This window comes from Micromonospora sp. PRAS1 (assembly GCF_059553435.1).
On sequence record NZ_JCANNB010000013.1, the window covers coordinates 1 to 112,946 of the forward strand.

Here is a 112,946-nt window from a genome sequence, read left to right on the forward strand (position 1 = left end):
TGCGGGTGCGGGTGCGGGTGCGGGTGCGGGTGCGGGGGGTTGGGGGTTAGGAGGTGGTGGCGAGGGTTAGGGGGAGGATGGCGGGGGCGCCGGCCTGGCGGAGGGCGCGGGCCGCCATGGTCATGGTCCAGCCGGAGTCGACCAGGTCGTCGACGAGGAGTACCGGGCCGTCCAGTCCGGCCAGGGTGGCGGCCAGTTCCTCGGGGACGACCAGGTTGCCGTGCAGGCTGCGGACCCGTTGGGCGCTGTTGCCGCGCGGCGCATCGCCGCCGGTCGGCCCGGCCAGGGTGACCTGGCCGAGCAGCGGTAGCCGCCCGACGGTGGCGATCCGCTCGGCCAGCGAGCCGATCAGCACCGGGTGGGTGTGCGAGTCGACGGTGACCACGCCCGCCGGGCGGCTGGGCCACGGGTCGTCGCCGTGCGCCCACGCCTTGAGCACCTCGATGACGGCGGCGGCCACGTCGTCGGGGACCGGGCCGTCCGGCGTACCGGGGCCGACCAGGTTGCGCAGCCGGCCACCCCAACCGAGGTCGGAGAGCCGGCCGACCGCGCGGCCGGGCAGCGCCTGCTCGGCCGGGGCGATCCGCCCCTTCAGCGGTACGTCCACCGCGGCCAGCCCGGTCGGCCAGAGCTTCTTCGGCGCGATCTGGACGCCGGGGCGGCCGAGGAAGGTCTGCGCGGCGGTCAGCGCGGCCGGTGACACCTCCGGCGTGAACAGCGCCTCGGCGCAGCGATCGCACCGGCCGCAGTCGGTCGCCTCCGCGTCGTCCAGGCACCCGCGCAGGTAACGCATCCGGCAACCGGTCGTCGCCGCGTACCCGAGCATGGCCTGCTGCTCGGCGGTGCGGGCGGCGGCGACGCGGCGCAACCTGGCCTCGTCGTAGACCCAGGGCTCGCCGGTGGCGAGCCAGCCGCCGCGCACCCGGCGGACCGCGCCGTCCACGTCGAGCACCTTGAGCATCAGCTCCAACCGGGCCCTACGCAGGTCGACCAGGGGTTCCAGGGCCTGGGTGGAGAGCGGCCGGTCGGTGTGCAGGGCGGCGAGCACCGCGCGTACCTGCTCCTCGGGCGGGAAGGCGAGCGAGGCGAAGTACCGCCAGATGGCGGCGTCCTCGACGCCGGGCAGCAGCAGTACCTCGGCGTGCTCGACGGCCCGACCGGCCCGGCCGACCTGCTGGTAGTACGCGATCGGCGAGGGTGGCGCGCCGAGGTGCACCACGAACCCGAGATCCGGCTTGTCGAAGCCCATCCCGAGCGCGCTGGTGGCGACCAGGGCCTTGATCTTGTTGTCGAGCAGGTCCTGCTCGGCGGCGCGCCGGTCGGCGTCCTCGGCCTGACCGGTGTACGCGGCCACCGACCAGCCGCGCGAGCGGAGGAACTCGGCGGTCTCGGTGGCCGACGCGACGGTGAGCGTGTAGACGATGCCGGAGCCGGGCAGCCGGTCCAGGTGGTCGGCGAGCCAACCGAGCCGGTGCGCCGGGCTGGGCAGTTCGAGTACGCCCAACCGCAGCGACTCCCGGTCCAGGCTGCCGCGCAGCACCAGCACGTCGGGCCGCACCACGGCCGGGTCGGTCGCGTCGGTGCCGAGCTGCTCGGCCACGTCCCGGGTGACCCGGGCGTTGGCGGTGGCGGTGGTGGCCAGCACCGGAGTCTGCTCGGGCAGGTTGCCGAGGAAGGTACGCAGCCGGCGGTAGTCCGGCCGGAAGTCGTGCCCCCAGTCCGACACGCAGTGCGCCTCGTCCACCACAAGCAGCCCGGTGGTTGCGGCCAGTTTCGGCAGTACGCCGTCGCGGAACTCCGGATTGTTGAGCCGTTCCGGGCTGATCAGCAGCACGTCGACCGCACCGGCGTGGATCTCGTCGGTGATCTCGGCCCACTCGTCGAGGTTTGCCGAGTTGATGGTCCGGGCGCGGATCCCGGCCCGGGCGGCCGCCCCGACCTGGTTACGCATCAACGCCAGCAGCGGCGACACGATCACCGTCGGTCCGCTCGGTTCCACGTCGGCTCCGCCGTGACCATCGGCGCCTGGCGCGATTTCGCGTTCGCGCAGCAGTGCGGTGGCGACGAAGTAGACGGCCGACTTGCCCCACCCGGTGCGTTGTACGCAGAGCACCCGCCGCCGGTCGACCACCAGCGCCTCGATCGCCCGCCACTGGTCCTCGCGCAGCCGGGCGTGGTCGCCGGCCAGCCGGCGCAGCACCGCCTCGGCCCGCTGCCGGACGCTCTCCCGGTCGACCGAACCGGTCGAGGATCGGCCCGCCGTCGGTTCCTCGCTCATCCGGCCTTTCTACCAGCGTCACCCGTCGGAAGGCGGGTGGGCGGCGGAGCCAGCGTGACGGACGGCCCCGGCGGACCGGGCGGCGGCAGGAAGACAAGGATGTCGCGGAGCAGCTCCACCCGATCGAGCGGCAGGTGGCAGCGAACGCTCAGCTCCTCCAGGGAGACATACGGGCCACCCGCCGCCCGGGCGGCGACGATCTGTCGCCCCTGCTCGGTGGTGAGCCCGGGCAGCGCCTCGATCACCGCTGCGGAGACCGCGTTGACGTCGACCAGCCCGCCGTCGTCGAAGCCGCGCGGCAGATCCGGGCGGCCGATACGCAGGTCGTGACGGGCCACCGGATACAGATGCAGCAGTTGGCGGGCCTGGTAACGACGCGCCCGCCGGTCGATCTCGACCGGGTCGGCCAGCCCGGACGGCGTCCCCAGCAAAACGCCGATTCGACGGTTGAGCACCAGGACGTGACCGAAGCCACCCGGCCAGATGAGGGCGAGGAGGACCATGGCGATGCCATCCATCCAACTCGTCGCTCCGCTGGGGTTCTCCCTCGTTATCGTGCCGAAGGCCACCCCACCGGCGACGAGGTAGCCGACCGCGGACAGCCCCAGCCAGCGGCTCTGCCGACGGACCGCGTAGAAGGTTATGGAAAACCAGGTCAGCGCGCCGAGGGAGAAGGCCACAAGCAGCGCGTTGACGGCCGTACCCAGATGACTCAACCAGGTCGGCGGCGACGGAGCGATCAGCAGACCGGTGGTGCGATGTCCCAGTGAGGCCGCCGCATACGGCGGTGGGGTGGCCGGGTGGGGGGCCGATCGGCCGGTGGTGTCGGCCCCGGCCGGCGGCCGGTCCGGGACGGCGACGACAGTACCGGCGGGTGCGCTGGCGGCCTGCCCTGTCGCAACGGGGCCGGCCCCGACGGTGGACGCGGCGGGCACCGTCGGCACTGCGGACGGTGCGGGCGGTGCGGGCGGGTGAGTGGGGACGTCGACGGGTGCGCCGAGCATCGGATCGGCGTTGAGGATGCGTCGGTGCAGGTCCCGCAACGCCTCGCCGGGCTCCAGGCCGTACTCCTGGCGAAGCATGGTGTCGAGATCCCGGTACGCCGCCAGTGCCTCCGCCTGCCGGCCGCCGCGGTACAGGGCCAACATCAAGAGGTGGCGCAGCCGCTCCCGAACCGGAAACTCCGCCACGAGTTCGACCAACCGGCCGACCAGTTCACCGTCCCGACCCGCCCGCAGCTCCAGCTCCGCCCAGGTCTCCAGCGCGGTGGCACGGGTCTCCACCAACCGCTGGCGGGCCGACTCGAAGACCGAGCCGGTGAAGCCGGTGAACGGGTCACCATGCCACAGCCCCAACGTCTCCCTCAGCAGAGCGGCCGCCTCAGCCGGTCGCCCCTCGGTCAGTTCACGGCGGGCTCGTTGGACGCCACGTTCGAACCGAAGGGCGTCGACCGCCTCCGGCGTGACCCGCAGTACGTAACCTGCGTCGGTCAGGGTCAGCACCCGCCCCGGGCTGCGGGGCGAGCGGTGGGGTTCGAGCACACGCCGCAGTCCCGCGACATACTTCTGCACCACGTTCGGCCCGTTGACCGGCTGCTCGTCCGGCCAGACCGCGTCAACGATCTGCGAAATGGGCACTGGCCGTCCGGGGGCAAGCAGGAGTACGCCCAGCACGGCACGCTGTTTACCGGGTCCCAGGTCGATCTCACGGTCGCCGTACCACGCCCGCTGGGGCCCAAGCACATAGAAGCGCAGCGACTCTGACATACGATTCCCGTTCCTGACTGCCCAGGCGAGCGCGGTTCGGCAGCGCGACAGCAGCCGGACGGCAGCATATCGGCAACGATCCAGCGGTGGCCGCGTCGAGCATCTTCACCAGCACCAATCCATCCTCGAGAGAGAGACATGATGATTCAGCAAACCGGCACCGCCGCTGCGAACCGGCGGTTCGCGGTTACCGCGGTCGCTCTGCTGACCTCCGCCCTGCTGGTTGGGTGTGACGGCCGTCAGTCCAGCCCACAGGCTGCGCCTCCACCGCCGCCTGACCCGAAGCAGGAACTGCTGGCAGCGGTGCCGAACGAAGAGGATCCCCCCTTCCGCTGGTCCGGCCGGGATCTGTCGGGTGAGTTCACCGGGGTGGTCGACCCGGCGAACAAGGGCATGACCCTCAACACCGTCTTCAAGGAGGAGGACCTCACCTTGGAGTTGTCCTTCCGGTTGGTCGAGTCACGAATCTGGACCAAGGTGAAATTCAAGGGCTCGCATGACGTCCAGAAGCTCCTGAAGCTGCCCACCAAGTGGATGGAGTTGGATCCGGCGAAGGTCGAGAGTGAGAGTTCCCTGCCCAAATATGAGGGCACCGATCCAGGCAACACGAAACCGATCATCCGGATCGCGACGGACATCCAGGCCGGCGAGGACGGCACGTACACCGGCATGGTCGACCTGACCGCTAACCCGTCGGTGGCCGATCAACTGGAGGGTGTGGACGCCCTCGGCGATGCCGCCGCGCAGGTTCCGCTCACCGCAGTGGTGGGTCCGGACGGCAACCTCGCCTCACTCTCCCTGGCGCTACCGGCGGCCGGCAAGCAGAAGGCTTCCAAGTACACGGTGAAGTACTTCGACTTCGGCAGCGCCCCGGCGATCGTCGCATTCACCGACGACCAGGCGGTCAGAGCGCCGGCCTCAGTATACGACCTGTTCAACAGCTGACGACCTAAGCGCGCGAGGGGCGGCCACACGGGGGGCCTGCCCCTCGCACGAATGCGCTCTCAACGGCGTCGGTCGCGGCGGCGGACACATCGGGCCACGAGCGCGCCAGCTCTGGCATAGGATTCCCGTTCGTTCCCGACGAAGAAGAGACGAGATGACTCAGCGAACCGGCACCACCGCCGTCACCCGGCGGATCGCGGCCAGCGCGGTCGCCCTGCTGACCGCGGCCCTGGTGGCCGGCTGCGACGGCAAGGACGCCAGCCCGCAGGCCGCCCCGCCGCCACCTCCCGACCCCAAGCAGGAACTGCTGGCGGCGGTGCCGAACGCCGAGGATCCGGCCTTCCGCTTCGCCACAAGCGACGCCTCGGGCGACGTCTCCGGCGTGGTCGACCCGGTCAACCGGGGCATGGAGATGCAGGTCGTCGGCAAGGAGAAGGACTTCACCCTGGAGATGTCCTTCCGGATCGTGGAGACCCGCACCTGGATGAAGGTGAACTTCAAGGGCGAGCAGGACCTCCAGAAGCTGATGAAGCTGCCGACCACCTGGATGGAGTTGGACCCCGCCAAGATGGCGGGTTCGGATCCGGTTCCCGCGTACGAGGGCACCGATCCGGGCAACGCCGAGGTGATCATCCGCGCCGCCACCGATGTCCAGGGTGGCGAGGACGGGACGTACACCGGTGTGGTCGACTTCGCCAGCCAGCCGGAACTGGTGGAGGCGATGGAGGGGGTGGCGCCGCTCGGCGAGGCGACCGAGCCGATTCCGCTCACCGCCGTCGTCGGCCCGGACGGCAACCTCAGCTCGCTGACCCTGGCGATCCCGGCCCTCGGTAAGCAGAAGGCGTCGAAGTACGTGGTGGAGTACGCCGACTTCGGCACCGCCCCGCAGATCGTCGCCTTCGTCGGCGACGAGGCGAAGCCGGCACCGAAGTCGGCGTACGACATGCTCAACGGCTGACCGGAGACGGCTGACCGGAGACGGCGGGCGGGCGGCACGCTGTTGTGCCGCCCGCCCGCCGCGCCATCAGCCGACCCGCCGCGCCATCAGCCGTCCCGCCGCCCGGTCAGCCGTCCCGGCGCGGGCGCGGGCGCAGGGAGTTGCGGAGCAGGGCCAGGCGGGGAGCCAGGCTGGCCACTCCGCCGGGGAAGAAGTAGACCGCCAGGATGAAGACGGTGCCCAGCACGAAGAGCGGCTCGGAGAGCGGCCGGCTGAGGAAGGCTGGCAGCGCCTCCACCGCGCCGGAGCTGCCGAACGACACCAGCCGGTGGTCCAGGTACATGTAGAGGATGCCGCCCAGCACCGGACCCCAGCGGGTGCCCGGCCCGCCGAGCACCACCATCACCAGCAGCGACAGGGTCAACTCACTGCTGGTGATGTGCGGCGAGGCACCGCCGACGATCAGGCAGTAGACCACCCCGCCGGCCGCCGCCAAGCCGCCGGCCAGGGTGAAGGCGACCAGCTTGAAGCGGTACGGGTCCAGCCCGAGCACACCGATGCGGCGCTCGTCGTCGCGCAGCCCGGCCAGCACCCGCCCGGTCGGCGAGCCGCTGACCCGGTGCACCACAAGCACCACCACGACCAGGTAGGCCAGGGCCAGCCAGTACAGGTTGACCGTGTTGGCGACCCCGACCAGCCCGGCGGGCAGCCCGGAGACGTCAAGCGGCAGCCCTTCCTCGCCACCGGTGAGCCCGCCGAAGTCGCGGGCCACCAGGATCGCCCCGACCTGGGCGAAGGCGAGCGTCACCATGGCGAAGGCGATCCCGACGGTACGCAGCGCCACCGCACCGATCAGCCCGGCGAGGATCGTCCCGCCGACGATCGCCAGCGGCGCGGCCTGCCAGAGCGGCAGCCCGGCCCGGGTGATCAGGATGTCGGTGCCGTACACCCCGGCGGCGAAGTAGAGGGCGTGCCCGAAGGAGAGCATCCCGGTCCGCCCGAACAGCAGGTCGTAGCCAGCCGCCAGGCCACCGAAGACCAGGCAGACGGCGAGCAGTTGCAGGGTGCCCGGCGAGTTCAGCGCGCCCTCGAAGATGCCCGGCAGGTGCAGCGTCGAGTACGGCAGGATCAGCGCCACGGCCAGCACGACAAGCGGCAGGAAGGGGCGTAGCTGGCCGAATCGACCCGACGAGGGGGTCAGTTCGGAAGGTACCGCCGCCGGGGGCGCGGGAACCTCGGGGCTCTTGACCTCGGTCATGCGATGGCCGCCTTTCCGGCAATGCCCTGCGGGCGCAGCAGCAGCACCACGGCGAGCAGCGCGACCACGCAGATGTCGCCCAGCCCGGAGGTGCCGTAGTAGTTCACGAACTGTTGCAGCAGCCCGACCGCGACCGCCGCGTACGCCGACCCGACCACCGAGCCCATGCCGCCGATGACCACCACGATGAACGCGAAGATCAGCAGCGAGCCGCCCTGCTGCGGCGAGACGGTGCCGAAGTAGACGCTGCCCAGCGCGCCGGCCAGCGCGGCAGCCGCCCCACCGATGGCGAAGACCAGGGTGAACGCCTTGCGTACGTCGATGCCAAGCGCGGTGACCATCTCCCGGTTCTCCACCCCGGCCCGGATGATCAGGCCGTAGCGGGTCCACTGAAGGAAGGCCAGGATCGCGGCGAGCACCAGCACCGCCGCGATGATCAGCAGCAGGCCGCCGTTGGGCACCTGCGCGCCGAGGATCGAGGTCACCTGGCGGGTCCACTCCGGACGCGGGAACGGTCGGGCGTCCGCGCCCCAGGTGGCCTGCAAGAGCGCCACGCCGGCCAGCGAAAGTCCCACGGTGACCAGGACCTGCTCGATGGTGCGGGAGTAGAGCGGGCGGATCAGCACCAGCTCGACAAGCACCGCCATCAGCGTGCCGGCGGCCACCCCGAAGGCGACCGCGAGCACGAAACCGAGGCCGTCGGCCCCGGCACCGGGCAGGTTCCCGGCCGCCCACCAGGTGGCGTACGCGCCGACGCCGAGGAAGAGCCCGTGCGCGAAGTTGAGCACGTCGGCGAGGCCGAAGACCAGCGACAGCCCGGAGGCCACCAGGAAGTACAGTGCCGCCAGGCCGAGCCCGGTAAGCGTGAGCAGAATGATCGCGTCCATCAGTGCCGCACCTCCGCCGAGCCGACCCCGAGCAGCGACTTCGTCAGCCCGGTCGCCGAGAGCAGTTCCTGGGCGTCGCCGGTCCAGGCCACCTTGCCGGCGGCGAGCACCACCGCGTCCCGGGCCAGCCGCCGGACCACGGCCAGGTTCTGCTCGACCAGCAGCACCGGCACGGATTCGGCGACCCGTTCCAGCACCTCGGCCACCTCGGTCACCACCTTCGGCGCCAACCCCTTGGTCGGCTCGTCGACCAGCAGGAGCCGGTTGTCGTTGAGCAGCACCCGGCCGATGGCGAGCATCTGCTGCTGCCCGCCGGAGAGCGAGCCGGCCCGCTGCCGGGAGCGCCGGTCCAGTTCGGGGAAGAGCGCGAAAACCCGGTCGTACGCCGGAGTGTTGCCGCGCCGTTCGGCGAGCCGCAGGTTCTCCGCGACGGTGAGGCCGGCGAAGACGCAGCGGTCCTCCGGCACGTAGCCGAGCCCGCTGCGGACCAGCCGGTGGGTCGGCCGGTCCAGCAGCGACTGGTCGCCCATCCGGACCGTGCCGCCGACCTCGCCGTTGCGCGGCGTCAGGCCGACCACCGCGCGCAGGGTGGTGGTCTTGCCGACGCCGTTGCGGCCGAGCAGCACGGTCACCCCGGTCGGCGCCACCGTGAAGGACACTCCCTGGAGGATGTGCAGCCCGGCGATCCGCACCGACAGTTCCTCGACGGTGAGTACGGGTTCGGTCACAGCTCCTCCCCCAGGTACGCCTCTTGCACTGTCGGGTTGGCCATCACCGTCTCCGGGGTGTCACAGGCCAGCAGGGCACCGTGGTGCATCACGGCGATCCGGTCGGCCAGTTCCAGGATCACGTCCATGTGGTGCTCGACCATCAGCACCGACCGGCCGCTGTCGCCGGTCAACGACCGGATCACCTGGATCAGTTCCGGCACGTCCTCGGCGCTGACCCCGGCCATCGGCTCGTCCAGCAGCATCACCCTCGGCTCGCCGGCCAGCAGCAGCGCGATCTCCAGCTTGCGTTTCTCGCCGTGGGCGAGGGTGCCGGCCAACGCCGTACCCCGGTGGGCCAGGCCGACCTGGTCGAGCGCCGCGTCGGCGGCGGCGGCCACCTCCCGGTCGGCCGCCGCCCGCCGCCACAGCTTCATCGATCCCCCGCGGTGCGCCTGCACGGCGAGCCGGACGTTCTCCCGCACGCTGAGCGAGCCGAAGACCGAGGACGCCTGGAAGGTACGCCCCAACCCGAGCCGGGCCCGCCGGTACGGCGGCAGGGCGGAGATGTCCTGCCCGTCCAGGGTCACCTTTCCCTCGGTGGCCCGGCGCAGGCCGGTGATCAGGTTGAACAGTGAGGTCTTGCCGGCGCCGTTGGGCCCGATCACGCCGAGGAACTCCCCGGGCGCCAGGTCGAGGTGGACGGAGTCGACAATGGCGACCTCACCGATCCGCCAGGTCAGACCGCGGGTGGCGAGCATGCCTGCCTCAGCCCTTCATCGCCTGGACCGGCGGCGCGCTCTCCTCGCCGGTGAGCGCCTTCTGCGCGGCGGCGGTGAAGTTCTCCCCGCTGCCGGTCAGGCTCGCCTGGTACATCGGCTGGAGCAGGGCGTGGTCCTCGGCGCGGATGGTCATGGTGCCCTTCACGCCCTCGAAGCTCCACCCCTCCAGCGCGGCGACCATCTTGTCCACGTCGTCGCCGCCCTCCTGCACGGCCCGGACCACCATCTGCGCGGCGGCGAAGCCGTCCGGGTGGAACAGGTCGAGGGTGCCGCCGGGGACCTTGGACTTGGCGGCCTTGGCCGCCTCGGTGTCGCTGGCCCCGTCGAAGTAGTGCGACAGGAAGGAGATCTTGCTGCCGGCCGCGCCGAAGGTGGGCCAGGAGGCGCGGATGTCCAGGCCGGTGACGACCGTGGTGGAGGTCAGGACCCCCTGCTGGTCGAGGGTCTGCCACATCGCCGGGGCGGTGGTGCCGGCCCAGGCGACGAAGAGCAGGTCCGGCTTGGCGGCCTTGATCTGGCTGGCGAACGGGGTGAACTCGGTGGCACTGGCCGGTGCCCGGACCGCGCTGACGGTCGCCCCGGCACCGCCGATGACCTCCTTCACCGCCGCCTCGTTGGCGTCGCCGAAGGCACCGTCCTGGGCGAAGACCACCACCTTCTTGCCGGTCGGGTCGCCGATGAACGACCGGGCGGTCACCACGTCCTGGTACGACTGCCGGCCGGAGCGGAACGTGTACTTGTTCGCGCCGGTCACCGCGTCGGTGGCGGCCGGCCCGGAGATGAAGAGAACCTTGTTCTGGGCCGCGATCGGGGCCACCTGGAGCGCCACCCCGGACGCCGTCGAGCCGGCGATGATCTTGCTGCCCTTGCCGATCAGGTCCTTGGCCGCGGAGACCGCCTTCGCCGGGTCACCGGCATCATCGACCTCGGTGATCTCGATCGCCCGGTCGCCCACCTTGTTGGTGCCGTTCGTGGCGAAGTCCAGGCCGGCCCGGAACCCCTCGATGTACTGCTTTCCGTAACTGGCCAGCGCTCCCGACTGGGAGTAGACCAGCCCAACCTTCACCGGCGCGGCGCTGTCGCCACCGCCGCTGGCGGTGTCCTGAGGACTGCCACACGCCGTGGCGGCGAGCACCGCGGCCATCATCGTGGCGGTGGACAGGAACACCCGTCGTGTCGTCCGAACCGTCATAGCGACTCCACGTGAGGACTCAGAGGGAGAGGAAACCTTATGTGTCGGCTCACGCTAGAAGTGACGTCACCCACGGGCTATGTGGCGGAAACACACAAGTAACCAGGATGGAGTGGCCAGCCTTTACAAGCACCGGCCTGCGCTGACCACCCCACCGACCGCCGGCGGCGACCACCGCCATCCCCACCCCCACCCATGTGTCGACCCCGGACACGACCCGCCGTCCCCTACCCACCCCGGCAGGGTCCGTCGTGGTCGGCCAAGCGCGGGCACCGGCCGCCCGCGTTGCGCCGGTCGCAGAACACCCAGTGGTGTACGAACTGAGCATCCTCCTCGGAGACCGTGGTACCGGCCGCCTCGATGTTGGGAAAGAAGCTCAGTGCACGGGTGACCGTCCCCCGGCCAGCCGAGACAGGTTGAGCATGTTGCGCACGGACGCCTCCTTCTCCTGGCGGCACCACGTCAGCACGTGAGCGCACCGTTGGAGGCGGCCCGGCCGCCGGACAGGGGACGCCGGCCGGGCCGCCGGCCCCGCGACCGCAGCCCTCCTTGGCGGTACGACCCCGGAGCCAACTTCGGGTCCGCCTCCGAGGCTTGCCGAACCAACCGGAGCCGGACATCCACAAGCTACCCCAAATGTTTGTGTAGGTCGACCCCTGGCGAGCATGACACGACAGCCTGTTGCAGTTACTGGTGTAGGCCGGCATGATCGGAGACGCCGAACCAACCGGAGTCCTCCAATGCCAACAGCAGAAGCGCCATATCGCCGCATCGCCAACGACATCGCGGCGAAGATCAAGAGCGGCGAACTCAAGCCCGGTGACAAGCTTCCGTCGACGCGAGAGATCGCCGAGTCGTACAGCGTGCACATGAACACGGCGTCCCGCGCCCTGTCGCTGCTACACGACCGCGAGCTGATCACCGGTCAGCCTGGGCGGGGCACCTTCGTCGCCGAGCGCACCGACGAGTAACGCCCCCTCCCCTCCGTCCACCCTCCACAACAAGAAAGCCCCACACCTCGTGGTCGGATGGTCGACGCCAGGGGTGCCCGGCCAGAAGCACATCCTGAACTGGCGTGATTTCACCCTGAAATTTTGATTTCACCCTGAAATCAGCGTCCCGACAACCATCGCTCCCGCGGGCCAGCCAGGTGTCTCAGGCGATCATCCGACATCGAGCCGCTCCAACCCAGTCGGGCGGACAGCCTCGGCGGGGTCGACGGAGATGCGCGCTGCGGTCAGCGGCGGGCAGTTGGCAGGAGTTCGCAGGCAACTCGGCATGACTCAGGGCCAGATTGCCGAGGCCGCTGGACTTTCACCGGCCAGAATCAGCCAGCTTGAAAACGGCGCGTCGGGCGACTACTCGGGAATTAGTTGCTGGGTCAGCCGGTCCAGGCCGCCCTTGGCCGCCGCCAGCGCCCGCTGATCCCAGAGCAACTCCTGGTGTACGTCGTCCTGCACGTCGGCCATCGAGTGGGCGAGGACGCAGACGTGCAGAGGATCGCCCGCCTCCCTGCCGATCTCATCCCAGATCTGTGCGAACAAATCACGGGCAGCTTCCCGCTGGCCCTGCTGATGATGCAACTGCACCCCTTGATTGATGCGAGAGCAGCGGGCAGGACGCCGCGACACACCGCGCGGGACGAGAGAACTACATTCATTCACACTCTCCGCTACTGTCACTTCACCTTTGGTAATGCGGTGAGGGAGGGTGCGGTGGCCGCGAACGAGGAGTTCTTCGCCACGCGGAAGGCCGCCGCCGTGCTGAAACACGGCATCCTCAAGCGCTACCCGGTGGTCTTCGCCTCGAAAACCGGCCAGGGCAACCCCGTCGTCTTCCTCGACGGCTACGCCGGTCGCGGCGAATACGACGACGGCAGAGAGGCGGGCTCGCCGCTTCTGCTGTCCCGTTGCGCCGACACGGTACGGGACTTCCGGAACGTGACGCTCTTCTTCGTGGAGCAGAACCCGGACCACTTCGCCAACCTGGAACAGGTACTCGCGGCAAAGGGCGGTACGACCAAGCGCGTCCTGCGGCAGGGAGATGTCGCGGAGCATCTGCCCGAGGTGCTTACCGTCGCCCATGGCGCTTCTCTCTTCGCGTTCCTGGACCCGTTCGGGCTCGCCCTCGACTTCGACCTGGTGCGCTCGAAGCTGCTCGGCCGGGCAGCCGGTCGACCCACCGAAGTGCTCCTGCACTTCAGCGTGTCAGCGGTGGCTCGCATGGGTCGCGCGGTCCAGGCGGCTCGTGGTCGCAGCGGCCAACTCACGCCGGACCAGCAGAAGACGGCCAACCATCTGACCAGGTTTCTCGGTGGCGACTGGTGGCAGGAGCACTTCGCCACCGTGGGCCGGGAAAACGATCACCAACGCGCGACCGATATCGCGCTGCGGGTCGGCGCGGAGTACGACAAGCGGCTCACCGCAGGCAGCGCGTTCAGAGCGGTCGCCATGCCCGTCCGCCCCCGCCCCGAGCTGGCTCCGAAATATGTCCTGACCCTTTTCACCACGCATTCCGACGGTGCCTGGCACTTTGTCAACGCGCTCGGGCAGGCCGGTCTCGACCTGGAGGAGGAGCACTACAACAGCCGGATGGGCCCAGACACGCTCTTCGGCGGCATGACGCCCTTCGACCGTGAGCGCCACATCAGAGCGACCATGCCCCGCATCTCCGCGATCATCGAAGGCAATATCCTCCGCCTGCTCAAGGAGAGCCGGCAGATCCGGCTCGCCGATCATGTGTCCGAGGTGTACGCGAACGTCCTGGGACAGGCGTGGGAACGGCATGCCCGGCACGCCGTCAAGTCGTTGCACAAGCGCGGCCTGATCGACCACAAGGGCATCGGCGACTTCTGGAAATCGTCGATCTGCCGACTCTGAGCGCCTGCGCCCAATCAGTCGTTATGCGAGCACCGGCAGGCGTGGCTCGGGCAGTTCGTCCCAGGTACGGCCGTCAAGGCTCCGGCCACCTGCCTTCGGCGTCCGCCCACCCCACTGCTTGAAGAAGAACGCCGTACCGGAACGGCCGCAATGATCGCGCAGGTCCGCCACCCAGGCCGGTTCCATCGGGCGGCAGCCCGGCCCCGACTCGCCGCCCGCGATCAACCAGTCGATCCCGTCGAGATCAATACTCGGCAGTGGGCCGAGCAGCGGCTCGGCCGAGATGAAGCGCACCACCGCCGGCACCGCACGCAGATGATCGACGCGGACACACTGGCTGTCGTCCTCGACGCTCACGCCCATCCAGACGTTCGGCGGCCAGTCGATGTGTGGCGCTAGCTTCGCCAGACGAGCGGCGCGTTTGGTGAGGATCTGGTAGGTGTGCCAGGGCGTTTCGCGCATGACCTCGAACACCCGCTGCACGTAGCTGAGCGGCACCCGGGCGTGGAACAGGTCGGACATCGAGTTGACGAAGATCGTGCGAGGCTCACGCCAGCGACGGGGCACGTCGAGTGCCTCCGGGTGCAGGGCCACACCGAACCCCGGGCCAGACGTACGCGGATCGCCGTCGGTCTGGTATTTCGCCGAGCCCATCGCCTTCAAGCGCTTCGCCAGCGTCATTGCGTAGCAGTTGTCGCAGCCGGTCGAGATGCGATCGCAACCTGTGGTGGGATTCCAGGTCGCCTCGGTCCACTCGATGGCGCTCTTGTCCGCCACGCGCTTCTCCTCCCGCTCGAAGCGCCAATACTGTCGAACAACCGTACGTGTGTGAAGGATCGCCACGCGTGTCGGGATATATCTGTCAGCGCATCGAGCGGCCCGCCACCCCCGGCGGGGCAGCGGGCCGGCAAGGAGTGGGTCAGCGGCGGAGTAGGCCGGCGCGGGCGGCCACGGCGGTATCCGGGTGGTCGGTGAAGACGCCGTCGAGGCCGAGGGAGTAGAACAGCTCGTACTCGGCCTGGATGTCGCCGCGGGCGTTCGGGTCGGTGCCCAGCCGGAAGTCGGCGGTCGCGACCAGGTCCGGTTCGATGTAGTCGGCACCCATCCGGATCGCCAGCCGGTACGCCTCGATGGTGTGCTCCGGCCGGTAGCCGCTCGCGCCCCGGTGGCCGATCACCACAGGCTGGTCGCCGACCCGGACCGGGTCCGCACCACCGGTCGGCTTAGCCGAGGCGACCACGCCGGGCGTGACCAGGCCGGTGGCGACCAGGGCCACCGATACGCCGAGGGCGGAAAGAATACGTCGTCGCAACGCGGTCTCCTTCGTCGAGGGGAACCGCCTCAGCAGATCCGGCCGGGCTGACCGGCAGTTGGTCCGCGCCTGGCCAGACGTTGAATCCTCGGTATTCGACTCCAGAGAAAGGGGTGAAATCGGAAGATTGTCTCGTGCGCCGGTTCTTTCGTCACCCCGTCCGGCTGGTGCCGCTCAGCTTCCTGGTGGCGATCCTGCTCGGCACCGGTCTGCTGATGCTGCCCCCGATGGCGATCAAGCCCCAGCACCCGTCCTTCATCACCGCGCTCTTCACCAGCACCTCGGCGATCTCGGTCACCGGGCTGGCCGTCGTCGACACCCCGAGCTACTGGTCCACCCTCGGCCTGGTGGTCATCACCGTGCTCACCCAGCTCGGTGGCCTCGGCATCCTGACCGGCGCGGCGCTGGTGATCCTGACCGTCTCCCGGCGGCTCGGCCTGCACAACCGGCTGCTGGTGCAGGCCGAGACCCTGGAGTACGGCATCGGAAACGTCGGCCGGCTGCTGCTGCACATCGGCGCCACGGTGCTGGCCTGCGAGCTGCTGATGACGATCATCGTCACCGGGCGGCTCTGGCTGGCCTACGACTACTCGCTGGGGCAGGCGCTCTGGTCGGGCGGCTTCCACGCCGTACAGGCCTTCAACAACTCCGGCTTCTCGCTCTACCCCGACGGCCTGCTGGCCTTCTCCCGGGATCCCTGGGTCACCCTGCCGCTGGCGTTCGGCAGCATCGTCGGCGGGCTCGGCTTCCCGGCGTTGTTCGAGGCGATCCGCCACTGGCGACGGCCCAGACGCTGGGCGATCGCCACCAAGCTGACCATCTGGGGCAGTGTCGTACTGGTGGTCGGCGGCACCGCCGCCTTCCTGGCCATCGAGTGGGCCAACCGGGGCACGATCGGGCAGTACACCGCGGCGGACAAGGTGCTCGCCGCGTTCGGCCAGATCGCGCTCGCCCGGACCGGCGGGATGGAGGTGGTGCCGGCCGGCGCGATCCGGGAGGAGAGCTACCCGCTGCTGATCTGGTTGATGTTCGTCGGCGGCGGCAGCGCCAGCACCGCTGGCGGGATCAAGGTCGCCACCTTCTTCCTGCTGGCCTTCGTCATCTGGGCCGAGATCCGCGGCGAGCCGGACGTGACGGTCGGGCAGCGCCGGATCGCCACCGCCAGCCAGCGACAGGCGCTCACCGTCGCCCTGCTGAGCGTCGCGATCGTGGCGGCGGCCGCCAGTCTGCTCATCGCGATGACCAACCACCTGCCGTTCCAGGCGGCCCTCTTCGAGATCACCTCGGCCTTCAGCACCACCGGACTCACTGTCGGCGTGACGGCGGGGCTCTCCGACGCCGGTCACCTGCTGCTTATCGCGCTGATGTACATCGGCCGGATCGGACCACTCACCCTCGGCTCGGCGATCGCCCTGAACACCCGGCGCCGCCTCTACCGCTACGCAGAGGAGCAACCCATTGTCGGATAGGAAAGCCGACTCCGGCGGCATCGCCGTGATCGGGCTCGGCCGGTTCGGCTGTCACCTCGCCGGGTCGCTAAGCGCGCTCGGCCACGAGGTGCTGGCGATCGACCGCAACCCGCAGCAGGTGCAGCGCTGGTCGGCGGTACTGCCCCAGGTGGCGCAGGCCGACTCCACCGACGGGGAGGCGCTGCGCCAGCTCGGCGTGGCGGAGATGCAACGGGTGGTGGTGGCGATCGGCGCCTCGGTGGAGGCCAGCGTGCTCACCGTGCTGGCGCTTGTCGAGCTGAACGTGCCGCAGATCTGGGCACGGGCCACCTCCACCCAGCACGCGAAGATCCTCGAAGCGGTCGGCGCGCAACACGTGATCTTCCCTGAGGCTGAGACGGGCGAGCGGCTGGCCCACCTGATCGTCAGCCGGATGCTCGACTTCGTGGAGATCGAGGGGGCCTTCGCCATCGCGAAGATGCAGGTGCCCGAGCCGTTGGTCGCCCGCTCGATGAGCCAGGCCTGGTTGGTGGAGCGGCACGGCGTACGGGTGGTCGGAATCAAGCGGGCGGGCGAGAACCGGTACCGCTACGTCTCCGAGGGGCTGGAACTCCGCCGGGACGACATCATCATCGTGGAGGGAACCATCGAGCAGGTCCAGCGCTTCTCCACGCTGTCCTGAACGAAGGCGATCAGCCGCCCTTGGCGTGCTTCGGCGGCCCACCGCCCGGCTTGCCCTTCTTGCCGGCTCTGGCCTTCTCCGACTTGCCCTTCCCGGAGGTGCCCTTCGCCAGTTGGGCGTGTTCCGGCTTGCCCTTCTTCGGCTTGCCCTTGCCCGGCTTGCCCTTCTTGGGCTGCTCCTTCTTCGCTTCCGACTTCGCCTTGGCCCCACCGGCGCCGCCCGAGCCGGCCTTGCCGGTCTCGGCACGCACCGGCTTCGGGGCCGGCTTGGTGGTCGGCGCGGCACCTGCCACGCCCGAGACCTGCACGCCGCACAGCTCGTCGCCCAGCCGGAACTCCACCGGCAGCGGGTTCGACCCGGTGTACGTGCCGGACAGGGTCAGCTTCTCGGTGGCGCCCGGGGCCAGCGCGGGGCGCTGCGGGGCGGGCTGCACGACCACCGCCCGTCCCTGCTGGCGCACCGGCGCCGGGGTCGCCCGGGTCACCTGCTGCTCACCCGGGAAGGCGAAGCGCATCGTCCAGTCGCGCAGCTCGCGGTCGCCGGTGTTGGTCAGGCTTACCTCGGCGGTGAAGTCCTTGCCGGAGTCCTTGTGCAGCGCGTACGAGACCTGGCAGGGCAGTGGCTGCCCGCCGCCGATGCGGGCCTCGGTCGGCTGGTCGATGCCCCCACTGGCCGGGCTGTGCGAGGTGACCCCCCAGACCGCCGCCGTCACCGCCATCAGCGCGGCGGCGGCAACCGCCGCCTCGACCCGACGCCGACGGTCCAGCGTCCGGCGGGTCCGCAGACCGGCGAGCGGCAGCGCGTCGGTCGCCGCCGACCAGGGCAGGATCGTGGTGTTGACGCTGGCCAGCCGCAGCGGGTCGGTCCGCCCGTCGCCGACGGGCACGGTCGGTGCCTTGCCGACGGCCTCCGCGAGGGTCCGGGCCAGCTCGGTGGTTGCCGGACGGTCCGCCGGCCGCTTCGCCAGGCAGCGGCGGACCAGGTCGACGATCTCGGTGGGCAGCTCCGGCACCGTCGGCATCGGTTCGGGCTCGTGGTACATGTGTGCCCGCAGCATCTGGGTGGTGGTGTCGGCCTGCCAGGGCAGCCGCCCGGTGAGCATCCGGTAGAGCAGCAGGCCCACCGCGTACACGTCGGTGGCTGGGCTGACCTGGCCGTTGTCCAACCGTTCCGGGGCGAGGTAGGCGGGCGTGCCGAGCAGCGTGCCGTCCGGTCCCTTCTCGCTCTCGCCGACAAGCGCCGAGATGCCGAAGTCGACCACCTTCACCCCGGTCGGAGTGAGCATCACGTTGCCGGGTGTCACATCGCGATGCACCACACCACGGGCGTGCGCGGCGGCCAGCGCGGAGGCCACCTCCGCGGCGACCGTCACCGCCTCCCGCCACGGCAGCTGGCGGTCTCGGGCGAGCCGCGCGGTCAGCGGAACACCGTCGATCAGCTCCATCACCACGTACGGCACGGTCAGCCCGACCTGGTCGGACTCCCCGTAGTCGTACACGTTTGTGATGTTGGGGTGGCAGAGCCGCGCGGAGGCCTGGGCCTCGCTGCGGATGCGATGCCGGAAGGCCCGGTCGGTGGCCAGCCGGGAGGCGAGGACCTTGACCGCGACCTGGCGGCCGAGCACCTCGTCGTAGCCGCGCCAGACCACCGACATGCCACCCGCGCCGAGTTGCTCGACCAGGCGGTACCGCTCACCGAGCAGCTGCGCGCCCCTGCGTACCTCTGCACCCATGGTCGGCGTTGTTGCCCGACGTGAGGGTGGCTACACCTTTCTGGTCGGATTCGGTCAACGATGTCACCCGATCAGGCGGTGGCAAGCAGTTGGTCCACCGGCGCGTAGTCGTCGGTAAGCACCAGCGCGTCCCCGACGAACTCGTCCAACTCGGTGCCGGAGAGCAGGCTGGCCGGCTCGTTCTCGGCGTCCAGACGGACCCGCAGCGCCGCCAGCGGCAGCGGCGCGTCGGAGGCGACGATCAGGAAGTTGGCGCCCTGCTCGCCGGCCAGCGCCGCGGGCGGGGCGATCAGCGCCACGTGCCGGAACTCGGCGGCGACGGTGGCCACCTCGCTGGTGATGAAGCGCAGCGGTGGGTAGTCGATGACGTTCTGCACGTACACGCCGCCGGGCCGGGTGACCCGCCGGATCTCCGCGGCCATCTCCCGGGTGGCCAGGTGCCAGGGCACCACCAGGTGCCCGAAGGCGTCACCGACCACGAAGTCGCGGCTGTCGGTCGCCTCGGCGGCCACCAGCATCCGGGCGTCGCCCACCACCGCCCGCAGGTCCGGCCCCTGCTCCACGCCCAGCTCCCGCTCGCCCAGCTCGACCAGCCCGCCGTCGATCTCGAAGACCAGGTTGTCGGTGCCGGCCCGGGTGGCGGTCAGGTAACGGGGCACGGTGAACCCGCCGCCGCCCAGGTGCAGCGCGTCGAGCCGCTGCCCCGGCGGGGCGATCACGTCGGCCGCCGCCCCGATCCACCTGGTGTACGCGTACTCCAGGTGGGTCGGGTCGGCCAGATCGACGTACGAGTGCTGGGCCGAGTTGAGCAGCAGCGTCCGGCCGCTGGACCGGCCCGGATCCGCCTCGACCCGGGCGCAGTGGTACGCCGTCTCCACGTCGCACGGATCCGGCGCCACCACGGTCAGCCCGACCCCGACCAGGCCGAGCGCCGCCAGGGCGGCCTTGACCCGGGCCGGACCGGGCAGCGTGGCGCGGTCCTGCCGGCGCAGATAGACCCAGAGCGCGATGCCGGTGATGCCGAGCGAGGCGGCCAGCCCGAACAGGATGACGGTGCTGGGCAGGGCGGCGACCAGCACGAAGCCGGTGACCAGGGTGGCCGTGACGGCGCCGAGCGTGCCGATGCTGGAGAGCCGGCCCACCACCTGACCGGTGCGGCGCAGGTCGGCCAGCTGAAGCTTGATCACCAGCGGGCTGACCGCGGAGAGCAGCATCGCGGGCGCGAAGACGGCGACCGCGACCAGCAGCAGGATGGCGCTGGCCGCGCCGCCCCGCAGCACCTCACCGGCGTAGCGCACGGCAGGCAGGGTGATCGCGGTGGCGATGCCGGAGAGCACCAACGCCGGCGCCAGCAGGGTACGCGGATTGCGCCGGTCGGCCAGCCAGCCGCCCGCCCACGCCCCGTACGCGATCGCGGCCAGCGCGATGCCGATGACCGAGCTGGTCACCTGGAGGGTGACCCCCACATACGGCCCGACCAGCCGCAGCGCGGCGGTCTCCAGGACCAGGACGGCGCCGCTGGAGTAGAAGACCAGGAAGGCGGCGAGCCCGTTGGGCAGGGCCCGCGCTTCCTCAGGTCGAGCCGGTGCCGCTGGAGCCGACACCTCAGGCGTTGAAGAGTTCATCGTGGCGATCGTACGCAGCGACCCGGGGGTCGCGGGTCAATGCATCGAAGTGTGAACATGGTTCGTGTGATCGGCGGCCGGGCTGCCGCTGCCGCTGTACGCCCGCCAGCCCGTGCCGGGGTGCCAGATCTGCCGGTACCAGATCACGTACAGCACACCGAGCCGATCGGCGTTGCGCACGTGCCAGGCGGCCAGACTGTCCCCGTACGCCTTGTCGCCGCCGGTGGCCGTGCGGTCCTCGAAGCCGTTGGTGGCGGCCGAGAAGTCGCAGGCGCGCCCCTTGGGGTGCTCGCCCGACCCGCCGCTGCGGTAGCAGGAGACGTGCCGCTTGTAGCCGGCGGACTGGGTCTGCTTGAGCATGTGCAGCGTGCGCGGGGTGATGCAGCCGGAGGTGGTCGGATCGTTCACCGAGCACGACTCGCCCGGCCACGAACCGTCGGAGTTGCGCGCTGCCGGCGTCGCCGAGCTGGAGTTGCCGCCGCTGAACCCGCTGCTGCTGCCCGAGCTGACCGCCGCCAGGGCCGCCTCGGCCTCCTTCTTCTTCTTCGCCATCACCGCGACCTGCTTCTGCTGCTCGCGGACCTCGGCGTTGATCGCGAGCTTGGCCTGCCGGGCCTGCTCGCGCGCCTCGGTCATCTCACGCACCCGGCGGCCGTCCCGCTGGGCCATCATGTCGAGGCTGGCGGCCCGCTGCACGAACGCCTCCGGGGTGCCGCTGTCCAGCAGCGCGGCGGCGGCGCTCAGCCGGCCGACCCGGTAGGACTGGGCCGCCACCTCGCCGACCAGGGCGGTCAGCTCGACCAGCCGGCCCTCCACCTCGGCCAGCTCGGCACCGAGCTGCTGCTGCCGCTTCTTCGAGCCGTCCAGCTTCCGCTTGGCCTCGATGTGGGCCTTGGCGGTGGCCTCCAGGGCATCCCGCAGCTTCTTGCTGCCACCCTCGTTGGGCTCGGCGTACGCCGGCACGACACCGACGCCGAGCAGCAGCGCCACGGCGGCGAGCAGGGCGATCAGCGGCCGGTGCACCCGCCGCCGGATGGGCATGGACCTGCGCACGAAAGCATCCTTCCGTCGGCCGCCGGCCCCCGGTGATCACACTGCGCGGCGGCAACCTCCACCGGCGCCGGTCGGCGGCCTGCTGGCGGAAACCGCGGGCCACGATACCGGAAGCACCCCGGCAAACCAGTCCCCCGACCCCCACACCCCATCGATTGTCAACACAACGTGACAACGGCCTCACTCATCGACGAGAAGAGCCTGGTGAACCTCGGTCCAGACCTGGTCGTTGACGGCGACCAGAAGGCCGTGATCGGTGCCGGCCGGGTGGTAGTCCGTACCGTCGAACCGGCGGGCCACCCCACCCGCCGCCCGCACCAGCAGCGTGCCCGGGCCGTGGTCCCAGGGCAGGGTGCGCCAGAAGAGGACGAACTGCTGCCGACCGATGAGCAGGTCGAGGTACTCGCGACCGGCGCAGTGCTGGCCGGGCAGCAGCTCACCGACCCGAGCCCCGCCCGACTCGGCGCGGCGGCGTGCGGCCGGCGGCAGGAACCTGGTCATCGCGGCACCGCGCAGCGCGCCCACCGGCGGCACCGTCGAAGGCAGCCGCAGCGGACGACCGTCCAGGTACGCACCCTCGCCGGACCGGGCGGTGGCAAGCGTTTCGGCAAGCGGGTCGAACACCCAGGCGGCCACCGGTTCGCCGTCGGTGTACAGGGAGATCATCAGCGCGAACGGGCGGCGGCCCGCCGCGAAGTTCGCGGTGCCGTCGATCGGATCGACCAACCACACGTCGCCCGAGCCGGCCAGGTGACGCAGCAGGTCCGGATCGTCCGCCACCGCCTCCTCACCGACCACCACCGAGCCCGGCCGCAGCTGGCGCAATCCGGCGGTGATCACGTCCTCGGCCTTGCGGTCGGCGACGGTGACCAGCTCACCGGGGGCCTTCTCGGTCACGTCGGCCGCATCGAGGTGGCGAAAGGACGGCAGTACGACCCGGTCCGCGGTTTCCCGCAGCAGCCCGGCGACCTCGTCGAGCAGGGTGTCAGCCACGTGGCGGCAGCTTCACCACGCTGACGAAGAACTCGTCGATCTGGCGGACCACCGAGATGAACTGCTCGAAGTCCACCGGCTTGGTGACGTACGCGTTCGCGTGCAACTGGTAGCTGCGCAGGATGTCCTCGTCGGCCTGGGACGTGGTGAGCACCACCACCGGGATCCGGCAGAGCTCCTCGTCCTTCTTGATCTCTTCGAGCACCTCCCGACCGTCCCGGCGCGGCAGGTTCAGGTCGAGCAGGATCAGATCCGGCAGCACCACGTCCGCGTACTGGCCCTCGCGGCGCAGGTAGGCGAGTGCCTCGGTGCCGTCGGAGACCACGTTCAGCCGGTTACGCAGCTTGTGCTCCTCGAAGGCCTCCTGGGTCATCAGCACGTCGCCCGGGTCGTCCTCGACCAACAGGACCTCGATCGGACTGTTGCCGTCCGCCGGCGCGGTCATCCCACCGCCTCCTTCACGCCACCTGTGCCACCGCTGTCCGGCGTGCCACCGCCAGCGGATGCCTCGCCGCCTTCTCGACCGGCGACGGTCACCGCACCGACCGTACCCCCGCTGGTCGAGCGGTTCTCGTCGGCTACGGAGCCGGTGCCGGTCGGCGAATCGTCCGCAGGACCGTCGGCGTCCTTCCGCGTACCGTCGGTCTCGCTGGCCTGGTCGTCCGTTCCGCTGGCGGCGGTCGCGGCCTCGACATCGGCGGGCAGCGCCGGCAGGGTGAACCGGATCGCGGTGCCCTCGGGCACGTCGGTGTCCACCCAGACCCGCCCGCCGTGGTACTCCACGATCTTCTTCACGATGGCCAGCCCGATCCCCGTTCCGGGGTAGGCGTCCTTCGCGTGCAACCGCTGGAAGATCACGAAGATCTTGTCGGCGAACTCCGGCTCGATCCCGATGCCGTTGTCCTGGCAGGTGATCTCCCACTCCGTGCCGACCAACCGGGCGGAGACGTGCACCTTCGGCGGCACGTCGGGCCGGCGGAACTTGACCGAGTTGCTGACCAGGTTCACCAGCAGGTTGGTCAGCAGCGGCTCCTCGCCCCGGATCGTCGGCAGGTCGCCCCAGGTCAGCTCCGCGTCGGCGTACTGCCGGGCCGGCTCGGTCTGCTCGGCGACCTCCGCCATCAGCTGGTTCAGGTCGACGTCGGTGAAGCCGGCGGTGATCCGGCCGATCCGGGAGAAGGCGAGCAGATCGTTGATCAACCGCTGCATCCGCTGCGCCCCGTCCACCGCGAAGGCGATGTACTGGTCGGCCCGCTCGTCGAGCCGGCCGGCGTAGCGGCGTTGCAGCAGCTGGCAGAAGCTGGCCACCTTACGCAGCGGCTCCTGAAGATCGTGCGAGGCGACGTAGGCGAACTGCTCCAGGTCACGGTTGGACCGGGTCAGCTCCTCGGCCTGCTTCTGCAACTGGGAGTTGACCCACTCGATCCGCTCCCGCGCCTCGCGTACCTCGGCCAGGTCCGCCGCGATCTTCTGGCGCATCGCGTCCACGTCCTCGCCGAGGCGCTGGAACTCCGGCGGACCGGCACCGGAGATCCGGTGACCGTAGTCGCCGGTGGCGACCTCGCGGACCTGCCCGGCCAGGGTGGTCAGCGGGCGCAGCACCATCCGGTCCAGCGAGAGCAGCAACGCGATGCCGGCCAGCGCGACCACCAGACCGGCGACGACGAGCAGGACGACCAGGAGGTTCCCGGTCCGCTCGACGTTGCGGGCGGTGGCCTCCCGGGCGGTCAGGATCTCGTCCTGCAGCGCGGAGACCGAGGAACGCAGCTCGTCGAAGCGCCGCCGACTCTCGTCGGTCAGCAGCGCCTGCCCGGCGGTCGCGCCACTGGTGCCGGTGGCGTCGATCACCGGCTGGGCGATGGTGCGCCGCCACTCGTCGGCCTGCTGCTCCACCGTCCGCAGCTCCGCCTCGATGCCGGGATAGCTGCCGGACAGCTCCCGGATCTGCGCCGCGGTCGCCCGCTCCCGCGCCAGGCCCCGCTCGTAGGGGGCGAGGTCCTCGCGATCGCCGGTCACCGCGTAGCCGCGCATGCCGGTCTCCTGGTCGAGCAGCGCGCTGAGCATCTCCTCGCCCTGCACCCGCAGCGGACCGACCTTCATCAACAGCACGTCGGTGTACTCGCGGTTCTTCGTGGCGACGATCGCCTCGGACACCGCGACGCTGAACAGCAGCGCGCCGACGATGCCGAGCAGCGCCAGCACCCGACCGCGCAGCGTCCACGCCCTGAGGTTCATCGGCCACCGCCCCGGGTGACCAGCAGCATCGCCACGTCGTCGGCGAACGGGCCACCGTTGAGTTCCTCGGCCCGCCCGACCAGCCAGGCCGGCAGCTCGGGCAGCGGGACGCTCCGGCTGACCGGTTCGTCGAGCAGGCGGGTCAGGCCGGGCACGTCGAGCCGCTCGTCGCCGGCACCGATCCGGCCCTCGATCACGCCATCGGTGTACATCAGCAGGGACCAGTCATCGGTCTCGAACTCCAGATCGAAAGCGACGGGCCGGCGGGGACGTACGCCGAGCAGCAGGCCACCCGGTGCGGGCACCGGGGCCACCCGGCCATTGGCGAGCAGGACCGGCGGCGGGTGGCCGGCCAGCCGTACGGTCGCCCGGTTGGCGCTCAGGTCCAGCCGGGTGGTCGCGACCGTGGCGAAGATCTCCCGGAGCCGGCGCTCGCTCATCAGCACCTGCTCCAGCGCGGGCAGCACCTCGTCGTCCGGCACCCCGGCCAGGACCAGCGCCCGCCAGGCGACCCGCAGTTCGACGCCGAGTGCCGCCTCGTCCACGCCGTGGCCGCAGACGTCGCCGACGATCAGGTCGACCCGGTCGGGACGGGTCTGCACCACGTCGTAGAAGTCCCCACCGATGAGCGCGGCGTGCCGGCCCGGCCGGTAGAAGGTGTGCACCGCGATCTGCTCGGTGGACATCAGCGGCTGGGGCAGCAGACCGCGCTCCAGGCGAGCCGACTCGGCCTGGCGCAGCTCCACCTCACGCAGCCGGCGGGCGTTCTCGTCGGCCCGCTTGCGCTCCACCGCGTAGCGCAGCGCCCGCGTCAGCAACACGCCATCAACCTGGCCCTTGACCAGGTAGTCCTGGGCCCCCTCGGCGACCGCGACGATGCCCAGGTGCTCGTCGGAGCGGCCGGTGAGCACACAGACCGCAGCGCTGCCGGACATCTCCAGCACCTGCCGCAGACCGTCCAGCCCCTGCGCGTCGGGCAGCCCGAGGTCGAGCAGGACGCAGTCCACGCCGGCGATCCGCTGGCGGGCCTCGCTCAGGCTCGTGGCGACCAGTAGCTCGATCCCCGAGTTCGTCTCGGCCAGCAGTTCGCCGACGAGAAAGGCGTCGCCCTCGTCGTCCTCGACCAGCAGCACCCGCAGCCGCTCGCCCGGCGGCAGGTTCGGGTTACCACCCAGGCCACCCTGGGGGTACGGCCACGACACGACGGAGGGACCGGTCATACCGGTCCCCCGGTGTGGCCGGGTCACCGCCGCGACGGGCGGGAGATCGCTGCTGATGTCGGGCTCCTTCCGACTGTCCCGCTGATCCTGTATTAGACAACGTTCGCACACAACACGACGGGGTGCCCTGGCACGGCATGAGGGATGATGACCTACCCCTGGTCCCACCCCCCGAGGAGCCACCCGTGGGCGCATCCCCCAGCCCCACCACGAAGCGTGCCCTCGCGCCCGCCGACCGGGCCCTGGCCCGGCCGCGCCGACGCCCCCTCGCCGCACTGGTCGCACTTGTGGCACTCGTCGCCGTCGGCGCGGGCGTGCTGCTCGACCTGCGCCCGCCGGCACCCAGGCCGGCCGACGCGCCGGACGGGGAGTTCAGCGCTCTGCGAGCGTACGCGCACGTTCAGCAGATCGCCGGACAGGCCCACGCCGCCGGCAGCCCGGCGAACGACGCGGTCCGGGCCCACCTGGAAGCTGCGCTACGCGGGCTCGGTCTGGAGCCCGAGGTGCAGGACACCGTCGCCGAGGAGGCCGGCCAGCTCAGCGGCGCGGCCGGCGGCGCCACCCTGGCCCGGGTCCGCAACCTGGTGACCCGGGTGCCCGGCACCGACCCCACCGGCACCGTGATCCTGGTCGCGCACTACGACTCGGTGCAGAGCGGGCCGGGCGGCAACGACGACGGCGCGGGGGTGGGCACCATCCTGGAGGTGGCCCGGGCGCTGACCGACGGTCCCCGCCTCCGCAACGACGTCGTACTGCTCCTCACCGACGCCGAGGAGGCCTGCCTCTGCGGCGCGTCGGCCTTCGCCACGGACCATCCGCTGGCCGCCGGCACCGGCGTGGTGCTCAACCTGGAGGCGCGGGGTCGTACCGGGCCGGTGATCATGTTCGAGACGTCGCCGGAGAACGCGACCCTTGTCGACGTCTTCGGCCGGGCCGCGCCGCACCCGGTGGGCACCTCGTTCGCGGTGGAGGTCTACCGCGCGCTGCCCAACGACACCGATTTCACCGCCTTCCTGGACGCCGGGTTCGTCGGGCTCAACTCGGCGTACCTCGACGGTGGGGCGATCTACCACACCCCGCTGGACACCCCGGAGTCGATGGACCGGGCCAGCCTCCAGCACCACGGGGAGAACGCGCTGGGCCTGGTACGCGAGTTCGGCCGGATCGAGCTGGACAACCTGCGCGCCGGGCACGACGCCACCTACTTCCCGGTCCCCGGTGGCCTGGCCCGCTACCCCGGCCCGCTGGTGCTGCCGTTGGCGCTGCTGGCGCTGGCCGGTGTGGTCCTGCTCGGCTGGTTGACGTGGCGTCGAGGTCGGGCGAGCGCCGGCCGGCTGGTCACCGGCTTCGCGTTGACCCTGGTGCCGATCGTGCTGGCGCCGCTCGGCGCGCAGTTGCTCTGGTGGGTGATCACCGCCGTCCGGCCGGGCTACGCGGAACTGCTCGACCCGTACCGGCCCGCCTGGTACCGGCTGGCCGTGCTGGCGATCGCCGCCGCAGTGCTGTTCACCTGGTATGCGCTTACCCGCCGGCGGGTCGGTCCGGCGGCGCTGGCCATCGGGGGGCTGGGCTGGCTCGCGCTGCTCGGCGTACTGCTGGCGGTCCTGATGCCCGGCGGGGCGTACCTGGCGACCCTGCCTGCGCTGGCCGGTGCGCTGGCCGGGCTGGCGGCGCTGGCCGGCCGCCTCGACGGCCCGGTGCCGGTGATCGCGGTGACCGCCGCCGCCGCGGTGGCGGTGGTCGTGTTGCTGCCGACCGTGGTGCTGCTCTTCCCGGCGCTGGGCATGGCGATGGGCGGCGTCGCGGCGCTCTTCGCGGTGCTGCTCGGCCTGGCCGCGCTGCCGGTGGTCGACCTGCTGCACCCGCAGGCCGGCGGCCAGCGGGGCATGCTCGCGCTGCGGGCCCGCCGGCTCGGCGCGCTGCCGGCCGGCGCCGCCGCGCTGGCGGCGGTGGTCTGCGCCGGGGTCGGCCTCGCCGTCGACCGGTTCGACGCCGCGCATCCCGTGCCCACCCACCTGATGTACGCGCTGGACGCCGGCACCGGCCAGGCCCGCTGGCTCAGCCGCGAGTCCGCGCCACAGCCCTGGACCGACGGGTACGTGGACGGGCCGGTCTCCGTCGCCGACGAGTTCCCCGGCATCGGCCCCACCAACCTGCTCGGCGGCCCGGCGCCCGCCGCCGACCTGCCCGCGCCCCGGCTGGACGTGCTGGCCGACACCAGCACGTCCGGCGAGCGCACCCTGCGGCTCCGGCTCACCCCGCAACGGCAGGCACGCCTGGTCACCCTGCACGTCGACACGTCCACCGCGACGGTACGCGGCGCTCAGGTGGCCGGTCGGTCGGTGCCGATCGAGGAGCGCTCCGGCCAGTGGGGCTTCGGCGTGGTCTTCCACGCCCCGCCACCCGAGGGAGTCGAGATCACCCTGACCGTCGAGCCGAGGGCGGAGCGGATCGCGCTACGCGCGATGGACGCCAGCGACGGCCTGGCCGACCTGCCCGGCTTCCGCCCCCGCCCACCCGACGTCGGCATCGCCGGCTCGCACACCTCCGAAATGCTCGCCGTCGCCCGCACCTACCTGCACTGACGCGTACCGGCGACAGTTCCCGGTCAGGGCACCTCCTGGGGTTGGTTGGCGCCGTCGCGTCGCCAGCGGTTGCCGGCGTGGTCCGTGAAGGTCAACTCGGCGATCACCTGATCGACCGTGTCCAGGCGGTGCTCCGCACCGAAGTCCATGAACAGTTCGACACTTTTCCCGCCGGAGATCCTTGGCACGAATCTGGCCGGGCCGGGAACCGAGGCATCCGGTTCTCCGGAGGCATCAGCTATCAATCGGGGCACTACGGTCACATCCAGCACCGGTGCGTCGCTTTCGTTGGAAATGAGCACCCGCAGAATGGAACTTCCACGCTTCTCGATGACCGCCGAGACCAGCCGGGCATGGCTCGCTCGGGCCCTTAGCTCGTCGGCCCGACGCGCCCGGATCTCGCGACGCAGACCCACGTAGACGAAGAGCACGCTCGCCACCGAACCGACGGCACCGAGCCAATCCGGGAAGGTGCCCCAATCGATGACGTCGGGAAAATCGAACCACTCCATGACGGCATGGTCGGCGACGGGGGCAAGTTCGATCATTCCACGTTAGGGCAATTCTTCTAAATGGGAATCCCGCACGCTGGCGAACGGCTGGGACGGATTGGGCAATTCCAGATCGGGTCGATATCCTGAGCAGCGAGGTGGGTCCCGTCGCCGGGACCGCACCGCAGTCGATATCCCGTCAGCCGCCGCCCCTCTCCTGGCGAATTCGACATCGAAGGGGGACCCATTGCCTGCGGCAATGCCGCCTGCGGAACCGTCCGCCACAGAGCGCACCCCTTTGTACGACCGACCAAGCCGGGTATCTGTCGACCCGCCGTTCGGCCGGATCGACAGCCCCCTGCACGGCCGGCAGGATCTGATTGACGCGATAATGGCCCCTGCTCCCAACGCCGTGCACGTTTTGTGTGGCATGGGCGGGTCAGGCAAGAGCCATCTGGCGCTGGAGATCGCCGACCGAATGAAGCGGGCGGGCCGCACTGTCTGGTGGGTCCAGGCCACCCGCCTCAACTCAGGCATGCGTGAGGTCGTCAGCCGGCTGGGCGCCTCCGAAAGCCAGGTCGGTCAGGCATGGGCCGGTCTGATCAGCGCCACCGACCTGGTCTGGCGCTTTCTCAACGAGACCGAGCAACCCTGGCTGCTCGTCTTCGACGGAGTCGACGAGCCGGTGAGCCTCGCGCCTAGCGGCGGCGCGCTCGCCGACGGCACCGGTTGGCTGCGCCGACCCGAGACCGACCACGGCACCGTCCTGGTCACCACCCGCGACGGTAATCGCAGCACCTGGGGCAACTGGTCGACACTGCATCCGGTCCGGCCACTGGAGGTGCGATCGGCGGCGCAGGTGCTGGTGGACCGGGCCGGCCCGGAGGCCGGCAGCTTCGCCGACGCCATGGAGCTGGCCGCGGACCTGGGCGGTCTGCCACTCGCGCTACGCGCCGCCGGCACCCTGCTGCGCGCGGTCAACACCGGCCCGGTCTTCCACGGTTCCACCGCCGTCACCACGTTCGCCGGCTACCGAGCGGCCCTGCGGCGGCACGTCGCCACGCCGCTCGGCCGCACCGGCGGCGACCTTGACGAGTCGCTCGGGCTGGAACTCGTCCGCGAGGTCAACGACCTGTCGCTGGACCTCCTGGCCCGTCGCGGGCTGTCCCAGTGCCGGCCATTGCTGGGGGTGCTGGCCAGCCTCGACGCCTCACCTCTGCCCTACCATGCCGTGCTGAAGCCAGCCGTGCTCACCGCATCGCCGCTCTTCCGTGGGCTCAGCGTCCAACAGCGCGGCAAGCTGCTGGAGGGCCTCGGCGACCTGGCCCTGGTCGACTTCGACGTCCGTCCGGGCGTGCCGGACCCCGCCTTCGCCCGGGTGCTCTCCCTGCATCCGCTGGTGCACGCAACCTCCCGCGACCACCTGAACACCCCCGCCGACGCCGGCGAGTACCACCGCCTGATCATGCAATTGCTGCTGGCTGCCACCAACGGCCAGGACCCCGACGACAACACCGCCTGGCCCAACTGGGACGTCCTGATACCCCATGTGGTCGCCGCGGTTCGCGAATATCTGCGCCCACGGGAACAGAAGCACGACCGCGAGGTGGTCCGCGCCGCACTGGAGCTGACCCGGCTCAGCGCCCGCTACCTGATCGCGGTAGGACTCCCCGGGTCGGCCTTCGACATCCTGGATCCGATCGTGCGCAACTGTGCGGCGTACGACCAGGAGGAAGCCCGTCCCGAGATCCTGGCGCTGCGCCACGAACTGGGCCGGACGTGGCTCGACCGAGACCAGCCCGAGATGGCCGAGCGGGTGCTGCGGGTGGTCATCGCCGACCGCACCCGGGTACTCGGTCCGGACGATCCCAACACCCTGGCCAGCCGGCACAAGTTGTCCCGAGCGATCATGGCGCAGCGCCGCTGGCCCGAGGCCGAGGCCGAGCTGCGGCAGATCGTGACGGCGGAGGATCAGGTACGCGGCCCCGAGCACTCCGACACCATGGTGGTCCGGCACAGCCTGGCCAGTACGGTCTTCTCCCAGGGCCGGGCCGCGGAGGCAGAGCCGATGCTGCGCACGATTCTGGAGATCCGTTACCGGAACTGGCCGCGCAACCATCCCGAGACCTGGATCGCCCGGCACACCCTCGCGCGCTGCCAACAGGAGCAGGGCCGGTACGAGGAGGCAGCACGGGAGCTACGCGACACCCTGGCGACGGTGGAGACCCAGCATGCCGACCGCAGCGAGGTGCTGGACATCCGAGTGGACCTGGCCGCCCTGACCCTGCTGCAGGGTGAGGTCGACCAGGCGTTGCAGGCCTACGAGGGACTACTCGCCGATCTGCGCCGACTGTTCGGGGACACCCATGTCAAGACCGTTCAGGTGCGGCAGGTGCTGGAGAATCTGCGGGCCGCCGACGCTCACTGACCGCTCGGCGGGACCAGATCACTCGGATCGGTGTTGCCGCCGCAGATCACCACGACCACCCGTTCCCCCGATTGCGGCACGTACGCTCCGGACAGCAGCGCGGCGAGCGCGGTGGCACCGCCGAACTCGGCGGCGACCCGCAGCTCCGACCAGAGCAGCTGCCGAGCGCGGACCAGATCGTCATCGCCGACCAGGACGGACTGCACGCCGGTCCGGGTGGCCGCCGCGAAGGCCAGCTCACCGATGCGGCGCGCGCCCAACGAGTCGGTGGCGATCCCGCCGACCTCGATATCCACCGGCCGCCCGGCGGCCAGGGCAGCATGCATGGTGGGCACCCCGTCCGGCTCGACCGCGACGACCCGCACCCCACCGTCGAACCAGGTGGCGATGCCGCCGATCAGACCCCCACCGCCAACCGCCACCAGGACCGTGTCGATCCGGTCGAGTTGTCGCTCCAACTCCCGGCCGAGGGTGCCCTGACCCGCCACCACCTCCGGCTGGTCGTACGCGTGCACGACGAGCGCGCCGGTCTCCGCAGCCCGGCGGGAACTGGCCTCCAGCGCCTCGGCGTAGTGTCCGCCCACCTGCCGTACCTGGGCGCCCAACCCCACCAGCCGCTGCACCTTGACGGGCGAGGCGGTGACCGGCACGAATATCTCGGCGGGCACGCCGAGTTCCCGCGCCGCGTACGCGACCGCGAGCCCATGGTTACCGCCGGAGGCCGCCAGGACACCGGCTGCGGGGAGGGCGCCCTGAAGCAATCGGTTGAACGCTCCGCGCGGTTTGAAGGACGCCGTGTGCTGGTGCAACTCCAGCTTCAGGGTCACCTCGCCGGTCAGTCCCAGATCTCGACCACGGACGGAGAGCACCGGGGTCTGCCGCACCCGGTCCGCGACAAGTTTCCCGGCCGCCTCGACGTCGTTCCTGTCCACCATCTCTGCCGACTCCCTCAGGACCAGAGGATCATGCTGTCGTCGCTACCAAGGCCGACGAAGCAGCCGATCGACACCCGCCGGCCACCGGCCGCCGGCCGGACGGTGTGATAGTTGCGCGGGTCGAACAAGAGCGCCTCGCTCACTGCAGGACGCACCACGACCTTGGCGGCTCCGGCGGTCACCGATTCGTCGTAGCCGTAGCCGCCTGGGATGGCCGCGATCTCGTCGCCGGGCCGCCATCGTCGTCGCCAGACCACCGTCTCGCCGCCGCCCGGCGGCACGTCGAGATAGACGTTGAAGGCGAACTGTGCGGCCAGGGGCGTCTCGATCAACTGGTCACGGTACTCCCGGACCACGTCATCGACGTGCACCTGAAGCCCCTGGTTGATCTCCCGCACGATCCCGACGTGGAGTTCCTCGAACGCTCGACGGGCCGGTCGGACCTGCGGAAAGGCCCGCCGGAACGCGGCCAGGCAGACCTCCCGGGGGTTGACCGCCACGTCAAGGCGGGACCATGCCTTCTCCGCCGCCCGGGCCGCCTCCCAGTACGCCGGGTCGAGCATGCCGTCACGCCGATGGTCGTTGACGGCAGGCCCGAACTTGGCAACGCGGGGAAACACCCGTGCCTCGTCGTAGTGATCCATCGGCACCGCCGCCAGGCTCCGAGTAGGGCCAGGCAGTCCTCGGGTGACAACAGCCCAGGTACGCGAACCGCCGCCAACCCGCCCGTGGCGAGATCGGCGATTTCTGCTCGACCGATAAGACCCGCAACGCGAATGCCGAATGACGGGTCGCATTGATCCGTCTCACCCACGGCGGCCCCTCGATCAGAAACGTAGCTCACATCCGGAGCGGTGGATGGATGCCGACACCGAGCAATGTACCGAGGCTTGTCGGCGAACGCCATCGTGGCACCGCCAAGTCGCCGCAAGTGCACGATCTTGAACAGTTTGCGGGCCAAGAGTGGCAATGGGCGATACCATCGCCAGACGTGACAGGTCCACGATCGCCTGGCGATCACGAAAGGGGTCGCAACCGCGACGAGCGGGATGAGGCGTCAGGGCGTACCGACAAGGAGTGCGACATGACCGGCGGCACCACGAACGTCGAGGCTTCCGTCGACCGGCTCGAACTGGCACGGCGGATAGCCCAGGAAATGCTCGCGACCGATCGTCACGCGCTCGACGTCGCACTCCGGCGCCCCCAGTGCTGGTCCCGGCGCACGGCCGGACACGGCACCGGCGGCACGTCCCACGAACAGTGACGACTTCTCACTTCCAGCGGAAGTGAACGAAGAGTCGGCCGAAATTCTTGGAATCCTTCTCGACCCGGTGGTACAGCTGTTTGACGTCCTTCTGGTCCAGGAAGCGCAGGACGCGCTTCTTGAGCTGGCCGGAGCCCTTGCCGGGGATGATCTCGACGAGGGTGGCCTTCTTCGCCACCGCCTCGTCCATGATCCCGCGCAGCGCCCGGTCGATGTCGTGGCCCTTGTTGAAGATGTCGTGCAGGTCCAGCTTCAGCTTCATGCCACGTCCACCGTCCGGTCGGCTGCCATGCGGCAATGGTAGGCACCTGGGTCGCCGCCCTCCGAGGACGACGCAGGGGGCAGCCCTGCGGGCTGCCCCCTGCGGCTCCGTGTGGTGCGGCTCAGCGGCCGCCGCCGACGCGGGTCTCGACCCGGCGCAGGGCGGTCGTGTAGTCGTTGTTGGTGGCGTGCATCGCCGCCGCGATGCGCAGGTGCCGCAGGGCGTCACCATGCCGGTTCAGCCGCTCCAGCGTCCGGCCCAGCACGTGGTGGGCGTAGTGGTCGCTGGGGTTGCGGTCGACCAGCTCCCGCAACTGCTCCTCGGCCCGGCTGAGCTGAGCCGACTGAAAGTACGCGCGAGCCAGCAGCTGCCGTACGGCGGCGTTGTCGGGCTCGGCCTCGATGATCGGTTCGAGCAGTCGGGCCGCGCTGCTCGGGTCACCGGACTCGAAGAACAGAGTCGCCCGCCGGTACTCGGCCAGAAGATCCATTCCGCCCACCCCCTCCGTATCGCACCACTGAACCGACGCTGGCACAACACCGGCGGTACCGCGACTGTTCCCGGCTGCTTCTCCGGCCCTGACGCCCCCGCCTACACGGCGGCGAGGTCCCAGGCGCGGACGCCACCGACGATGCCGGCGCTGTTGGGCACCACCACGACGTCGTCGCCCATCCGGGCGAGCTGCTCGGGACGGACCAGTCGGGAGTTCCCGCCACCCAGGTAGAGCCGGTCCCAGCGGAAGACCGGCCGCAGCCCGTCGACCACCTGCCGGATCCGCCGGGACCAGAACGCGTCGCCCAGCCGGCGGCGCTCCGGCTCGCCGACGTACGTGTCGTAGGTGGTACCCCAGCGGACCGGGGCGTGCGACAGCTCCAGGTGCGGGGCGAGCACGCCGCCGTCGAAGAGCGCGCTGCCCAGCCCGGTGCCCAGGGTCAACACCAGCTCGCAGCCGGTGCCCGCGACCACCCCGGCACCGTGCACCTCGGCATCGTTGAGCACCAGCGTGGGCAGCCCGAACGCCATGGCGAGGGCACTGCGGGCGTCGTAGCCCGACCACTGGGCGAGCAGCCCCGGGTCCACCCGGCTACGGGGGCCGGAGCGGGTCACGTAGTGCGGGGTGGCGACCACCACGCCGTGCCGGATCATGCCCGGCATCCCCACCGTCACCCGGTCCGCCGTCGGCAACCGACCACCGAGCTCCACCAGGGTCTTCACGAACAGCTCCGGCGGCAGCGGGTACGGCGTGGGCACCCGCAGCGGTTGGGCCCGCATGGTGCCCGCCCCGTCGAGGACCGACGCCTTGATTCCGCCGCCCCCGCAGTCGATCGCCAGAGTGGTCTGCACGACGGTGAGTCTGCCTCGTGATCCCTCCGCAGGCACGGCGGGCCACCGCAACCACTCCGACAGGTGCGACTCCACCTGCCGGCGGCGCAGGTCCCGGTGGACGGCGCAGGTCCCGGTGGACGGCGCAGGTCCCGGTGGACGGCGCAGGCCCCGGTGGACGGCGCAGGCCCCGGTGGACGGCGCAGGCCCCGGTGGACGGCGCAGGCCCCGGCGGGCGGCTCCGCGCGGCGGTTAACCGGCGGCCCGCGAGCGCGGCGACGGGTAGGCTCGCCTGCTTGTGAGCGCCACGTTGATCGCCAAGAACCTCGCCGCGGGGCACGGTGACCGGAGCCTGTTCACCGGGCTGGACCTGGTGGTCGCGCCCGGCGACGTGGTCGGCCTGGTCGGGCCGAACGGGGCGGGCAAGTCGACGCTGCTGCGTACCCTCGCCGGGTTGCTCCCGGTCGAGACCGGCAGTGTCACGGTGAGCCCGCCCACCGCGAGCGTCGGGCACCTGCCGCAGGAGCCGGAGCGGCGCCCCGGCGAGACGATCCGGGCCTTCCTGCACCGGCGGACCGGGGTGGCCGAGGCGCAGGCCGCCCTGGACGCTGCGACCGAGGCCCTGACCGCCGGGATGACCGGCGCGGAGGACGCCTACTCCGGTGCCCTGGAGAGCTGGCTCGATCTGGGCGGAGCCGATCTCGACGAGCGGGCCGCGGAGGTGGCCGCCGAGTTGGGCCTCGCCGTCGACCTCGACCAGGAGATGACCGCGCTCTCCGGTGGTCAGGCCGCCCGCGCCGGACTGGCCTCCCTGCTGCTCAGCCGGTACGACATCTTCCTGCTCGACGAGCCCACCAACGACCTGGACCTGGCCGGTCTGGACCGGCTCGAACGCTTCGTCACCGGACTGCGCGCCGGCACCGTACTGGTCAGCCACGACCGGGAGTTCCTGGCCCGCACGGTGACCGGGGTGCTGGAACTGGACCTGCACCAGCAGCAGGTCAACCACTTCGGTGGGGGCTACGGCGCGTACCTGGAGGAACGGGAGGTGGCCCGCCGCCAGGCACGCGCCGAGTTCGAGGAGTACGCCGAGACGAAGTCCGGTCTGGAAGCTCGCGCCCGGACCCAGCGCGCCTGGATGGAGAAGGGGGTCCGCAACGCCCGCCGCAAGGCGACCGACAACGACAAGATCGGCCGCAAGTTCCGCGCCGAGGCGACCGAGAAGCAGGCCGCGAAGGCCCGCCAGACCGAACGGCTGATCGAGCGGCTGGAGGTCGTCGAGGAGCCACGCAAGGAGTGGGAGCTGCGAATGGAGATCGGTGCCGCGCCCCGCGCCGGCGCCGTCGTGGCCACCCTCCGCGACGCCGTGGTACGCCGAGGCGACTTCACCCTCGGGCCGGTCAACTTCCAGCTCGACTGGGCGGATCGGGTGGCGGTGACCGGGGCGAACGGGTCCGGCAAGTCGACCCTGCTGGCCGCCCTGCTCGGCCGGCTGCCGCTGGACGCGGGTCAGGCCACGCTCGGCGCCGCGGTGGTGGTCGGCGAGGTGGACCAGGCCCGGGGGCACTTTCTCGGTGACGTGCCGCTGCTCGACGCCTTCCGGGCCGCCGTACCGGAGCTGTCGCCCGCGGACGCGCGGACGCTGCTGGCCAAGTTCAACCTGCGGGCTCAGCACGTGCTGCGGCCGGCGGCGACGCTCTCGCCCGGCGAGCGGACCCGGGCCGCGCTGGCGCTGTTGCAGGGGCGCGGGGTGAACCTGCTGGTGCTGGACGAGCCGACCAACCACCTCGACCTGCCGGCCATCGAGCAGTTGGAGTCAGCGCTGGCCAGCTACCCGGGCACGCTGCTGCTGGTGACCCACGACCGGCGGATGCTCGACGCGGTACACGTAAACCGCCGGCTGCGGGTGGCGGCCGGGCGGATCACCGAGTGTTAATAAGGGGCCCTTCCTCTACCCCAGGCGTTAATAAGGTGCCCTTCCTTGCCCGCATAGCGGGCGCTGATTCGGGTAACGGCGGGCCGGAGGTGGCCGGTATGGTCGGGTTTGCAGCTACTCCGTCCTCCGCCGAGCGACTGCGGGCGGTGGACGGGTTCCTCGCTGAGGCGTGGACGGACCAGGTTCGTCACGACGACCGGCTGCGCCCGCTGGCGGTCGAGGTCAGGTTCGACCGGGGCGTCGCCCACCTGACCGGCGAGGTCGACGAGCCGGGGCAGTTGCGGCTGGTCCGCGAGCACCTGGGGCGGTTGGCGGGCGTCTTCGGGGTCTGGTGCCGGGTGCGGGTCGGCGGGCGGGACCCGGTGGTGGTCGACCTGGGTTGCGGCGCCACCAAGCAGTGGCCGGGCAACCTCGGGCTGGACATCTTCCCGGCGCCGGGCGTGGACGCGGTGGCCGACCTCTCCGGTTCCCTGCCGCTCGCCGACGACTCGGTGGACGTGCTGTTCGCGGTGCACATCCTGGAGCACCTGATCGACTTCCTGCCACTGCTCGACGAGTGCCACCGGGTGCTTCGGCCCGGCGGCGTACTGCACGTGATGAGCCCCTGGTGGGGGCATGTCAACGCGGTGGCCGACCCGACCCATGTCCGGCTGCTTGACGTGCAGACCATCAAGGGCGTCTGTGTGATGCGTCCGCCTGGCACGCCGCGCTGGTATCCGCTGCACGCCGGCAGCGACGGCGCGTCGATCTTCGCCGACCTCACTCCCCTCGGCCCGGACGACGCCGCCCCCTCCCCCACCCACCTAGCCCGCTTCTTCGCCTGACCCGGTGTAAGGAAGGGCCCCTTGTTAACGCCTAGCGTTGTACAGGGGCCCCTTCTTAACTCCTGGACCTGATGCGTCCAGGGGTTTTCGTCTGTTTCAGCACTGGTCATCAATATTTCGTGCTTGTTACACCCAGCGGCTGCGGCATTGATCGAGACTGATGGCACTCCGGTGACTCGCCGGTAACTTTCCCACCGCTCACCCCCGCGGAGGTACCACCGTGCCCAGACGCCTCGTCACCCTGCTCGCCTCGGGCGTACTCGCGCTGCTCACCGCCCTCGCCGCAGCCACCCCCGCCACGGCGGCCGTCACCACCCAGCAGAAGCTCTCCGTGCTGTCCAGTTGGACCCAGACCAGCGCCAGCAGCTTCAACGCCTGGAACTCGGCCCGACAGAACCGGGCACCGTGGGCGGAATACAACTTCGACTGGTCTACCGACTACTGCTCGTCAAGCCCGGACAACCCGCTCGGGTTCAGCTTCTCGCTCTCCTGCTTCCGGCACGACTTCGGCTACCGCAACTACAAGGCGGTCGGGCAGTTCAGCGCCAACAAGTCCCGTCTGGACAGTGCCTTCTACGAGGACCTGAAGCGGGTCTGCGCCACCTACAACGCCGTCGTCCGGCCGGCGTGCCTCAGTCTGGCCTGGACCTACTACCAGGCGGTTTCCATCTTCGGCTCGGTCGCCGCCGTTTCACAGTCCGACATCGACCGGGCCGCCAGGATGAAGGCCGACGCCGAACTCCGCGCCCGCACCTGACCGCTACCCGGCCCGTACGCCCGCACGTCCCGGCCGGGATCCTGGCCGGGACGTGGTCAGGTGTGACCGGTGTGGCGGTCGGCGATGGCGGTCGGCTGGCGCGGGATGGTGCCGCCGGCCCGGCTCGCGAACCGGGCCGAGTCGGCGGCCAGGTCGGGATGCTCGACGCCGAGCGCCAGCGCGACCGCTTCGTCCAGCCCCAACTCGGCACCCTCGCCGTACGCCTCGTCGAAGGCGGCATCGCCCAGCGCCCGGCGCAGGGCCGTCTGCTGCTCGGCCCAGTAGCCGTCGTAGATGCCGGAGGCCGAGCGCAGACCCGCCCGGGTCGCCTGTGCCGCACCGAAGAGCCGGGCCGCGGTCAGCGCCTCACCGCCGGCGGCGCAGCGCACCGCGATCGCGTTCAACGTGTCGCAGGCCCGCCCGTGGAAGCCGTGGTTCATCCGCGAACGCAACGCCGCCAGCAGATGCTCGTGCGCCGCAACCAGGTCACCCCGGGCCAGCGCGACCATGCCGAGCAGCATGTCCACCGACCGGCGGCCCCGGTCGACCGGCCGGGCCGCCTCGACCGGTCGGGCCGCACCGAGCAACTCCGCCGCCTCGTCCAACGCGCCGCGCCGCCACAGCAGCTCGGCCAGCCGGAGCACGGCGAAGAGCGCCTCGGCGTCGACGCCCTGGTCGTGCGCCCAGTCGATGACCTCCCGACAGACCCGCTCCGCCTCGGCGAACTGTCCCATGTCGACAAGCGGCGCCGCGCGCCCGGCGAGCACCCGGGCCAGCAGGCCCGCGTCGCCAGCCTGGCGGGCCGCCGCCTCCGCCCGCTGCGAGTACCGCAGTTCCTCGGCGAACTCGCCGTCCGCCCCGGCGTGCAGGGAATGCATGTGGTACGCCGCCGCCAGTTCTCCCTCCGGAATGGCCTCGCCGGTCTCGGCGACCCGACTGTAGAGCCGGAACAGCCAGAGCCGGCCCTCCCGGGCCAGCCCGCGCTCCCGCCACCACTGGTCCAGCCCGCCGGCCAGCCGCAGGCCGGTGCGCGCGCTGCCGCCCGTGGCGCACCAGCGCAGGGCGGCGCGCAGCTCACCGGCGAGTGGGTCGAGCGCGTACAGCGAGAGGGTCACCGGTTGCCCGTTCGGGCCGAGGTGCGCCCGTTCCAGGGCATGCTTCGACCAGGCCACGTGCCGGTTGCGGGCCGCACGCTCCTCGCCGGCCTCCGCCAGCCGGCGGGCCGCGTACGCACGGATCGGGTCGAGCATCCGGTAGGTGCAGCCGGCCACGTGCGGCTCCGCCACCACCAGGGACTTGTCCACAAGTACGGAGAGCGGGTCCAGCGGATCGTCGCCGAGCAACCACTCCACCGTCGGCAGTTCGACCGGACCGGCGAAGACCGCCAACCAGCGCAGCAGCCGCGCGGCGCGCGGTCCGAGTGTCCGGTACGACCAGGTGACGGTGGCCTGCATGGTCAGGTGCCGCTCGACCGCCGACCGTGCGCCGGCCCGGCTCGTCGGAACCGGTGCGGTGGCCGGAAGGCTCGCCGGCACCGGGTCGCCGTCCGGCTCGTCGCCGTCCGGCCCCGGACCGACCGGTGGCTCCGGAGTCTCCCGTCCGGCATCGAGGGTGCCGAGTACGTCGTCGAGGCGTTCGGCGAGTTGCCCGACCGAGAGCACCCGCAGGCGGGCAGCGGCCAGCTCGATGGCGAGTGGCAGGCCGTCCAGCCGTCGTACCACCCGGCGCAGGTCCGCAGACTCGGCCGGATCGGGTTTCCGGCCGCCCCGGGCCGCAGTGGTGCGGTCCAGCAGCAGCGCGATCGCGTCGCTCTCCGTGCCGTCGGGTGACGGGTCGACCGACAACGGCGGGATCCGCCACACCACCTCACCGGGCAGGGCCAGGGGCTCCCGGGTGGTCGCCAGCACCCGGATGCCACCGCCACCGGCGAGCAGCCGGGAGACCACGTCCGCGCAGGCCGCCGGCTGGGCGTCGCAGGTGTCGAGCACGATCAGCATCCGGCGGGCGGCCGCGTACTCCACGAGCGTGTCGACCATCGGGCGGCCCGGCTCGGGACGTAGCCCGAGTACGGCGGCGATCGCGAAGGCCACCAGCCCGGGGTCGGTGACCGCGGCTATGTCCACGAACCACACGCCGTCCGGGTACTGCTCGACCAGGTCGGTGGCGAGTTCGACGGCGAGTCGGGTCTTGCCACCCCCGCCGGCACCGAGCACGGTGACCAGCCGATGCCCGGCCACGAGCTGACGCAGCTCGACGCGTTCGGCTTGCCGACCGACGAACGAGGTGACCTGGATCGGCAGGTTGTGCGCCACCGCGTCGGCGGTACGCGGCCGGGGGAACTGCCGCTCCAGTCCGGGCGCGACGAGTTGGAAGAGCCGTTCCCGGTCGTCGAAGCCACGCAACCGGTGCAGGCCGAGGTCGAGCAGGGACGCGCCGGCCGGCAACGGCTCGGCGCGCCGCGCCGTGGCGGCGGAGCAGAGCACCTGCCCGCCGTGCGCGGCGGCGGCCACCCGGGCCGCCCGGTGCACCTCCGGGCTGGCGTACTCGCCGTCGCGCGGCTCCGCCCAGCCGGTGTGCAGGCCCATCCGGACCCGAGGCGCCGCCTCCGGGGTGGGCCACTCGTGGTCGCCGAGCGCGCGCTGAGCGGAGAGGCAGGCGGTCAACGCGGCACCGGCGTCACCGAAGGCCAGGAAGAACGAGTCGCCCTCGGTCAGCAACTCGGCTCCCTCGGTCGCCGCGATCGTCCGACGCAGTAGGCGGCGGTGCTCCGCGAGAACCGGCCGATAGCCCGGACCGAGCAGTTGCGCCAACCGGGTGGAGCCTTCGATATCGGTGAAGACGAACGTCACCCAGCCGGTCGGGAGGTGGATCCGTGCCGACATGCGTGGAACCTCCCCCCTGGCCTCAACTTGATACTTCCCGAAACCAGATCGTCACGCATCGTGAAAACGGCCGGTCGAGGCTCCGCCCCAAGGTGCCATCGGGACCGGCGTCCGGGCAAGGCACCGGCGTCACCCGGCCGGCCGCACCACGGTCACCTCAACAGCCGCACCCACCGCCGCAGCAACCACCACCTGTGGGCGCCGGCGCGCCACCACTGGCACCGCCGCCCCGCCCGGTCACCGCGACCGTGGACAGCAGTTTCACCGTGTCGGCGTGCCCCTGTGGACAGGACGCCGGTTCTCCGGCTCGGGCCATCGGGCGGTTGACCTCGAAAGTGTCGCCACAGGCGCGGCAACGGAACTCGTACCGGGGCATGGCATCAGGGTACGACCGGACCTGACTCTGGTGGACAGATGGGTGATACTCGACGGGTGGCAGACGGCGAAGAAGGTAGGACCCCTCGGCCCCTACGGCCGGCGACGCCGCGCGCCGAGGCCACCACCGACCGCCCGGCGACCAGGCTGCCGCGGCCCCGCCGCCCCTGGCTGAGGTCCGCCAGGACCGACGACCGGCCCGGCGCGAAGACCGACGACCGGCTCACCGCGAAAACCGACGACCAACCCACCGCCAAGACCGACGACCAGCCTGCGGCGAAGACCGACGCACCGCCCGCCGCCAAGACCGACGTGTCAGCCACCGGGGATGTGGCCGACGCGAAGCCCACCGGTGAGGCCGGCAAGAAGCCCACCGCCGAGGTTGGTGCGCAGTCCGCCGCCGGGGCCGCGGCCCCGGCTTCCACCGCTGCCGAGGGCGAGCGGGGCGAGTCCACGCCGGACACCGCTGCACCGGGCTCCCGGCGGCGCCGGGTGCGCTTCGCCCACGCCGTACGCCTGCCCGGACCGCGCGCCGCAGCCCGGGCGACCCGCGCCTGGTCCCGGCGGCCCGCCGGCCGGCTGACCCTGCCGGGGGTGTTCCTGCTCGCGCTTGTGGCGCTGACCGCGACCGCCGGTGCGCTGCTCGTGCCGGCCACCCTTGGCGCGTCCCGGTCGGTCTCGGCCGACGCCACCGCGAGCGGTTCCGTGGCCCCCGGCGACCTGCCGCCCTCCGTCGAGGTGCCACCGCCAGGTGCCGTACCGCCCGCGCCCGGAGACCTGCCGGCGCCGACCGGGACGCTGCCGCCGGGCGCGACACCGCCCCTGGGCGCGGTTCCTCCGGCCGCGTCGGGTGGTCGTCCCTCCGATGCCCTGGCCGGCTGGGCTCAGCAGGTCGGTGCCAAGGTCGGCATCGACCCGATCGCCGTGCAGGCGTACGGCTACGCCGAGCTGGTGCTCGCCCAGACCGAACGGAGCTGCGGCCTGAGCTGGACCACGCTGGCCGCGATCGGCTTCGTGGAGTCGCGCCACGGGCAGGCCAACAACGCCCGCCTGGGCCCCGACGGCCGGGCGACTCCGGAAATCATCGGCCTGCCGCTGGACGGGCAGGGCGGCCGGATGCGGATCGCCGACACGGATCGGGGTGAGCTGGATGGGGACACCACCTACGACCGGGCGATCGGGCCGATGCAGTTCATACCCACCACCTGGCAGGAGATCGGCGCCGATGCGGACAACGACGGTCGCAAGGATCCGCACAACATCCACGACGCCGCCCTCGCCGCCGGCATGTACCTCTGCAAGGGTGGCCGCAACCTCACCATTCCGGGTGACTGGTGGAACGCCATCCTGTCGTACAACGATGTCCGCAGGTACGCCCAGGATGTCTTCAACACCGCCAACCGGTACGGACAGGCCAGTCGCACGTGAAGTGATCGTCCGCATACATTGGAGAACTGGACACTTCCCCCAGGCTGTCGTTAACGGCAAGCTAGACGGGTGATGGTGCGCGAGTGGGACCCCAGGACCGCGTCGTCCGTCGAGATCGCGTCGCTGCTGGACACGCTGAACGCGGTTCTGGCGGCCGATCTCCCGCAGGACCCGTCGTGGCGGGAGAGTCGCTTGCGGGAATACCTCGCCGAGGTGATGCCGGGCGAACGGCGGATCTCGTGGGTGGCCCAGGCCGAGCCCGACAGCGACGGGACGCCGGGTGCCATCCTGGGTCATGTGCACGTGTTGCTGCTGGGCAACATCGGCGTGCTGGAGGTGCTCGTACACCCCTCCATCCGGCGGCGCGGGCTCGGCCGGACGCTCGTCCTGCGCGCCGCCCGCCGGGTCTACCAGGAGGGCTTCGAGTCGATCGGCGTTGAGGTCGTGGGCGACACCCCGGCCGTCGGCTTCTACGAGTCGCTCGGCTTCTGCCGGGAGTACGTCGAGACCCGCAGCGTGCTCGACCTGGCGACCGTCGACTGGACCGAGTTGGCCGAGATGTCCACCGGCGTCGGCGCGGGCTACCACATCCAGTTCCACCCCGGCGGTCCGCCCGACGAGCTGATCGAGGCGTACGCGCGGGCCAAGGCCGAGCTCCGGGACATCGAGGACGGCGAGCTGCGACCCAGCTCGTACGATCCGCAGCGGCTGCGCGACAGCCTGGACTGCCTGCACCGGCGGGGCATGAAGCCGTACATCGTGCTCGCCCTGCACGAGCAGTCCGGCGAGGTGGCCGGCCTGACCGAGGTGGTGGTGCCGGCCCAGCATCCGACCCGTGCCGACCAGTACGACACCATCGTGGTGCAGGACCACCGTGGCTACGGGATCGACCGCGCGCTCAAGGCCCGGATGCTGCTGGAGCTACGCTCGGCCGAGCCGCAGCTGACCGAGGTCCAGACGTGGAACGCCCAGGCCAACGAGGCGATGCTCAAGGTGAACGCCGAGTTGGGTTACCGCCCCGACCGGGACTGGTGCGAGTACAGCGTCGACGTGGCGGAGCTGGTCCACCGCCTCGACCACTCCCGCTGAGCCGTCCCGGGCGGCGTTCGGTAGTCCCAGGTCCACGGATCGGGGGGCGCTGACGGCGAGGGGTGATCGCCAGGGTTGCCCGGGGGCTCAGTAGCGCTGGCGGAGCAGTTGGGCGGCCTCGACGGCCCAGTAGGTGAGGATGATCTGGGCACCGGCACGACGAATCGACGTCAGCGTCTCCAGCATCACCCTCTCACGGTCGATCCAGCCGTTAGCGGCGGCCGCCTCGACCATCGCGTACTCGCCGGAGACCTGGTAGGCGGCGACCGGGACCTGCACGGCGGCCCGGACCGCCGAGACCACGTCGAGGTACGGCAGTGCCGGCTTGACCATCACCAGGTCCGCGCCTTCGGCCACATCCAACTCGACCTCGCGCAGGGACTCGCGCAGGTTCGCCGGATCCTGCTGGTAGGAGCGGCGGTCACCCTCCAGCGCCGATTCCACCGCGTCCCGGAAGGGACCGAAGAAGGCCGAGGCGTACTTGACGGCGTACGCCAGCACCGCGACGTCGGTGTGGCCGGCCGCGTCGAGCGCGCGGCGTACCACGCCGACTTGGCCGTCCATCATTCCGGACGGCCCGACGACCGCCACCCCCGCGGCGGCCTGGGCGACCGCCATCTCGGCGTACGAGGCGAGGGTGGCGTCGTTGTCCACCGAACCGTCGGGGGCGAGCAGACCGCAGTGCCCGTGCGAGGTGAACTCGTCCAGGCAGAGGTCACTCATCACCACCGTGGCGTCGCCCACCTCGGCGACCACGTCCCGGATCGCGACGTTGAGGATGCCGTCGGGGTCGATGCCGCCCGAGCCGCGCTCGTCCCGCGTCGTCGGCACCCCGAAGAGCATGATCCCGCCGACGCCGGCCTGTACCGCCTCCACCGCGGCCTTGCGCAGCGAGTCGCGGGAGTGCTGAAGCACCCCGGGCAGCGAGCCGATGGCCCGTGGCTCGGTCAGCCCCTCCTTGACGAACATCGGCACGACCAGCTCGGCCGGGTCGAGACGGGTCTCGGACACCAGCCGCCGAAGCGCCGCGGTGCGGCGCAGCCGGCGAGGCCGGATTTCCGGGTACGACATGCGGGTCTCCCTGACGGCTACCGGAACCTCAACGCGGTCGGGCCCTGCACCTTCGAACCGCGACGCTGCTTCGCCGGCATGGCGGCGAGCTTCTCCCGCAGCTCGACGGCGTAGCCGGCGAGCGCCTCCACCAGGTCGGGCACGGAGGCGTTCGGCGGCTGGACGTCGACCCGCAGGCCGAACTCCGTGGCGGTCTCCGCCGTCTTGGGCCCGATGACGGCAACCACGGTACGCGCGTGCGGTTTCCCGGCGATGCCGACCAGGTTCCGGACCGTCGAGGACGAGGTGAAGAGCACCGCGTCGAACCCGCCCGACTTGATCGCGTCCCGGATCTCGGCGGGCGGCGGAGCTGCCCGGACCGTCCGGTACGCGGTCACGTCGTCGACCTCCCAGCCACGCTCGGTGAGCCCGGCGGCAAGGGTCTCGGTGGCGATGTCGGCGCGCGGCAGCAGCACCCGGCCGACCGGGTCGAGCACCTCGTCGTGCGGCGAGAACTCGGCCAGCAGGCCCTCGGAGGACTGCTCGCCGCTGGGGATCAGCTCCGGCTGGATGCCGAAGGCACGGACCGCCTCGGCGGTCGCCTCGCCGATACAGGCGATCTTCACGCCGCCGAAGTGCCGGGCGTCCAGCCCGTGCTCGGCGAACTTCTCCCAGACCGCCCGGACCGCGTTGACCGAGGTGAAGATGACCCAGGCGTACCTGCCGTCGACCAGGCCCTTCACCGCCCGCTCCATCTGGGCCGGCGTACGCGGCGGCTCCACGGCGATGGTCGGCACCTCGCACGGGATCGCGCCGTACGCGCGCAGCCGAGCGCTCATCGCGCCGGCCTGCTCCTTGGTCCGGGGAACGAGCACCTTCCAGCCGTACAGCGGACGGTTCTCCCACCAGCTGAGCTTGTCCCGCTGGCCCACGCCCTCACCGACGGTAAGCACGACCCGGCCGGTGAAACCGAGTGCCGCCGCGACGAAGGAGTCCACGGTCGACGTGGTGGTGTACTGCGTCTCCCCGGTGCCGTCGCCGGTCACTCCGACGGCGGTGCCGCCGTCCACCCCGGCGGCGAGCAGCCCGTCGCGGATCGCGGCGAGATCACCGGCGTCCACCGCGAGCGCCAGCGAGCCGCGCTGCACGGCTGCGGCCAGCGCCTCGAAGTCCAGGGTGCTGACGTCCTCGACGTCGGCGGCGGTACGCACGCCCGGCAGGGGTACGCCCGCGTAGGTGGCCACGCCCTCGGCCTGGCCGACGCCGGGCACCACCTCGAAGTGCGCGGCGGTACGCGCCACCGCCTGCACCTCCTTGACCACCGAGTCGTGGCCGAACGGGTCGCCGGCCACCAGGTGCACCGCGTTCTGCCCGGAGCGGGCGGCTGAGATCAACACCTTCGCCACGTCGCCCGGCACGCCTTCGGCCGGGGTGAACTGGGTGTCGGTCTTCGCCTGGGCCCGGACGACGTCGAGCAACGACTCGGGGACTCCCCGGTCGTACACCACCTGGTCGGCGTCGACCAGGGCGTCGTGCGCCCGGCGGGTCAGCAGGCCCGGGTCGCCGGGACCGGCCCCGACGAACGCGATGCGGCCTACGGGCTTACGGGTGCGGGTCATTCTGTGCTCCCAAATTGCTGGGTCCCCGGGCCGTCGTGTCCTTGCGGGCCGAGGATCGAGTCGGCGCCGAGTTCGAGGAGTTCGGCGGCGAGTGCCTTGCCGATCTCCGCCGCGTCGGCGGGCGTTCCGGTGCGGGACAGCCGGATCTCACGGGTGCCGTCCGGGCTGATCACCGCCCCGCGCAGGTAGATCTCCTGGACAACATCGCCTTCGGCGCCGGAGCCGGTTGGCTCGCCTTCGGCGACGACGGCGTAGGCGGCGACCGGAGCGGAGCATCCGGCCTCCAGGGTGGCGAGCATCGCCCGCTCCGCGGTGACCGCGGCGCGCGACGGTGCGTGGTCGAGCGTGGCGAGCAGCTCGACCAGTTCCGGATCGTCGATCCGGCACTCCACGGCCAGCGCACCCTGGGCGGGCGCCGGCAGCATCAGCATCGGGTCGAGCGTCTCGGTGATCACGTCGGTCCGGTCGATGCGGGCCAGGCCCGCCCGGGCCAGGACGACGGCGTCCAGGTCGGCCTCCGGGCCGAGCACCCGGGTCAGCCGGGTGTCGATGTTGCCCCGGATCGGGGTGACCGAGAGTTGTCGGCCCAGCGCGTGCAGCTGGGCGATCCGGCGCAGCGCGCCGGTGCCGACCTTCGCTCCGCCGCCGAGTTCGGCAAGCGTCTGACCGTCCCGGGCGACGAGCGCGTCCCGCGGATCCTGCCGGGGCGGCACTGCGGCGATGTGCAGCCCGGCCGGCGGCGCGGTGGGCAGGTCCTTGTACGAGTGGACGGCGAAGTCGATCGTCCCGGCGACGAGCGCGTCGCGCAGGGCGGAGACGAACACGCCGACACCGAGCCGGTGCACCGGAGCGGTGGAGCGGTCACCGGCGGTGACCACCTCGACCAGCTCGACCGGGCGGCCGGTGCGGGCCGTCAGGGCGTCGGCGACGTGCCCGGACTGGGCCATCGCCAGCTTGCTGCCCCGGGTACCGAGGCGCAGTGCGGCGCTCATGACGGCACTCCGTTCCGCTGCTCGCTCATCGTTCACCTTCCGCAGCTGGAGTGATGTCGGGGACGGTGTCCACCGGCGAGGTCTGTGGGACCTGGAGGTCGAACAGCTCGCGCAGCAGCGCCGCGTACTGGTCGCCACCGGGCTCGGCGGCGAGCTGGCGGACCCGCACGGTCGGCTGGTGCAGCAGCCGCTGGACCACCCGGTGCACGGTACGGGCGATCTCGGCGCGCTGGTCGTCGGTGAGGTCGGGGCGGCGCTGCGCGAGTCGGCGCAACTCGGCGCCCACCACGTCCTCGGCCCGCCCGCGCAGGGCGGCCACGGTCGGTGCCACGTCGGCCCCGCGCAGCCAGGTCAGGAAGGACTCGACCTCGCCGGCCACGATCCGTTCGACGGCGGCGGCGTCCGCGACGGCCGGTCCGCCGGCGAGCAGCGCCGCCATCCGGTCGATGTCGATCACCTCTACCCCGGCCAGCTCGGCCACGCCGGGGCCGACGTCGCGCGGCACGGCCAGGTCGAGCAGGACCAGTGGCCCGCGTGCCGGGTCCCGATCGGCCACCGCCTCGGCGACCACCGCGTGGGTGAGGACCGGCTCGGCGGAGGCCGTGGCGGCCACTACGATGTCCACTGTGGAGAGAGTGTCGACCAGTTCGGTCATCGGTCGCGCGGTCGCGCCGTACGACTCGGCCAGCCGGACGGCCCGCTCGGCGCTCCGGTTGGTCACGGTCAGCGGCCCGGCGCCGAGCCGGGACAGCGTCGCCACGCCCAGCGAGCCCATCGCTCCCGCCCCCACGACCAGCGCGGGACGGCCGACGAGGTCGTCGCCGAGATGACCGGCGGCCAGCCCCAGCGCGGCGGTGACCACGCTCTGGCCGGCCCGGTCGATGCCGGTCTCCGAGTGCGCCCGCTTGCCGACCCGCAGCGCCTGCTGCATCAACTCGTGCAGCAGCCGCCCGGCGGTGTCCGCCTCGCCGGCCCGGTGGTAGGCGTCCCGGAGCTGGCCCAGGATCTGCGCCTCGCCGATCACCATCGAGTCCAGACCGGCGGCGACCCGGAAGACGTGGTTCACCGCGGCGGAGTCGAAGTGCACGTAGAGGTGGTTGGCCAACCCGGCCGGCTGGCAGTCGGCCTGATCGGCGAGGACGGCGCAGATGTCACCGAGACCGCCGTGGAAGCCGGACACGGCCGCGTAGACCTCCACCCGGTTGCAGGTGGAGACCAGCACGGCCTCGCTCACGTACGGCTGCGCGACCAGCCGGTCCAGCATGCCGGTGAGACCGGCCGGGGGCACCGCGAGCCGTTCCAGGGTGGCGACCGGCGCGGTGCGGTAGGACGCGCCAACGACGAGGAGTTTCACGTGCCGATCGCCTCCTGGCTCTCGGTGACCGCGAGGCCGCCCGGCAGGGCGGTCAGGGCGGACCCACCGGTGGTGGGGAGCGCGGTCAGGGATGCCTTGCGGTGCTCATGAAACGACAGGATCTGGAGCTCGATGGCGAGGTCGACCTTGCGCACGTCGACCCCGGAAGGAACGGAGAGGACGCAGGGCGCGAAGTTCAGGATGCTCGTCACGCCGACCGCCACCAGCTGGTCGGCCACCTGCTGGGCGGCCGGCGCCGGGGTGGCGATCACCCCGATCGCGATCGACTCTTCGGCGGCCGCCCGGGGCAGCTCGTCGATGTGCCGCACGACGAGGCCGTTGATCTCCTCACCGACCCGGCCCGGGTCGGCGTCGAAGAGCGCCGCGATCCGGAAGCCGCGGCTGGCGAAGCCGTCGTAACCGGCCAGCGCGTGACCGAGGTTACCCACGCCCACCAGGGCGACCGCCCGACGCTGGGTGAGGCCGAGCACGTACTCGATCTGCTCGATCAGCAGCGCCACGTCGTAACCGACCCCGCGGGTGCCGTACGAGCCGAGCTGGGAGAGGTCCTTGCGGAGCTTGGCCGAGTTCACCCCGGCGGCGTTGGCCAACCCTTCGCTGGACACCGTCTCGTTACCGGTTTCGGCAAGGTTGTGCAGCGCACGGAGGTACTCGGGCAGCCGGGCCACGGTCGCCTCAGGCAGATCCGGAAGCGCCGGTACGGCACCGGCGCGACCGGGCGCGCCAGGGTGGCGTTGCTGACTCATGAGACTCCGTGCGGTGCGATCCTTGACCAACTCCACCGGCCGGCCAACTCGGGACTCCCGCTGGCGACCGAAATTGCCGGCTGTGCTAGCAGGACGCGTCGGAATTACAGAGTAGGCGCTTGTGAAGACGTGCACAAATCGCGATCTTGTTGGCACGCACCGCGCCCCCACCAGCCCCTCCGTTCCGCAAGATCGATGATGATCCCCGCCGGGACCGCCCGCGCGATTATTGCCCAATCCCGACTTCTCTGACCAATCACGCGCAGGTCGCCGCAGCCCTTCGTCTTTTTCGATCATGGAGTTTTCGGCTCGGCCGCCCGATTCCGAGCGCCAGAATTCATGATCGACCCGAAACCGCGGGGCTGCCGTCAACGCAGGGTGGTGGCGAGGGTCACGGCCTGCACGAGGGTGTCGGCGACCGGATGGCCGGAGGCGTCCAGCCGGGCCCGGTCGGTGAACCCGCCGGCGTAGAGGACCGCGCGACCGCCGACCGAGATCGCGGCGTCAGCGTCGTCGATCGAGTCGCCGATCAGCACCACCGACCGGCCGTCCACGCCGAGCCCGGCCAGGTGCCGGGCCAACGACTCGGCCTTGCGGTCGCCGCCGACCTGCGCCCGCAGCCCGTCGACCCGGGTGAAGCGCCCGGTCAGGCCGTACGTCTGCACCGCGGGCACCAACTCGTCGTGGAACCACATGGAGAGCAGCGACTGGCTGCCCGACCAGGCCGCCATCGCGTCGAGAGCGTCGTGGGCGAGCTCACAGGTGGTCAGCCCGAGGCGGTACGCGTCATGGAAGGCCTTGTCCAACCGGCCGAACGTCTCGCCGTCCACCGCCCGCCCGAGCACCTCCGCGTAGTAGTCGGCGATCGGCCGCCGGAAACGCACCCGATGCTCCGCTGCGGTCACCTTCGGCCCGCCTTCGCTGACGAAAACGGCGTTGGTGCAGGCCACCACGAGGTCGAGATCGTTGAGCAGGGTGCCGTTCCAGTCCCACACCAGATGGGTACGTGCAGGGGTCATCGCCGCACCCTATCCGGGACGCCACTCGCCCGGGGAGGGTCAGAGTTGCGGGGTGGTGAGATCCCGCAGCAGCCGCTCCTCCTCGACCCGCCAGTAGCCGTGCTCCTTGCCGTCGAGCAGCACCACCGGCAGCCGGTCGCCGTACTCGCGTTCCAACTCGACGTCACCGCTGACATCCCACTCGGTCCACCGGTCACCGGTGACCGCGACCACCCGATCGAGCGCCGCCTTGGCGTCCTCGCAAAGGTGGCAACCGGGCCGGGTGATCAAAGTCAGGCGGGGCTCACGCATCGGTCTCCTCCGTCGCGTCGGCGGCGTCCTGCATGCTGGCCGAGTCTGGCACATCCCCCGACCCAGTCCCGTGCACGGAACTCGGCGGCTGGGTACCCGACGACGCGCCGAGGGTGTGGCGACCGTGGCTGGAGCACCTCCCGCAGGGCCGAACCGAGGTCGGGCGACCCGTCGGCGCACTCGCCGACCATCGGCCTGACCTGCGGCGTCACCCGAACAGCAGGGATGTCGATTGTCAATCACCTCCCGACGGACAACCGGTCCGCCAGGCTCAGGACGGGTCGGTAAATACTTCGGCCCTGTGTAACGGACTTGCCACGCGCGGGTGACGTTGGCCCTATCATCACTCGGGTCGGCTCACCCCGTTTTGCCGTGAGTCGACACCCCTCAGCCCGAGGAGGCCCCCCGTGCCCGTTAGCGCATCGGACCAGCACCTCAAGGGGATCTGCCGCCCGCCGGCACCCCCCGGAGCCATCCTGCCCAACGGCGACCCGACCAATCGACCATCGCCCGCCGGCGCAGCGGTAGGCGACGGAACGGAGGCGGCACGATGACCACCTTCGGCTTCGCGCACCGCCTGGTGGGCCTGACCGGCCCGGCGGCACGTACCCCGGTCAACGAGCGGACTGGTGGCCATCGTCCGCCGGAGAACGCGGGCAACCTTCCCGTCCGGGACGAGGGTGCCGCGAAGCGGGTGGGCAGCAGGCCACATCAGAACGAGCCGCCGCATCGACCATCGGCGCCCGGCGGGAACGCGAGACCGGTAGGTGGCCGGATCGCCTCACCGAACCGACCAACCATGCCGGCCCAGGCCCGACGCGGCGGAGATCCGCCGGTCACTGACCTGCCGGCCGCCGAGACCGCTGTCCTTCCCGTCGTGCCCGCCGCGCCCGGCGCCTCCACCGGATTCCCGAGTCGCCCCGATCCGTCCGATCCGGCCACCGAGGTGTGGGCCCTCGTCGAACGCGCCCAGGCCGGCGAGGCCGAGGCCTTCGGCCTGATCTACGACCGCTACGTCGACACCGTCTTCCGCTTCGTCTACTTCCGGGTCGGCAACCGGCAACTCGCCGAGGATCTCACCTCCGACACCTTCCTGCGGGCGCTCAAACGGATCGGCAGCTTCACCTGGCAGGGCCGTGATCTCGGGGCCTGGCTGGTCACCATCGCCCGCAACCTGGTCGCCGACCACTTCAAGTCCGGTCGCTACCGGCTGGAGGTGACCACCGGCGACGTGCTCGACGCCGACCGCGAGGATCGCGGCCCGGAGGGCAGCCCGGAGGCGGCGGTGGTGGAACACATCACAAACGTCGCCCTGCTCACCGCCGTCAAGCGGCTCAACCCGGAGCAGCAGGAGTGCATCGTGCTCCGCTTCCTCCAGGGCTTCTCGGTGGCCGAGACGGCCCGGGCGATGGGCAAGAACGAGGGTGCCATCAAGGCACTTCAGTACCGGGCGGTCCGGGCCCTGGCGCGGCTGCTTCCGGATGGTTTCCAGCCGTGAGTCGCCGGACCGTCACCGCCGTTCGCCCAGGCGGGCGACCGAGTGACGGCGGCTGGTGATTGATTTGCGACATATCGCATCCGGGCGGCCCGTAACCGGAGGGCGGCGCGGAGCGTTTTTCCGGGTGCGACCGGTGACGGTTCGGGACCTCCGGATCCCCCGGATGACGGGCGACGGCGCCAGCGGCCTCCGCTGCGGCGTCACGCGGTCATCGGTCGCTGCCGGTGACCGCGGCCGATCGGCCGCGTCCAGCGAGAGGAGGTGCCGCGGTGGACAACGCCCTCTTCTCCCGTCGGCGCGCCGAGCGCTTCGCGCAACTGCTTGACGAAGCCAACGGCGGCCGGCGCCATCACGTCCGATCCCGATCCGACGAGCAACTCACACCGCTCGTCTCGCTCAGCCGGCAGGTGGCCGCCGAGGTGCCCACCGCCACTGTGGATCCGGAATTCCGGACCGGCCTACGGGCGATGCTGCTGGCCACCGCCGCCCGGGAGGGCATCGGCGCGTCCGCCCGGCCGACCGAGAAGGCGAGCGCCGGCCGAGGCCCGCTGCTGCCGGCGGTCACCGCTCGCCGGGCCCGGGCCCGGGGCGCGATCCTGGTCGGCATCGCGGCCGGCGCCATCGCCGTCTCGGGCATCTCCGCGGCCAGCGAGAACGCCGTGCCGGGTGATGCGCTGTACGGCATGAAGCGTGGCACCGAGCGGGCCCAGCTCGCCCTGACCAGCTCCGAGGTCAACCGGGGCCAGCTCCTGCTCGACTTCGCCGGTACCCGGCTGACCGAGGCGTCCGCGCTGCGCGGTGACCGGACCGGCTACAGCGGGGTGCTGGACGACATGGACTCGGACACCCGCCAGGGCGTACGCCTCCTCACCGAGGCTGCGGCACAGCGTTCGGACGCCACACCGCTGGACGCGGTCGATACCTTCGTCAGCCGGCAGCGCCGAGCCCTCGACACACTTGCCGACGGTGCGTCCCGAGCCGACCGGGAGCGCACCTCGCGGTCGCTGCGTCTGCTGGAGTCGGTCGCCGAGCGCGCCGACGCGCTGCGCGCCGCCATCGGCTGTGGCCAGCCCACCACCACCGCCAGCGACCACCTCGGCCCCACTCCCGGCACCTGCCCCTGAGCGACGGTCACCGCCGCACCCGTGACCGGGGTGGCTGACCGTTTCGCCGGATACCCTCGGACCGGGGGGCAGGCCGGCGGGCAACGTGAGGGGGAACGGGTGGCGCGCAGCCGCAAGGTGACCGTCAGCACCGACGCGCACGGACACACCACCGGTTGGGCGGAGACCGAGCCCGCCCCGCCGGTCGCACCGGATCCGAGCGCCGCCGCCTTCTTCGACGTGGACAACACGATGATGCAGGGCGCCTCGATCTACTGGTTCGCCCGTGGTCTTGCCGCGCGCAACTACTTCACCACCACCGACCTGGCCCGGTTCGGCTGGCAGCAGTTGCGTTTCCGGCTGCTGGCGCGGGAGCACGCCGGGGACATGTCGCAGGCCAAGGAAGCCGCGCTGGCCTTCATCGAGGGCTGGCGGGTGGAGGATGTCGAGCGGCTCACCGAGGAGATCTTCGACGAGCTGATGGCACCCCGGATCTGGGCCGGCACCCGACGGCTGGCGCAGGGGCACCTCGCCGCCGGCGAACGGGTCTGGCTGGTCAGCGCCGCCCCCGTGGAGATCGGCCGGGCGATCGCCACCCGGCTCGGCCTGACCGGTGCGATCGGTACGGTCGCCGAGGTGATCGACGGCGCGTACACGGGTCGGCTGGTCGGCGACCTGATGCACGGCCCGGCCAAGGCCGAGGCGGTCACCCAGCTCGCCGCGGTGGAAGGGCTGGACCTGAGCCGCTGCGTCGCCTACAGCGACTCCGCAAACGACCTGCCGATGCTCCGCACGGTCGGTCGGGCGGTGGCGGTCAACCCGGACGCCGCCCTGCTGCGCCAGGCCCGCCAGCACGGCTGGGAGGTACGCGACTTCCGCAGCGCACGCCGAGCCGTCAAGATCGCTGTGCCGTCGACCGCCGCCGCCGGACTCGTGGTCGGCGCGGTCAGCGCCGGCGTGGCGCTGCACCGCCGCCGCCGTAGCGACTGACCGCCTGCCGGCCCGGCTCCCCTGGTCAGGGGCCGAACGGGTCCGGGCGCCGCTCCAGCAACTGGTGCAGGGTCTGCTGGATGGTCTCCCGCACTTGGTCGGCGAGGTTGAAAACGACAAGCGGGTCGTCCGCCGACTCGGTCAGGTGGGCGGTCGGGATCGGCGGGCAGAACTGGATGAGCCACTTGCTCGGCAGCGGCACCATGCCCAGCGGGCCGAGCCAGGGGAAGGTCGGCGTCACCGGGAAGTAGGGCAGCTTGAGCAGCCGGGCCAGCGGCTTGATGTCGGCGAGCATCGGATAGATCTCCTCGCCGCCGACGATCGCGACCGGGATGATCGGGGTGCCGGTACGCAGGGCCGCCGAGACGAAGCCGCCCCGACCGAAGCGTTGCAGTTTGTAGCGCTCCGCGTACAGCTTGCCGACGCCCTTGAAGCCCTCCGGGAAGACGCCGACGAGTTCGCCACCGCGCAACAGCCGCTCGGCGTCCGGATTGCAGGCCACCGTGCCACCGGTCTTGCGGGCGATCTCCGAGACGACCGGCATCCGGAAGACCAGGTCCGCGCCGAGCAGGCGGAGGTAGCGGTGGGCCGGGTGTTCGTGGTGCAGGGCCGTGGAGAGGATCAGCGCGTCCAGCGCCACAGTGCCGGAGTGGTTGCCGACCACCAGCCCGGCCCCGTCGGCGGGTACGTTCTCCAAGCCGCTGACCTCGGTGCGGAACCAGTCCCGGTAGAGCCGCCGCAGCAGCGGGTGGAGGACCGCCTCGGTCAGCTCCGGGTCGAAGCCGAACTCGTCCACCTCGTAGTCACCGGCGAGCCGTCGGCGCAGGAAGGCCAGCCCGCTGGCGACGCGCCGGTCCCAGACGTCACCCGGCTGATCGGTCCCGGCCGAGCCCGGCGGCACGGCCGGGCGGTGCCCGTTGGACGCGCCCGGATCGGGCTCGGCGGCCACCGGTGCCGGCACGGCGAACCGCTGGTCGGCGGCGCGGGAGTCGTTGACCCGGGCACGCCGCTCGGCGTCCTGCCGCTCCTCAGGCCCGGTCACGACCGCTCCCGTACGGCGGCGCGGACCTGCCGTATCCCGTCGAGCACCAACTGCTCGGCGGCGGCCAGTTGCTCCCGGGTCACCACCGCCCGACCGTGGTGTGCGCGGATGAAGTCGTCGAACGCGGCGGCGGTCGAGCGGGGGGTGAAGCCGTACTCGTCTTCGAGCCGGGCGATGTCCACCACCCGGCCGTGCACGAAGAGGTCGACCTGGTCGAGCCCGTATCGGCCGTAACCCATCGTCCGGGCGAGGGCGACGGCACCGGAGAGCCCCGGCTCCAGCACCGGCACGGCAATCCGGCCGGCACGCCGGATCGCCTGGGAGAGTGCGAGCACCCCGGGCCCGGCGACGTTGTAGGTGCCCGGATGGTCCTCGGTGACGGACCGGTGCAGCACCTCCAGCGCGTCGTCGAAGTGCAGGAACTGCAACCGGGCGTCCCGACCGAAGATGGTGGGCACCACGGGAAGGGAGAAGTAACGGGTAAGCGTCGTGTCGGCCGTCGAGCCGATGAACGGTGCGAAGCGCAACACGGTGGCGGTCACGTCGGGACGCCGGCGGCGGAAACCGCGGACGTACCCCTCGATGTCGAGGATGTCCCGGCCGAACCCGCCGCGCGGCACCTCCCGGGGCTCGGTCTCCTCGGTGAAGACGGCCGGATCCCGGAACGAGGCCCCGTAGGCGGCGGTCGAGGAGCGGACCACGAGCTTGCGCAGCCGGGGGGCCCGTTGGCAGGCGGCGAGCAGCTGCATGGTGCCGATGACGTTCTGTTCCTTCATCGCCGCCCGGCCGCCCTGCTGCGAATCCGGGGCGCTGACCAGGGCCAGGTGCACCACGGTGTCGACGTCGAGGTCGGCGAGGAGCCCGCCGACGGCCCCGGCGTCGACGCGGACCCGCTCGACCCGGTCGAGCAGGGCGCCCACCTCGGGTGTCGGCTCCGGCACGTCGACGCCGATGACCCGGTCGATCCGGGGGTCGGCGGCCAGTCGGGCCGCGACGTGTGCGCCGAGGTAGCGACTGACCCCGGTCACGACGACAACCCCCGGAGGGCTCGATGAGCCGCCGGGGGTCATGTCTCGCACCTACCCCGGCAGCTGAGACCGAGCCGGGACAGCCACGGCCTGATCACCTGAGCCTCCGAGGGTCGACAGTTGGCAAGTCACGGCGCCGGGCCGCAGCCCGGCCGCCGTCACTTGCCGAGACGGCGACGCTGGACGCGGGTCTTGCGCAGCAGCTTGCGGTGCTTCTTCTTAGCCATGCGCTTGCGGCGCTTCTTGACCACCGAGCCCATACGACAGCCTTTCAATGCAACGTGCGGCGCGACCGGAAGACGCCGTGATCCAGTGGCGTCGGCGACCGCTTGCGGACAGTCGGATCGGACCGGCGGGGTGGGCGGCAGGGCGCACCAGCGGTCACGATCGCCAGTCCAGCGTAGCGGGGTCGCGTCAGCAGGACCAACGCGCCCCCGGTCGATGCCCCTTCACCGGGCTCGACGAGGCCGGGCACGGCGGCTGGTCAGGCGGTCTCCTGGAAGGCACCGCGCAGGTATTCGTGCACCGCGTGCTCGGGCACCCGGAACGACCTGCCGACCCGCACGGCGGTCAGTTCACCGCTGTGCACGAGACGGTAGACCGTCATCTTGGACACCCGCATGACCGTCGCCACCTCCGCGACGGTGAGGAACTTGACATCCGACAGCCGACCGTCGGACGGCGACCCGGCCATGGCTCACCCGACCCATCCCATGCCCGGCGCGTGCCGCCCCACAGGTCATCCCGCACGGCCGGCAACGCGCGTGTTACCAGTACGGTAGCGGGGCGGCTGTGACCGGCGCGATCCCTTCCTGCAACTGATCATTAAATCGGGTCACTCGGCCCGGAGTGCGACCACCGGATCGAGCCGACCGGCCCGTTGCGCGGGCACCACGCCGAAGATGATGCCCACCGCCGCCGACACGCCGAAGGCCAGCGCCAGCGACCACCAGGTGACCGCCGCCGGGATGGGCGATACGGCGGCCACCAGCAGCGCACCACCCACGCCGAGGGCCATCCCGGCCAGCCCGCCGATCGCGGTCAGCAGCACCGCTTCCAGCAGGAACTGCACGCCGATGTCGCGGGGACGGGCCCCGACCGCCTTACGCAGCCCGATCTCCCTGGTCCGTTCCCGCACCGAGACCAGCATGATGTTTGAGACTCCGACGCCGCCGACAAGCAGCGAGATGCCCGCGATGGCGGCCAGTACGCCGGTCAGGATGCCGAGGATGTCGCCGAGTACGCCGAGGATCTGCTCCTGGGTAACCGCGCTGAACTCGGTACCCGGATGCCGGCTGTTCAGCTCCGCCACGATCCGCTCGCCGAGTTCGTCGATGCGTTCCCGGTCCGGCGCCTTCACCGCGATCGCGTCCACCCGCTGGGTGCCGTACAGCCGCTGTGCCGCGGTCACCGGGATGTGCACCTCGTCGTCCCGGTCGACGCCGAGGCTCTGCCCCAACGGGGCGAAGACACCGATCACCCGGAACCGGACACCCGCCACGTTCACCTGCTGGCCCACCGCCTCCCGGTCGGGGAAGAGGACCCGGGCGACCGAGTCGCCGAGAATCGCGACCCGCCGGCCGGTGTCCACGTCGGACCGGCTCAGGTAGCGGCCCCGGGCCACGTCCCGGGCGAAGACCGTCGGGGTGGTCTCCAGCACCCCCTGCACCGTGGTGAAGTCCTGCCGGGTGCCGGCGCGTACGGTCGCGCCGGAGGCGACGGTCACCGCGACCCGACCGGGATCGCCGACCACCCGGCCGACGGCCTCCACGTCCTGCAACGTCAGCGGGGAGACCGCCGGTGCGGAACCCACGTCGAGCCGCCCCGGGACGACCAGCAGCAGGTTGGAGCCGAGCCCCTCGACCTGCTGCTCGACCGTCTGCTTGGTGCCGGTGCCGATGGCCACCAGCAGCACCACGGAGGCGACCCCGATGATCACGCCGAGCATGGTCAGCAGGCTGCGCATCCGGTTGGCCCGCAGCGCGTCCGACGCGACCCGCCACGCCTCGGCCAGCCTCACGAGCCGCCCCCACCCTGCACCGGGTCGGCAGCGCTGTCGGCGACCACCAGCCCGTCGCGCATCGCGATCCGGCGGCGGGCCCGGGCCGCCACCTCCGCGTCGTGGGTGACCATCACCAGCGCCACCCCCGACTCGGTGTTGAGCCGTTCCAGCAGTTCCAGTACGGCCGCACCGGTGGTGCTGTCCAGGTTGCCGGTCGGCTCGTCGGCGAGCAGCACGGTCGGGTCGGTGACCAGGGCTCGGGCGATCGCCACCCGCTGCTGCTCGCCCCCGGAGAGTTGGTTCGGCCGGTGGTCCAGCCGGTGTCCCAGGCCGACCCGCCCGAGCATCGCGGCGGCGCGCTCGCGCCGCTCACGGGCTCCCACGCCCCGGTAGACCAGCGGGAGCGCCACGTTGTCCACCGCCGAGGTACGCGGCAACAGGTGGAACGCCTGGAAGACGAAGCCGATGGTCTCGTTGCGCAACCGGGCCAGCTCGGGCGCGGAAAGCTCGCCCACCGCCCGACCACCGATCACCAACCGGCCACCGGTCGGCCGGTCGAGGCCGCCGAGCAGGTGCATGAGGGTGGACTTGCCCGACCCGGAGGGCCCGATAAGCGCCACGTAGTCGCCGGCCGAGATCGTCAGCGTCACCCCGCGCAGGGCCGGTACCGAGAACCCGTCCAGCTGGTAGGTGCGGGACACATCGACCGCCTCGATCGCGGGTGCCCCGCTCATCGCGCCGCCTCGGTCCGCCGGCCGGGACGCCGGCTCATCCCACCTCCTGGCCATCGCGGACCTGGTCGGTGCCGCGGACCACCACCCGGTCGCCCGGCTGCACCCCGTCGACGATCTGCACCAGGTCCTGGCCCTGTACGCCGACGGTGACCACCGCCCGGTCGGCCCGGCCCTCCCGGACCAGCCAGACCGCGTCCCGCCCGTCCATCGAGAAGATCGCGGAAGCGGGCACGGTCACCGCGTCCGCCGCCTGGCGGACCCGCAGCCGCAGCACCGCGTTCATCCCGGGTCGTGGGGTCGGTGCCGGTTCCGCCTCACCGAACTGTCCGGTGCCGAGGGCGAGCCGGACGCGGTAACTGACGCCGCCTCGGGCCGACGTGCTGGGCAGCACGTCGATCGAGCGGACGGTGGCCGGGTACGTCGCGCCGGGCACCGCGTCCAACTCCACCGTGCCGGCCAGGCCGGCCCGGACCAGCAGCACGTCCGTCTCGTCCACCTCGGCCAGCAGGCCGAGTTCGCGGGTGTCCACCACCGTCAACACCGGGGTTCCGGCGGTGACCCGCCCACCGACCGGGACGGCGGTGTCCACGCCCGGCGGCGGTCCGGCCGGTGCACCGCCGAGCGCCGCCGGGTCGAGCCCGGGTGGCAGTCCACCCGGCGCCTCGAGCAGCCCGGCGAGGGCACCCGCCGGGGCGGCGCTCACGCCACCCGGCTGCACCACCCCGGCGATCGGGGCGCGCAGCGTCAACGCGTCGACCGTCGCCTTGGCCAGGTCGTACGCCTGCTGGGCCTGGAGTCGTTGGGCGGTGGCGAGCGCGCCGACTGCCGAGTTCAGGTTGCGTACGCCGCGCTGCACCTCGCGTACCGCACGGTCGGCCGCCCGCGCGGCGGCGTCGTACTGCCGCCGGGCGGACTCGACCTGTGCGAGCAGTGCCTTCCGCAGCTCCGGATCGCTGATCTTCCTGGCGGCGGTGCGGGCGGCGGAGTGCGCCTCGGCCGCGGCCCGGTCGGTGCCGCGCAGCGAGCCGGCAAGGTCGCCACCGCCACCGCCCCCGGCCCGCTTCGCCGCGTTGAGCGCCGCGCGGGCCTGGCGGAGCCGTTCGCGCGCCGACGGCGAGCTGACCACGGCGAGCACCTGGCCGCGCCGGACCCGCTGGCCCGGCTCGACCCGCAGGCTGGCCAGGGTTCCGTCGGCGGGCGCGGTGAGGGTCGCCGCCGCCCGGGCGGTGACCGTGGCCGGGGCGTCGATCTCCTCGGTGACCGGGGCCAGCGCCGCCGAGGCGAGCGCGATCGACGGCTCGTCGGTACCGCAGGAGGCGGCGCTGGTGAGGGTCAGGACGGCGACGGCGAACAGGGCGGTGAGCAGGCGGGGCCGCGAGGCGGCGGCCGGCCGCGGCAGGTCGAGGCGGCGCACCCGGCCCATGCTACGAGCCGACGTCGATCCGACCGCCGCACGCCCTCAGCCGACGGCGCGCCGGATGTACTTGGCGCAGTCGGCGTGCAGCTTGGCCCAGGGCTTGCCGAAGACCTCCTCGGAGACCTGCCTCGGCACGCGCAGGTCGTGCACCACCGCCTTGACGAAGGCGCGCACCTTCTCTTCACCGAACCGGTCCAGCAGGTACCGGACGGCGAGGTACGCCACGCCGTAGCTGCCGGTCACCTCCTCGGTCGAGGCGTCCCCGGCGGGCAGCAGACCGTCCAGTTTGCCGTTCCAGTCGCCCTTGACCAGCTTCCGCGTCGGAATCAGCCCGTCGTACCGGGCGACCGACGCGCCATCGGCCCCCGCGTGCTCGGCCAGCCCCTCGATCAACCACCAGGCCGAATCGTCCCAGTAGTCGTTCTCCGGCAACGAGGCGGCGTGCGCTAGCTCGTGCCGGAGCATCACGTCGAGGTAGGCGCTGTCGTCGAAGGTGTCCGGCCCGAGTACCACGTCGTGATGACCACCGCCGACGTTGACGGCGTACCCGGCGCCCCACTCCGGCTGGTCGCCCCCGTACCAGCGCTTCCACTCCTTCGGGCCGGCGTAGAAGATCCGGTACCGGTCGGGCGCCGCGCCGTCCACGACGTACCCGTCGGCCACCTTGGCCGCCGCCTCGGCCCGCTTCAACAGGCCGGGCAGCCGGTCCCGGTACGCCGGTGTGGTGCCCACGATTGTGCGCTTCCCCACCACCGCCACCAACTTGCTGACCTCCCAGGGCAGAGTGCCGGCCTGGCCGCGGACCCGGCCACCCACCTGCGGCGTGGCCGTCGACTTCGCCAGCTCGATCAGCCGGGGCTCCGCGCCGTCCCGCCACAGCGTGTTGACAAGCAGCGGGCTGGGCCGGCAGTCCGGCACCACGAAGCAGTAGTGGAACTCCACCGACAACCGCCACTCACCGGCGCTGCCGGCCGGCGTCGGCAGGCCGTTCAGGCGGCTCTCCCAGCGGGTCACCCGCAGCTCCCGGAGCCCGGCGAACCGGCGCCGCAGGTCGCTGTGCACCTCGCGGTCCGCGATCGCCAGGAAGCCGGCCCGGTCGCCGGCGAGCAGCGCCGTGGACTGCCGATCCAGCTGCGCGGTGATCCGCTCGGCGACCTGCCGGGCGGCGCGGGTGGTCGGATTCTCGGTCGGCGCCACCGCCTCGGCCGGCGTCTCGACATCGGCGTCGCCGACCGCCACCAGCGCCACCGGCACCGCGCCGGCCAGCAGCAGCACGACCACGACCGGTAGCGCCCACCGCCACCAGCGCCGCCGCGCCGGACCGGACGCCGGTGCCGGCTCGGGCATGGCGGCCGAAGTTTCCGGCGCGGCAGGTTCCGGACTTGATGCGGCAGGCCCCGGCGACGTGGCGCCGGCCTCGGGTTCCCCGTGACTCACATCGGGCAGCGTACGGTCCGCACACCACTGGGGACGCTCGGGCATCCGCTGACGAGGACGGGTTACCCCGCAGCGGATGCCGCGCCCGACCGCGCGGGGGTCGACGGCCAGGCCCGGTACGCGATGTCGAGCGCGGCGATCAGCTGCGTGAAGGAACGGTCGACCTCGCGGGGCAGGCCGAAACCGCCGGTCGCCTCCAGCGCGACGAAACCGTGCACGGTGGCGCGGAACATCCGGGCCGCGTCGACGGTGGCGTCACCGTCGATGCCGTACCCGCGCAGGATTGCGTAGACGACGCCCACCGCGCGCTCCGCCGCGGCCACGTGCTCCGGGTCGGCCGGGTCCGGCACCCGCTGAGCGGCGGCATAGCGGCCGGGACGCCGCCGGGCGTACGACCGGTAGGCGAGGGACACGGCGCGCACCGCGTCCTCGCCGCTGCGCCCGGCGGCGGCGGTCATCATCTCGTCGGCGAGCTCGGCGGTGGCCAGCGCGGAGAGCTTCTGCGCGAGCGCGTCGGCCCCCTTGACGTGTTTGTAGAGGCTGGGCAGCGCCACGCCGAGCCGGTTCGCCAGCTGCGCGAGGGTGAGCCGGTCGTAGCCGACCTCGTCGGCGAGGTCGGCCGCCGCGCGCACCACCACCTGCGGATTGAGCCCGGCCCTAGGCACGGTCGGTCACCCCGAGGAAGTCGACCAGCTCGGCCGTCATCGCCTCCGGCCGGTCGGCGTGCGGGTAGTGCCCGGCGTCAGTGATCATCCGCGCCTCGGCGACCCGGAAGAGTCGCCGGGCGGCCCGGGCCTCGGCGGCCGGGTCGGGGAAGTCGGGATCCTTCGTGCCCATCAACACCAGCACCGGCTGCCGCACCTGCGGGGCCCGCGTGGTCCAGTGCGGCTCGACCGGGGCGGCCACCCCCCGCACCGGAACCATCCGGCCGGGCCGGCGCAGCGCGGCCACCAGCTGCCGGCGGTACGCCGCGTCGTCGGCCGGCCGGTGCACCGGGAAGAGGGTGCGGTGGAACATCCCGAACAGTCGCGGGCTGCGGACCACCGCCGCCACGGCGAGACGCAGGAACGGGTTGAGCTTCCGTTGTGCCACGAACGCGCCGACCAGCACGATGCCGTTCACCAGCTCCGGCGCGTCGGTGGCGGCGAAGACCACCGCCGCGGCGCTTGACGAGTTGCCGACCAGCGTGGCCGGCCCGCCGCCGAGGTCACGGACCACCGCCAGCAGGTCGGCACCGACCTCGACCGGGGCGTACGTCGGCCATCCGGTGCTGGAGTCGCCGTGCCCCCGGACGTCGACCGAGGCCACCCGGTAGCCCGCCGCGACCAGCAGCGGAACGAGATGCCGGTAGGAGTGGCGGTTCTCCCCCATGCCGTGCGCGAGGACCACCAGCGGGCCCTGCCCGTGCACCTCGTAGGCGATCCGACCGCCGGCGCGCTCGACAAAGCTATTAGTCATAGCCATGAAGCTAATTCCCTTAGCCAAAATCGTCAAGTCGGTGTCGCCAGCGCGCTGCTGGTGCAGGTCGGTCTGTCGCTCTCCGGCTACTTGCGGGAGGCCACCGCGCGGGCGAAGAAGGCGAGGTTGGCGGGACGCTCCGCGAGGCGGCGCATCAGGTAGCCGTACCAGTCGTCGCCGTACGGGACGTAGGTGCGCACGGTGTAGCCCTCGCCGACGAGTCGGGCCTGCTCCTGGGGCCGGATGCCGTAGAGCATCTGGAACTCGAAGCGGTCCGGACCGCGATCGAACCAGCGCGCCCGGTCCTCGCCGATGGCGATCAGGCGGGGATCGTGGGTGGCCAGCATCGGGTAGCCGTCGCCCGACATCAGGATGTTCAGGCAGCGGACGTAGGACTTGTCCACCTCGCGGACGGTCTGGTAGGCCACCGACTCCGGCTCCTTGTACGCCCCCTTGCACAGCCGCACCCGGGAACCCGCCGAGGCCAGGTCCCGGCAGTCCGACTCGGTACGCCGCAGGTACGCCTGCAACACCGCCCCCGTCGACGGGTAGTCCTTGCGGAGCTTGGCCAGGATGTCCAGCGTCGAGTCGGTGGTGGTGTGGTCCTCCATGTCCAGGGTGACCGTGGTGCCCGCGGCGTCGGCCGCAGCGCAGATCGCCCGGGCGTTGTCGTGGGCCAGTTGCTCGTCGAAGGCCTGGCCGAGCGCGGAGAGCTTGACGCTCACCTCGGCGGCGGGCGTCAGCTCCGCCTCGGCGAGCATCCGCAGCAGCGTCAGGTACTCGTCCCGGGTGGCGGTGGCCTGCTCGGCGGTGACGGTGTCCTCGCCGAGATGGTCGAGGGTGACGGCGAGACCGTCGGTGACGAGTTCGCGGGTCACGCGCAACGCGTCGGCGGTCTGCGCGCCGGCGACGAACCGGCGCACGACGTCCCGGGAGAACGGGGCCGTCGCGACGAGCCGCTCGACCCGGGATGACCGGGAGGCGGCGAGGATGACGGTACGGAGCATGAGCCGAGCGTAACGCCCGTCCGGCGCCCGGGACGCGCCACCGGAGTACCCCCGGATGGCGTCGATCGGTTACAACCATGGCGTGGAACGACACCCCCGCCGCCGACTGCGGTCGGCCTCCGTGCAGCTCGGCGCGCTCACCGCGCTGGCCCTCGCCCTCTCCGGCTGCAACATGACCTCGGACGACGATGACGACGACTGCGCCCTCGGCCCGATCGGTGGGGGCGACACGGTGGCCCTGGCCATGCGGATTCCGGCTACCGTCGCCGAGCCGGCCGCCGGCCGGGCCGCACCGGAGCCCACCAGCGCGGCCGTGCCCGAGCGGGGCGGCTTCGGTACCCATCTCGCCTCCTGCGGCGGCTGACGGTGCGCCGGGAACCCGTCGAGCCGCGCCCCGACTGGGACGCCACCATCCGGGCCCAGGGGCTGGTGTACGTCGACACCGAGCTGCCCGACGGCGGGGTCATGTCGTACTGGGACGAGACCGCCGCGTACGCCTTCGAGCTGGATGAGGTGCTGCGGCTGGAGGAGGCCACCGAGGAGCTGCACCGGATGTCGGTGGCCGCCGCCGAGCACGTGGTGGCCCGCAACCGGTACGCGGAGTTCGGCATCCCGAGCTGGGCGGCCGAGGCGGTCGCCCGGTCGCTGCGGGAGACGCCGCCCACCCTCTACGGCCGCTTCGATCTCTGGTACGACGGCAGCTGGCCGCCGAAGCTGCTGGAGTACAACGCGGACACCCCGACCGCGCTTGTCGAGGCGAGCATCATCCAGTGGTACTGGCTGGAGCACACCCGACCCGAGCTGGACCAGTGGAACAGCCTGCACGAGCGGCTCGTCGCCGGCTGGGCCAAGATCGGCGCTGGCCTGCACGACCGGCGGGTGCACGTGGTCTGGTCGAACGAGGAGGAGAGCGGCGAGGACCACATGACCGCCGGCTACCTGGCGGAGACCGCCCGCCAGGCGGGGCTGGACGTCACGCTGCTGCCGATCCAGGAGATCGGCTGGGACGGTCGCCGCTTCGTCGACGCCGCCGACGTCCCGATCACCACCTGCTTCAAGCTCTACCCCTGGGAGTGGATGCTGGCCGAGCCGTACGGTCCGCTGGCGCTGGCACCGGGCACCCCGACCACCTGGATCGAGCCGGCCTGGAAGCTGCTGCTCTCCAACAAGGCGTTGCTGGCGGTGCTCTGGGAGCTGTACCCGGGCCACGAACTGCTGCTGCCTGCGTACCTCGACTCGCCGCGTGGCATGTCGGAGTACGTCGCCAAGCCGCTGCTCGGCCGGGAGGGTGCCGCGGTACGCATCGTCACCCCGGGCGGTGAGTTCACCAACCCGGGGGACTACGGCGACGAGGGCTTCTGCTACCAGGAGTTCCGGGCGTTGCCCGAGTTCGCCGGCAGCCGGCTGGTGCTGGGCAGCTGGACGGTCGACGGCGAGTCGGCGGGCGCCGGGCTACGGGAGAGCGCGAGTCTGATCACCGACGGTTACGCGCGGTTCCTGCCGCACTACATCGACGCACCGCGCACCGGTTGAGTCGTCTACCTTTGGAGGCGTGAACTTCGACGCGTACGCCCGGACCGGGGTTGACCTCGTCAACGCCCGGCTGGACGGCCTCGACGACCTGCGGGCCATCTTTCCCGACGAGAACGCGTGGATGCGCGACGAGGTCGTGGAACGGGACCTGGCCATCTTCCGGCGGGCGCAGAAGCGGCTACGGGACGTCTTCGAGTACGGCACCTCCGGCCGCGACGGCCAGGCGGTGGCCGAGTTGAATTCGCTGCTGGAGGCGTTTCCGGTGCAACCGCGCATCTCGGGGCACGATTCCAGCGACTGGCACATGCACGTCACCAGCCGGGGCGCCTCGGTGAGTTCGGAGTTCCTGGCCGGCGCGGTCTGGGGGCTGTCGGTCTGGCTCTGCGAGTACGGCAGCGCCCGATTCGGGGTCTGCGCGGACGACCGCTGCGGCAACGTCTACCTGGACACCTCGTCCAACTGCTGCCGGCGGTTCTGCTCCGAGCGCTGCGCCACCCGCTCGCACGTGGCCGCCCACCGGGCCCGTAAGCGGGCCGCCGTCCCGGCACAGAGCGATCCGCTGACGCCCGTCTCCTGACCCCGGCCGCTCCGGGGCCTGATCTCCTCGGATCGGCCTGAGGGCCCCGGGCTCGGCTGCCCTGGGCCTGACTGACCAGGCCCGACTGCCCCGGGCCTGGCCCGTGCAGGGGTGCGGGTCGTCAGGCGTCGACCGGGGACGGGGTGCTGAGGTGCTGGCGGGCGAAGGCAAGCGCCTCCCGCAGGTCCGCCTCGCGGGTCTGTCGGCTCTTCGCGCCCCGGGTGGTCACCTCCACCGCCACCGAGCCGGTGAAGCCCCGCCCGGCCAGCGACCGCAGCAACTCGGCGCAGGGCTGGCTGCCGCGTCCGGGCACCAGGTGCTCGTCCCGTCCCTCGCCGGTGCCGTCGCCGAGGTGCACGTGCGCCAGGCCGTCGCCCATCCGGTCGGCCATCGCCAGCGCGTCGGTGTGCGAGGCGGCGCAGTGCGACAGGTCCAGCGTGTACGCGGGGTAGTCGGACTCGGTCGGATCCCAGCCGGGGACGTACGGCACGAACTGCCGGCCGGCCATCCGCACCGGGTACATGTTCTCCACCGCGAAGCGCAGCCCGCCGAACTCGCCGGCCACCTTGGCCAACCCGTCGGCGAAGTTGCGCGCGTAGTCCCGCTGCCAGGTGAACGGCGGGTGCACCACCACGGTCGGCGCCTCAAGCGTCTCGGCGAGCATGGCCGCCCGGCGCAGCCGCTCCCACGGGTCCGGACTCCAGACCCGCTGTGTCACCAGCAGGCAGGGCGCGTGCACGGAGAGCACCGGCGCGCCGTAGTGCTCGGCCAGCCCGCGCAGCGCACCGGCGTCCTGACTGACGGCGTCGGTCCACACCATCACCTCGACCCCGTCGTAGCCGAGCGCCGCGGCCAGCTGAAACGCCGCCGCGGTCCGCTCCGGAAAGACCGAGGAACTGGACAGGAGCACCGGGACACGGGAAGTCACACCACCGAGGGTAGCCGCCATCGATTGAGCCATCATGACGAGAACCCGCAAACCGGACATCGAGCACGACCGGCGTCACACCGACGCCAGCTGATCCAACCGATCGAGGATGACGCCCTCACGCAGCGCCCACGGACAGACCTCCAGCGAGTCGACCCCGAGGCGTCGCATGACCGCCTCGGCAACGACGACACCGGCCAGCAGCTGGTGGGCGCGACCGCTGCTCACCCCGTCCAGCTCGGCCAACTTCGCGGGCGGGATGTGCCGGATGAAGCCGAGCACCTGCCGCAGGCCCGCGCGGGTTAGCTCGCGCCGGACCCGGGGCCCCGCTCCGCTGGGGGCCGCCCCGGCCAGCCGGGCCAGCGTGCGGAACGTCTTGGAGGTGGCCGTCGCGCGATCCCAGTCCACCTCGGCCATCCGCGCCACCACGGGGTCGAGCAGGTCGGTGACGTACTCGCGCAGCTTCTCCACCGCCTCCGCCGTGGGCGGGCTGGTGTCCTGCGGGTCCACATCGAGCCGGTCCCGGGTGAGCCGGCCGGCACCCAGCGGCAGCGACACCGCGACGTCCGGGTCCTCGTCGATGCCCGCCGCAACTTCCAGCGAGCCGCCGCCGATGTCCAGCACCAGCAGCCGACCCGCTGACCAGCCGAACCAGCGCCGGACCGCGAGGAAGGTCATCCGTGCCTCGTCCGCGCCGGAGAGCACCTCCAGGCGTACGCCGGTGGCCTCCTGGACCCGGGCCAGCACCTCGGCGCCGTTGGTGGCGTCGCGTACCGCCGAGGTGGCGAAGGCGAGCAGGTCGTCGACCGCCAGGGCGGTGGCCGAGGCCCGGGCGGCGGCGACCGCCTCGACCAGGGCGTCCGCGGCGGCCTCGCGGAGTGCGCCGTCCGGGCCGATCTGCTCGGCGAGACGCAGCGTCACCTTCTCCGAGTGCGCCGGCCAGGGGTGCGCTCCCCGATGGGCGTCGACCACCAGCAGATGCACCGTGTTCGAGCCGACGTCGAGGACACCCAGTCGCATGGCACAGACATTAGGCCAACCGGTTCGCGGCTCTGACCGGCCCGCTCGGCGCACCACGCGTACGCTGGCCGGGTGACAGGGCAGATCGAACTCCGCGTGCTGGTGGACGACCCGGCGGACCCGCGCAGCCGGGAGGTACCGCTGGACTTCCCCCGGGAGTGGATCGAGTTCGTCGATCCGGCGGACGAGCGGCACCTGGTCCGGGCCGACCTCACCTGGCTGCTCTCCCGGTGGACCTGCGTCTTCGGGCAGGGCTGCCACGGCATCATCGCCGGCCGGGCCGCCGACGGCTGTTGCTCGCACGGAGCCTTCTTCACCGACGCGGACGACGAGAAGCGGGTCCGGGCGGCGGCGAAGCGGTTGACGCCGGAGACCTGGCAGCACTTCCGGCGCGGTTTCAAGAACTGGACCGAGAACGACACGGTGGACGGCAAGACTCCCGCCCGGCGCACCGCCACCCGGGACGCGGAGGGACCGTGCGTCTTCCTCAACGAGGCGGACTTCCCGGGCGGGGGCGGCTGCGCGCTGCACGCCCAGGCACTGCGCGACGGGGTGCATCCGCTGGAATACAAGCCGGACGTCTGCTGGCAGTTGCCGGTCCGCCGGGACCAGGAGTGGGTGAAGCGGCCCGACAACAGCAAGGTGCTGGTCTCCACGCTTGCCGAGTTCGACAGGCGGGGCTGGGGTGCCGGCGGGCACGACCTGGACTGGTGGTGCACCTCCTCCACGGACGCGCACGTCGGCGCCGAGCCGATGTACCTGTCGTACGCCCCGGAGCTGACCGCACTCGTCGGCGAGGCCGCGTACGCGAAACTTGCCGAACTCTGCGCCGCGCGGGTGCGGCAGGGCCTGGTCGCCCCCCACCCCGCCAGCAACAGCTGACTCGGAGTCAGCTTGCGAGGTGGCGCAGGCGTTTGACGATGTCGTGCACGTCATCGAGCACGCCGGACGCCATGTCCAGAACGAACCGCTCTGCCTCGTCCACGTCTGCCCGCAGCGGTGCCTCACCGTTGAGTTCGAGGAACACGCGCATCGCCACCCAGCCAAGCCGCTTGTTGCCGTCGACCAAGGGGTGATTGCGGAGGATCGAGTGACCGAGCGCGGCCGCCTTGGTCCACAGATCCGGATAAGCGTCCTCGCCGAAGACGGTGGTCCGCGGCCGGGCCGCTGCCGACTCCAGCAGACCATAATCGCGCACCAGCGGCCGTGAGCCGATGGCGTTCCGCGCTACCAGCAGCAGATCCTCCGTGGTGAGGTACTCCGTCACGCCAACCGTCGCAGCAGGTCGGCGTCCTCGTCGGCGATTCGCTTGCTGAGCTCGTTCACCCGACTGCGCCGGCCATGACGATGCACGTACTCGTCGACCGCGACGATCAGCGTCTGCGAGATCGAGCGCCGCTCCTCAGCAGCGATCGACCGGATTGCCTCGTGCAACTCAGACGGAAGGTCGAAAGTAATAGCCATGATGCCATGGTGACATAAAAACTATGCTGTTGCTATGGAACCTGGCAGGTGAACTGCAACCGCGCGGATCAGGGCTCGAACTTGTAGCCGAGGCCGCGCACGGTGACGATGTGGCGCGGGGCGGAGGGCTCCGGCTCGACCTTGGAGCGCAGCCGCTTGACGTGCACGTCAAGCGTCTTGGTGTCGCCCACGTAGTCGGCACCCCAGACCCGGTCGATCAGCTGCCCCCGGGTGAGCACCCGGCCGGCGTTGCGCAGCAGCAGTTCCAGCAGCTCGAACTCCTTGAGCGGCAGTTGCACCGCAGCCCCGTCGACGGTCACCACGTGCCGCTCGATGTCCATCCGGACCGGGCCGGCGGCCAGCGTCGGACCGCCCGACTCGGTCGCCTCGGCGCTCTGCCGGCGCAGCACCGCGCGGATCCGGGCCACCAGTTCCCGAGGTGAGTACGGCTTGGTGACGTAGTCGTCGGCGCCGATCTCCAGGCCGACCACCTTGTCGATCTCGCTGTCCCGGGCGGTGACCATGATGATCGGTACCCGCGAACGCTGCCGCAGCTGCCGGCACACCTCGGTGCCGGACATCTCGGGCAGCATCAGGTCGAGCAGCACGATGTCGGCACCGGTCCGGTCGAACTCGGTGAGGGCCGATGTGCCCGTGGCGGCCACGGAGACCTCGAAGCCCTCCTTGCGGAGCATGTACGACAGGGCGTCGGAGAACGACTCCTCGTCCTCGACCACCAGAACCCGGCTCAACGGCCTCTTCCTTTCCATCCGCGTCGGACCCGGCGCAGCCCGGCCGGATCCATCTCTGCTCAGACCGGGCTGTGCCCGGCCGGACCGGCCTCGACCCCACCCGACGGCAGTGTCGCCAGCAGGTCGTCCGACGGACGAGTGGGCAGCCGAAGGGTGAACGTCGAGCCACCACCAAGACTGCTCGTCACCTCCACCCGCCCGCCATGGTTGCTGGCGATGTGCTTGACGATCGCCAGGCCGAGCCCGGTGCCACCGGTCGACCGGGAGCGGGCCTGGTCGGCCCGGTAGAAGCGCTCGAAGATCCGGTCCACGTCGTCGGGGGCGATACCGATGCCCTGGTCCTCGACGGCGATCTCGACGTGCTCCTCGACGGTGCGGGCGGTGATGCGTACCGTCGTCCCCTCACCCGAGTAGTTGATGGCGTTCTCCACCAGGTTCGCCACGGCGGTGGCCAGTTGGTTGTCGCTGCCGTGCACGGTCAGCCCCCGCTCGGCCTCGACGGCCACGGCGATCCGCCGGGCGGTGGCGGCGGTCCGGGTACGGTCGACCACCTCGGAGATCACCCAGTCGACCGCGACCGGCTCCGGAGGCGGTTGCGGCTCGGCGCCCTGGAGCCGGGTCAGTTCCAGCAACTCCTGCACCAGTCGCCCCAACCGGGTCGACTCGTGCTGGATCCGCTCGGCGAAGCGCCGGGCCGCGACCAGGTCCTCGGAGAGCTCCGGCCGCCCCTCACCGGTCGGACCGGTGGCGTCGAGCAGCGCCTCGGCGAGCAGTTGCAGTGCGCCGATCGGCGTCTTCAGCTCGTGGCTGACGTTTGCCACGAAGTCGCGGCGGACCCGGGCCAGCCGGTGCGCCTCCGTCACGTCGGCCGCCTCCACCGCGACGAAGCCGCCGCCCAGCCCCATCGCCCGCAGGTGCACACCGAGCGGGTTCTCCCCGGTGCTGTCCCGGCCCCGGGGCAGGTCCAGTTGGATCTCTCGGCGTGCGCCGGTGCGCCGTACCTGACCGGCCAGGGTACGGACCAGCGGATGCGCGCTGATCGAGCCCGGCCGACCGCCGGTACGCAGCAGCCCCATCGCCCGGGCTGCCGGGTTGACGAGCACGGGCACGTCGTCGGCGTCGAGCACCACAACCCCGGCCCGCAACGAGTCGATCGCTCGACGGCCGAGCCCGACCTGCACATCCTCGGCGATCGTGTGCCTCCCCTTACCGAACCGGAAACCGACCCGCCCGCTCCCGCTGGAACCGGCCGGACGGCGTACCGCCGGGATGACCCGGGGCAGCCACAGGCCGGCGACCAGCCCGGCCACCAGGGCCGCAGCCAGACCAACCGTCACCGCCCACGTCACCCGGCGATCGTAGGGTCATTGTTCACCGGCCTACCGGGCAGACCGGGACGAAGCACCCTCACTTCCGGGAAAGTTCACTTCCCCGTCCAGCGCAGTTCACCGGCGTTCATCTGCGGTCCTCCCCCGGGCCCTAGCTTGGGCGGCGACCCGCGTGAAAGCCCCGCCGGCCCGGACGCCGGCACCGAATCGACAGGACGTGAGGAATGCGCGACGAGTTCCGGGCCGAACTCCAGGCCGTCAGCCAACTGCTTGTGGAGATGGCCGAGGGCGTACGGGCCGCGCTGCGGCAGGCGACCCGGTCCCTGCTCACCGCCGACCGCCAAGCCGCCGAGGCGGTGATCGAGGGAGATGCCGAGATCGACGGTCGCTACCGGCAGGTGGAGGAGCGGGTCTGCGAGGTGCTGGCCCGGCAGGCACCGGTCGCCTCCGACCTACGTGCCATGATCACCGCGCTGCACGTCGCCGCCGACCTGGAACGGATGGGCGACCTCGCCGACCACGTCGCCAAGACCGCACTGCGCCGGCATCCGTCGCCCGCCGTCCCGGCCGAGCTACGGCCGGTCTTCACCGACATGGCGACAATCGCCGACCGGATGGCCGAGAAGATCGCCTCGGTGCTGGCCCACCCGGACGCCACCCTCGCCGCCGAGCTGGACGGTGACGACGACGCAATGGACGAGCTGCACAAGGGCCTCTTCGGGGTGCTGCTCGGCGCGGACTGGCCGTACGGCGTGGAGACCGCCATCGACGCCACCCTGCTCGGCCGCTTCTACGAGCGGTTCGCCGACCACGCGGTGAACACCGCCGAACACGTCGTCTACCTGATCACCGGCGAGCCGGTCTAGCGCAAGGAAGGGCCCCCTGTTAACGCCTCGCGTATAGCAGGGGGCCCTTATTAACAGAAGGTTCAGCGGCCCTGGTTGGCCACCGCGGCGGCGGCCTCCTTGGCTGCCGCGGGGTCGAGGTACGTGCCGCCCAGGGTCTGTGGGCGCAGCAGCGGATCCAGGTCGTAGCGCAGCGGGATCCCGGTGGGGATGTTGAGCTTCGCGATCGCCTCGTCGCTGATCTGGTCCAGGTGCTTGACCAACGCGCGCAGCGAGTTGCCGTGCGCGGCCACCAGCACCGTCCGGCCCGCCAGGATGTCCGGCACGATCGAGTCGTACCAGTAGGGCAGCATCCGCTCCACGACGTCCTTGAGGCACTCCGTGCGCGGCATCAGCTCGGTCGGCAGCAGGGCGTATCGCGGGTCGCCCACCTGAGACCACTCGTCATCGTCGGCGATGGGTGGGGGCGGCGTGTCGTAGGAACGGCGCCAGAGCATGAACTGCTCCTCGCCGTACTCATCCAGGGTCTGCTTCTTGTTCTTGCCTTGCAGGGCGCCGTAGTGACGCTCGTTGAGCCGCCACGACCGGCGCACCGCGATCCAGTGCCGGTCCGCGGCGTTGAGCGCCAGCTCGGCGGTGCGGATCGCGCGGCGCATCACGCTGGTGTGCACCACGTCCGGCAGCAGGCCGTGCTCGCGCAGCAGCTCGCCGCCGCGGCGCGCCTCGTTCTCCCCCTTTTCGGTCAGGTCCACATCGACCCAGCCGGTGAAGAGATTCTTGGCGTTCCAGTCGCTCTCGCCGTGCCGCAGCAGGACCAGCGTCCCGACGGTGGGCCCCTCGCTAGCTGTCATGCCGATCATCCTGCCGCAACGCGTCGCGGGACGCGCGGGAAGGGTGGTGACGACCACCACGTGGAAAACGCGGTGACCCCGGTTCCGGCCCGGCACTAGGTTGTAAGGCGCTGCAACATGATCGGTCATTACGGGAACGGGGGCGCGGGCGTGCGCGCGATGCGGGGTTGGTTCCGGGAAACCACAGGCGGGCTACCGAAGACCTTCTGGTACCTCTGGACCGGCACCCTGATCAACCGGCTCGGCTCGTTCGTTCTCGTCTTCCTCGCCATCTACCTGACCCAGGAGCGTGGCTTCTCGGCCACCCAGGCCGGCCTGGTGCTCGGCCTCTGGGGCGTGGGTGGCGCGGTCGGCACCACCGTCGGCGGTACGCTGGCCGACCGCTGGGGACGGCGTCCGACCCTGCTCACGGCCCACCTCGGCGGGGCGGTCATGATGCTCGCCCTCGGCTTCACCCGTGAGCTGTGGGCGGTCGCGGTCGGTGCCCTGCTGCTCGGCCTCTTCGCCGAGGCAGCCCGGCCCGCCTTCGGCGCCATGATGATCGACGTGGTGCCCGAGCGGGACCGGCTGCGCGCCTTCTCGCTCAACTACTGGGCGATCAACCTCGGCTTCGCCTGTGCGGCGGTGCTCGCCGGATTCGCGGCCCAGGCCGGCTATCTCCTGCTCTTCGTGGTCAACGCGTCAACCACGGTGGTCACCGCACTGATCATCTTCGTGAAGGTGCGGGAGACCCGTACGGTCACCGTCGCCAGGCGGTCCGGCGCCGCTCCCGCCGGAGCGCTGCGGACCATCCTCTCCGACCGGGTGTACCTGGGGTTCGTCACCCTGAACCTGCTCGGCGCGCTGATCTTTCTCCAGCACATCTCGATGCTGCCGATCGCCATGGCCGACTCGGGCCTGAAGCCCGCCACGTACGGTGCGGTGATCGCGCTCAACGGGGTCCTGATCGTGGTCGGCCAACTCTTCGTGCCCCGGCTCATCCGGGGTCGCAGCCGCTCCCACGTGCTCGCTCTCTCCTCGGTGGTGGTGGGCGTCGGCTTCGGGCTGACCGCCTTCGCCGACGTCGCCTGGTTCTACGGGCTGACCGTGCTGATCTGGACGGTCGGCGAGATGCTCCAGTCCCCGTCCAACGCCACCCTCATCGCGGAACTCTCCCCGACCGAGCTGCGCGGTCGCTACCAGGGCGTCTTCTCGCTCTCCTGGCAGGTGGCCGGGGCCATCGCGCCGATCCTCGGTGGACTGGTACGCGAGCAGGCCGGCAACGCCACCCTCTGGCTCGGCTGTGCCGCGATCGGTGCGGTGATGGCGGTGGGGCACCTGCTCTCCGGGCCGGCCCGCGAGCGGCGGGCGCTCGCGCTGCGTACGGCTGGAGCAGGGCCGGTGGTGACCGTCCAGTCGACCGCGCCCCAGCCCGCCGCGCCTCAGGCGGCCGAGCCGGTCGCCACCGATACCCGGAGATAGCGGCTACGACGTGATGTGCCCGGCATGAACCATGCCGGGCACACGTCGTACGACCGGCGGCGGCGGGCGAAGCTCACCCCCGTAAGCGACGCCCGCTCGCGCCGCCGGTCCAAACAGGTGGGCCACCGTCCCCCAACGGTTTCGGTCCACCTGTCCCCCACGCCCACCCGGTGCACAGATCTGATCGATCTACCGCTCCCCCGAACGGTTCCGAGCGTTGCGTGGTGCAATAAAGCTAGTTGGCCTGCCGGCAACGATTCAACCTGAATCGCTGTCTCGCCCGTCACAGCGGCGGTGTCCGTGCCCGGACGAGCGCTTCAGGCCCACGTGCAGAGCCAACAGCGCATACCCGCCGCGCATTCCCACAAACGCCTTACGCGTCCTCCCGATCGGGTGATTCGGTCCGGAAGAAGTTGCTCTGCCGGCCGTCCCGCAACTGCTCCTGATAGATCAGGTTCAGCCGCCGCAAATCGAATGTGTGAAACCACTCATCCCAGGTGATCTGACGGATCCGACTGCTCTCCCGGTAACCCGGGATGTTGAACGTCAGCACCCCGGCCCGGCCGTCCCGCTCGGTGCCGCTGATCGTCGCCGGCTTGGCACCCCGCTCCCGGGCCCAGCGCTGGATGACCTCGTGGTTGGTGGTGACCAGGCTACGGCCCGGACGCTCCGGCCGATCCTGCAGCGAGGCGATCACCTGCGACGACCGGGACGACCGAGCGGTCGACCGGCCGGTACGCACTGCGCCACCAGCACGCCCCGGAGCCGTCTTCGCGGCCCCACGAGCGGGAGCCTTCTTCGCCGGTGCCTTCCGAGGGGCGGCCTTCTTCACCGCGGCGGTGGCCTTCCGAGCGGTGCCGGCGGTGCTCTTCCGGGCGGCGGTCGTCGATTTCCCAGCGGCGGTCGTCGATTTCCCAGCGGCGGTCGACTTCCCGGCGGCGGTCGACTTCCGGGCGGTCGTCGACTTCCGGGCGGCGGTCGACTTGCGCGGAGCCGCCTTCCGGGCGGTGCCGGCGGTCGCCTTCCGGCCGGCGCCGGCCCGGTTCGCCGGAGCCGCCTTGGCGGCCCGACCGGCAGCGGTACGCCCCGACGCCGCCGGTCTGGCACCGGACGCCCTGGTGGCGCTGGCCCGCCCGGCCGGTCCGCTGCTCCGCCGGGCTGCCCCACCCGACCGGAGTGCCTTCACCAGCGTCTTCACCAGTTCCGGCTTGCGGAGGGCGGAGATGCCGGAGACGCCGTACCGACGCAGTTGGCCACGGATGTCGTCCACCCGCATCCGGGAGATCTCCGACTCGGAGATCCGTGGCGTGTTCGGGCTCTGGTTGCCGGCCTGCCGCGTGGTTCTGGTCGCGGTCCCGCCGCGACCCGAGCTGTTTCGCTGAGCCATGGACGCTCACGCTCCTCGACACTCAGTCTCGGCGCGCGGCGGGTCCCAAACGCCGCACCGCGCGGTGCGCGCTTACCCAGGGACGCCGGCCTAAACCATGCCGCCCGCAGGTCGTCAGCCTGATTTGGGCACGTGGCTCAGGGTCGCGCGGGACCATCCTCCGCAGTTGTCCCCGTACCGGACGGTTCGAAGAGGTGCGCGAAGGCCGCGAGGTTGGCGGTTGATTCACCCCGCTTGACCCGCCACTCCCACTCCCGCCGGATCGAGCTGCCGAAGCCGATCTCCAGCATCGTGTCGAAGGATTCGTCGGCGTAGGTGAGCACCGCACCGAGCAGCCGGTCCAACTCGTCCGCGTCGACTCCGGCCAGGTTGACCCGGCCGGTGAGGTAGACGTCGCCGACGGCGTCGATGGAGAACGAGACGGCGTACATCCGCGCGTTGCGCTGCAACAGCCACGCCCACAGTTCCTCGCGCCGCTCATCCGGCTGGCGCATCACGAACGCCTCGATCCGCAGTGCGTGCTCGCCGACGATCAGGTGGCAGATCGTCTTGAGCTTGTGCGTGCCGGGCAGGGTCACCGCGTACGACCCCGGGCCGGTGGACTCGCAGGCGAGCTCCCGCTCGGCGCAGACCGATTCGATCAGGGCCCCAAGGTCACTCATCCAAGCAACTCTAGGCTCACCAGGAGCGGGTGGTGGCGAGGGTGGCGGTCAGGTGGGCGCGGTGGGCGGCGACCGCCTCGCCGTAGACGGCGAGCAGGGCGTCAGCCGTACGGTGCCAGGAGAAGTTGCGGGCGTGCTCGGCGGCTGCTGCGGACAACTCGGCCCGACGTGCCCGGTCGGGCAGCAGGCGGGCCAGGGTGGTCGCCCAGTCGCCCGGGTCGTGGCCGCGCACCAGCACCCCGCTGACCTGGTCCCGGACGGCGGTTACCAGGCCGCCGACGGCCGCCGCCACCACAGGCGTACCGCAGGCCTGGGCCTCCAGCGCGACCAGCCCGAAGGACTCGTTGTACGAGGGCACCGCCACCAGGTCGGCCGCCTGGTACAGCAGGGGCAGGTCGGCACCGGTCCGCGGCGGCAGGAAGTGCACCCGGTCGGTGACGCCGAGCGAGGCGGCCAGCTCGATCAGGGCGGTGGGCCGGTCCAGCCCGCTGCCGCTGGGACCGCCGCAGATCACCACCGTCACCTCGCGGGCCAGTGCCGGATCCCGCTCGCCCAGTGCGGCGAGCGCGCGGATCAGCACGTCCGGGGCCTTGAGTGGCTGGATCCGGCCGACGAAGGCCACCAGGTGACCGCCGAGGGGCAGGCCCAACCGGGCGCGGGCGGCGGTCGCGACGGCGGCCCGGTCGCCGAGCGCCGGACGGAAGCGGTCCAGGTCCACGCCCGGCTCGACCACCGCCACCCGGGTCGGGTCGGCGTCGTACCGGTCGATCAGGTCCCGCGCCTCGACCCGGGTGTTCGCCACCAGCCGGTCGGCCTCGGCGACCACCTGTTCCTCGCCGATCACCCGTGCCTTGGGTTCCGGCCGGTCACCGGCGGCCAGCCGGGCGTTCTTCACCTTGGCCAGGGTGTGCGCGGTGTGTACCAGCGGCACTCCCCAACGCTCCTTGGCCAGCCAGCCGACCTGCCCGGAGAGCCAGTAGTGGGAGTGGATCAGGTCGTAGTGGCCTGGTGGTCGGGCCGCCTCGGCCCGCAGCACACCAGCGGTGAAGGCGCAGAGCTGGCCGGGCAGTTCCTCCTTGGTGAGTCCCTCCAGCGGGCCGGCCATCACGTGCCGGACGTGCACCCCGGGAACCACCTCCACCACGGGTGGCAGGTCTCCCGAGGTGGCCCGGGTGAAGATCTCCACCTCGACGTCCGCCTCGGCCAGCCGCCGGGCGACCTCCAGGATGTAGACGTTCATGCCGCCCGCGTCCCCGGTGCCCGGCTGGTGCAGCGGTGAGGTGTGCACCGAGAGCGTCGCGATCCGTCGGGGCCGCGGCCACGGAAGGGCACCTCGTTGACGACCGACACCGGTGTGCTCTACCGCCACGTCCGCTCCCTTTGCCACGGTTGATGCCGTCTCGCACGACCGGCGCGCTCTTGCGTCAACCTTTACGCCGGATTACATCTTCCCGATCGGCGGCGGGAAATACGTCGGTCGGCCCCTCCGGGCGTGACCGACCTCATCGCGCTGGCGGTGCCGGCAGCCGGACAACGCCCGACCGACCTCATCGCGCGGGGGGTGCCGGCAGCCGGAGAGCGGGGAGCGAGAATGGCCGGATGAGTCGCGTCGCCATCGTCACCGGAGCCTCCAGCGGGATCGGTTCGGCCACCGCTCGTCGGCTCGCCACCGAGGGATTCCATGTGCTGGCCGCCGCGCGGCGTACCGATCGGCTGGCCAGCCTGGTCGCCGAGATCACCGCGGCCGGCGGCGACGCCACGGCGGTGGCCTGCGACGTCACCTCGGACGAGTCCGTGGCGGCGCTCGCGCGGGCCGCGCAGTCGGCACCCGGGCCGGTGACCCTGCTGGTAAACAATGCCGGTGGGGCGCGCGGGCTGGACCCGGTGGAGTCCGGCGCGATCGGCGACTGGCAGTGGATGTACGACGTGAACGTGCTCGGCACGCTGCGCGTCACCCAGGCGCTGCTGCCCGCGCTGGAGTCCTCCGGCGCCGGCACCGTCGTCATCGTCTCGTCCACCGCGGGTTTCATCGTGTACGAGGGCGGTGGCGGCTACGCCGCCGCCAAGCACGCGCAGACCGCGATCGCCGGTACGCTCCGCCTGGAGTTGTGCGGGCGGCCGATCCGGGTGATCGAAATCGACCCGGGCATGGTGAAGACCGACGAGTTCTCGCTGGTCCGCTTCGGCGGCGACGCCGACCAGGCCGAGGCGGTCTACGCGGGGGTCGCCGAGCCGCTGGTGGCCGAGGACGTGGCCGACTGCATCGCGTGGTGCGCGACTCGCCCGCAGCACGTGAACGTGGACCGGCTGGTCGTCCGCCCGCTGGCCCAGGCCGCCCAGCACAAGGTGCACCGGGCAGGCTGATCGCGCGATGGCCAGACCCGCCCGGCCACTCGGCGTGCCGACCCGGGGCACCACCAACCCCAACCGGCTGCGTCGGATGGACAACTGGATCGTCGAGACCTGCGCCGAGGCGCTGCGGGGCGCGGCGGACCCGATGGTGGTCGACCTCGGCTACGGTGCGACCCCGGTGACCGCGGTGGAGCTGCGCGCCCGGCTCGCCGCGCGGGTCCGCGCCGACGTACGGGTGGTCGGCCTGGAGATCGATCCGGTACGCGTCGCCGCCGCCCAGCCCGCCGCCGACCCGCCCGGCCTGACCTTCGCCCGGGGCGGGTTCGAGTTGGCCGGATTACGCCCGGCCCTGGTCCGGGCGGCGAACGTGCTACGCCAGTACGACGAGAGCGAGGTGGCCGGCGCCTGGGCCACGCTCACCGCCCGGCTGGCCCCCGGCGGGCTGGTCGTGGAGGGCACCTGCGACGAGTTGGGGCGACTCGGCGGCTGGGTGCTGCTCGATGCCGACGGGCCACGCTCACTGACCCTGGCCGCCCGACTGACCACCATGCATAGCCCGGCCGAGTTGGCGGAACGGCTGCCCAAGGCGCTGATCCACCGCAACGTCCCAGGTGAGCGAATCCACGAGCTGATCCGGGCGCTGGACGACGCCTGGCGGGCCGCCGCCGGCTACGCCCCCTTCGGCCCCCGCCAACGCTGGCTGCACAGCGTGGCCGCCCTCCGCGCCCAGGGCTGGCCCGTCCTCGACCGCCCTCGCCGCTGGCGCCAGGGCGAAGTCACGCTCCCCTGGCCCTCCGTCGCCCCTACCCATTCACCCCGTTGATCATGAAGTTGTTGCCAAGGAAAGCCCTTACCCCGGCTATAACTTCATGATCAACGGGGTAGAGGGCGGGTGGGTCAGATGGTGCAGTTGATGAGGACGGGTTCCGGGTGCAGGGTGACACCGAAACGGGCGTGAACGCCGTCGCGGATTTCGCGGGCGAGGGCCAGGAGGGCCCGGGTGCTGGCGGCGCCGGTCGGGTTGGTGAGGGCGAGGGTGTGCTTGCTGGAGATGGCGACGCCCTCCGGGCCGGGGTAACCCTTGCCGAAGCCGGCCTTGTCGATCAGCCAGGCCGCGCTGACCTTCACCACGCCCCCGGTGCCCGGCCAGGCCGGCGGCTCCCCGAGGTCGGCGGCGCGCTCGCGCAGCAGCTCGTAGTCGGCGCCGTCGAGCACCGGGTTGGTGAAGAAGGAGCCGACCGAGCGGGTGTCCGGATCGGTCGGGTCGAGCACCATGCCCTTGCCGGCACGCAACCGCAGCACCGTGGCGCGGGCCTGCTCCAGTGGCACCCGGTCGCCGACCTCGACGCCGAGCGCCCGGGCCAGTTCCGCGTAGCGCACCGGACCGGAGAGCGGCGACCGGGTCAGCCGGAAGTCGACCGAGAGCACCACCCAACGCTCGCTGTACTTGAAGATGCTGGCCCGGTAGGCGAAACCGCAGTCGGCCGCGGCGACCCGACCGACCGTGCCGGCCCGGCGGTCGTAGACCTGCACGCCGGTGATGGTCTCGGCGACCTCCTGCCCGTACGCCCCGACGTTCTGGATCGGGGTGGCTCCGGTCGAGCCGGGGATGCCGGAGAGACACTCCAGGCCGGACCAGCCGTTCGCCACCGTGGCGGCGACCAGTTCGTCCCACGGCTCACCGGCCTCGACGCGGATCGTCACCGACTGCTCCTCCTCGGCCAGCACCCGCAGGCCCCGGGAGCGGACCAGGACCACGGTGCCCGGGAAGCCGACGTCACCGATCACCACATTGCTGCCACCGGCGAGCAGGAGCAGGTTCTCGCCCGCCTCGCGTACCCGGGCGACGATTTCCTCGGCGCTGGTGGCGGGGACGATCCGACCGGCCGGGCCACCGAGGCACAATGTGGTGCATTGCGACAATTCGCCCGGGGTGACGGGTTCAGCGGCAGCTGTCGGCTGGGCGTAGACGTCAGACACACCTTTCACCCTAGGCTGAGGGGTAGCCGCGGCACCCCACAGGTGGTCCGGTCACCCCCGGGAGGATGGCGATGAGCAGAATGCACGGCACCAAGGACTTCTGGATCGGTGCGCTCCGGGCGGAGGGCCCGGCGTTCGCCGCCGCGGTGGCCGAGGCCCCACCCGAGACACCTGTGCTCTCCTGCCCCGGCTGGACGGTGACCGATCTGACCCTGCACCTCGCCGGCATCTACCGCTGGGTCCGCACCGTCGCCGGCTCGGGCGAGAGCTCGCCGCCGGAGCAGCCCCGGTCGCAGCGCCCCGAGCCCGTGCCGGGGGTCACCGCCGTGCAGCAGTGGCAGCAGGCGTACGACGAACTGATGGCGCTCTTCGAGACGCTCGACCCGGAGGCACCGGCGTGGAACTGGGCTCCGCAGCCGAAGCGGGCCGGCTTCTGGCCGCGCCGGATGGCGCACGAGACGGCGGTGCACCGCTGGGACGCCCAGCTGGCCATCGCCGCGGGTGAACCGATCGAGGCGAAGCTCGCGGCCGACGGGGTCAGCGAGGTGCTGGACACCTGGCTGCCGGCGGGTCGGCGGGCGGCGAGCGGGCAGTGGCGCGGGATGGTCCGGCTCAGCGCCACCGACGCCGCCCAGGAATGGTTCCTGCGGCTGCGCGGCGAGGGCGTCGCCCTGCTGGACACCGGCACCATCCTCGATCACGACGAGCACCCCGCCCGGGTGCACGTCAGCGGCACGGCGAGCGACCTGCTGCTGGCGCTCTGGGGACGGGTCAGCTTCGACACGCTGACCGTGGCCGGCGACCGTGCCCTGCTCGACGGGGTACGCACCGGCTGACCGCTCATGCGGGATTGAGTTGGGCGCGACGAGCGGCTCTCCGACCGGGAGGGCCGCTCGTGGCCATTCTGTGACCTCGCCGAGAGAGCGCTCTCTTGACACCGGTCAGGGGCGGACCGCAGGCTACGTGAGAGCGCTCTCAGACTCATCCCACCACCACCCCACCTGAGAGGGGTCACCAGAAAATGCGCACATTTTCCCGCCACCGCCGCGCTGCGGTCGCCCTGGCCGCCGCTGGCGCGTTGCTCGTCACCAGCGGTTGCAGCAGCGAAGACGCCGCCGGCGACGGCCAGATAACCCTCACCGTCGACGTCTTCGGGCAGTTCGGCTACGAGCAGCTCTACCAGGAGTACATGGCCGCCAACCCCGGCGTGAAGATCGTCGAGCGGGGCACCGGCGGCAACCTCGACGAGTACTCGCCGAAGCTGACCCAGTGGCTGGCCGCCGGGAAGGGCGCGGGCGACGTGGTCGCCATCGAAGAGGGCCTGATGGTCGAGTACAAGGCCAACCCGAACAACTTCGTCAACCTGCTCGACCACGGCGCCGCCGAACTCAAGGGCAACTTCCTGGAGTGGAAGTGGAACCAGGGGCTCACCGCCGACGGCCAGCAGCTGATCGGGCTCGGCACCGACGTCGGCGGCATGGCGATGTGCTACCGCACGGATCTGTTCGCCAAGGCCGGGCTGCCCACCGACCGCGAGGAGGTGTCCAAGCTCTGGCCGACCTGGGAGGAGTACATCGCCACCGGTGAGAAGTTCAAGGCGGCGAACACCGGCGCCTCGTTCCTTGACGCGGCCACCAACACCTTCAACACAATCGTGCTCCAGACCGCAGGCAAGGCGCAGGGCTACCACTACTACGACACCAGCGACAACCTGGTGGTGGAGAGCAACCCGGCGGTCAAGCAGGCCTGGGACACCACGATGAACATCATCAACGCCGGCCTCTCCGGCAAGTACGGCTCCTGGTCCGAGGAATGGGTCTCCGCCTTCAAGCAGGCCAAGTTCGCCACCATCGCCTGCCCCGCCTGGATGACCGGCGTCATCGAGGGCAACGCCGGGCCGGAGGCCAAGGGCAAGTGGGACATCGCCCGGGTGCCGGGCGACGGCGGCAACTGGGGCGGCTCGCACCTGGCCGTGCCGGCGCAGAGCAAGCACCAGGCGGAGGCGATCAAGCTGGTCAAGTTCCTGACCAGCCCGCAGGGCCACATCGGCGCGTTCAAGGCCAAGGGGCCGCTGCCCTCGTCGCCGCAGGCGCTGGAGGACCCGGCGATCACCGAGGCCACCAACGCGTACTTCTCCGAGGCCCCGGTCGGCAAGATCTTCGGGGAAGGTGCCAAGACCCTGAAGCCGGTCTACATGGGCCCGAAGAACCAGGCCGTACGGACCGAGGTGGAGAACGCGGTCCGCACCGTCGAGCTGGGTCAGCGCAACCCCGACCAGGGGTGGCAGGACGCGATCGCCAACGCCAAGAAGGCCGCCGCCAAGTAACCGGCCCGACGCCTCCCCACCCCGTCGCCGATCCACTGCCGTGTCGCGTCCGTCCCGGGCGCGGCGACCGGCCGGAGGATCGGCGCGGGGCGGGGGCGGGAAAGGAGTCAACGGGTCATGGCGTTGCAGCTCAACGCGCGCCCACCGGCCGCACCGGCACCGCGTACCACCCGCCCGGCGAGTTCCGGCCGGCTGAGCCGGATCGACGCGAAGTACTCGCCCTACCTCTACATCGCCCCGTTCTTCCTGGTCTTCGCGATCTTCGGGGCCTGGCCGCTGGCGTACACCTTCTGGGTCTCGCTGCACGACTGGGACCTGCTCGGTACCGATCCCACATTCATCGGTGCCGAGAACTACACCCGGCTGCTCGCCGACGGCGACTTCTGGCACTCGGTGGTCAACACCCTCGGCATCTTCCTGATCAGCACCGTGCCGCAGCTGCTGCTGGCGCTCTGGCTGGCCAACCTGCTCAACCGGCGGCTGCGCTTCCGGACCGGCTGGCGGATGGCGGTGCTGATCCCGAACGTGACCTCCACGGCGGCCGTGGCGATCGTGTTCGGCGTGCTGTTCGGCCGCGAGTTCGGCATGGTCAACTGGCTGCTCGACCTGGTCGGCGTCGACGGGATCGAGTGGAAGTCCAACCGGTTCGCCTCCTGGATCGCCATCTCCGCGATGGTCGACTGGCGGTGGACCGGCTACAACGCGCTGATCTTCCTGGCCGCCATGCAGGCCATCCCCCGCGACATGTACGAGGCGGCGGCGATCGACGGCGCGAACCGGGCGCGACAGTTCTGGTCCATCACCGTGCCGCTGCTCAAGCCGACGATCATCTTCTGCGTCATCATCTCCACAATCGGCGGGCTCCAGCTCTTCACCGAGCCCCGGTTGTTCCACTCCGGCACCAACGCGATCCGGGGCGGACCGCTGCGCGAGTCGCAGACCCTCACCATGTACATGTTCGAGAACGCATTCGCGCCCTACTACAACTTCGGCTACGGCTCGGCGGTGGCCTGGCTGCTCTTCGCCCTGATCGCCATCGTCGCGGCGATCAACGTACTGATCATCCGCCGGCTCGGTGCCGGTGCCCGGCCGGACACCGGCAAGCGGAAGGGCAGAACCCGATGAGCAAGCTGTGGCGGGCAAGCCCGCTCACCTACTTCGCGCTGATCGCCGCCACGGTCCTGTCGATCTTCCCGATCTACTGGATGTTCGTGGTGGCCAGCCGCTCCAGCGACGCGATGGGACAGCTGCCACCGCCAATGACCCCGGGCGGCAACCTGGGCGCCAACATCGCCCGACTCTTCGCCAACACCGACGCGTACTTCCTGACCGGGCTGATCAACTCGGCGATCGTGGCGACCACTGTCACCATCTCGGTGGTCCTCTTCTCCAGCCTGGCCGGCTTCGCCTTCGCCAAGCTCCGGTTCCGGGGCAGCAACGCGCTGCTGATGGTCATCATCGCGACCATGATGGTGCCCACCCAACTCGGCATCATCCCGTTGTACATGCTGATGACGAAGTTCAACCTGAACGACCGGCTGCCCGCGGTGATCCTGCCCGTCCTGGTCACCGGATTCGGGGTGTTCATGATGCGGCAGTACGCGGGCCAGGCGGTGAGCACCGAGTTGATCGAGGCGGCCCGGGTGGACGGCTGCGGCACCGCCCGGATCTACTGGAACGTGGTGGTTCCCGCGCTGCGTCCGGCCGCCGCCGTGCTCGGCCTTCTCACCTTCATGACCACGTGGAACGATTTCCTCTGGCCGTACGCGGTACTCAACGATCCGGAGAACCCCACCGTGCAACTGTCCCTGCGGGCCCTGTCCGATGGTTATTACCAAGACATGTCCCAGGTGTTCACCGGTACGGCCATCGCCACACTGCCGCTGCTGCTGGTGTTCGTCGTGTTCGGCCGCCAGATCATCGGCGGCATCATGGAAGGTGCGGTCAAGGCGTGACTGAGCTTCGATTTCCCGAAAACTTCCTCTGGGGTGCGGCCACCGCGGCGTACCAGATCGAGGGCGCGGCCCGCGACGACGGGCGTGGCGAATCGATCTGGGACACCTTCAGTCGTACGCCCGGCAAGGTCCACGCCGGGCACACCGGCGACGTCGCCTGCGACCACTACCACCGGTACGCCGACGACGTGGCGCTGATGGCGGAGCTGGGGTTGCAGGCGTACCGGTTCTCGGTCTCCTGGCCCCGGATCCAGCCGGACGGCAGCGGCCCGGTCAACCCGCGCGGCCTGGACTTCTACGACCGGCTGACCGACGCGCTGCTGGGCCGGGGCATCGATCCGATCGTCACCCTCTACCACTGGGACCTGCCGCAGACGCTTGAGGACCGGGGCGGCTGGACGGCCCGGGAGACCGCCGAGCACTTCGCCACCTACGCCTCGGCGGTGTACGCCCGACTCGGCGACCGGATCGGCACCTGGACGACGCTCAACGAGCCGTGGTGCTCGGCGTACCTCGGTTACGGCAGCGGGGTGCACGCGCCCGGGGTGCAGGATCCGGGTGCCGCCTTCGCCGCCGTGCACCATCTGCTGCTCGGGCACGGCCTGGCGGCCCAGGCGCTGCGCGCCGCCGGTGCCGGCCGGGTCGGCATCACGCTCAACCCGGCCGACGTACGCCCCGCCGACCCGAACAGCGCCGCCGACGCCGCCGCCGTACGCCTGGTCGACGGCCTCCAGAACCGGATCTTCCTCGATCCGCTGCTGGCCGGCGGCTACCCCGACGACGTCCGCGAACACGTCGCCCGGCTCGTCGAGCCGGTGTTCGTGCAGGACGGCGACGAGAAGATCATCGGTGCGCCGATCGATCTGCTCGGGATCAACTACTACGCACCCACCTACGTGGCCGGGCGGCCGGACGGCGCGGGCGGTGGTGGCACGTTCCCGGGCACCGAGGGGGCAGTGGAGTTCCTGCCGCCGGTCGGTCCGCTCACCGACATGGGCTGGATGATCGAGCCGGCCGGGCTGACCCGGCTGCTGGAGCGGATCGCCACCGACTACCCGGCGGTGCCGCTGCTGATCACCGAGAACGGCGCGGCCTTTCCGGACAAGACCGCCGACCCGACCAGCCCGTTGCAGGACGCCGACCGGATCGCCTACCTCGACGGCCACCTGCGCGCGGCGCACGAGGCCATCGCCCGGGGCGTCGACCTGCGCGGCTATCTCGTATGGTCATTGCTTGACAACTTCGAGTGGGCCGAGGGGTACCGAAAGCGATTCGGCATCGTGCACGTCGACTACCTCACCCAGCGGCGTACACCGAAGTCCAGTGCCCGGTGGTACCAGGAGGTGATCTCCCGGAACGGGCTGTGACGAGGTGGTGGTAACTCCTATGACGGGGGCGCAGCGGCCCACTCTGGAAGCGGTGGCACGGCGGGCCGGAGTGTCCCGGGCCACCGTCTCCCGGGTGGTAAACGGCTCGACCACGGTCGCCGAGCCAATCCAGGAGGCAGTCCGCCAGGCGGTGGCCGAATTGGGGTACGTGCCGAACCTGGCCGCGCGCACCCTGGTCACCCAGCGGACCGATTCGATCGCCCTGGTCATGCCCGAAGAGGCCACCCGGGTCTTCTCCGACGACCAGGTCTTCCCGGGGATCATCCGGGGCGCCGCGCAGGAGCTGGAGGCCGCCGACAAGCAGTTGGTGCTGATGCTGGCCGGTTCGCCGGCCGGGCACGAACGGGTCGAGCGGTACACCACCGGCCGGCACGTCGACGGGGTGCTCTTCGCCTCGCTGCACGGCGCCGATCCGCTGCCCGCCAAGCTCGCCGCGCTGGGCATCCCGGTGGTGTGCAGCGGTCGCCCGCTGGACGGCGCGGACGTGCCGTACATCGACGTCGACCAGGTCGGCGGGGTCACCCGGGCGGTACGGCACCTGATCGAGAGCGGCCGGCGACGGATCGCCACCATCGCCGGCCCGCAGGACATGGTCGCCGGGATCGAACGGCTGGCCGGCTACCGCGACACGGTGGTCGCCGCCGGGCTGCCGGAGATGGTGGCGCTCGGCGACTTCACCAGGGAGTCCGGGGCGGCGGCGATGCGCGAGCTGCTCGCCGCCCACCCCGACCTGGACGCGGTCTTCGCCGCATCGGACCTGATGGCGCACGCCGCCATGCGTACGCTGCGCGAGGCGGGACGGCGGATCCCGGACGACGTGGCGGTGGTCGGTTTCGACGACATCGAGACCGCCGCGTACACCGATCCACCGCTGACCACCGTCCGGCAGCCGATACTGGAACTCGGCCGGCAGGGCACCCGGCTGCTGCTCCGCCTCGCCGCCGGCGAGCAGGTCGAGCCCGCCCTCATCCTCCCCACCGAACTGGTCATCCGCGAATCCGCCTGAGGTGTAAGGAAGGGCCCCCGGTTAACGCCTCGGGTATAGGAAGGGCCCCCTTTTAACAGGTCGCCACGGGCGATCCCGGGCGGCTAACCTGCCGCCCATGCCCCATCCGGTACGACTGCCGCACGTTCCCGCGCTCTCCGACGTCGCCGAGTACGCCTACCTGGCCACCGTCGATCCGCCCGCCCGCCTGGTCTTCACCGCCGGCGCCTGCCCGCTGGACGCCGACGGTCGGACCGTCGCCCCGGGCGATCACGCCGCCCAGGCCCGGCAGGTGATGGCGAACCTAAAGACCGCCCTCGCCGCCGCCGGCGCACGGCTCGCCGACGTGGTCAAGACCACCGTGTACGTGGCCTCGTCGCGGCAGGAGGACCTGGTCACGGTCTGGGAGGTGGTCCGGGACGCCTTCGGTGACCACGATCCGCCCAGCACCCTGCTCGGCGTGGCCGTGCTCGGGTACGCCGACCAACTCGTCGAGGTCGAGGCGGTCGCCGCCGTACCGGCCACCTGATCCAACGCGGGACAGCTACTGGGTGCGTTTGTTGTCGCTGGGACGACAACAAACGCACCCACATTGCGGTGCAATCGACCGGTGCGAATACCGAGGGACGACGCGAGCGCCCTGCAATGGTTGCTGTTCGAGCAGGCAGGGATGCTCAGCTGGGCACAGGCGAGCGCCGAACTGACCCCGGCGAAGGTACGGCACCTGCTGGCAACCGGCCGCTGGAGCCGGGTCTGTCGCGGCATCCTGCGGGCGGCGCCGCCCGGTGAGCCGTACCGCCCGGAGCAGGCGTGGTGGGTGGCGGTGCTGGCTGCCGGACCGGGCGCAATGCTCGCCGGGCTGGCAGCGGCGACGGCGGGCGGACTGCGGGGCAACTGGCGGTGCGAGACGGTCGACGTGCTGGTCCCTCATCACCGTCGTCAGGCCGACCTGCTGCGCCGGTTGCCGCTGGGCCTGCCGGCAGTCCGGGTGCGGCGGACCCGTCAACTGCCGGCCGAGGACCAGCAGCGAGGTCGGCCTGATCGGACCTCGATGGCACGATCCCTGCTGGACGCGGCGCAGTGGGCCGGCACCGACGAGCAGGCGCAGCGGGTCCTCGCGGCGGGCTGCCAGCAGCGGCGGGTGAACGCGACGGAGATCGCGATGGTGCTGGAGCGGATGCCTCGGGTCCGCCGGCACGCCCTGATCCGGCAGACGCTGGACGACATCGCCGGTGGCGCGGAGGCCCTCTCCGAGATCGACCTGGTCCGGCTCTGCCGGCGGTATGGGCTTCCGGTGCCGACCTCGCAGCAGCAGCGCCGGGACACCGACGGGCGGCTGCGCTACCTGGACGCCTACTGGCCACAGTGGCGACTGCACGTGGAGGTCGACGGCGCGCATCACATGGATGTCCGGCACTGGGCAGCGGACCTACGTCGGCAGAACCGCATCTGGATCGAAGGCGACCGCATCCTGCGGTTCACCGCCTTCGACGTCCGCCACCGCCCCGACGAGGTCGCGGCCCAACTCCGCGCCGCCCTGACGGCGGCCGGCTGGCCCGGTTGATCGCCAACAGCACCCACCCGCTCTGGGTGCGTTTCTTGTCGCTGGGACAACAAGAAACGCACCCAGAGCGGGTCGGCAGCACCGGCAGCGTGGTGACGTACCGCGGGCGGGGGGGCTGGCCGGGCTGGCGAAAACTGCCGAGCGAGAACGATGGGTCAGCCGGTCGCGTAGACCCGTTCGGCGATGGCGTGGGTGTCGGCGCCGAACAGCACCAGCCGGGCCTCGGTGAGGTGCGCCGGAGCCGCCGCGCGCAGCACCGACAGGGCCTGGCGGACCGCGTCGTCGACCGGCCAGCCGTAGATTCCGGCGGAGATGAGCGGGAAGGCGATGCTTGTCGCGCCGAGTTCGTCGGCGACGGCGAGGCTGTTGGCGTAGCAGTCGCGCAGCAGTGCCGAGCGGTCCTCGCTGGCGGACCAGACCGGTCCGACGGTGTGCACCACCCAGCGGGCGGGCAGGTTGCCGGCGGTGGTCGCCACCGCCTGGCCGGTCGGCAGTCCCCGGCCGTACCGGGAGGCGCGCAGCGCCTGGCACTCCGCGAGGATCGCCGGTCCGCCCCGGCGGTGGATCGCGCCGTCGACGCCTCCGCCGCCGAGCAGCGACGAGTTCGCGGCGTTCACCACCACGTCCACCCGCTCGGCCGTGATGTCCCCCTCGACCAGGATGGTCTCCATGTCACCCCTCCGTGATCGGTTGGCCGAGTGAGCGGCGGGCCAGCAGGGTGGCACCGGCGACCGCGGCCGGCATGAGCAGTACGGCCCCGAGCGGGATCAGGAAGCAGACGAAGACCGCCATCCCGAAGCCGAGCGCGGTCGGGCGATCGGCCTTCAGCGCGGCGCGGCGGTCCGGCAGCCGCTTGCCTCGCCGGTAGAAGGGCGAGCCGACCAGCTCCACGGCGAGCAGCCAGCCGCCCACCGCCGCGCCGATCACCGGCACCACGGTCTGCCCGAGCAGCGGGATGAACCCGGCCGCGAAGAGCGGGATGCCGACCAGCGCCGCCAGGCCCATCAGGCGCAGCGAGTCGACGATGCTGCGCCGCAGCGACGGCCAGAACGGCACCTCGACCGAGTCGGACGCGCCGCCGTACCGCTCCTCCACCTGCTCGGAGATCTTCTCGTAGAACGGGTCGCCGATGACCAGGGTGACGGCGGTGAAGGTGAGCACCGCGAGCAGGCCACCGAGGCCGAGGAAGGCAAGCGCCGCGATCACCCGGACCGCGCTCCGGGCCCCCGCCGCCCAGTCGTCGGCGAACGGGGTCACCGCGGCGGCCAGGTCACCGACGAAGAACACCAGGGTGACGTACGCGGCGACGAAGAGCGTGCCGGAGATCAGCGCCGGCACCACGCCCAGCAGCATCAGGCCGGGATTGCGTACGTACAGTCCGATGCCGCGCAGCAGCAGCGCGGCGCCGCCGGCGAACCGGCGAGCGGTGCCCACGGCGGTGCCGGGGATCGCGGATGGCTTCACGCCGAGAAGCCTAAGGCCTGACCGCCGCATCAACCGGTTGACGGATCGGTGGGGTCAACCGCAGCCAACCAAGATCACCTACAGCTGGTCGATTCGTCGCCGGCCCCTTCGCCCGACCCTTTAGTGGTACCCGGAACACGGCGGCGAAAGGCGGGGCCATGCCGGTCATCGAGGTGTCCAACCTGCACAAGCGGTACGGCGAGACCGTGGCGGTGGACGACGTGTCGTTCGACGTCGCGGCCGGTGAGATCTTCGGCGTCCTCGGGCCCAACGGTGCCGGGAAGACCACCACCGTGGAGTGTGTCGCCGGGCTGCGCGTCCCAGACGGGGGAGAGGTGTCGGTCCTCGGGCTCGACCCTCGCCGGGACGGCGCCCGGCTGCGCCGACAGGTCGGGGTGCAGCTCCAGGAGAGCCAACTGCCCGACCGGCTCCGGGTCGCCGAGGCGCTGGAGTTGTACGCCTCGTTCTACCGCGACCCGGCGGACCCAGCGCAGCTCATCGACGAGCTGGGGCTCGACAGAAAGCGGAACACCCCGTACGACAAGCTCTCCGGTGGCCAGAAGCAGCGGCTCTCCATCGCGCTGGCGCTGGTCGGCAACCCGAAGATCGCCATCCTCGACGAGCTGACCACCGGGCTGGACCCGCAGGCCCGCCGGGACACCTGGGGCCTGATCGAGCGGGTCCGCGAGCGCGGGGTGACCATCCTGCTGGTCACCCACTTCATGGAGGAGGCCGAGCGGCTCTGTGACCGCCTCGCCGTGATCGACAAGGGGCGGGTGGTGGCCCTGGACAGCCCGGCCGGGCTGGTCTCGGCCGTGGCACCGGAGCAGCGGATCCGGTTCCGGCCGTCCGCACCGCTGGACGACCGGCTGCTCACCGAACTGCCGCAGGTCTCCGCCGTGACCCGCAGTGGCACCCAGGTCGTGGTGACCGGCACCGGCGACGTGCTGCACGCGGTCACCTCGGTGCTCGCCCGCAACCAGATCATCGCCGCCGACCTACGGCTGGAGCAGGGCACGCTCGACGACGCGTTCGTCGAGCTGACCGGGCACCGGCTCGCCGACTGAGGGGAACACCATGCACGCCTTCGGCCAGATCCTCAAGACCGAGACGAAGCTCTACCTGCGGGACGTCCCGACGCTGCTGCTCACCGTCGCACTACCCACCCTGATCCTGGTGGTGCTCGGACTGATCCCGGCACTGCGCGAGCCGAGTCCGGACTTCGGCGGAGCCTCCTTCGTCACCTACTTCACCCCGTCACTGCTGGTGATCACGCTGGCGATGATCGGGGTCAACGCGCTGCCCACCGTGCTGGCCACCTACCGGGAACGTGGCATCCTGCGGCGGCTGGCCACCACCCCGGCCAGTCCGCTGGCCCTGCTGACCGCCCAACTCGTACTGGCGCTGGCCAGCATCCTGGCCAGCGCGGTGCTCCTGGCGGTGGTGGCCCGGTTGGCGTTCGGTTCCCCGCTGCCGCAGCATCCGCTCGGCTTCGTGGCGGCCCTGCTCCTCGGCACGGTGGCGCTGCTCGCACTGGGACTGCTTGTGGCGGCGGTCGCGCCCACGGCCAAGGTCGCCCAGTCGCTGGCCGTCCCGGTGTTCATGGTCATCATGTTCTTCGGTGGGGCGTACCTGCCGAGGTTCCTGCTGCCCGACTTCCTGGCCGAGATCGGCGCGTACACGCCGCCCGGTGTGCAGGCGCTGCTGGACGCCTGGACCGGCACCGCACCGGACCCGCTGCACCTGGGGATAATGGCGGTGGTCGCGGTGGTCGCCGGTGCAGCCGCGGCGAAACTGTTCCGCTGGGAGTGAGCGGGGATCCGATGACCTGCGGCGGCGAGAGCAGGGACCGATGAGCGGCAAGGGCGCAGGCGGCGACGTACTGGCCACCTGGAAGGCCCGGGAGGCGGCGCTCTACCGGGTGCTGCCCTACGGCGGGCTGGCCCTGGGCACGCTGCTGACCGTCGTCACGTCGGCACCCCGCGGCCTCCCGCTGCCGCTCACCCTGGCCGTCGTCGCGGCGGCCGCCGGCTGGGTCGCCTGGTTCATCACCCTGCATCCCGGCTGGCAGACCCGGCGCGCGCGGATGGCGGTCTACTACGCCGGGCTGCTCACCTTCGGCGCGGTGCTTGTGGTCGCCAGCCCGTGGTACGGCTACTTCGCCTGGATCGGCTACCTGCACGCCTTTCCGGTGCTGACCTGGCGGTGGCGGATCGCCGGGGTGGCCGTCACCGCCGTGCTGGTCGCCACCGCGCAGGGCGGGGGCACCGCCGCCGCCATCTCGGACTGGCGGCTCTGGCTGGTGCTGGTGCTCTTCAATTCGCTCGTCGCCGGCGCGGTGATCTGGTTCAGCATCGTCGCCGAGCGGGAGGACGCCAAGCGCAAGCGGCTGGTGGCGGAACTCGCCGCCGCCAACCGACAGCTCACCGAGACGGCACGGGAGAACGAGGGGCTGCACGCGCAACTCATCAACCAGGCCCGGGAGGCGGGTGTGCTGGACGAGCGGCAGCGGATGGCCCGGGAGATCCACGACACCCTGGCGCAGGGGCTGACCGGCATCATCACCCAACTGGAGGCGGCCGGGCAGACCCGGGACCGCTCCGCCGACTGGCGCCGGCACGTGGACAACGCGCTGGCCCTGGCCCGGGAGAGCCTCACCGAGGCCCGCCGCTCGGTGCGCGCCGTCCGCCCGGAACCGCTGGAGACCGCCCGGCTGCCCGACGCGTTGAGCGAGCTGGGCGGTAGGTGGTCGGCCCTGCACGGGGTGTCGGCCAGGGTCAGCACCACCGGTACGCCCCGACCGCTGCATCCGGAGATCGAGGTGACCCTGCTCCGGGCCGCCCAGGAGGCGCTGGCCAACGTGGCCCGGCACGCGGCGGCGTCCCGGGTCGGGCTGACCCTGTCGTACATGCCGGACGTGGTCACGCTGGACGTCCGCGACGACGGGTCCGGCTTCGACGCCAGTGCCGGCTCGGTGCCACCGCAGCCGGACGGCGGGTACGGGCTGACCGCCATGCGGCAGCGGGTGACCCGGGTCGGCGGTCGGCTGGAGATCGAGTCCGAGCCCGGTGCCGGCACGGCGATCTCGGCTTCCGTACCGGCGCTGCCCGGAGGTGCCGGTTGACCGGGCCGGTACGACTGCTGATCGTCGACGACCATCCGGTGGTGCGGGACGGGCTACGCGGCATGTTCACCGGCGACCCCGGGTTCGAGGTGGTCGGCGAGGCGGCGGACGGTGCCGAGGCGCTTGTGATGGTCGTCAACAGCAGCCCCGACGTGGTGCTGATGGACCTGCGCATGCCGGGGATGGACGGGGTGACCGCGATCGGCCGGCTGGTCGCGTCGGGCAGTCCGGCCAAGGTGCTGGTGCTGACCACGTACGACACGGACGCGGACGTGCTGCCGGCGATCGAGGCGGGTGCCACCGGCTACCTGCTCAAGGACGCGCCCCGCGACGAACTGGTCCGGGCGGTACGGGCCGCCGCCCGGGGTGAGTCGGTGCTCTCGCCAACCGTCGCCGGTCGGCTGATGGGGCGGCTACGCGCGCCCAACCAGCCGGCCGGGGAGCCGTTGAGCCAACGCGAGTTGGAGGTGCTCACCCTGGTGGCGCGTGGCTCGTCGAACCGGGAGGCGGCGGCCCGGCTCTTCATCAGCGAGGCCACCGTCAAGACCCATTTGCTGCACGTCTACGCCAAGCTCGGCGTCAACGACCGGGCGGCGGCGGTGGCCACCGCGTACGACAGGGGTCTGCTCACCCCCGGGGGCCGGTGAGCGGATGCGTGCCTCGCGGTTGATCTCGCTGCTGCTGCTGTTGCAGTCGCGGGAGGCGATGACGGCGGCCGAACTGGCCCGGGAGCTTGAGGTTTCCGAGCGGACGGTCTACCGGGATGTCCTGGCGCTCTCCGCCGCCGGAGTGCCGGTCTACGCCGACCGGGGTCGGGCCGGCGGCTACCGGCTGCTCGGCGGTTACCGGACCCGGCTGACCGGGATGACCCGGGACGAGGCGGAGGCCCTCTTCCTCGCCGGCCTGCCCGGTCCGGCCGGCGACATGGGGCTCGCCGACGCGGTAGCGGCGGCGGAACTCAAGGTCCTCGCGGCGTTGCCGCCGAGCCTGCGGGACGCCCCCGTCCGCACCGGCCAGCGGTTCCACCTGGACGTGCCGGGCTGGTACCACCGCAGCGCGCCGCCGGCCTGGCTGGCCGAGCTGGCCGGCGCGGTCTGGGCGGACCGGGTGATCACGCTGAGCTACCGGCGCGGCGACCGCGAGGTGACCCGGCGGGTCTGCCCCTACGGCCTGGTGCTCAAGAGCGGCATCTGGTACCTCGTCGGCCGGGTCGGCGACGACCTGCGGACCTACCGGGTGGACCGGGTCACCGCTGTCGAGCAGCACGAGGAGACCTTCGACCGGGAGCCGGGCTTCGACCTGGCCGGGTACTGGCGGGAGCAGGCCGAGGCGTTCCTGCGGAGCATGCTCCGGGCCGAGGTGCGACTCCGGCTGAGCCCCACCGGCCTGCGCCGGCTCAAGCACCTGACCGACATCCCGTTCGGGTACGCGGAGGCGGTCGCCGCCGCAGGCGAACCCGACGGGCAGGGCTGGGTGACGACCCGCCTACCCGTCGAATCCGTCGACGTGGCGTACACCCAACTGCTGGCGTTGGGTCCGGAGGTGGAGGTGCTCGACCCGCCCGAGCTGCGCACGTTGCTGGCCGAGGCGGCGTTCCGGTCCGCCGCGCGCTACTCCTGTGACGGTCAGCGGTAGCCGGTGACGTCGGCGGGTTTGCCGGCGTCGACCACCTCGGTGATGTAGCGGAACGCGTCCGGCCGGCTGCCGTCGACGTCGGTGAAGCCGTAGACCTTGGCCAGGTCACCGGCGGAGACCGACCGGCCGCTCCAGCGGGCCCGGTCGGAGTCACCGGCGAGCGCGGCGACCGCCCGGCCGACGAACGCCGGGGTCTCGGAGATGAGGAAGTGCGGGTCCTTTGCCGCACCGTCGCGCCAGTTGGCCTCGGTGACACCGAAGTGCTCCAACATCGCCTCCGACCGTAGCCAGCCCGGGGTGAGCGCCACGGCGGTGCCGTCGTACGGCTTCAGCTCGTGCGCCCAGCTGAAGGCGAGCCGGTTGACCGAGGTCTTGGCCAGGTCGTAGAAGACCGAGAGCCGGTAGTTCCGCTCGTTGTACGCCGCCGTGCCGTCGCCGATCTCCACCACCAGGCCACCGGGGCGGCGGGTCAACAGCGGCAGTGCGAAGTGGCTGGTGATGATGTGGGTGTCGACGGCCAGCCGCAGCGTACGGAAGCCGGCGTCCAGCGGCTGCTCCCAGACCGGCTTCTCCCAGGTGATCAGTGGATCGGCGCCCCACACGTCGTTGACCAGCACGTCGAGTCGGCCCTGTTCGGCGTCGATCCGCGCGACCAGCGCCCGCACCTGCTCGGGTACCAGGTGGTCCACCCGGACCGCGATGCCGGTGCCGCCCGCCTCGGTCACCAGCTCGGCGGTCTCCTCGATGGTCTCCGGCCGGTCCAGTTCCGAGCGGCCGGCCCGGCTGCTACGGCCGGTGGCGTAGACGGTGGCCCCCGCAGCGCCGAGTTGCACGGCGATCTGCCGCCCCGCGCCCCGGGTCGCCCCGGCCACCAGCGCCACCTTCCCAATCAACGGTTTAGTCATGGGGCGCAGGTTGCCAGGGATACCTGACAACTGAAGTCAGCTTTTATCGGTGGAAGTGCCCGCCGGTGTTCCGGGATTCCGGTGTTCCGGGATTCGGTGGTCCGTTGTTCCGTTGTTCCGGTGTTCCGGGATTCGGTGGTCCGGGATCCCGGGATTCCGGTGTTCCGGCCTGTGACGGTGCGACTATCCGTTGAGAAAGCCGGAGATCCGTTCCCGGAGGTCGGCGCGTTCGGTCCACAGCACGCCGGGGCGGGCGTACCGGTGCAGGGTGGCCCGGGGCAGCGCGGCGGCGAGTTGCTCGGCGACCTCCACCGGGTGCACTTCGTCGCCCTCGCACGCGATGACCAGGGCCGGCGCAGTGACTGCGGCCAGCGCCCCGGCGGCGGCGAGCGGCGCCTGCCCAGGCAGGTCGGCGAGCCCGGCCGCGAGCCCGTCCCGCAGCAGGTGGTCGAGTCGCTGCCGCAGGTACGCCCAGCCGGCCGGGGTGTTGCGTACCGCCGGTGGCAGCTCGGCCGCGACCACCTCGGCGACGGTCGAGGCGTCGCCGCTCTCCACGGCCGTCAGCAGCTCGGTCAACCGCGTCCGGGCGATCGGACCCCGGGGCTGGTCGAGGGCGGCGGGGAGGAAGAAGACGAGCCGCTCGAAGCGCTCCGGGCTCTCCACGAGCAGGCGACACAGCGCGCCCGCGCCGAGACTCGCCCCGAAAGCCCGGGTCGCGCCGCTGAGATCGGCTACCGCGCGCAGGTCCCGGGCGAGGTCGAGATAGCTCCACAGCCCCTCGGGCGCCTCGGACCGGCCATGACCCCGGAACTGGAAGAAGACCTTCCGACCGGCGACGCCGCTGCCGAAGGGACGGGTGGTGGCGATGCCGTTGCCCAACCCGTGGGCGAAGACGGTGACCGGGTCACCGGTGCCGGTGACCAGCCGCTCCAGCCGTACGCCGTGCGGCGTGGCGACCAACTCGGTCTCCGGTTCGGGTAGCGCGGGTCGACCGTTGCGGGGGCCACCCGGGCCGGGACCCCAGGTCCGCGGGCCGCCGTCCGGTGGCGGCGGCCAGCGGAAGGACCTCACCAGGACCCTCGACCGTCACCCAGTTCGCGCAGCCCGACCCGGACATCGAGCAGATAGATGAGCGCCGCGGCGATGCCGATCAGTCCGAAGATGCTGAGCGTCGTCTGGGTGAGCAGGGTGAGCAGGAGGGTGACCGCGAGGATCGCGATCCACCCGGCCTTCGGCAGAGTACCGATGGCGGGGAAGGCGTCGGAGCGCTGCGTGATGGCGTGCACGAGGGCGATCCCCTGCACGACGAGCGCGAAGACGAAGAGGATCAGGTCGATCACGTAGCGGATGTCGAAAACGAAGATCGGCGCGGCGTTGGCCATGACGGCAAGCTTATGCCGACGACCCCGGATCCGTCCGACAGGACGGCCCCGGGGTCGCCGGCGGCTCGCGAGATCGGCTGGCCACACCACCGCGCGCCGGGCCGCTTCGCCCGATGGTCACTCGGCGGCCGGACGGCTCCGCTTGGTGGCCCGGGGCAGCTTCGCCGACGGGGCGGCGGCGGTCCGCTTCGCGGCCGGCTGCCCGGGAGTCGCCTTGGCGCGGGTGGCCTTCCTGGCAGCCTTCGCGGCGGGCTTGGCCTCGACGACCTCGGCCACCTCGGCCGGGCTCGGCACCTCGGCCGACTTGGCGGTCCCGGTCGACTTGGCGGTAGCGGCCCGCTTGGCGGTAGCGGTCGGCTTGGCGGTAGCGGTCGGCTTGACGGCAGCGGTCCGCTTGGCCGCCGGCTTGGCGGTCACGGCCGGCTTCGCGGTCGCGGTCGCCGCCGGCTCGGCGTCGGCGGTCGCGGCCGGCTCGGCGGCGTTCTCCGTCGTGGCCGCGGTGGCCTCGATGTCGGCGTTCACCGTCTCGGCGGCCTCGAGCACGCCGGTGCCGACCACCCGCTCGCCCCGCGCGACCAGCGCGCCGTAGGCGGCGAGCGCCCGCTCCTGGGCGGCGTGCGCACCGGCGACGACCACCGCCGCGTTGCGGGTGGCCAGGCTCCGCAGCCGGTCCAGGTCGGCGACCTCACGGAGCCGGTTGACGTCGGCCGCCTCGCGCAGCTTGGCCAGATCGGCCGCCTCGCGCAACCGGTTGAGGTCCGCCGCCTCGCGCAGCTTGGTCAGGTCGGCCGCCTCGCGCAGCCGGTTGAGGTCGGCCGCCTCGCGCAGCTTGGCCAGGTCGGCGGCCGGGGCGGCGGCCCTCTGTCGCAGCGACCCGGTGGTCAGGTTGGCGTTGCGCAGCGTGTCGTTGGCCTTCTGGCGCAGCTCGAAACCGGTGACCACGGCCTTGCCACCGAGGTCGTTGACCACCCGGCCACCGTCGGCGACGACCCGGTCGCGCAGTTCGCTGACCACGGAGGGCAGCTTGCGAAGCTGCTCGAAGGCCAGCTCACCGGCACCGGCGGCGGCGTAGAGCGGAGCGGGGATGCGGTTGGTCTTCGGCTGGGTCATCACTTCTCCTCATCGGCCGTCGCGGCGGCCTTGCGGACCACCTTGCGGGTGGCCTTCTTGGCAGGGGTGCGGGGCGGCGCTGGGGCCGGACCCGCCTCGGTCACGGCAACCGACTCGAGAACTGCCTCGGTCGGGGTACCTCCCGCGGTGGTGGGCCCGGTCGCGGCCAGGTTGGCCACGTCGGGTGCGGTGAGGTCGGGACTGGTGGAGCCACTCACGTCGGTCGCGGTGCCCGCACCGGGGAACCCGGCGGTGGTGGGGGCACCCGCGGCGCCGGCAGAGCCGGCAGCGGCGGCGTTGGCGTTGGCGGCGCCCTCGGGGCCGGCGGCTGCGGTCGCCTCGGCGAGCCGGGCGTTCTCCCGGCGGAACGTCTCGTAGATCTGGGTGAGCGACTGCTTCTGGGCCATGGTCAGGTCCGGATCGACCGCGATGGCCGCCAACACGCCCTGGCCCTCCTTGTCATCGAGCAACCCGGCTCGCAGGTACATCGCCGGGGTGGAGACCCGCAGCGCGCTGGCGAGCTGCTGGAGAACCTCCGCACTGGGCCGACGCAGACCCCGCTCGATCTGACTGAGATAGGGGTTGCTGACGCCCGCCTGCTCGGCGAGCTGCCGCAGCGAGATTTTGGCATTCCGCCGCAGGTCACGAATGAACCCGCCGACGTCGGGAAGGTCCTTGGGAGTGGCCATGGCTCAACGCTAGCTCGCCCTGCTAGCAGCTGCAAGCAGAATGCTTGCCGGAGTTAGCAGCGTCTCATTGCCCGGTTGCGCGCCACTCGTAGCCGGCCGTACGGTCCTGCGGTGACCAAGATCGAAGTAAATGGCGCGGCGCTGGCGTACGACGAGGCCGGCGCCGGATCCCCCGTCGTACTGCTGCACGCCGGCATCGCCGACCGGCGGATGTGGCGGGAGCAGATCGAAGCGCTGGCCACCCGGCACCGGGTGATCGCTCTGGACCTGCGCGGCTACGGCGAGTCCGAGTTGCCGCCGACGGCGTTCGCCCACCACGACGACGTCGCCGGCCTGCTCGACGCGCTCGGCCTGGCCCACGCCGCTCTGGTCGGCTGCTCGTTCGGCGGGGCGGTGGCGATCGACACCGCCCTGGCCCACCCGGACCGGGTCAGCGCGCTCGCCCTGCTCGGCAGCGCGGTCTCCGGCCACGAATGGTCGGACCAGACCAACGACCTGTGGGAGAGCCTGGTGGGTGACGTCGACCCCGAGGATTTCGCCGCCACCGCGGCGGGCGAGGTGCGCTTCTGGGTAATCGGTCCGGAGCGGGCTCCGGAGCAGGTCGATCCGGACCTGATCGCCTTCGCCACCGCGATGGACGAACGCGCGCTCGCCGCCGAGCTGGCGCTCAGCGCGGTGGACGTCACCGAGCTGGACCCGCCTGCCATCGGCCGGCTCGGGGAGCTGACCATGCCGGTGCTGGTCACCGCGGGCGCGGCGGACGTACCCGACATCCGCCACCTGGCCGACCACATCGCCGCCACGGCACCCCGGGCACACCGACTGCCCGACGTCCCCGACGCCGCCCACCTACTCCCCCTGGAACGCCCCACCCCCATCAACACCGCCCTCCAAACCTTCCTCCCCTGACACCACCCCGCAAGCCCCGCAACCCCCGCAACCCCCGCCGATCTTGCACTTTCGGTCGGGACAAATGGCTGCAAATGGTGCAGACAAGCGACCACGAGTGCAAGATCGGCAGGGTGCGGGCGGGTCACCAGAGGGGGCGGGTGGCGCCGATGGGGAGACCGCCGCCGAAGAGCGGGGTTTCCGCGAACTCCGCAAGCACCGGCGCGTCGACGCCGAGCCGGTGCAGCGCGGAGACCAGCACGGGCATCCGGGGGCGGGCGGCACCGTCGTCGATCTTCAGGGCGACGGCGCCCACGCCGGGCAGCGCGGCGGCGATGACGCCCTCCGCGCCGATCTTCGCCAGCAGTCCCGGTACGCCGCGCATAAGCCGGGTGTCGTCGGCCTCGGTGCCACCGACGATTTCCGGGTACGCCCGCATCCCGCCGGCCACCAGCCCCGGCGCGGTGTCGGGCTCGGCCTCGACCAGCCGCAGGTACGCCCGGGCCAGCCCGGTCAGCGACCCGGCCAGCACCGGTGCCCCGCACCCGTCGACGCCGACCGCCGCCGCATCCTCACCGGTGAACTCCTCGATCGCCGCCCGCAGTCGTTGCTGGAGGGGATGCTCGGGACGCCAGTACCCCTCCACCGACCAGCCGGCCACTCGGCAGGTCAGCAGCATCCCGGCGTGCTTGCCGGAACAGTTCATCTGAAGCCGGGTCGGTCCACCGCCGGCCCGGAGCACCGCCACACGGGCCTGCTCGCCGACCGGCAGCTCCGGCGGGCAGTGCAGGGCCGCCTCGTCGAACCCGGCGCGCGCGAGCAGGCCGGCGACCCGGGCCAGGTGGAACTCCTCCCCCGCGTGGCTGGCCGCCACCAGGGCCAGGTCGGCGGGGTCGGTCAACGGCAGCCCGGCGCGGAGCATGCCGACCGCCTGCATCGGCTTGTTCGACGAGCGCGGGAAGATCGGCGAGTGCACGTCACCCGCGGCGGCCAGCACCCCGCCGGTGGCGTCGAGCACCACCACCGAGCCACGGTGTACGCCCTCCACGAAGCCGGATCGGATCACCTCGGCGAGCGGCACGCCACCCCCGTACGTCTTTCCCACAGGGTGGACGGTACCGGCGACAGCGGCGGGCCAGAAACCGGGGTGAGCAGGGACCCCACTGCCGGATGTAACGGAGTGCCGGCCAGGCGTGGCTTACAAGCCGAGCAGCTGCCGGGCCTCCGTGGGATGCAGCGGCGGGCGCTGGGCGAGCTGGGCGAAGCCGACGGCCCGGGCGACCAGTTGCATGTTGGATTCCACCGGGCGGCCCTTGGCGTACGTCACCGTGTCCTCCATGCCGACCCGCAGGTGACCGCCGGCGGAGAGCGCGGCCAGCAGCACCGGGATCGTGGTACGCCCGATGCCGGTCGCCGAGAAGGTGGTGCCCTCCGGCAGGTCGCGGAGCATCTGCTGGGCCGCGACGAGGGTCGCCGTGTTGCCGGGCATACCACCGGGTACGCCCATCACGAAATCGACGTGCACGTGCCCGCCGTGCGGCAGGCCGTACCTGCCGAGCAGGCGCTCCAACGCGGTCAGGTGGCCGAGGTCGAAGATCTCGTACTCCGGCACGATGCCCCGCTCCTGCATCCGGGTGTGCAGGTCGACGATGAACTCCCAGCGGTTCAGGAAGACGTCGTCGCCGAAGTTGACCGTACCCATGGTGCAGGAGGCCATGTCCGGCCCGGCGTCCAGCACGGCGAGCCGGTCGGCCTCGGGATCGGTGACCGCGCCGCCGGTGGAGAGCTGCACGATCAGGTCGGTGCTCTCGCGCAGCGCCGCCACGGTCTCGCGCAGCCGGCCCTGGTCGAGGGTGGGCCGCGCCTGGTCGTCGCGGATGTGTACGTGGATCACGGCGGCGCCCAGCGCCGCGCACTCCTTCGCGGTGAGCAGCAACTCGTCAAGGGTCACCGGCAGCGCCGGCACCTCCGTCTTGGCCGACTCCGCGCCGGTGGGGGCAACCGTGATCAACGTCCCTGTTGTCATGCCGGCGATCCTAGAACGCCTGCTCGGGGCAGCGGCGTTAAGAAGGGGCCCTTCCTCTACCGCAGGCGTTAATAAGGTGCCCTTCCTTACCCCAGGTCGATGGCGGCGGCGCTGTCGGCGACGCGGAGGGAGGCGTCGTCGGGGACGTTGCGCTTGACCACGGCGAGGGCGATCTGGCCCAGCTCGTGGTGGAGCACGGCGGTGCCGACGAAGCCGACGGTCCGGCCGTCGAGGCTGACCGGGGTGCCGGCGGCCGGCAGTTGGTCGGTGGTCACCCCGTCCAGGTGCAGCAGGACCAGCCGGCGCGGCGGACGGCCCATGTTGTGCACCCGGGCGACGGTCTCCTGGCCCCGGTAGCAGCCCTTGTCCAGGTGCACGGCCGGGGCGATCAGGTCCACCTCGGCGGGGATCGTCCGGTGGTCGGTGTCGACGCCGACCCGGGCCCGCCGGGCAGCCACCCGCACCGCCTCGTACGCCCAGAGCCCGACTGCGGGCACCCCGTTGGCGCGCAGCTGCGCGACCGTCTGGTCCATTGCCGTCCGGGGCACCAGGAGGTCGATGCCGAGCTGGCCACGCCGCGCCCAGCCACCCACCGGCAGCGGCTTGACGTCGTAGCGGGCGGTCGGGCGGGGCGGCAGCTCACCGGCGCGGAACTTGGCGCCGGGCACCGCCACGAACTCCGGTTCGGCCAGCGGGGGCACGTCGAGCAGCGCCACCGCCTCGGCCGCCTTCGGCCCGACCAGCGACAGCACCGCGTACTCGGCGGTGGCGTCGCGCGGCTCCACCTGGCTGAAGAACCGCATCTTCTCCAGGTAGCCAAGCAGGCTCCCGGTGGCACCCGGCTCGGTGTCCAGCCAGGTGGTGACGCCGTCCTCGGCGACCATCGCGTGCTGTTCCACGTGGCCGTGCGGCGAGAGCACGAGCAGCTCGGTGCCCTGCCACGGACTCAGCTGGGCCAGATGCTGGGTGGTGAGGGTGTGCAGCCAGGAGATCCGCTCCGCGCCCGGTACCGCGACGACACCCCGATGGGAGCGGTCCACCAGACCGACCTCGGTGTCCAGCAGGCGTTGCTCACGCATCGGGTCGCCGTAGTGGGCGGCCACGCCGCGTACCCCGGCCGCCGCGTGGGCCGGCTCCGGCTGGTCGCGGCTGGCCTCGTCGATGCTCTCCACTGCCACCGCACCCGCGATGTCGATCATTTCTGGTCCCCGTTTCCGCAGCGACCGCAGAGACCGAAGAAGGAGACGTGGCCGATGTCCACCCGGAAGCCCCGCTCGCGCGCCAACTGGTCGGCCAGCGGGCGCAGCAGCGCGGGCTCCATCTCGTCGATCGCCCCGCAGTCCCGGCAGACCAGATGGACGTGCTGGTCCTCACCGGCGGCGTGGTAGGTCGGCGAGCCGTGCGACAGGTGGGTGTGGGTGACCAGGCCGAGCCGTTCCAGCAGCTCCAGCGTGCGGTAGATGGTAGTGATGTTGACCCCGGCGGCCACCTCGCGTACCGCTGTGTGCACCTGCTCGGGGGTGGCGTGCCCCAGGTCCAGCACCGCTTGGAGGATCAGCTGTCGCTGCGCCGTCAGCCGCAGCCCACGGGCCCGGAGCATTTCCGCCAGGGAGGATTCGGACACCCTCCGATCATAGTTCGGCCATCCGCGCACCTCCCCGCGCGACCGGTGCGCCCACTATGCTCGGCCCCCATGGTGCCGTCACGGATCGGCGTGCTAGGCCGGGGTCTGGTGCCGGCCGACGAGCCGGTGCTGCGCGGGGACGACCTTGGTGTGCTGCGCGGCGACGGGCTCTTCGAGACCATGCACCTGCGCGGCGGGCGGCCGTGGCTGCGCGACGCACACCTGGCCCGGCTGCGGGCCGGTGCCGCGGCCGTGGAGCTGCCCCTGCCGGACGACGCGACCCTGGTCGAACTCCTGGACACCGTCGCCGCCGGGTGGCCGGCACAGGTGGAGGGCGCGCTGCGGCTGGTCTGCACCCGCGGGCCGGAGGGCGGCGGACCGACAAGCGTCTACGCCACCCTGGCTGCGGTCCCACCGACGGCCAGGCAGGTCCGGCGCGACGGCGTGCGGGTGGCCACCCTCTCGTTGGGGGTACCCGCCGAGGCACGCCCGGAACTGGGCTGGTTGCCGGCGGGCATCAAGTCGACGTCGTACGGGGCGAGTTCGGCGGCCCGCCGCTGGGCCGCCCGCACGGGCGTGGACGATGTGCTCTGGGTCTCCTCCGACGGATACGTGCTGGAGGGGCCGACCTCCAACGTGGTCTGGCTGGCCGGCGACACGCTCTGCACCGTGCCGGCCGGACGCACCGGCATCCTGCCCGGCACCACCGTCGCCTGGCTGCTCGCCCAGGCCGGGCAGGTGGGCTGCGACGCCGCCGAACACATGGTCACCCCGGCCGGCCTACGCGACGCGGACGCCGTCTGGCTCACCTCGTCCGTACGCGGCCTGGTGGCGGTGCTCAGCCTCGACGGCGAGCCGCTGCCCCGCAGCCCCCGTACCCGTGAGCTGCAGGACCTGCTCGGCTTCCCGGTCCCCTGACCGGCGGCGGTCAGCCGGCCACCCGGAGGAGCCGGGCGGAGAGGTGCGGGGAGAGCGGCTGGCCGACGGCGGCCATGTCCTGGGCGTAGAGCAGGGCACCCTCCACGATGCCGAAGAGCCGGTGCCCGGCGGTGACCTCCTTGGCGGTGGAGGTGCGCACCACCGCGTCGGTGACGAACTCGACCTGGGTGCCCTTGCGCCGGCCGAGGTGCAGTTCCATCACCCCGGTGGGGGTGGTGAGCAGGGCCTCCAACTCGTCGGTGGCCCGGTCACCGGCCAGCACCGGCCGCCACCAGCCCACCTCGCGCCCGGCCGGGCGCACCGGGCGGCTCTGCTCGTCGAGGATCCAGGCCCGCGACTCGTAGTGCAGGAACGGCCGGCCGTCGTGGCTGATCCGGATCTCCTGCGCGAAGTCGAAGTCCTCGATTGTGGGAAAGCCGCCCCGGCCCCGGCCCCGCCAGACGCCGATGTACGGCAGCAGGCCGTCCAACGCGGGGTGCAGCTTGGGACCGACGCGCAGGTCGTGACTCTCCTCGAAGGGGTACGCCTCGACCGGCGGCGCGTTCAACCACGGCGGCGGGGCCAGCGGATTCTCGTCCGACGCGTTCGCGCTCACTGAACCACCTTCACTGTTTGCCCCTCGAAATGCGTACCGCCAGGTAGACCAGGCCACCGGCGAGCGCGCCCAGGCCGGCGACCAGCAGGCTGACGAACCCGATCTCGGTGACCATCCGGGCCATCCTATGCTGGCGGCATGGCCCGCACTCTTGTCGTCAAGGCCACCGCCGGCTCCGATGCGCCCGAGCGTTGCGCCCAGGCATTCACCGTGGCGGCGACCGCAGCCGCCGCCGGGGTGCCCGTCTCGCTCTGGTTGACCGGCGAGTCGACCTGGTTCGCCCTGCCCGGCCGGGCGCAGGAGTTCGAGTTGCCGCACTCGGCGCCGCTGGCCGAGCTGCTGCACGTGATCCTCGCCACCGGCACGGTGACCGCGTGCACCCAGTGCGCGGCCCGCCGCGACATCGGCTCCGGCGACGTGCTGCCCGGCATCCGGATCGCCGGAGCCGCCGTGTTCGTCGAGGAGACGATGGCCGAGGGCGCCCAGGCGCTCGTCTACTGAGTCGCCGGACAGGACGGCAAGGCGACGGAACCGGCCCGGCGAGTCGGACTAATGCCTACGATTCGGATGTGAGCGAGGCGACCCAGCAGTTCTTCGCGGCTTTGCCGGCCCGCGCCCGGGAGGTACTGCGCGCCCCGGTCGCCGGAACGCTACGGATCGATCTCTCCGACGGTCACCGCACCGAGCACTGGCTGGTCCGAATGCGGCCGGGAGTGGCCGAGGTCACGCAGGGGTCGGAAGCGGCCGACGCCATCTGGTACTGCGGCGTGGAACTCTTCGACCGGCTCGTCACCGGCCAGGCACAGGCGTTGGCCGCGCTCTTTCGCAACGAGAGCACGTACGCCGGGAACGTGGTGCTCTTCCTCGCCTTCCGGCGCTTCTTCCCGGCCGCGCCCGGCACCCAGGATCCGCGCGAGGTGGCCCGCGCGCGCCTCAGGAACGGGTGAGTCGATTGGTCAGCATCCTGGACGGCAACACCTTCCTGGTCAGTGACCACCATGGGGACATCGAACCCTCGCTGGACTTCCCCACCGGCCTCTTCACCTTCGACACCCGGTTCCTCTCCACCTGGCTGCTGCTGCTCGACGGCGAGCGGCTGCGCGCCCTCTCCATCGACGACGCCGAGTCCTTCCGGACCCGCTACTTCCTGGTACCGGGCGAACCCACCCACTTCCTGGACACCAAGGTCTCCGTGATCAGAAGCCGGGCCATCAGCGGCGGCTTCGACGAGGAGATCACCGTGCTGAACCACTCCGGGCAGGACATGACGTTCACCGTCCGGATCGAGATCGGCGCGGATTTCGCCGACCTCTTCGAGGTCAAGGACGTCCTGCGCAAGAAGGGCAGCAACACGGCCCTGGTGACCGAGGACGCGCTGCGCCTGAGGTACATCCGGGAGGCGTTCCACCGCGAGACGGTGGTGCGCAGCAGCGAGCCCGCACGGATCGACAAGACCGGGATGACCTTCCCGATCCGGATCGGGCCGCACGGCGAGTGGACCACCCGGCTGACGGTCTCCACAGTCATCTACGGCGCGCGCGGTGAAGACGTCCGCTCCCGGCTGCCGCTCTCCGGCGGCCGTACCACGGCGGACATCGAGGCCGAGCACGCCGAGTTCGTCCGGAAGGCGCCGAAGCTGGGCTGCGACTGCGAGCCGATGGCCACCGCGTACCGGCGCAGCCTGGACGACCTGGCCGCGCTCCGGTACGAGTCGATCGCGCTCGGCGTCCGGCTGCTCGCCGCCGGACTGCCCTGGTTCATGACGCTCTTCGGCCGGGACAGCATCATCACCTCGCTTCAGGTGCTGCCGTTCCTGCCGGAGCTGATCCCGCCGACCCTGACGATGCTCGCCGGGCTACAGGGCCACCGGGTCGACGACTTCCGCGACGAGGAGCCGGGCAAGATCCTGCACGAACTGCGGTACGGCGAGAGCGCCGGCTTCGAGGAGCAGCCGCACTCGCCGTACTTCGGTGCGGCGGACACCACCGCGCTGTTCGTGATCCTGCTCGACGAATACGAGCGGTGGACCGGCGACGCCGAACTGGTCACCCGGCTGGAGTTCGCCGCCCGCGCCGCGCTGGCCTGGATCGACTCGTACGGTGACCTGCTCGGCACCGGGTACGTCTGGTACCAGACCCGCAACCTGCGCAACGGCCTGGAGAACCAGTGCTGGAAGGACTCGTGGGACGGGATCTCCTACGCCGACGGCCGACTGCCCGGCTTTCCCCGGGCCACCTGCGAGTTGCAGGGCTACGCGTACGACGCCAAACTCCGGGGCGCCCGGTTGGCCCGGCTCTTCTGGCACGACCCGGAGTACGCCGACCGGCTGGAACGGGAGGCGGCCGCGCTCAAGGAACGGTTCAACCGGGACTTCTGGCTGCCGGACCGGGAGTACTACGCGCTGGCGCTGGACGCCGACGGCCGACCGGTCGACGCGCTCAGCTCCAACATGGGGCACCTGCTCTGGAGCGGCATCGTGGACGAGTCGCGCGCCGGGGCCGTCGCCGCACACCTGCTCGGTCCCCGCCTCTTCTCCGGCTGGGGCGTGCGTACCCTCGCCGACGACCAGGGGCGGTACAACCCGATCGGCTACCACGTCGGCACGGTCTGGCCGTTCGACAACTCGCTGATCGCCTGGGGCCTGTGGAAGTACGGCTTCCGGAAGGAGGCCGGGCGGATCTGCGAGTCGATGCTCGGCGCGTCGCGCTACTTCGACGGCCGGCTACCGGAGGCCTTCGCCGGATACGAACGCGACCTCACCGAGTACCCGGTGCAGTATCCGACCGCGTGCAGCCCGCAGGCGTGGTCGGCGGGCACGCCGATGCTGCTGTTGCGGGTCATGCTCGGGCTGGAGCCGCAGGGCGAGCACCTGATCATCGACCCGTACGTGCCGTCCGGGATGGGGCGGGTGGAACTGCTGGACATCCCCGGCCGGTGGGGTCGGGTGGACGCCCTGGGCCGCAGCCGGACCCAGGACGACGAGCCGACCCGACCGGAGTGAGCCGGTCCGCTCAGCCGGCGCAACCGCTTGTCGCGCCGACCCGGACCCCGTCGGGGCGCAGGTCGGCCAGGACCGCCACGCCGTCGCGCCGGTAGGCGTACACCTCGGGGGTCTCCACGACCGGCGTGCCGCCCGCCAGCGCCGCGAGTGCGGCCTGCGGCGACTTCCCCGGCTCGCCCACACCGGACCAGGCGGTACGCGCGGTCCCGCCGCCGGGGCAGGGCGCGGTCACCGCCGACTCGGTGCCGGCCCCCGAGCCGCCGAGGGCGCGGAGCGCTTCGGCCAGCACGCCTGCCTCGGCACCGGGTTCGCCCGGTCCGGGTCGGAGGTATCCGTCGCCGATCGGCCGACAGCCGGTGTCGACGGTCAACCGGATCCGGCCGTCCGCGACCGGCCGCCCCTGCACCACGACGAACTCGCCCGCGTCGGCCCGAAGCCGCGGCCCGTCGGAGGTGACCCGGACACCGGCGCGCCACGGCGCAGGCAGCCGCTCGGCGATCCGCTCCAGCAGGGCCCGCTCCTCGCCGCCGGGCACCGCCAGCTCGACCTCGCGGCTCAGCGTCGCACCGTCGGCGAACGGGGTGACCCGGCAGCCCCGGTGGACCTCCGGCGGGACCAACGCCGGCACTGCGTCGGACGCCGCCGCGACCAGCTCGCCGATCGCGCCGTCGACCACCGGACCGGCCTCGGTCAGGGTGCGCTGCTCGCGGACGGTCGGCGGGTCGTTGCGGGTGGAGAACCAGGTGAGCCCGGCGAGCAGCACCGCCCAGGCCACGGTCAGCGCGACCAACCAGCGCGGCCAGCGCGAACCTTCCACCGGTGGCCGGGGATCTGCGGGTGGGACGTACCCCAGCTGGACTGCGCCGCTCACCGGGCCATGGTGTCACGGACGACGCGACGCTCTGCCGTCAGCGCCCGCGATCAGCTCTGGGCAGGCGCCAGCCGACGGTCGCGAGCCCGGCGGTCAGCTCTGCTCGGGGTCCGGCGGCGGCCAGCGCCGGGCCGGGTCCGGCGGCGGTCAGCTCTGCTCGGGGTCCGGCGGTTCGGTGCCCGGGGCTGGGCCGTCGACCGGTTCGGGTGGTGCGCTCAGCCGGTAGCCAACCCCCCGGACGGTCTGCACCTGCGGCCCGTCGGGCAGCGCGCGCAGCTTGCGCCGGAGCCGCTTCACGGCCGAGTGCAGGATCGCCGTGTCACCGAGGTACGCCCCGCCCCAGACGGAGGCGAAGAGCCGCTCGTAGCTCCAGAGGGTGACCGGCGGGCCAGCCAGCCGGCCCAGCAGTTCCCGCTCGGTGCGCGTCAGTCCCAGCGGCACGCCCCGCCAGGTGACCAGGTGGCCGGCCCGGTCCACCACCAGGTCGCGCCAACCGCCCGGACGCTGTGCCCACGCCTCGCCCGCCCCGCCGCCGTCCGGTCTGGCGGTCTCCGCCGGCGGGGCGGGGAACATGGCGCGGAGTTGGGCCAGGTCCGCGCAGATCACCAAAGGACCCACCCCGTCGAGACGCTGCACCACCCGCTGCCGGACGGAGGCGTCGGAGCTGACGCAGACCAGAATCGGAATCTCGCCACCGGACACGCTGCCTCCCCGAGAGCACCGCACTGACCTGCGACTTCTCACCCATCGACAATGACGGCCACCGATGGCGCCCCGCCACTCAGACTAACGGTCAGGATTGCGACCCGTCACTGACCGAGTACTGACCGACGCCGCCCATTGATCACCGGCCGCCCCGGCAAGAGCATGACTCTCAGCGGGCAGGCGCTCACCAAGAGTCACCACATTGCCCTGACCGCTCCGCGACCGGCGCAGCCTGGCGCGCGATGTGCGGGCCCGAAGAGATCGGGACCGACGACGTGGGGGAGGAAGCTTGTTCACTACACGATCCACCCGGTGGCGAGCGGTGACGGCGCTACTGACCGCCGCCGTGCTGGGCGTCACCGCCCAGCCCGCGCTCGCCGCACCGGCCCCGGAGCCGGCACCGAGTCGGGCCGCCGTCGATGCGGGGTTGCTCGATCGGTTCGACACCGCACCGACCACGACCTTCATGGTGTACCTGCGGGAGACCGCCCCGCTCGCCCAGGCAACCGGGCTGCGTGACCCCGACGGTCGGGCTCGTGCGGTGCATCAGCTGCTCACCAGTACGGCCGACCGGACCCAGCGCGACCTGCGGGCGGTCCTCGACGAGCGGAAGGTGCCGCACACCGCGTACTGGATCGCCAACGCGCTGCGGGTCGAGGGCGACAAGGCGCTGGTCGACGAGATCGCGCGCCGGCCCGAGGTGGCCCGGATCGCACCGAGCCGCAGCTATCCCCTGGTGCGGCCGACCCCCACCGAGACCGCGCGGGCCCGTACCGCCGCGGTGGAGTGGGGGCTGACCAACATCGGTGCGCCCCAGGTGTGGGACGAGTTCGGCGACCGGGGCGAGGGTGTCGTGGTGGCGAACATCGACACCGGCGTCCGGTACGACCACCCCGCGCTGGTCGGCTCCTACCGCGGCAACACCGGAGGCGGCTTCGACCACGCCTACAACTGGTTCGATCCGGCCGGGATCTGCCCCACCGCCGCGCCCTGTGACAACGACGACCACGGCACCCACACCATGGGCACGATGGTCGGCGACGACGGTGCCGGCAACCAGATCGGCGTCGCGCCGGGCGCCCGGTGGATCGCCGCCAAGGGCTGCGAGTCCGACGAGTGCACCGACGCCTCCCTGCTCGCCGCCGGTCAGTGGGTGCTCGCTCCGACCGACGCCAGCGGCCGGAATCCGCAGCCCGACCTGCGGCCCGACATCGTCAACAACTCGTGGGGCGGTGACGGCGGCGACGCCTGGTACCAGCAGACCGTCACCGCCTGGCGGGCGGCCGGCATCTTCCCGGTCTTCTCCGCCGGC

At 71.7% G+C, this 112,946-nt stretch carries 112 protein-coding genes and 1 pseudogene (1 of these 113 running past the window's edge); 45 read left to right on the plus strand and 68 right to left on the minus strand.

Annotation, left to right across the window (positions count from 1 at the left end; genetic code table 11):
- Positions 1-46: 46 nt before the first annotated feature.
- Both AC507J_RS14340 and AC507J_RS14345 read right to left on the minus strand, forming a co-directional pair.
- Complete coding sequence (locus AC507J_RS14340) at positions 47-2,278, minus strand: RecQ family ATP-dependent DNA helicase (RefSeq protein WP_496289647.1); 2,232 nt, start codon at positions 2,276-2,278, stop codon at positions 47-49.
- Positions 2,275-4,044: an AfsR/SARP family transcriptional regulator gene (locus AC507J_RS14345; protein WP_496289648.1), complete on the minus strand. Its 1,770-nt coding sequence runs from the start codon at positions 4,042-4,044 to the stop codon at positions 2,275-2,277. The genes AC507J_RS14340 and AC507J_RS14345 overlap by 4 nt, the downstream gene beginning before the upstream one ends.
- Positions 4,045-4,182: 138 nt before the next feature.
- On the opposite strand from AC507J_RS14345, the gene AC507J_RS14350 reads away from it, so the two are divergent.
- Together AC507J_RS14350 and AC507J_RS14355 are read left to right on the plus strand one after the other, a co-directional pair.
- Positions 4,183-4,989 (plus strand): hypothetical protein, encoded by an 807-nt coding sequence (locus AC507J_RS14350; RefSeq protein WP_496289649.1) that lies wholly within the window; start codon positions 4,183-4,185, stop codon positions 4,987-4,989.
- A 154-nt stretch (positions 4,990-5,143) separates the two neighbouring features.
- Positions 5,144-5,947 carry a hypothetical protein gene (locus AC507J_RS14355; protein ID WP_496289650.1) on the plus strand — a complete coding sequence of 268 codons (804 nt, stop codon included), beginning with the start codon at positions 5,144-5,146 and terminating at the stop codon, positions 5,945-5,947.
- 106 nt (positions 5,948-6,053) lie between these two features.
- On the opposite strand, the gene AC507J_RS14360 is transcribed toward AC507J_RS14355, so the two are convergent.
- From AC507J_RS14360 to AC507J_RS14380, 5 genes are read right to left on the minus strand one after another with little or no spacing between them, the layout of a single operon-like run.
- The gene (locus AC507J_RS14360; protein ID WP_496289651.1) at positions 6,054-7,184 is read right to left on the minus strand and encodes a branched-chain amino acid ABC transporter permease; all 1,131 of its coding nucleotides are present in this window, start codon (positions 7,182-7,184) and stop codon (positions 6,054-6,056) included.
- Positions 7,181-8,071 (minus strand): branched-chain amino acid ABC transporter permease, encoded by an 891-nt coding sequence (locus AC507J_RS14365; RefSeq protein WP_341717741.1) that lies wholly within the window; start codon positions 8,069-8,071, stop codon positions 7,181-7,183. Before AC507J_RS14365 ends, AC507J_RS14360 begins: the two co-directional genes overlap by 4 nt.
- A complete protein-coding gene (locus AC507J_RS14370) occupies positions 8,071-8,799 on the minus strand; it encodes an ABC transporter ATP-binding protein (RefSeq protein WP_496289652.1) in 729 nt (242 codons plus the stop codon). The genes AC507J_RS14365 and AC507J_RS14370 overlap by 1 nt, the downstream gene beginning before the upstream one ends.
- Positions 8,796-9,539 (minus strand): ABC transporter ATP-binding protein, encoded by a 744-nt coding sequence (locus AC507J_RS14375; RefSeq protein WP_496289653.1) that lies wholly within the window; start codon positions 9,537-9,539, stop codon positions 8,796-8,798. Before AC507J_RS14375 ends, AC507J_RS14370 begins: the two co-directional genes overlap by 4 nt.
- Positions 9,540-9,546: 7 nt before the next feature.
- Positions 9,547-10,752, minus strand: coding sequence for a substrate-binding domain-containing protein (locus AC507J_RS14380; RefSeq protein WP_496289654.1), 1,206 nt, complete (start codon positions 10,750-10,752; stop codon positions 9,547-9,549).
- A 740-nt stretch (positions 10,753-11,492) separates the two neighbouring features.
- Between AC507J_RS14380 and AC507J_RS14385 the strand changes: the two genes are divergently transcribed.
- The 3 genes and pseudogenes from AC507J_RS14385 to tcmP all read left to right on the plus strand — a co-directional run bounded on the left by AC507J_RS14385 (position 11,493) and on the right by tcmP (position 13,631).
- A complete protein-coding gene (locus tag AC507J_RS14385; RefSeq protein ID WP_496289655.1) occupies positions 11,493-11,723 on the plus strand; it encodes a GntR family transcriptional regulator in 231 nt (76 codons plus the stop codon).
- Between the two features lie 253 nt (positions 11,724-11,976).
- Positions 11,977-12,093, plus strand: a pseudogene (locus AC507J_RS14390) (helix-turn-helix domain-containing protein); the annotation flags it as partial.
- A gap of 149 nt (positions 12,094-12,242) precedes the next feature.
- On the plus strand, positions 12,243-13,631 hold the full coding sequence (tcmP, locus tag AC507J_RS14395; protein WP_496289805.1) for a three-Cys-motif partner protein TcmP: 1,389 nt from the start codon (positions 12,243-12,245) through the stop codon (positions 13,629-13,631).
- 21 nt (positions 13,632-13,652) lie between these two features.
- On the opposite strand, the gene AC507J_RS14400 is transcribed toward tcmP, so the two are convergent.
- Both AC507J_RS14400 and AC507J_RS14405 read right to left on the minus strand, forming a co-directional pair.
- Positions 13,653-14,408: a DUF5131 family protein gene (locus tag AC507J_RS14400; RefSeq protein ID WP_496289806.1), complete on the minus strand. Its 756-nt coding sequence runs from the start codon at positions 14,406-14,408 to the stop codon at positions 13,653-13,655.
- Positions 14,409-14,550: 142 nt separating this feature from the next.
- On the minus strand, positions 14,551-14,943 hold the full coding sequence (locus AC507J_RS14405) for a glycerophosphodiester phosphodiesterase family protein (protein ID WP_496289656.1): 393 nt from the start codon (positions 14,941-14,943) through the stop codon (positions 14,551-14,553).
- 134 nt (positions 14,944-15,077) lie between these two features.
- On the opposite strand from AC507J_RS14405, the gene AC507J_RS14410 reads away from it, so the two are divergent.
- Together AC507J_RS14410 and AC507J_RS14415 are read left to right on the plus strand one after the other, a co-directional pair.
- The gene (locus AC507J_RS14410; protein WP_496289657.1) at positions 15,078-16,412 is read left to right on the plus strand and encodes a TrkH family potassium uptake protein; all 1,335 of its coding nucleotides are present in this window, start codon (positions 15,078-15,080) and stop codon (positions 16,410-16,412) included.
- Complete coding sequence (locus AC507J_RS14415) at positions 16,402-17,073, plus strand: potassium channel family protein (RefSeq protein WP_496289658.1); 672 nt, start codon at positions 16,402-16,404, stop codon at positions 17,071-17,073. The genes AC507J_RS14410 and AC507J_RS14415 overlap by 11 nt, the downstream gene beginning before the upstream one ends.
- Positions 17,074-17,083: 10 nt before the next feature.
- Here AC507J_RS14415 and AC507J_RS14420 read toward each other — a convergent pair whose 3' ends face one another.
- The 7 genes from AC507J_RS14420 to AC507J_RS14450 all read right to left on the minus strand — a co-directional run bounded on the left by AC507J_RS14420 (position 17,084) and on the right by AC507J_RS14450 (position 25,958).
- The gene (locus AC507J_RS14420) at positions 17,084-18,805 is read right to left on the minus strand and encodes a serine/threonine-protein kinase (protein WP_496289659.1); all 1,722 of its coding nucleotides are present in this window, start codon (positions 18,803-18,805) and stop codon (positions 17,084-17,086) included.
- Between the two features lie 71 nt (positions 18,806-18,876).
- Complete coding sequence (locus AC507J_RS14425; RefSeq protein ID WP_496289660.1) at positions 18,877-20,430, minus strand: fused MFS/spermidine synthase; 1,554 nt, start codon at positions 20,428-20,430, stop codon at positions 18,877-18,879.
- A gap of 36 nt (positions 20,431-20,466) precedes the next feature.
- Positions 20,467-21,471: a coiled-coil domain-containing protein gene (locus AC507J_RS14430; RefSeq protein ID WP_496289807.1), complete on the minus strand. Its 1,005-nt coding sequence runs from the start codon at positions 21,469-21,471 to the stop codon at positions 20,467-20,469.
- 192 nt (positions 21,472-21,663) lie between these two features.
- Positions 21,664-22,476, minus strand: coding sequence for an inositol monophosphatase family protein (locus AC507J_RS14435; RefSeq protein ID WP_496289661.1), 813 nt, complete (start codon positions 22,474-22,476; stop codon positions 21,664-21,666).
- Positions 22,469-22,921 carry a response regulator gene (locus tag AC507J_RS14440; RefSeq protein ID WP_496289662.1) on the minus strand — a complete coding sequence of 151 codons (453 nt, stop codon included), beginning with the start codon at positions 22,919-22,921 and terminating at the stop codon, positions 22,469-22,471. Before AC507J_RS14440 ends, AC507J_RS14435 begins: the two co-directional genes overlap by 8 nt.
- A complete protein-coding gene (locus AC507J_RS14445; RefSeq protein WP_496289663.1) occupies positions 22,918-24,711 on the minus strand; it encodes a sensor histidine kinase in 1,794 nt (597 codons plus the stop codon). Before AC507J_RS14445 ends, AC507J_RS14440 begins: the two co-directional genes overlap by 4 nt.
- Positions 24,708-25,958: a PP2C family protein-serine/threonine phosphatase gene (locus AC507J_RS14450; RefSeq protein ID WP_496289664.1), complete on the minus strand. Its 1,251-nt coding sequence runs from the start codon at positions 25,956-25,958 to the stop codon at positions 24,708-24,710. The genes AC507J_RS14445 and AC507J_RS14450 overlap by 4 nt, the downstream gene beginning before the upstream one ends.
- A 158-nt stretch (positions 25,959-26,116) precedes the next feature.
- On the opposite strand from AC507J_RS14450, the gene AC507J_RS14455 reads away from it, so the two are divergent.
- A complete protein-coding gene (locus AC507J_RS14455; RefSeq protein ID WP_496289665.1) occupies positions 26,117-28,516 on the plus strand; it encodes a M28 family peptidase in 2,400 nt (799 codons plus the stop codon).
- A gap of 23 nt (positions 28,517-28,539) precedes the next feature.
- On the opposite strand, the gene AC507J_RS14460 is transcribed toward AC507J_RS14455, so the two are convergent.
- Positions 28,540-29,028, minus strand: a complete 489-nt coding sequence (locus tag AC507J_RS14460) for a hypothetical protein (RefSeq protein ID WP_496289666.1) — start codon at positions 29,026-29,028, stop codon at positions 28,540-28,542.
- 409 nt (positions 29,029-29,437) lie between these two features.
- Between AC507J_RS14460 and AC507J_RS14465 the strand changes: the two genes are divergently transcribed.
- Positions 29,438-31,435, plus strand: coding sequence for a tetratricopeptide repeat protein (locus AC507J_RS14465; RefSeq protein ID WP_496289667.1), 1,998 nt, complete (start codon positions 29,438-29,440; stop codon positions 31,433-31,435).
- Here AC507J_RS14465 and AC507J_RS14470 read toward each other — a convergent pair.
- Entirely contained in the window at positions 31,429-32,370 is a 942-nt protein-coding gene (locus AC507J_RS14470) for a threonine/serine dehydratase (protein ID WP_496289668.1), read from the minus strand. The two genes, AC507J_RS14465 and AC507J_RS14470, sit on opposite strands and share 7 nt — an antisense overlap.
- A gap of 14 nt (positions 32,371-32,384) precedes the next feature.
- On the minus strand, positions 32,385-33,020 hold the full coding sequence (locus AC507J_RS14475) for a 2OG-Fe(II) oxygenase family protein (protein ID WP_496289669.1): 636 nt from the start codon (positions 33,018-33,020) through the stop codon (positions 32,385-32,387).
- Between the two features lie 434 nt (positions 33,021-33,454).
- Between AC507J_RS14475 and AC507J_RS14480 the strand changes: the two genes are divergently transcribed.
- Positions 33,455-33,634, plus strand: a complete 180-nt coding sequence (locus AC507J_RS14480) for a hypothetical protein (RefSeq protein ID WP_496289670.1) — start codon at positions 33,455-33,457, stop codon at positions 33,632-33,634.
- Between the two features lie 7 nt (positions 33,635-33,641).
- Here AC507J_RS14480 and AC507J_RS14485 read toward each other — a convergent pair whose 3' ends face one another.
- From AC507J_RS14485 to AC507J_RS14495, 3 genes are all read right to left on the minus strand, one after another.
- The gene (locus AC507J_RS14485; protein WP_013736060.1) at positions 33,642-33,896 is read right to left on the minus strand and encodes a Smr/MutS family protein; all 255 of its coding nucleotides are present in this window, start codon (positions 33,894-33,896) and stop codon (positions 33,642-33,644) included.
- Positions 33,897-34,017: 121 nt separating this feature from the next.
- Positions 34,018-34,386 (minus strand): tetratricopeptide repeat protein, encoded by a 369-nt coding sequence (locus AC507J_RS14490; protein ID WP_496289671.1) that lies wholly within the window; start codon positions 34,384-34,386, stop codon positions 34,018-34,020.
- Between the two features lie 101 nt (positions 34,387-34,487).
- Entirely contained in the window at positions 34,488-35,240 is a 753-nt protein-coding gene (locus tag AC507J_RS14495; protein WP_496289672.1) for an ROK family protein, read from the minus strand.
- Between the two features lie 277 nt (positions 35,241-35,517).
- Between AC507J_RS14495 and AC507J_RS14500 the strand changes: the two genes are divergently transcribed.
- From AC507J_RS14500 to AC507J_RS14510, 3 genes are all read left to right on the plus strand, one after another.
- A complete protein-coding gene (locus AC507J_RS14500; protein ID WP_496289673.1) occupies positions 35,518-37,155 on the plus strand; it encodes an ABC-F family ATP-binding cassette domain-containing protein in 1,638 nt (545 codons plus the stop codon).
- 98 nt (positions 37,156-37,253) lie between these two features.
- Positions 37,254-37,979 carry a methyltransferase domain-containing protein gene (locus AC507J_RS14505; protein WP_496289674.1) on the plus strand — a complete coding sequence of 242 codons (726 nt, stop codon included), beginning with the start codon at positions 37,254-37,256 and terminating at the stop codon, positions 37,977-37,979.
- Positions 37,980-38,199: 220 nt separating this feature from the next.
- Complete coding sequence (locus AC507J_RS14510; protein ID WP_496289675.1) at positions 38,200-38,736, plus strand: phospholipase; 537 nt, start codon at positions 38,200-38,202, stop codon at positions 38,734-38,736.
- Positions 38,737-38,792: 56 nt separating this feature from the next.
- Here the strand turns inward: AC507J_RS14510 and AC507J_RS14515 are convergent, their stop codons facing one another.
- Entirely contained in the window at positions 38,793-41,618 is a 2,826-nt protein-coding gene (locus AC507J_RS14515; protein ID WP_496289676.1) for an ATP-binding protein, read from the minus strand.
- A 157-nt stretch (positions 41,619-41,775) separates the two neighbouring features.
- Positions 41,776-41,994: an FmdB family zinc ribbon protein gene (locus AC507J_RS14520; RefSeq protein ID WP_496289677.1), complete on the minus strand. Its 219-nt coding sequence runs from the start codon at positions 41,992-41,994 to the stop codon at positions 41,776-41,778.
- Positions 41,995-42,050: 56 nt separating this feature from the next.
- On the opposite strand from AC507J_RS14520, the gene AC507J_RS14525 reads away from it, so the two are divergent.
- Together AC507J_RS14525 and AC507J_RS14530 are read left to right on the plus strand one after the other, a co-directional pair.
- On the plus strand, positions 42,051-43,421 hold the full coding sequence (locus tag AC507J_RS14525) for a lytic transglycosylase domain-containing protein (protein ID WP_496289678.1): 1,371 nt from the start codon (positions 42,051-42,053) through the stop codon (positions 43,419-43,421).
- 72 nt (positions 43,422-43,493) lie between these two features.
- Entirely contained in the window at positions 43,494-44,510 is a 1,017-nt protein-coding gene (locus tag AC507J_RS14530) for a GNAT family N-acetyltransferase (protein WP_496289808.1), read from the plus strand.
- Positions 44,511-44,597: 87 nt separating this feature from the next.
- Here AC507J_RS14530 and hemB read toward each other — a convergent pair whose 3' ends face one another.
- The 7 genes from hemB to AC507J_RS14565 all read right to left on the minus strand — a co-directional run bounded on the left by hemB (position 44,598) and on the right by AC507J_RS14565 (position 51,602).
- Positions 44,598-45,581, minus strand: coding sequence for a porphobilinogen synthase (gene hemB / locus AC507J_RS14535; protein ID WP_496289679.1), 984 nt, complete (start codon positions 45,579-45,581; stop codon positions 44,598-44,600).
- Between the two features lie 17 nt (positions 45,582-45,598).
- Positions 45,599-47,179, minus strand: a complete 1,581-nt coding sequence (locus tag AC507J_RS14540; RefSeq protein WP_496289680.1) for a bifunctional uroporphyrinogen-III C-methyltransferase/uroporphyrinogen-III synthase — start codon at positions 47,177-47,179, stop codon at positions 45,599-45,601.
- Complete coding sequence (gene hemC / locus AC507J_RS14545) at positions 47,176-48,171, minus strand: hydroxymethylbilane synthase (protein ID WP_496289681.1); 996 nt, start codon at positions 48,169-48,171, stop codon at positions 47,176-47,178. The genes AC507J_RS14540 and hemC overlap by 4 nt, the downstream gene beginning before the upstream one ends.
- A gap of 25 nt (positions 48,172-48,196) precedes the next feature.
- A complete protein-coding gene (locus AC507J_RS14550) occupies positions 48,197-49,525 on the minus strand; it encodes a glutamyl-tRNA reductase (protein WP_496289682.1) in 1,329 nt (442 codons plus the stop codon).
- Positions 49,522-50,292: a redox-sensing transcriptional repressor Rex gene (locus AC507J_RS14555; RefSeq protein WP_496289683.1), complete on the minus strand. Its 771-nt coding sequence runs from the start codon at positions 50,290-50,292 to the stop codon at positions 49,522-49,524. Before AC507J_RS14555 ends, AC507J_RS14550 begins: the two co-directional genes overlap by 4 nt.
- Before the next feature lie 368 nt (positions 50,293-50,660).
- Positions 50,661-51,311 (minus strand): HAD family hydrolase, encoded by a 651-nt coding sequence (locus tag AC507J_RS14560; RefSeq protein ID WP_496289684.1) that lies wholly within the window; start codon positions 51,309-51,311, stop codon positions 50,661-50,663.
- Between the two features lie 39 nt (positions 51,312-51,350).
- Positions 51,351-51,602 carry a glutaredoxin family protein gene (locus tag AC507J_RS14565; protein ID WP_341717771.1) on the minus strand — a complete coding sequence of 84 codons (252 nt, stop codon included), beginning with the start codon at positions 51,600-51,602 and terminating at the stop codon, positions 51,351-51,353.
- Positions 51,603-52,152: 550 nt separating this feature from the next.
- Here AC507J_RS14565 and AC507J_RS14570 point away from each other — a divergent pair.
- From AC507J_RS14570 to AC507J_RS14580, 3 genes are all read left to right on the plus strand, one after another.
- Positions 52,153-53,100, plus strand: a complete 948-nt coding sequence (locus tag AC507J_RS14570; protein WP_496289685.1) for an ECF subfamily RNA polymerase sigma factor, BldN family — start codon at positions 52,153-52,155, stop codon at positions 53,098-53,100.
- Between the two features lie 269 nt (positions 53,101-53,369).
- Positions 53,370-54,224 carry a DUF5667 domain-containing protein gene (locus tag AC507J_RS14575; RefSeq protein WP_496289686.1) on the plus strand — a complete coding sequence of 285 codons (855 nt, stop codon included), beginning with the start codon at positions 53,370-53,372 and terminating at the stop codon, positions 54,222-54,224.
- A gap of 99 nt (positions 54,225-54,323) precedes the next feature.
- Positions 54,324-55,193 (plus strand): HAD family hydrolase, encoded by an 870-nt coding sequence (locus AC507J_RS14580; protein ID WP_496289687.1) that lies wholly within the window; start codon positions 54,324-54,326, stop codon positions 55,191-55,193.
- Positions 55,194-55,218: 25 nt separating this feature from the next.
- On the opposite strand, the gene AC507J_RS14585 is transcribed toward AC507J_RS14580, so the two are convergent.
- From AC507J_RS14585 to AC507J_RS14635, 11 genes are all read right to left on the minus strand, one after another.
- Positions 55,219-56,094, minus strand: coding sequence for a lysophospholipid acyltransferase family protein (locus AC507J_RS14585; protein WP_496289809.1), 876 nt, complete (start codon positions 56,092-56,094; stop codon positions 55,219-55,221).
- 137 nt (positions 56,095-56,231) lie between these two features.
- On the minus strand, positions 56,232-57,305 hold the full coding sequence (locus AC507J_RS14590) for an NAD-dependent epimerase/dehydratase family protein (protein ID WP_496289688.1): 1,074 nt from the start codon (positions 57,303-57,305) through the stop codon (positions 56,232-56,234).
- 116 nt (positions 57,306-57,421) lie between these two features.
- A complete protein-coding gene (locus tag AC507J_RS14595) occupies positions 57,422-57,523 on the minus strand; it encodes a 30S ribosomal protein bS22 (RefSeq protein WP_007465623.1) in 102 nt (33 codons plus the stop codon).
- Between the two features lie 224 nt (positions 57,524-57,747).
- On the minus strand, positions 57,748-57,957 hold the full coding sequence (locus AC507J_RS14600) for a helix-turn-helix domain-containing protein (protein WP_496289689.1): 210 nt from the start codon (positions 57,955-57,957) through the stop codon (positions 57,748-57,750).
- Between the two features lie 141 nt (positions 57,958-58,098).
- Positions 58,099-59,283 (minus strand): ABC transporter permease, encoded by a 1,185-nt coding sequence (locus tag AC507J_RS14605; RefSeq protein ID WP_496289690.1) that lies wholly within the window; start codon positions 59,281-59,283, stop codon positions 58,099-58,101.
- The gene (locus AC507J_RS14610) at positions 59,280-59,999 is read right to left on the minus strand and encodes an ABC transporter ATP-binding protein (protein WP_496289691.1); all 720 of its coding nucleotides are present in this window, start codon (positions 59,997-59,999) and stop codon (positions 59,280-59,282) included. Before AC507J_RS14610 ends, AC507J_RS14605 begins: the two co-directional genes overlap by 4 nt.
- Before the next feature lie 34 nt (positions 60,000-60,033).
- Complete coding sequence (locus tag AC507J_RS14615; protein WP_496289692.1) at positions 60,034-61,422, minus strand: efflux RND transporter periplasmic adaptor subunit; 1,389 nt, start codon at positions 61,420-61,422, stop codon at positions 60,034-60,036.
- A gap of 36 nt (positions 61,423-61,458) precedes the next feature.
- Entirely contained in the window at positions 61,459-62,763 is a 1,305-nt protein-coding gene (locus AC507J_RS14620) for a hypothetical protein (RefSeq protein WP_496289693.1), read from the minus strand.
- 152 nt (positions 62,764-62,915) lie between these two features.
- Entirely contained in the window at positions 62,916-63,518 is a 603-nt protein-coding gene (locus AC507J_RS14625) for a TetR/AcrR family transcriptional regulator (RefSeq protein WP_496289694.1), read from the minus strand.
- Positions 63,511-64,311, minus strand: coding sequence for an alpha/beta fold hydrolase (locus AC507J_RS14630; protein WP_496289695.1), 801 nt, complete (start codon positions 64,309-64,311; stop codon positions 63,511-63,513). Before AC507J_RS14630 ends, AC507J_RS14625 begins: the two co-directional genes overlap by 8 nt.
- Positions 64,312-64,397: 86 nt before the next feature.
- Positions 64,398-65,318, minus strand: coding sequence for a proline dehydrogenase family protein (locus tag AC507J_RS14635; RefSeq protein WP_496289696.1), 921 nt, complete (start codon positions 65,316-65,318; stop codon positions 64,398-64,400).
- An 82-nt stretch (positions 65,319-65,400) separates the two neighbouring features.
- Between AC507J_RS14635 and AC507J_RS14640 the strand changes: the two genes are divergently transcribed.
- Genes AC507J_RS14640 through AC507J_RS14650 form a run of 3 tightly spaced genes read left to right on the plus strand, consistent with a single transcriptional unit; the run spans position 65,401 to position 67,428 of the window.
- Positions 65,401-65,682 (plus strand): hypothetical protein, encoded by a 282-nt coding sequence (locus AC507J_RS14640; protein ID WP_496289697.1) that lies wholly within the window; start codon positions 65,401-65,403, stop codon positions 65,680-65,682.
- A gap of 2 nt (positions 65,683-65,684) precedes the next feature.
- Positions 65,685-66,851, plus strand: coding sequence for a glutathionylspermidine synthase family protein (locus AC507J_RS14645; RefSeq protein WP_496289698.1), 1,167 nt, complete (start codon positions 65,685-65,687; stop codon positions 66,849-66,851).
- A 19-nt stretch (positions 66,852-66,870) separates the two neighbouring features.
- Positions 66,871-67,428 (plus strand): CGNR zinc finger domain-containing protein, encoded by a 558-nt coding sequence (locus AC507J_RS14650; RefSeq protein WP_496289699.1) that lies wholly within the window; start codon positions 66,871-66,873, stop codon positions 67,426-67,428.
- Between the two features lie 121 nt (positions 67,429-67,549).
- Here AC507J_RS14650 and AC507J_RS14655 read toward each other — a convergent pair whose 3' ends face one another.
- Entirely contained in the window at positions 67,550-68,356 is an 807-nt protein-coding gene (locus tag AC507J_RS14655; RefSeq protein WP_496289700.1) for a sugar phosphate isomerase/epimerase family protein, read from the minus strand.
- 75 nt (positions 68,357-68,431) lie between these two features.
- The gene (locus tag AC507J_RS14660) at positions 68,432-69,376 is read right to left on the minus strand and encodes a Ppx/GppA phosphatase family protein (RefSeq protein ID WP_496289701.1); all 945 of its coding nucleotides are present in this window, start codon (positions 69,374-69,376) and stop codon (positions 68,432-68,434) included.
- A gap of 72 nt (positions 69,377-69,448) precedes the next feature.
- On the opposite strand from AC507J_RS14660, the gene AC507J_RS14665 reads away from it, so the two are divergent.
- The gene (locus AC507J_RS14665; protein ID WP_496289702.1) at positions 69,449-70,258 is read left to right on the plus strand and encodes a DUF3109 family protein; all 810 of its coding nucleotides are present in this window, start codon (positions 69,449-69,451) and stop codon (positions 70,256-70,258) included.
- Between the two features lie 7 nt (positions 70,259-70,265).
- Here the strand turns inward: AC507J_RS14665 and AC507J_RS14670 are convergent, their stop codons facing one another.
- The 4 genes from AC507J_RS14670 to AC507J_RS14685 all read right to left on the minus strand — a co-directional run bounded on the left by AC507J_RS14670 (position 70,266) and on the right by AC507J_RS14685 (position 72,941).
- Complete coding sequence (locus AC507J_RS14670; protein WP_496289703.1) at positions 70,266-70,643, minus strand: type II toxin-antitoxin system death-on-curing family toxin; 378 nt, start codon at positions 70,641-70,643, stop codon at positions 70,266-70,268.
- Positions 70,640-70,840, minus strand: coding sequence for a ribbon-helix-helix domain-containing protein (locus AC507J_RS14675; RefSeq protein WP_496289704.1), 201 nt, complete (start codon positions 70,838-70,840; stop codon positions 70,640-70,642). The genes AC507J_RS14670 and AC507J_RS14675 overlap by 4 nt, the downstream gene beginning before the upstream one ends.
- Positions 70,841-70,908: 68 nt before the next feature.
- Positions 70,909-71,592 carry a response regulator gene (locus AC507J_RS14680; RefSeq protein ID WP_496289705.1) on the minus strand — a complete coding sequence of 228 codons (684 nt, stop codon included), beginning with the start codon at positions 71,590-71,592 and terminating at the stop codon, positions 70,909-70,911.
- A 59-nt stretch (positions 71,593-71,651) separates the two neighbouring features.
- Positions 71,652-72,941, minus strand: a complete 1,290-nt coding sequence (locus tag AC507J_RS14685; protein ID WP_496289706.1) for an ATP-binding protein — start codon at positions 72,939-72,941, stop codon at positions 71,652-71,654.
- A gap of 203 nt (positions 72,942-73,144) precedes the next feature.
- On the opposite strand from AC507J_RS14685, the gene phoU reads away from it, so the two are divergent.
- Positions 73,145-73,786 carry a phosphate signaling complex protein PhoU gene (gene phoU / locus AC507J_RS14690; RefSeq protein WP_496289707.1) on the plus strand — a complete coding sequence of 214 codons (642 nt, stop codon included), beginning with the start codon at positions 73,145-73,147 and terminating at the stop codon, positions 73,784-73,786.
- A gap of 62 nt (positions 73,787-73,848) precedes the next feature.
- On the opposite strand, the gene AC507J_RS14695 is transcribed toward phoU, so the two are convergent.
- Entirely contained in the window at positions 73,849-74,616 is a 768-nt protein-coding gene (locus AC507J_RS14695; RefSeq protein ID WP_496289708.1) for a phosphoglyceromutase, read from the minus strand.
- A 159-nt stretch (positions 74,617-74,775) separates the two neighbouring features.
- Here AC507J_RS14695 and AC507J_RS14700 point away from each other — a divergent pair, with 159 nt between their 5' ends.
- Positions 74,776-76,077, plus strand: coding sequence for an MDR family MFS transporter (locus AC507J_RS14700; protein ID WP_496289810.1), 1,302 nt, complete (start codon positions 74,776-74,778; stop codon positions 76,075-76,077).
- 373 nt (positions 76,078-76,450) lie between these two features.
- On the opposite strand, the gene AC507J_RS14705 is transcribed toward AC507J_RS14700, so the two are convergent.
- From AC507J_RS14705 to mshA, 3 genes are all read right to left on the minus strand, one after another.
- Positions 76,451-77,353: a hypothetical protein gene (locus tag AC507J_RS14705; RefSeq protein WP_496289811.1), complete on the minus strand. Its 903-nt coding sequence runs from the start codon at positions 77,351-77,353 to the stop codon at positions 76,451-76,453.
- A 248-nt stretch (positions 77,354-77,601) separates the two neighbouring features.
- Complete coding sequence (locus tag AC507J_RS14710) at positions 77,602-78,126, minus strand: type III secretion system chaperone family protein (RefSeq protein ID WP_496289709.1); 525 nt, start codon at positions 78,124-78,126, stop codon at positions 77,602-77,604.
- Positions 78,127-78,142: 16 nt separating this feature from the next.
- Positions 78,143-79,495, minus strand: coding sequence for a D-inositol-3-phosphate glycosyltransferase (mshA, locus tag AC507J_RS14715; protein WP_496289710.1), 1,353 nt, complete (start codon positions 79,493-79,495; stop codon positions 78,143-78,145).
- 230 nt (positions 79,496-79,725) lie between these two features.
- Here mshA and AC507J_RS14720 point away from each other — a divergent pair, with 230 nt between their 5' ends.
- Complete coding sequence (locus tag AC507J_RS14720; protein WP_496289711.1) at positions 79,726-80,490, plus strand: SDR family NAD(P)-dependent oxidoreductase; 765 nt, start codon at positions 79,726-79,728, stop codon at positions 80,488-80,490.
- A 7-nt stretch (positions 80,491-80,497) separates the two neighbouring features.
- Entirely contained in the window at positions 80,498-81,301 is an 804-nt protein-coding gene (locus tag AC507J_RS14725; RefSeq protein ID WP_496289712.1) for a class I SAM-dependent methyltransferase, read from the plus strand.
- A 74-nt stretch (positions 81,302-81,375) separates the two neighbouring features.
- Here AC507J_RS14725 and AC507J_RS14730 read toward each other — a convergent pair whose 3' ends face one another.
- Positions 81,376-82,458, minus strand: a complete 1,083-nt coding sequence (locus AC507J_RS14730) for a UDP-N-acetylmuramate dehydrogenase (RefSeq protein WP_496289713.1) — start codon at positions 82,456-82,458, stop codon at positions 81,376-81,378.
- 71 nt (positions 82,459-82,529) lie between these two features.
- Between AC507J_RS14730 and AC507J_RS14735 the strand changes: the two genes are divergently transcribed.
- The 8 genes from AC507J_RS14735 (at position 82,530) to AC507J_RS14770 (ending at position 90,676) form a co-directional block, all read left to right on the plus strand.
- The gene (locus AC507J_RS14735) at positions 82,530-83,294 is read left to right on the plus strand and encodes a maleylpyruvate isomerase family mycothiol-dependent enzyme (protein ID WP_496289714.1); all 765 of its coding nucleotides are present in this window, start codon (positions 82,530-82,532) and stop codon (positions 83,292-83,294) included.
- 185 nt (positions 83,295-83,479) lie between these two features.
- Positions 83,480-84,784, plus strand: coding sequence for an ABC transporter substrate-binding protein (locus AC507J_RS14740; RefSeq protein WP_496289715.1), 1,305 nt, complete (start codon positions 83,480-83,482; stop codon positions 84,782-84,784).
- Between the two features lie 117 nt (positions 84,785-84,901).
- On the plus strand, positions 84,902-85,909 hold the full coding sequence (locus AC507J_RS14745; protein WP_496289716.1) for a carbohydrate ABC transporter permease: 1,008 nt from the start codon (positions 84,902-84,904) through the stop codon (positions 85,907-85,909).
- Positions 85,906-86,739 carry a carbohydrate ABC transporter permease gene (locus AC507J_RS14750; protein WP_496289717.1) on the plus strand — a complete coding sequence of 278 codons (834 nt, stop codon included), beginning with the start codon at positions 85,906-85,908 and terminating at the stop codon, positions 86,737-86,739. The genes AC507J_RS14745 and AC507J_RS14750 overlap by 4 nt, the downstream gene beginning before the upstream one ends.
- Positions 86,736-88,106, plus strand: a complete 1,371-nt coding sequence (locus AC507J_RS14755; protein WP_496289718.1) for a GH1 family beta-glucosidase — start codon at positions 86,736-86,738, stop codon at positions 88,104-88,106. The genes AC507J_RS14750 and AC507J_RS14755 overlap by 4 nt, the downstream gene beginning before the upstream one ends.
- Positions 88,107-88,125: 19 nt before the next feature.
- Positions 88,126-89,133 (plus strand): LacI family DNA-binding transcriptional regulator, encoded by a 1,008-nt coding sequence (locus tag AC507J_RS14760; RefSeq protein ID WP_496289719.1) that lies wholly within the window; start codon positions 88,126-88,128, stop codon positions 89,131-89,133.
- A gap of 97 nt (positions 89,134-89,230) precedes the next feature.
- Positions 89,231-89,641, plus strand: a complete 411-nt coding sequence (locus tag AC507J_RS14765; protein ID WP_496289720.1) for a RidA family protein — start codon at positions 89,231-89,233, stop codon at positions 89,639-89,641.
- Between the two features lie 81 nt (positions 89,642-89,722).
- Positions 89,723-90,676 (plus strand): endonuclease domain-containing protein, encoded by a 954-nt coding sequence (locus tag AC507J_RS14770; RefSeq protein ID WP_496289721.1) that lies wholly within the window; start codon positions 89,723-89,725, stop codon positions 90,674-90,676.
- A 155-nt stretch (positions 90,677-90,831) separates the two neighbouring features.
- On the opposite strand, the gene AC507J_RS14775 is transcribed toward AC507J_RS14770, so the two are convergent.
- Entirely contained in the window at positions 90,832-91,347 is a 516-nt protein-coding gene (locus tag AC507J_RS14775; protein ID WP_496289722.1) for an O-acetyl-ADP-ribose deacetylase, read from the minus strand.
- Position 91,348: 1 nt separating this feature from the next.
- Positions 91,349-92,125, minus strand: coding sequence for an EI24 domain-containing protein (locus AC507J_RS14780; RefSeq protein ID WP_496289812.1), 777 nt, complete (start codon positions 92,123-92,125; stop codon positions 91,349-91,351).
- A 173-nt stretch (positions 92,126-92,298) separates the two neighbouring features.
- Here AC507J_RS14780 and AC507J_RS14785 point away from each other — a divergent pair, with 173 nt between their 5' ends.
- Genes AC507J_RS14785 through AC507J_RS14805 form a run of 5 tightly spaced genes read left to right on the plus strand, consistent with a single transcriptional unit; the run spans position 92,299 to position 96,899 of the window.
- Positions 92,299-93,207 carry an ABC transporter ATP-binding protein gene (locus tag AC507J_RS14785; protein ID WP_496289723.1) on the plus strand — a complete coding sequence of 303 codons (909 nt, stop codon included), beginning with the start codon at positions 92,299-92,301 and terminating at the stop codon, positions 93,205-93,207.
- A 10-nt stretch (positions 93,208-93,217) separates the two neighbouring features.
- Positions 93,218-93,952 carry an ABC transporter permease gene (locus AC507J_RS14790; protein ID WP_496289724.1) on the plus strand — a complete coding sequence of 245 codons (735 nt, stop codon included), beginning with the start codon at positions 93,218-93,220 and terminating at the stop codon, positions 93,950-93,952.
- Positions 93,953-93,992: 40 nt separating this feature from the next.
- Positions 93,993-95,264 carry a sensor histidine kinase gene (locus AC507J_RS14795; RefSeq protein ID WP_496289725.1) on the plus strand — a complete coding sequence of 424 codons (1,272 nt, stop codon included), beginning with the start codon at positions 93,993-93,995 and terminating at the stop codon, positions 95,262-95,264.
- Positions 95,261-95,911, plus strand: a complete 651-nt coding sequence (locus tag AC507J_RS14800) for a response regulator (RefSeq protein WP_496289726.1) — start codon at positions 95,261-95,263, stop codon at positions 95,909-95,911. The genes AC507J_RS14795 and AC507J_RS14800 overlap by 4 nt, the downstream gene beginning before the upstream one ends.
- A gap of 4 nt (positions 95,912-95,915) precedes the next feature.
- Positions 95,916-96,899, plus strand: a complete 984-nt coding sequence (locus tag AC507J_RS14805; protein ID WP_496289727.1) for a helix-turn-helix transcriptional regulator — start codon at positions 95,916-95,918, stop codon at positions 96,897-96,899.
- Here the strand turns inward: AC507J_RS14805 and AC507J_RS14810 are convergent.
- From AC507J_RS14810 to AC507J_RS14830, 5 genes are all read right to left on the minus strand, one after another.
- Entirely contained in the window at positions 96,890-97,804 is a 915-nt protein-coding gene (locus AC507J_RS14810) for an SDR family oxidoreductase (protein ID WP_496289728.1), read from the minus strand. The genes AC507J_RS14805 and AC507J_RS14810 overlap by 10 nt on opposite strands.
- A gap of 183 nt (positions 97,805-97,987) precedes the next feature.
- Entirely contained in the window at positions 97,988-98,875 is an 888-nt protein-coding gene (locus AC507J_RS14815) for an alpha/beta fold hydrolase (RefSeq protein ID WP_496289729.1), read from the minus strand.
- The gene (locus AC507J_RS14820) at positions 98,872-99,186 is read right to left on the minus strand and encodes a DUF2516 family protein (RefSeq protein WP_341717814.1); all 315 of its coding nucleotides are present in this window, start codon (positions 99,184-99,186) and stop codon (positions 98,872-98,874) included. Before AC507J_RS14820 ends, AC507J_RS14815 begins: the two co-directional genes overlap by 4 nt.
- Before the next feature lie 117 nt (positions 99,187-99,303).
- Positions 99,304-100,296 carry a hypothetical protein gene (locus AC507J_RS14825; protein ID WP_496289730.1) on the minus strand — a complete coding sequence of 331 codons (993 nt, stop codon included), beginning with the start codon at positions 100,294-100,296 and terminating at the stop codon, positions 99,304-99,306.
- On the minus strand, positions 100,296-100,985 hold the full coding sequence (locus AC507J_RS14830; protein ID WP_496289731.1) for a helix-turn-helix domain-containing protein: 690 nt from the start codon (positions 100,983-100,985) through the stop codon (positions 100,296-100,298). Before AC507J_RS14830 ends, AC507J_RS14825 begins: the two co-directional genes overlap by 1 nt.
- A gap of 111 nt (positions 100,986-101,096) precedes the next feature.
- Here AC507J_RS14830 and AC507J_RS14835 point away from each other — a divergent pair, with 111 nt between their 5' ends.
- Positions 101,097-101,894, plus strand: a complete 798-nt coding sequence (locus AC507J_RS14835) for an alpha/beta fold hydrolase (RefSeq protein WP_496289732.1) — start codon at positions 101,097-101,099, stop codon at positions 101,892-101,894.
- A 124-nt stretch (positions 101,895-102,018) separates the two neighbouring features.
- On the opposite strand, the gene AC507J_RS14840 is transcribed toward AC507J_RS14835, so the two are convergent.
- The 4 genes from AC507J_RS14840 to AC507J_RS14855 form a co-directional block, all read right to left on the minus strand.
- On the minus strand, positions 102,019-102,978 hold the full coding sequence (locus AC507J_RS14840; RefSeq protein ID WP_496289733.1) for an asparaginase: 960 nt from the start codon (positions 102,976-102,978) through the stop codon (positions 102,019-102,021).
- Positions 102,979-103,071: 93 nt separating this feature from the next.
- Positions 103,072-103,899 carry a beta-keto acid cleavage family enzyme gene (locus AC507J_RS14845; RefSeq protein ID WP_496289734.1) on the minus strand — a complete coding sequence of 276 codons (828 nt, stop codon included), beginning with the start codon at positions 103,897-103,899 and terminating at the stop codon, positions 103,072-103,074.
- Positions 103,900-103,985: 86 nt separating this feature from the next.
- Positions 103,986-105,098 carry a CAF17-like 4Fe-4S cluster assembly/insertion protein YgfZ gene (gene ygfZ / locus AC507J_RS14850; protein ID WP_496289735.1) on the minus strand — a complete coding sequence of 371 codons (1,113 nt, stop codon included), beginning with the start codon at positions 105,096-105,098 and terminating at the stop codon, positions 103,986-103,988.
- Entirely contained in the window at positions 105,095-105,523 is a 429-nt protein-coding gene (locus tag AC507J_RS14855) for a Fur family transcriptional regulator (protein ID WP_496289736.1), read from the minus strand. The genes ygfZ and AC507J_RS14855 overlap by 4 nt, the downstream gene beginning before the upstream one ends.
- A 69-nt stretch (positions 105,524-105,592) precedes the next feature.
- Between AC507J_RS14855 and AC507J_RS14860 the strand changes: the two genes are divergently transcribed.
- Complete coding sequence (locus AC507J_RS14860; RefSeq protein ID WP_496289737.1) at positions 105,593-106,441, plus strand: aminotransferase class IV; 849 nt, start codon at positions 105,593-105,595, stop codon at positions 106,439-106,441.
- 10 nt (positions 106,442-106,451) lie between these two features.
- Here the strand turns inward: AC507J_RS14860 and AC507J_RS14865 are convergent, their stop codons facing one another.
- Both AC507J_RS14865 and mtfM read right to left on the minus strand, forming a co-directional pair.
- Positions 106,452-107,057, minus strand: a complete 606-nt coding sequence (locus tag AC507J_RS14865; RefSeq protein WP_496289738.1) for a heme-binding beta-barrel domain-containing protein — start codon at positions 107,055-107,057, stop codon at positions 106,452-106,454.
- Positions 107,058-107,067: 10 nt separating this feature from the next.
- Positions 107,068-107,172 carry a small membrane protein MtfM gene (gene mtfM / locus AC507J_RS14870; protein ID WP_496289739.1) on the minus strand — a complete coding sequence of 35 codons (105 nt, stop codon included), beginning with the start codon at positions 107,170-107,172 and terminating at the stop codon, positions 107,068-107,070.
- Between the two features lie 23 nt (positions 107,173-107,195).
- Here mtfM and AC507J_RS14875 point away from each other — a divergent pair, with 23 nt between their 5' ends.
- From AC507J_RS14875 to AC507J_RS14885, 3 genes are all read left to right on the plus strand, one after another.
- Entirely contained in the window at positions 107,196-107,558 is a 363-nt protein-coding gene (locus AC507J_RS14875) for a DsrE family protein (RefSeq protein ID WP_496289740.1), read from the plus strand.
- A 68-nt stretch (positions 107,559-107,626) separates the two neighbouring features.
- Positions 107,627-108,004: an SCP2 sterol-binding domain-containing protein gene (locus AC507J_RS14880; protein WP_496289741.1), complete on the plus strand. Its 378-nt coding sequence runs from the start codon at positions 107,627-107,629 to the stop codon at positions 108,002-108,004.
- Positions 108,001-110,058 carry an amylo-alpha-1,6-glucosidase gene (locus tag AC507J_RS14885; RefSeq protein WP_496289742.1) on the plus strand — a complete coding sequence of 686 codons (2,058 nt, stop codon included), beginning with the start codon at positions 108,001-108,003 and terminating at the stop codon, positions 110,056-110,058. The genes AC507J_RS14880 and AC507J_RS14885 overlap by 4 nt, the downstream gene beginning before the upstream one ends.
- A 10-nt stretch (positions 110,059-110,068) precedes the next feature.
- On the opposite strand, the gene AC507J_RS14890 is transcribed toward AC507J_RS14885, so the two are convergent.
- Both AC507J_RS14890 and AC507J_RS14895 read right to left on the minus strand, forming a co-directional pair.
- A complete protein-coding gene (locus AC507J_RS14890) occupies positions 110,069-110,929 on the minus strand; it encodes a hypothetical protein (RefSeq protein WP_496289743.1) in 861 nt (286 codons plus the stop codon).
- A gap of 147 nt (positions 110,930-111,076) precedes the next feature.
- Complete coding sequence (locus tag AC507J_RS14895) at positions 111,077-111,631, minus strand: winged helix-turn-helix domain-containing protein (protein ID WP_496289744.1); 555 nt, start codon at positions 111,629-111,631, stop codon at positions 111,077-111,079.
- Between the two features lie 292 nt (positions 111,632-111,923).
- Here AC507J_RS14895 and AC507J_RS14900 point away from each other — a divergent pair, with 292 nt between their 5' ends.
- Positions 111,924-112,946, plus strand: partial view of a S8 family serine peptidase gene (locus tag AC507J_RS14900; RefSeq protein WP_496289745.1) — the start only. 3,339 nt of this gene lie beyond the right edge of the window; the window shows 1,023 of its 4,362 coding nt (coding positions 1-1,023); it begins with the start codon at positions 111,924-111,926; the stop codon falls past the right edge of the window.

Coding starts and splice junctions, on each gene's coding strand:
- AC507J_RS14860 (WP_496289737.1), top strand. CDS start 105,593: ATGGTGCCGTCACGGATCGGCGTGCTAGGCCGGGGTCTGGTGCCGGCC.
- AC507J_RS14875 (WP_496289740.1), top strand. CDS start 107,196: ATGGCCCGCACTCTTGTCGTCAAGGCCACCGCCGGCTCCGATGCGCCC.
- AC507J_RS14760 (WP_496289719.1), top strand. CDS start 88,126: ATGACGGGGGCGCAGCGGCCCACTCTGGAAGCGGTGGCACGGCGGGCC.
- AC507J_RS14765 (WP_496289720.1), top strand. CDS start 89,231: ATGCCCCATCCGGTACGACTGCCGCACGTTCCCGCGCTCTCCGACGTC.
- AC507J_RS14740 (WP_496289715.1), top strand. CDS start 83,480: ATGCGCACATTTTCCCGCCACCGCCGCGCTGCGGTCGCCCTGGCCGCC.
- AC507J_RS14530 (WP_496289808.1), top strand. CDS start 43,494: ATGGTGCGCGAGTGGGACCCCAGGACCGCGTCGTCCGTCGAGATCGCG.
- AC507J_RS14710 (WP_496289709.1), bottom strand. CDS start 78,126: ATGAGTGACCTTGGGGCCCTGATCGAATCGGTCTGCGCCGAGCGGGAG.
- AC507J_RS14430 (WP_496289807.1), bottom strand. CDS start 21,471: ATGCCCATCCGGCGGCGGGTGCACCGGCCGCTGATCGCCCTGCTCGCC.
- AC507J_RS14825 (WP_496289730.1), bottom strand. CDS start 100,296: ATGACCCAGCCGAAGACCAACCGCATCCCCGCTCCGCTCTACGCCGCC.
- AC507J_RS14445 (WP_496289663.1), bottom strand. CDS start 24,711: ATGAACCTCAGGGCGTGGACGCTGCGCGGTCGGGTGCTGGCGCTGCTC.
- AC507J_RS14565 (WP_341717771.1), bottom strand. CDS start 51,602: ATGCGTGAGCCCCGCCTGACTTTGATCACCCGGCCCGGTTGCCACCTT.
- AC507J_RS14615 (WP_496289692.1), bottom strand. CDS start 61,422: ATGGGCCGGGTGCGCCGCCTCGACCTGCCGCGGCCGGCCGCCGCCTCG.
- AC507J_RS14350 (WP_496289649.1), top strand. CDS start 4,183: ATGATGATTCAGCAAACCGGCACCGCCGCTGCGAACCGGCGGTTCGCG.
- AC507J_RS14610 (WP_496289691.1), bottom strand. CDS start 59,999: ATGAGCGGGGCACCCGCGATCGAGGCGGTCGATGTGTCCCGCACCTAC.
- AC507J_RS14365 (WP_341717741.1), bottom strand. CDS start 8,071: ATGGACGCGATCATTCTGCTCACGCTTACCGGGCTCGGCCTGGCGGCA.
- AC507J_RS14695 (WP_496289708.1), bottom strand. CDS start 74,616: ATGACAGCTAGCGAGGGGCCCACCGTCGGGACGCTGGTCCTGCTGCGG.
- AC507J_RS14785 (WP_496289723.1), top strand. CDS start 92,299: ATGCCGGTCATCGAGGTGTCCAACCTGCACAAGCGGTACGGCGAGACC.
- AC507J_RS14630 (WP_496289695.1), bottom strand. CDS start 64,311: ATGACTAATAGCTTTGTCGAGCGCGCCGGCGGTCGGATCGCCTACGAG.
- AC507J_RS14805 (WP_496289727.1), top strand. CDS start 95,916: ATGCGTGCCTCGCGGTTGATCTCGCTGCTGCTGCTGTTGCAGTCGCGG.
- AC507J_RS14505 (WP_496289674.1), top strand. CDS start 37,254: ATGGTCGGGTTTGCAGCTACTCCGTCCTCCGCCGAGCGACTGCGGGCG.
- phoU (WP_496289707.1), top strand. CDS start 73,145: ATGCGCGACGAGTTCCGGGCCGAACTCCAGGCCGTCAGCCAACTGCTT.
- AC507J_RS14380 (WP_496289654.1), bottom strand. CDS start 10,752: ATGACGGTTCGGACGACACGACGGGTGTTCCTGTCCACCGCCACGATG.
- AC507J_RS14560 (WP_496289684.1), bottom strand. CDS start 51,311: ATGACCCCTGCACGTACCCATCTGGTGTGGGACTGGAACGGCACCCTG.
- AC507J_RS14515 (WP_496289676.1), bottom strand. CDS start 41,618: ATGTCGGCACGGATCCACCTCCCGACCGGCTGGGTGACGTTCGTCTTC.
- AC507J_RS14540 (WP_496289680.1), bottom strand. CDS start 47,179: ATGACCCGCACCCGTAAGCCCGTAGGCCGCATCGCGTTCGTCGGGGCC.
- AC507J_RS14340 (WP_496289647.1), bottom strand. CDS start 2,278: ATGAGCGAGGAACCGACGGCGGGCCGATCCTCGACCGGTTCGGTCGAC.
- AC507J_RS14790 (WP_496289724.1), top strand. CDS start 93,218: ATGCACGCCTTCGGCCAGATCCTCAAGACCGAGACGAAGCTCTACCTG.
- AC507J_RS14830 (WP_496289731.1), bottom strand. CDS start 100,985: ATGGCCACTCCCAAGGACCTTCCCGACGTCGGCGGGTTCATTCGTGAC.
- AC507J_RS14775 (WP_496289722.1), bottom strand. CDS start 91,347: ATGGAGACCATCCTGGTCGAGGGGGACATCACGGCCGAGCGGGTGGAC.
- AC507J_RS14520 (WP_496289677.1), bottom strand. CDS start 41,994: ATGCCCCGGTACGAGTTCCGTTGCCGCGCCTGTGGCGACACTTTCGAG.
- AC507J_RS14385 (WP_496289655.1), top strand. CDS start 11,493: ATGCCAACAGCAGAAGCGCCATATCGCCGCATCGCCAACGACATCGCG.
- AC507J_RS14470 (WP_496289668.1), bottom strand. CDS start 32,370: ATGGTGGACAGGAACGACGTCGAGGCGGCCGGGAAACTTGTCGCGGAC.
- hemC (WP_496289681.1), bottom strand. CDS start 48,171: ATGAGCGCCGCACTGCGCCTCGGTACCCGGGGCAGCAAGCTGGCGATG.
- AC507J_RS14355 (WP_496289650.1), top strand. CDS start 5,144: ATGACTCAGCGAACCGGCACCACCGCCGTCACCCGGCGGATCGCGGCC.
- AC507J_RS14425 (WP_496289660.1), bottom strand. CDS start 20,430: ATGAACTCTTCAACGCCTGAGGTGTCGGCTCCAGCGGCACCGGCTCGA.
- AC507J_RS14485 (WP_013736060.1), bottom strand. CDS start 33,896: ATGAAGCTGAAGCTGGACCTGCACGACATCTTCAACAAGGGCCACGAC.
- AC507J_RS14725 (WP_496289712.1), top strand. CDS start 80,498: ATGGCCAGACCCGCCCGGCCACTCGGCGTGCCGACCCGGGGCACCACC.
- AC507J_RS14490 (WP_496289671.1), bottom strand. CDS start 34,386: ATGGATCTTCTGGCCGAGTACCGGCGGGCGACTCTGTTCTTCGAGTCC.
- AC507J_RS14460 (WP_496289666.1), bottom strand. CDS start 29,028: ATGGAGTGGTTCGATTTTCCCGACGTCATCGATTGGGGCACCTTCCCG.
- AC507J_RS14590 (WP_496289688.1), bottom strand. CDS start 57,305: ATGACCCCCGGCGGCTCATCGAGCCCTCCGGGGGTTGTCGTCGTGACC.
- AC507J_RS14420 (WP_496289659.1), bottom strand. CDS start 18,805: ATGGGTGCAGAGGTACGCAGGGGCGCGCAGCTGCTCGGTGAGCGGTAC.
- AC507J_RS14795 (WP_496289725.1), top strand. CDS start 93,993: ATGAGCGGCAAGGGCGCAGGCGGCGACGTACTGGCCACCTGGAAGGCC.
- ygfZ (WP_496289735.1), bottom strand. CDS start 105,098: ATGATCGACATCGCGGGTGCGGTGGCAGTGGAGAGCATCGACGAGGCC.
- mtfM (WP_496289739.1), bottom strand. CDS start 107,172: ATGGTCACCGAGATCGGGTTCGTCAGCCTGCTGGTCGCCGGCCTGGGC.
- AC507J_RS14735 (WP_496289714.1), top strand. CDS start 82,530: ATGAGCAGAATGCACGGCACCAAGGACTTCTGGATCGGTGCGCTCCGG.
- AC507J_RS14440 (WP_496289662.1), bottom strand. CDS start 22,921: ATGACCGCGCCGGCGGACGGCAACAGTCCGATCGAGGTCCTGTTGGTC.
- AC507J_RS14820 (WP_341717814.1), bottom strand. CDS start 99,186: ATGGCCAACGCCGCGCCGATCTTCGTTTTCGACATCCGCTACGTGATC.
- AC507J_RS14660 (WP_496289701.1), bottom strand. CDS start 69,376: ATGCGACTGGGTGTCCTCGACGTCGGCTCGAACACGGTGCATCTGCTG.
- AC507J_RS14480 (WP_496289670.1), top strand. CDS start 33,455: ATGACCGGCGGCACCACGAACGTCGAGGCTTCCGTCGACCGGCTCGAA.
- AC507J_RS14620 (WP_496289693.1), bottom strand. CDS start 62,763: ATGCCCGAGCCGGCACCGGCGTCCGGTCCGGCGCGGCGGCGCTGGTGG.
- AC507J_RS14720 (WP_496289711.1), top strand. CDS start 79,726: ATGAGTCGCGTCGCCATCGTCACCGGAGCCTCCAGCGGGATCGGTTCG.
- AC507J_RS14555 (WP_496289683.1), bottom strand. CDS start 50,292: ATGAGTCAGCAACGCCACCCTGGCGCGCCCGGTCGCGCCGGTGCCGTA.
- hemB (WP_496289679.1), bottom strand. CDS start 45,581: ATGTCGTACCCGGAAATCCGGCCTCGCCGGCTGCGCCGCACCGCGGCG.
- AC507J_RS14360 (WP_496289651.1), bottom strand. CDS start 7,184: ATGACCGAGGTCAAGAGCCCCGAGGTTCCCGCGCCCCCGGCGGCGGTA.
- AC507J_RS14570 (WP_496289685.1), top strand. CDS start 52,153: ATGACCACCTTCGGCTTCGCGCACCGCCTGGTGGGCCTGACCGGCCCG.
- AC507J_RS14810 (WP_496289728.1), bottom strand. CDS start 97,804: ATGACTAAACCGTTGATTGGGAAGGTGGCGCTGGTGGCCGGGGCGACC.
- AC507J_RS14345 (WP_496289648.1), bottom strand. CDS start 4,044: ATGTCAGAGTCGCTGCGCTTCTATGTGCTTGGGCCCCAGCGGGCGTGG.
- AC507J_RS14595 (WP_007465623.1), bottom strand. CDS start 57,523: ATGGGCTCGGTGGTCAAGAAGCGCCGCAAGCGCATGGCTAAGAAGAAG.
- AC507J_RS14600 (WP_496289689.1), bottom strand. CDS start 57,957: ATGGCCGGGTCGCCGTCCGACGGTCGGCTGTCGGATGTCAAGTTCCTC.
- AC507J_RS14705 (WP_496289811.1), bottom strand. CDS start 77,353: ATGCGGGTGGACGACATCCGTGGCCAACTGCGTCGGTACGGCGTCTCC.
- AC507J_RS14745 (WP_496289716.1), top strand. CDS start 84,902: ATGGCGTTGCAGCTCAACGCGCGCCCACCGGCCGCACCGGCACCGCGT.
- AC507J_RS14750 (WP_496289717.1), top strand. CDS start 85,906: ATGAGCAAGCTGTGGCGGGCAAGCCCGCTCACCTACTTCGCGCTGATC.
- AC507J_RS14465 (WP_496289667.1), top strand. CDS start 29,438: ATGGGCGGGTCAGGCAAGAGCCATCTGGCGCTGGAGATCGCCGACCGA.
- AC507J_RS14675 (WP_496289704.1), bottom strand. CDS start 70,840: ATGGCTATTACTTTCGACCTTCCGTCTGAGTTGCACGAGGCAATCCGG.
- AC507J_RS14845 (WP_496289734.1), bottom strand. CDS start 103,899: ATGACAACAGGGACGTTGATCACGGTTGCCCCCACCGGCGCGGAGTCG.
- AC507J_RS14635 (WP_496289696.1), bottom strand. CDS start 65,318: ATGCTCCGTACCGTCATCCTCGCCGCCTCCCGGTCATCCCGGGTCGAG.
- AC507J_RS14375 (WP_496289653.1), bottom strand. CDS start 9,539: ATGCTCGCCACCCGCGGTCTGACCTGGCGGATCGGTGAGGTCGCCATT.
- AC507J_RS14700 (WP_496289810.1), top strand. CDS start 74,776: ATGCGGGGTTGGTTCCGGGAAACCACAGGCGGGCTACCGAAGACCTTC.